Annotated in this window: 102 protein-coding genes and 4 tRNA genes (1 of these 106 only partly in view); 40 read left to right on the top strand and 66 right to left on the bottom strand. The window is 71.6% G+C overall.

Annotated elements, in window-relative coordinates:
• The first annotated feature begins 625 nt into the window (after nt 1–625).
• The 5 genes from AB3M83_RS02925 (at nt 626) to AB3M83_RS02905 (ending at nt 5,981) form a co-directional block, all read left to right on the top strand.
• Complete coding sequence (locus AB3M83_RS02925) at nt 626–2,083, top strand: sugar transferase (protein WP_412944951.1); 1,458 nt, start codon at nt 626–628, stop codon at nt 2,081–2,083.
• Nucleotides 2,083–2,934: a WecB/TagA/CpsF family glycosyltransferase gene (locus AB3M83_RS02920; protein ID WP_412944949.1), complete on the top strand. Its 852-nt coding sequence runs from the start codon at nt 2,083–2,085 to the stop codon at nt 2,932–2,934. Before AB3M83_RS02925 ends, AB3M83_RS02920 begins: the two co-directional genes overlap by 1 nt.
• A 128-nt stretch (nt 2,935–3,062) precedes the next feature.
• Complete coding sequence (locus tag AB3M83_RS02915; protein WP_412944947.1) at nt 3,063–3,698, top strand: hypothetical protein; 636 nt, start codon at nt 3,063–3,065, stop codon at nt 3,696–3,698.
• Nucleotide 3,699: 1 nt separating this feature from the next.
• Nucleotides 3,700–4,947, top strand: a complete 1,248-nt coding sequence (locus AB3M83_RS02910; protein WP_412944944.1) for an MFS transporter — start codon at nt 3,700–3,702, stop codon at nt 4,945–4,947.
• Entirely contained in the window at nt 4,944–5,981 is a 1,038-nt protein-coding gene (locus AB3M83_RS02905; protein WP_412944942.1) for a hypothetical protein, read from the top strand. Before AB3M83_RS02910 ends, AB3M83_RS02905 begins: the two co-directional genes overlap by 4 nt.
• Here the strand turns inward: AB3M83_RS02905 and AB3M83_RS02900 are convergent.
• Nucleotides 5,929–6,354 carry a VanZ family protein gene (locus tag AB3M83_RS02900; protein WP_412944939.1) on the bottom strand — a complete coding sequence of 142 codons (426 nt, stop codon included), beginning with the start codon at nt 6,352–6,354 and terminating at the stop codon, nt 5,929–5,931. The two genes, AB3M83_RS02905 and AB3M83_RS02900, sit on opposite strands and share 53 nt — an antisense overlap.
• A gap of 35 nt (nt 6,355–6,389) precedes the next feature.
• Here AB3M83_RS02900 and AB3M83_RS02895 point away from each other — a divergent pair, with 35 nt between their 5' ends.
• A complete protein-coding gene (locus AB3M83_RS02895) occupies nt 6,390–8,264 on the top strand; it encodes a glycosyltransferase (protein ID WP_412944936.1) in 1,875 nt (624 codons plus the stop codon).
• Nucleotides 8,265–8,272: 8 nt separating this feature from the next.
• Here AB3M83_RS02895 and AB3M83_RS02890 read toward each other — a convergent pair whose 3' ends face one another.
• The 4 genes from AB3M83_RS02890 to AB3M83_RS02875 form a co-directional block, all read right to left on the bottom strand.
• Nucleotides 8,273–9,604, bottom strand: a complete 1,332-nt coding sequence (locus AB3M83_RS02890) for an O-antigen ligase family protein (RefSeq protein ID WP_412944933.1) — start codon at nt 9,602–9,604, stop codon at nt 8,273–8,275.
• Nucleotides 9,605–9,690: 86 nt separating this feature from the next.
• Complete coding sequence (locus AB3M83_RS02885) at nt 9,691–10,674, bottom strand: YveK family protein (protein ID WP_412944930.1); 984 nt, start codon at nt 10,672–10,674, stop codon at nt 9,691–9,693.
• Nucleotides 10,661–11,389: a hypothetical protein gene (locus AB3M83_RS02880; RefSeq protein WP_412944928.1), complete on the bottom strand. Its 729-nt coding sequence runs from the start codon at nt 11,387–11,389 to the stop codon at nt 10,661–10,663. The genes AB3M83_RS02885 and AB3M83_RS02880 overlap by 14 nt, the downstream gene beginning before the upstream one ends.
• A complete protein-coding gene (locus tag AB3M83_RS02875) occupies nt 11,386–12,438 on the bottom strand; it encodes a glycosyltransferase family 4 protein (protein WP_412944925.1) in 1,053 nt (350 codons plus the stop codon). The genes AB3M83_RS02880 and AB3M83_RS02875 overlap by 4 nt, the downstream gene beginning before the upstream one ends.
• A 230-nt stretch (nt 12,439–12,668) precedes the next feature.
• Here AB3M83_RS02875 and AB3M83_RS02870 point away from each other — a divergent pair, with 230 nt between their 5' ends.
• Together AB3M83_RS02870 and AB3M83_RS02865 are read left to right on the top strand one after the other, a co-directional pair.
• Nucleotides 12,669–13,886 (top strand): rhamnosyltransferase WsaF family glycosyltransferase, encoded by a 1,218-nt coding sequence (locus AB3M83_RS02870; RefSeq protein ID WP_412944923.1) that lies wholly within the window; start codon nt 12,669–12,671, stop codon nt 13,884–13,886.
• Nucleotides 13,883–14,974, top strand: coding sequence for a glycosyltransferase family 2 protein (locus tag AB3M83_RS02865; RefSeq protein WP_412944920.1), 1,092 nt, complete (start codon nt 13,883–13,885; stop codon nt 14,972–14,974). The genes AB3M83_RS02870 and AB3M83_RS02865 overlap by 4 nt, the downstream gene beginning before the upstream one ends.
• Here the strand turns inward: AB3M83_RS02865 and AB3M83_RS02860 are convergent.
• The 10 genes from AB3M83_RS02860 to AB3M83_RS02815 are packed head-to-tail and all read right to left on the bottom strand — an operon-like array spanning nt 14,958 to nt 30,727.
• Nucleotides 14,958–16,415, bottom strand: a complete 1,458-nt coding sequence (locus tag AB3M83_RS02860; protein ID WP_412944918.1) for an oligosaccharide flippase family protein — start codon at nt 16,413–16,415, stop codon at nt 14,958–14,960. The genes AB3M83_RS02865 and AB3M83_RS02860 overlap by 17 nt on opposite strands.
• A gap of 9 nt (nt 16,416–16,424) precedes the next feature.
• The gene (locus tag AB3M83_RS02855; RefSeq protein ID WP_412944916.1) at nt 16,425–17,471 is read right to left on the bottom strand and encodes a glycosyltransferase family 2 protein; all 1,047 of its coding nucleotides are present in this window, start codon (nt 17,469–17,471) and stop codon (nt 16,425–16,427) included.
• Nucleotides 17,468–18,610: a DegT/DnrJ/EryC1/StrS family aminotransferase gene (locus tag AB3M83_RS02850; protein WP_412944914.1), complete on the bottom strand. Its 1,143-nt coding sequence runs from the start codon at nt 18,608–18,610 to the stop codon at nt 17,468–17,470. The genes AB3M83_RS02855 and AB3M83_RS02850 overlap by 4 nt, the downstream gene beginning before the upstream one ends.
• Nucleotides 18,607–19,233, bottom strand: a complete 627-nt coding sequence (locus AB3M83_RS02845; protein WP_412944912.1) for a NeuD/PglB/VioB family sugar acetyltransferase — start codon at nt 19,231–19,233, stop codon at nt 18,607–18,609. Before AB3M83_RS02845 ends, AB3M83_RS02850 begins: the two co-directional genes overlap by 4 nt.
• Nucleotides 19,230–20,354, bottom strand: a complete 1,125-nt coding sequence (locus AB3M83_RS02840) for a DegT/DnrJ/EryC1/StrS family aminotransferase (RefSeq protein WP_412944910.1) — start codon at nt 20,352–20,354, stop codon at nt 19,230–19,232. Before AB3M83_RS02840 ends, AB3M83_RS02845 begins: the two co-directional genes overlap by 4 nt.
• Nucleotides 20,355–20,374: 20 nt before the next feature.
• Nucleotides 20,375–21,367, bottom strand: a complete 993-nt coding sequence (locus AB3M83_RS02835) for an NAD-dependent epimerase/dehydratase family protein (RefSeq protein ID WP_412944909.1) — start codon at nt 21,365–21,367, stop codon at nt 20,375–20,377.
• Nucleotides 21,364–22,431, bottom strand: coding sequence for a Gfo/Idh/MocA family protein (locus tag AB3M83_RS02830; RefSeq protein WP_412944907.1), 1,068 nt, complete (start codon nt 22,429–22,431; stop codon nt 21,364–21,366). The genes AB3M83_RS02835 and AB3M83_RS02830 overlap by 4 nt, the downstream gene beginning before the upstream one ends.
• Before the next feature lie 54 nt (nt 22,432–22,485).
• On the bottom strand, nt 22,486–28,152 hold the full coding sequence (locus AB3M83_RS02825) for a DUF4082 domain-containing protein (RefSeq protein WP_412944905.1): 5,667 nt from the start codon (nt 28,150–28,152) through the stop codon (nt 22,486–22,488).
• Complete coding sequence (locus tag AB3M83_RS02820; RefSeq protein ID WP_412944903.1) at nt 28,149–29,837, bottom strand: FAD-dependent oxidoreductase; 1,689 nt, start codon at nt 29,835–29,837, stop codon at nt 28,149–28,151. The genes AB3M83_RS02825 and AB3M83_RS02820 overlap by 4 nt, the downstream gene beginning before the upstream one ends.
• Entirely contained in the window at nt 29,834–30,727 is an 894-nt protein-coding gene (locus AB3M83_RS02815; protein ID WP_412944901.1) for a glycosyltransferase family 2 protein, read from the bottom strand. The genes AB3M83_RS02820 and AB3M83_RS02815 overlap by 4 nt, the downstream gene beginning before the upstream one ends.
• A gap of 213 nt (nt 30,728–30,940) precedes the next feature.
• Here AB3M83_RS02815 and AB3M83_RS02810 point away from each other — a divergent pair, with 213 nt between their 5' ends.
• Nucleotides 30,941–31,540: an acyltransferase gene (locus AB3M83_RS02810; protein WP_412944899.1), complete on the top strand. Its 600-nt coding sequence runs from the start codon at nt 30,941–30,943 to the stop codon at nt 31,538–31,540.
• Here AB3M83_RS02810 and AB3M83_RS02805 read toward each other — a convergent pair.
• The gene (locus AB3M83_RS02805) at nt 31,501–31,983 is read right to left on the bottom strand and encodes a GNAT family N-acetyltransferase (protein WP_412944897.1); all 483 of its coding nucleotides are present in this window, start codon (nt 31,981–31,983) and stop codon (nt 31,501–31,503) included. The genes AB3M83_RS02810 and AB3M83_RS02805 overlap by 40 nt on opposite strands.
• A gap of 93 nt (nt 31,984–32,076) precedes the next feature.
• Here AB3M83_RS02805 and AB3M83_RS02800 point away from each other — a divergent pair, with 93 nt between their 5' ends.
• Nucleotides 32,077–32,280, top strand: a complete 204-nt coding sequence (locus AB3M83_RS02800) for a hypothetical protein (RefSeq protein ID WP_412944895.1) — start codon at nt 32,077–32,079, stop codon at nt 32,278–32,280.
• Between the two features lie 19 nt (nt 32,281–32,299).
• On the opposite strand, the gene AB3M83_RS02795 is transcribed toward AB3M83_RS02800, so the two are convergent.
• The 4 genes from AB3M83_RS02795 to AB3M83_RS02780 all read right to left on the bottom strand — a co-directional run bounded on the left by AB3M83_RS02795 (nt 32,300) and on the right by AB3M83_RS02780 (nt 36,731).
• Entirely contained in the window at nt 32,300–33,265 is a 966-nt protein-coding gene (locus AB3M83_RS02795) for an aldo/keto reductase (protein WP_412944893.1), read from the bottom strand.
• 9 nt (nt 33,266–33,274) lie between these two features.
• Nucleotides 33,275–34,228 carry an aldo/keto reductase gene (locus AB3M83_RS02790; RefSeq protein ID WP_412944891.1) on the bottom strand — a complete coding sequence of 318 codons (954 nt, stop codon included), beginning with the start codon at nt 34,226–34,228 and terminating at the stop codon, nt 33,275–33,277.
• Between the two features lie 13 nt (nt 34,229–34,241).
• Nucleotides 34,242–35,291 (bottom strand): YihY/virulence factor BrkB family protein, encoded by a 1,050-nt coding sequence (locus AB3M83_RS02785; RefSeq protein WP_412944889.1) that lies wholly within the window; start codon nt 35,289–35,291, stop codon nt 34,242–34,244.
• Nucleotides 35,292–35,429: 138 nt separating this feature from the next.
• Nucleotides 35,430–36,731, bottom strand: coding sequence for a cytochrome P450 (locus tag AB3M83_RS02780; protein ID WP_412944887.1), 1,302 nt, complete (start codon nt 36,729–36,731; stop codon nt 35,430–35,432).
• Nucleotides 36,732–36,903: 172 nt separating this feature from the next.
• Here AB3M83_RS02780 and AB3M83_RS02775 point away from each other — a divergent pair, with 172 nt between their 5' ends.
• Nucleotides 36,904–37,248: a hypothetical protein gene (locus AB3M83_RS02775; protein ID WP_412944885.1), complete on the top strand. Its 345-nt coding sequence runs from the start codon at nt 36,904–36,906 to the stop codon at nt 37,246–37,248.
• An 84-nt stretch (nt 37,249–37,332) separates the two neighbouring features.
• Here AB3M83_RS02775 and AB3M83_RS02770 read toward each other — a convergent pair whose 3' ends face one another.
• The 3 genes from AB3M83_RS02770 to AB3M83_RS02760 form a co-directional block, all read right to left on the bottom strand.
• A complete protein-coding gene (locus tag AB3M83_RS02770) occupies nt 37,333–38,073 on the bottom strand; it encodes a hypothetical protein (RefSeq protein WP_412944884.1) in 741 nt (246 codons plus the stop codon).
• A gap of 79 nt (nt 38,074–38,152) precedes the next feature.
• Nucleotides 38,153–38,374, bottom strand: a complete 222-nt coding sequence (locus tag AB3M83_RS02765) for a hypothetical protein (RefSeq protein WP_412944883.1) — start codon at nt 38,372–38,374, stop codon at nt 38,153–38,155.
• 88 nt (nt 38,375–38,462) lie between these two features.
• Complete coding sequence (locus tag AB3M83_RS02760) at nt 38,463–38,657, bottom strand: hypothetical protein (protein WP_412944881.1); 195 nt, start codon at nt 38,655–38,657, stop codon at nt 38,463–38,465.
• Between the two features lie 144 nt (nt 38,658–38,801).
• Here AB3M83_RS02760 and nhaA point away from each other — a divergent pair, with 144 nt between their 5' ends.
• The 3 genes from nhaA to AB3M83_RS02745 all read left to right on the top strand — a co-directional run bounded on the left by nhaA (nt 38,802) and on the right by AB3M83_RS02745 (nt 41,760).
• Nucleotides 38,802–40,163: a Na+/H+ antiporter NhaA gene (nhaA, locus tag AB3M83_RS02755; protein ID WP_412944880.1), complete on the top strand. Its 1,362-nt coding sequence runs from the start codon at nt 38,802–38,804 to the stop codon at nt 40,161–40,163.
• A gap of 84 nt (nt 40,164–40,247) precedes the next feature.
• A complete protein-coding gene (locus AB3M83_RS02750; protein ID WP_412944878.1) occupies nt 40,248–40,763 on the top strand; it encodes a hypothetical protein in 516 nt (171 codons plus the stop codon).
• Between the two features lie 130 nt (nt 40,764–40,893).
• A complete protein-coding gene (locus AB3M83_RS02745; RefSeq protein ID WP_412944877.1) occupies nt 40,894–41,760 on the top strand; it encodes an AraC family transcriptional regulator in 867 nt (288 codons plus the stop codon).
• Between the two features lie 72 nt (nt 41,761–41,832).
• On the opposite strand, the gene aqpZ is transcribed toward AB3M83_RS02745, so the two are convergent.
• From aqpZ to AB3M83_RS02730, 3 genes are all read right to left on the bottom strand, one after another.
• The gene (gene aqpZ, locus AB3M83_RS02740; RefSeq protein ID WP_412944876.1) at nt 41,833–42,639 is read right to left on the bottom strand and encodes an aquaporin Z; all 807 of its coding nucleotides are present in this window, start codon (nt 42,637–42,639) and stop codon (nt 41,833–41,835) included.
• Nucleotides 42,640–42,984: 345 nt separating this feature from the next.
• Nucleotides 42,985–43,075, bottom strand: a tRNA-Ser gene (locus AB3M83_RS02735).
• Between the two features lie 60 nt (nt 43,076–43,135).
• Nucleotides 43,136–43,819 carry a DUF899 domain-containing protein gene (locus tag AB3M83_RS02730; protein WP_412944875.1) on the bottom strand — a complete coding sequence of 228 codons (684 nt, stop codon included), beginning with the start codon at nt 43,817–43,819 and terminating at the stop codon, nt 43,136–43,138.
• A gap of 106 nt (nt 43,820–43,925) precedes the next feature.
• Between AB3M83_RS02730 and AB3M83_RS02725 the strand changes: the two genes are divergently transcribed.
• The 4 genes from AB3M83_RS02725 (at nt 43,926) to AB3M83_RS02710 (ending at nt 48,251) form a co-directional block, all read left to right on the top strand.
• Nucleotides 43,926–45,299 carry an MFS transporter gene (locus AB3M83_RS02725; protein ID WP_412944874.1) on the top strand — a complete coding sequence of 458 codons (1,374 nt, stop codon included), beginning with the start codon at nt 43,926–43,928 and terminating at the stop codon, nt 45,297–45,299.
• 55 nt (nt 45,300–45,354) lie between these two features.
• Complete coding sequence (locus AB3M83_RS02720) at nt 45,355–46,308, top strand: L-lactate dehydrogenase (protein WP_412944872.1); 954 nt, start codon at nt 45,355–45,357, stop codon at nt 46,306–46,308.
• Between the two features lie 102 nt (nt 46,309–46,410).
• Nucleotides 46,411–47,775 (top strand): DNA repair protein RadA, encoded by a 1,365-nt coding sequence (gene radA / locus AB3M83_RS02715; protein WP_412944871.1) that lies wholly within the window; start codon nt 46,411–46,413, stop codon nt 47,773–47,775.
• Nucleotides 47,776–47,849: 74 nt separating this feature from the next.
• A complete protein-coding gene (locus tag AB3M83_RS02710; protein WP_412944870.1) occupies nt 47,850–48,251 on the top strand; it encodes a dehydrogenase in 402 nt (133 codons plus the stop codon).
• Nucleotides 48,252–48,536: 285 nt separating this feature from the next.
• On the opposite strand, the gene AB3M83_RS02705 is transcribed toward AB3M83_RS02710, so the two are convergent.
• Nucleotides 48,537–49,238 (bottom strand): hypothetical protein, encoded by a 702-nt coding sequence (locus AB3M83_RS02705; protein ID WP_412944869.1) that lies wholly within the window; start codon nt 49,236–49,238, stop codon nt 48,537–48,539.
• 45 nt (nt 49,239–49,283) lie between these two features.
• Nucleotides 49,284–49,802: an amino-acid N-acetyltransferase gene (locus AB3M83_RS02700; protein WP_412944868.1), complete on the bottom strand. Its 519-nt coding sequence runs from the start codon at nt 49,800–49,802 to the stop codon at nt 49,284–49,286.
• Nucleotides 49,803–49,925: 123 nt separating this feature from the next.
• Between AB3M83_RS02700 and AB3M83_RS02695 the strand changes: the two genes are divergently transcribed.
• The gene (locus tag AB3M83_RS02695; protein ID WP_412944867.1) at nt 49,926–52,454 is read left to right on the top strand and encodes a circularly permuted type 2 ATP-grasp protein; all 2,529 of its coding nucleotides are present in this window, start codon (nt 49,926–49,928) and stop codon (nt 52,452–52,454) included.
• Nucleotides 52,451–53,329, top strand: a complete 879-nt coding sequence (locus tag AB3M83_RS02690) for a transglutaminase family protein (RefSeq protein ID WP_412944866.1) — start codon at nt 52,451–52,453, stop codon at nt 53,327–53,329. The genes AB3M83_RS02695 and AB3M83_RS02690 overlap by 4 nt, the downstream gene beginning before the upstream one ends.
• 134 nt (nt 53,330–53,463) lie before the next feature.
• On the opposite strand, the gene AB3M83_RS02685 is transcribed toward AB3M83_RS02690, so the two are convergent.
• From AB3M83_RS02685 to AB3M83_RS02665, 5 genes are read right to left on the bottom strand one after another with little or no spacing between them, the layout of a single operon-like run.
• Nucleotides 53,464–54,180: a FadR/GntR family transcriptional regulator gene (locus AB3M83_RS02685; protein WP_412944865.1), complete on the bottom strand. Its 717-nt coding sequence runs from the start codon at nt 54,178–54,180 to the stop codon at nt 53,464–53,466.
• Nucleotides 54,181–54,184: 4 nt separating this feature from the next.
• The gene (locus AB3M83_RS02680; RefSeq protein WP_412944864.1) at nt 54,185–54,964 is read right to left on the bottom strand and encodes a 3-oxoacyl-ACP reductase; all 780 of its coding nucleotides are present in this window, start codon (nt 54,962–54,964) and stop codon (nt 54,185–54,187) included.
• Nucleotides 54,965–55,013: 49 nt separating this feature from the next.
• Entirely contained in the window at nt 55,014–56,387 is a 1,374-nt protein-coding gene (locus tag AB3M83_RS02675; protein WP_412944863.1) for an aldehyde dehydrogenase family protein, read from the bottom strand.
• Complete coding sequence (locus AB3M83_RS02670; RefSeq protein ID WP_412944862.1) at nt 56,384–57,160, bottom strand: gamma-glutamyl-gamma-aminobutyrate hydrolase family protein; 777 nt, start codon at nt 57,158–57,160, stop codon at nt 56,384–56,386. The genes AB3M83_RS02675 and AB3M83_RS02670 overlap by 4 nt, the downstream gene beginning before the upstream one ends.
• Complete coding sequence (locus AB3M83_RS02665; RefSeq protein WP_412944861.1) at nt 57,141–58,496, bottom strand: glutamine synthetase family protein; 1,356 nt, start codon at nt 58,494–58,496, stop codon at nt 57,141–57,143. The genes AB3M83_RS02670 and AB3M83_RS02665 overlap by 20 nt, the downstream gene beginning before the upstream one ends.
• 168 nt (nt 58,497–58,664) lie before the next feature.
• Here AB3M83_RS02665 and AB3M83_RS02660 point away from each other — a divergent pair, with 168 nt between their 5' ends.
• Nucleotides 58,665–60,230: an amino acid permease gene (locus AB3M83_RS02660; protein ID WP_412944860.1), complete on the top strand. Its 1,566-nt coding sequence runs from the start codon at nt 58,665–58,667 to the stop codon at nt 60,228–60,230.
• A gap of 91 nt (nt 60,231–60,321) precedes the next feature.
• Here AB3M83_RS02660 and AB3M83_RS02655 read toward each other — a convergent pair whose 3' ends face one another.
• On the bottom strand, nt 60,322–62,847 hold the full coding sequence (locus AB3M83_RS02655) for an ATP-dependent Clp protease ATP-binding subunit (RefSeq protein ID WP_412944859.1): 2,526 nt from the start codon (nt 62,845–62,847) through the stop codon (nt 60,322–60,324).
• 203 nt (nt 62,848–63,050) lie between these two features.
• On the opposite strand from AB3M83_RS02655, the gene AB3M83_RS02650 reads away from it, so the two are divergent.
• Genes AB3M83_RS02650 through AB3M83_RS02640 form a run of 3 tightly spaced genes read left to right on the top strand, consistent with a single transcriptional unit; the run spans nt 63,051 to nt 64,670 of the window.
• Nucleotides 63,051–63,683, top strand: a complete 633-nt coding sequence (locus tag AB3M83_RS02650; protein WP_412944858.1) for a hypothetical protein — start codon at nt 63,051–63,053, stop codon at nt 63,681–63,683.
• 1 nt (nt 63,684) lies between these two features.
• Nucleotides 63,685–64,443 carry a hypothetical protein gene (locus AB3M83_RS02645; protein WP_412944856.1) on the top strand — a complete coding sequence of 253 codons (759 nt, stop codon included), beginning with the start codon at nt 63,685–63,687 and terminating at the stop codon, nt 64,441–64,443.
• Complete coding sequence (locus AB3M83_RS02640) at nt 64,440–64,670, top strand: helix-turn-helix domain-containing protein (RefSeq protein WP_412945961.1); 231 nt, start codon at nt 64,440–64,442, stop codon at nt 64,668–64,670. The genes AB3M83_RS02645 and AB3M83_RS02640 overlap by 4 nt, the downstream gene beginning before the upstream one ends.
• Nucleotides 64,671–65,052: 382 nt before the next feature.
• Here the strand turns inward: AB3M83_RS02640 and AB3M83_RS02635 are convergent, their stop codons facing one another.
• The 3 genes from AB3M83_RS02635 to AB3M83_RS02625 form a co-directional block, all read right to left on the bottom strand.
• Complete coding sequence (locus AB3M83_RS02635; RefSeq protein WP_412944855.1) at nt 65,053–65,862, bottom strand: endonuclease domain-containing protein; 810 nt, start codon at nt 65,860–65,862, stop codon at nt 65,053–65,055.
• 404 nt (nt 65,863–66,266) lie between these two features.
• Nucleotides 66,267–67,736: a cardiolipin synthase gene (gene cls / locus AB3M83_RS02630; RefSeq protein WP_412944854.1), complete on the bottom strand. Its 1,470-nt coding sequence runs from the start codon at nt 67,734–67,736 to the stop codon at nt 66,267–66,269.
• A gap of 41 nt (nt 67,737–67,777) precedes the next feature.
• Nucleotides 67,778–67,963, bottom strand: coding sequence for a hypothetical protein (locus tag AB3M83_RS02625; RefSeq protein ID WP_412944853.1), 186 nt, complete (start codon nt 67,961–67,963; stop codon nt 67,778–67,780).
• Between the two features lie 142 nt (nt 67,964–68,105).
• Between AB3M83_RS02625 and AB3M83_RS02620 the strand changes: the two genes are divergently transcribed.
• Nucleotides 68,106–69,200, top strand: coding sequence for a DUF4192 family protein (locus tag AB3M83_RS02620; protein WP_412944852.1), 1,095 nt, complete (start codon nt 68,106–68,108; stop codon nt 69,198–69,200).
• 38 nt (nt 69,201–69,238) lie between these two features.
• Here the strand turns inward: AB3M83_RS02620 and AB3M83_RS02615 are convergent, their stop codons facing one another.
• The 19 genes from AB3M83_RS02615 to tilS all read right to left on the bottom strand — a co-directional run bounded on the left by AB3M83_RS02615 (nt 69,239) and on the right by tilS (nt 88,617).
• Nucleotides 69,239–71,278 carry a hypothetical protein gene (locus tag AB3M83_RS02615; protein WP_412944851.1) on the bottom strand — a complete coding sequence of 680 codons (2,040 nt, stop codon included), beginning with the start codon at nt 71,276–71,278 and terminating at the stop codon, nt 69,239–69,241.
• Between the two features lie 54 nt (nt 71,279–71,332).
• Nucleotides 71,333–72,415: a glycoside hydrolase family 130 protein gene (locus AB3M83_RS02610; protein ID WP_412944850.1), complete on the bottom strand. Its 1,083-nt coding sequence runs from the start codon at nt 72,413–72,415 to the stop codon at nt 71,333–71,335.
• A 2-nt stretch (nt 72,416–72,417) separates the two neighbouring features.
• Nucleotides 72,418–73,257: a carbohydrate ABC transporter permease gene (locus AB3M83_RS02605; RefSeq protein WP_412944849.1), complete on the bottom strand. Its 840-nt coding sequence runs from the start codon at nt 73,255–73,257 to the stop codon at nt 72,418–72,420.
• The gene (locus AB3M83_RS02600; protein WP_412944848.1) at nt 73,254–74,249 is read right to left on the bottom strand and encodes a carbohydrate ABC transporter permease; all 996 of its coding nucleotides are present in this window, start codon (nt 74,247–74,249) and stop codon (nt 73,254–73,256) included. Before AB3M83_RS02600 ends, AB3M83_RS02605 begins: the two co-directional genes overlap by 4 nt.
• Before the next feature lie 5 nt (nt 74,250–74,254).
• Nucleotides 74,255–75,544 carry an extracellular solute-binding protein gene (locus AB3M83_RS02595; protein ID WP_412944846.1) on the bottom strand — a complete coding sequence of 430 codons (1,290 nt, stop codon included), beginning with the start codon at nt 75,542–75,544 and terminating at the stop codon, nt 74,255–74,257.
• 24 nt (nt 75,545–75,568) lie between these two features.
• Nucleotides 75,569–76,600 (bottom strand): LacI family DNA-binding transcriptional regulator, encoded by a 1,032-nt coding sequence (locus tag AB3M83_RS02590; protein ID WP_412944845.1) that lies wholly within the window; start codon nt 76,598–76,600, stop codon nt 75,569–75,571.
• A 142-nt stretch (nt 76,601–76,742) separates the two neighbouring features.
• Nucleotides 76,743–78,266, bottom strand: coding sequence for a lysine--tRNA ligase (lysS, locus tag AB3M83_RS02585; RefSeq protein ID WP_412944844.1), 1,524 nt, complete (start codon nt 78,264–78,266; stop codon nt 76,743–76,745).
• A 220-nt stretch (nt 78,267–78,486) separates the two neighbouring features.
• On the bottom strand, nt 78,487–79,230 hold the full coding sequence (locus AB3M83_RS02580; protein ID WP_412944843.1) for a formylglycine-generating enzyme family protein: 744 nt from the start codon (nt 79,228–79,230) through the stop codon (nt 78,487–78,489).
• The gene (locus AB3M83_RS02575; RefSeq protein WP_412944841.1) at nt 79,227–79,922 is read right to left on the bottom strand and encodes a DUF2520 domain-containing protein; all 696 of its coding nucleotides are present in this window, start codon (nt 79,920–79,922) and stop codon (nt 79,227–79,229) included. The genes AB3M83_RS02580 and AB3M83_RS02575 overlap by 4 nt, the downstream gene beginning before the upstream one ends.
• Complete coding sequence (locus AB3M83_RS02570) at nt 79,919–81,619, bottom strand: PH domain-containing protein (RefSeq protein WP_412944840.1); 1,701 nt, start codon at nt 81,617–81,619, stop codon at nt 79,919–79,921. The genes AB3M83_RS02575 and AB3M83_RS02570 overlap by 4 nt, the downstream gene beginning before the upstream one ends.
• Nucleotides 81,616–82,209, bottom strand: a complete 594-nt coding sequence (locus AB3M83_RS02565) for a PH domain-containing protein (RefSeq protein ID WP_412944838.1) — start codon at nt 82,207–82,209, stop codon at nt 81,616–81,618. Before AB3M83_RS02565 ends, AB3M83_RS02570 begins: the two co-directional genes overlap by 4 nt.
• Nucleotides 82,154–82,645, bottom strand: a complete 492-nt coding sequence (locus tag AB3M83_RS02560; RefSeq protein ID WP_412944837.1) for a DUF3180 domain-containing protein — start codon at nt 82,643–82,645, stop codon at nt 82,154–82,156. The genes AB3M83_RS02565 and AB3M83_RS02560 overlap by 56 nt, the downstream gene beginning before the upstream one ends.
• Nucleotides 82,642–83,109, bottom strand: a complete 468-nt coding sequence (gene folK / locus AB3M83_RS02555; RefSeq protein WP_412944836.1) for a 2-amino-4-hydroxy-6-hydroxymethyldihydropteridine diphosphokinase — start codon at nt 83,107–83,109, stop codon at nt 82,642–82,644. The genes AB3M83_RS02560 and folK overlap by 4 nt, the downstream gene beginning before the upstream one ends.
• Before the next feature lie 65 nt (nt 83,110–83,174).
• Nucleotides 83,175–83,543 (bottom strand): dihydroneopterin aldolase, encoded by a 369-nt coding sequence (gene folB, locus AB3M83_RS02550; protein ID WP_412944835.1) that lies wholly within the window; start codon nt 83,541–83,543, stop codon nt 83,175–83,177.
• Nucleotides 83,540–84,349 (bottom strand): dihydropteroate synthase, encoded by an 810-nt coding sequence (gene folP, locus AB3M83_RS02545; RefSeq protein WP_412944834.1) that lies wholly within the window; start codon nt 84,347–84,349, stop codon nt 83,540–83,542. Before folP ends, folB begins: the two co-directional genes overlap by 4 nt.
• Nucleotides 84,346–84,936, bottom strand: a complete 591-nt coding sequence (gene folE, locus AB3M83_RS02540) for a GTP cyclohydrolase I (RefSeq protein WP_412944833.1) — start codon at nt 84,934–84,936, stop codon at nt 84,346–84,348. Before folE ends, folP begins: the two co-directional genes overlap by 4 nt.
• 8 nt (nt 84,937–84,944) lie before the next feature.
• On the bottom strand, nt 84,945–86,948 hold the full coding sequence (gene ftsH, locus AB3M83_RS02535; RefSeq protein WP_412944832.1) for an ATP-dependent zinc metalloprotease FtsH: 2,004 nt from the start codon (nt 86,946–86,948) through the stop codon (nt 84,945–84,947).
• A 115-nt stretch (nt 86,949–87,063) separates the two neighbouring features.
• Nucleotides 87,064–87,615 (bottom strand): hypoxanthine phosphoribosyltransferase, encoded by a 552-nt coding sequence (gene hpt / locus AB3M83_RS02530; RefSeq protein ID WP_412944831.1) that lies wholly within the window; start codon nt 87,613–87,615, stop codon nt 87,064–87,066.
• Between the two features lie 9 nt (nt 87,616–87,624).
• Nucleotides 87,625–88,617 carry a tRNA lysidine(34) synthetase TilS gene (tilS, locus tag AB3M83_RS02525; protein ID WP_412944830.1) on the bottom strand — a complete coding sequence of 331 codons (993 nt, stop codon included), beginning with the start codon at nt 88,615–88,617 and terminating at the stop codon, nt 87,625–87,627.
• Between the two features lie 97 nt (nt 88,618–88,714).
• Here tilS and ppa point away from each other — a divergent pair, with 97 nt between their 5' ends.
• A complete protein-coding gene (gene ppa, locus AB3M83_RS02520; protein ID WP_412944829.1) occupies nt 88,715–89,248 on the top strand; it encodes an inorganic diphosphatase in 534 nt (177 codons plus the stop codon).
• 70 nt (nt 89,249–89,318) lie between these two features.
• Here ppa and AB3M83_RS02515 read toward each other — a convergent pair whose 3' ends face one another.
• Nucleotides 89,319–90,785 carry a peptidoglycan DD-metalloendopeptidase family protein gene (locus AB3M83_RS02515; RefSeq protein WP_412944828.1) on the bottom strand — a complete coding sequence of 489 codons (1,467 nt, stop codon included), beginning with the start codon at nt 90,783–90,785 and terminating at the stop codon, nt 89,319–89,321.
• 199 nt (nt 90,786–90,984) lie between these two features.
• On the opposite strand from AB3M83_RS02515, the gene AB3M83_RS02510 reads away from it, so the two are divergent.
• The 6 genes from AB3M83_RS02510 to AB3M83_RS02485 all read left to right on the top strand — a co-directional run bounded on the left by AB3M83_RS02510 (nt 90,985) and on the right by AB3M83_RS02485 (nt 92,991).
• Nucleotides 90,985–91,057 (top strand) — tRNA-Glu (locus tag AB3M83_RS02510).
• Between the two features lie 21 nt (nt 91,058–91,078).
• Nucleotides 91,079–91,152 (top strand) — tRNA-Asp (locus AB3M83_RS02505).
• 84 nt (nt 91,153–91,236) lie between these two features.
• A tRNA-Phe gene (locus tag AB3M83_RS02500) sits at nt 91,237–91,309 on the top strand.
• 211 nt (nt 91,310–91,520) lie between these two features.
• Nucleotides 91,521–91,970 carry a hypothetical protein gene (locus AB3M83_RS02495; RefSeq protein ID WP_412944827.1) on the top strand — a complete coding sequence of 150 codons (450 nt, stop codon included), beginning with the start codon at nt 91,521–91,523 and terminating at the stop codon, nt 91,968–91,970.
• 57 nt (nt 91,971–92,027) lie between these two features.
• Entirely contained in the window at nt 92,028–92,660 is a 633-nt protein-coding gene (locus AB3M83_RS02490) for a LysE family translocator (protein WP_412944826.1), read from the top strand.
• A gap of 4 nt (nt 92,661–92,664) precedes the next feature.
• A complete protein-coding gene (locus AB3M83_RS02485; protein ID WP_412944825.1) occupies nt 92,665–92,991 on the top strand; it encodes a hypothetical protein in 327 nt (108 codons plus the stop codon).
• 36 nt (nt 92,992–93,027) lie between these two features.
• On the opposite strand, the gene AB3M83_RS02480 is transcribed toward AB3M83_RS02485, so the two are convergent.
• The 4 genes from AB3M83_RS02480 to AB3M83_RS02465 form a co-directional block, all read right to left on the bottom strand.
• Nucleotides 93,028–93,579, bottom strand: coding sequence for an HdeD family acid-resistance protein (locus AB3M83_RS02480; protein ID WP_412944824.1), 552 nt, complete (start codon nt 93,577–93,579; stop codon nt 93,028–93,030).
• Between the two features lie 87 nt (nt 93,580–93,666).
• Entirely contained in the window at nt 93,667–95,238 is a 1,572-nt protein-coding gene (locus AB3M83_RS02475; protein WP_412944823.1) for an SLC13 family permease, read from the bottom strand.
• A gap of 38 nt (nt 95,239–95,276) precedes the next feature.
• Entirely contained in the window at nt 95,277–96,800 is a 1,524-nt protein-coding gene (locus AB3M83_RS02470; RefSeq protein WP_412944822.1) for a leucyl aminopeptidase family protein, read from the bottom strand.
• A complete protein-coding gene (locus AB3M83_RS02465; protein WP_412944821.1) occupies nt 96,797–98,488 on the bottom strand; it encodes an MFS transporter in 1,692 nt (563 codons plus the stop codon). The genes AB3M83_RS02470 and AB3M83_RS02465 overlap by 4 nt, the downstream gene beginning before the upstream one ends.
• Before the next feature lie 185 nt (nt 98,489–98,673).
• On the opposite strand from AB3M83_RS02465, the gene AB3M83_RS02460 reads away from it, so the two are divergent.
• Nucleotides 98,674–99,798, top strand: coding sequence for an AI-2E family transporter (locus tag AB3M83_RS02460; RefSeq protein ID WP_412944820.1), 1,125 nt, complete (start codon nt 98,674–98,676; stop codon nt 99,796–99,798).
• Complete coding sequence (cls, locus tag AB3M83_RS02455) at nt 99,795–101,249, top strand: cardiolipin synthase (protein ID WP_412944819.1); 1,455 nt, start codon at nt 99,795–99,797, stop codon at nt 101,247–101,249. The genes AB3M83_RS02460 and cls (AB3M83_RS02455) overlap by 4 nt, the downstream gene beginning before the upstream one ends.
• A gap of 1 nt (nt 101,250) precedes the next feature.
• Here the strand turns inward: cls (AB3M83_RS02455) and AB3M83_RS02450 are convergent, their stop codons facing one another.
• Together AB3M83_RS02450 and AB3M83_RS02445 are read right to left on the bottom strand one after the other, a co-directional pair.
• Complete coding sequence (locus AB3M83_RS02450) at nt 101,251–101,805, bottom strand: HdeD family acid-resistance protein (RefSeq protein ID WP_412944818.1); 555 nt, start codon at nt 101,803–101,805, stop codon at nt 101,251–101,253.
• A gap of 117 nt (nt 101,806–101,922) precedes the next feature.
• The gene (locus AB3M83_RS02445; RefSeq protein WP_412944817.1) at nt 101,923–104,604 is read right to left on the bottom strand and encodes a glycosyl hydrolase 53 family protein; all 2,682 of its coding nucleotides are present in this window, start codon (nt 104,602–104,604) and stop codon (nt 101,923–101,925) included.
• A 263-nt stretch (nt 104,605–104,867) separates the two neighbouring features.
• Between AB3M83_RS02445 and AB3M83_RS02440 the strand changes: the two genes are divergently transcribed.
• The 5 genes from AB3M83_RS02440 to AB3M83_RS02420 all read left to right on the top strand — a co-directional run bounded on the left by AB3M83_RS02440 (nt 104,868) and on the right by AB3M83_RS02420 (nt 109,483).
• Nucleotides 104,868–105,524, top strand: a complete 657-nt coding sequence (locus AB3M83_RS02440) for a hypothetical protein (RefSeq protein ID WP_412944816.1) — start codon at nt 104,868–104,870, stop codon at nt 105,522–105,524.
• Nucleotides 105,525–105,567: 43 nt separating this feature from the next.
• Nucleotides 105,568–106,239, top strand: a complete 672-nt coding sequence (locus tag AB3M83_RS02435) for a PRC-barrel domain-containing protein (RefSeq protein ID WP_412944815.1) — start codon at nt 105,568–105,570, stop codon at nt 106,237–106,239.
• 127 nt (nt 106,240–106,366) lie between these two features.
• A complete protein-coding gene (locus AB3M83_RS02430; RefSeq protein ID WP_412944814.1) occupies nt 106,367–107,503 on the top strand; it encodes a glycosyltransferase in 1,137 nt (378 codons plus the stop codon).
• Nucleotides 107,500–107,760 (top strand): glutaredoxin family protein, encoded by a 261-nt coding sequence (locus AB3M83_RS02425; protein ID WP_412944813.1) that lies wholly within the window; start codon nt 107,500–107,502, stop codon nt 107,758–107,760. The genes AB3M83_RS02430 and AB3M83_RS02425 overlap by 4 nt, the downstream gene beginning before the upstream one ends.
• A gap of 19 nt (nt 107,761–107,779) precedes the next feature.
• Nucleotides 107,780–109,483, top strand: coding sequence for an aldehyde dehydrogenase family protein (locus tag AB3M83_RS02420; RefSeq protein ID WP_412944812.1), 1,704 nt, complete (start codon nt 107,780–107,782; stop codon nt 109,481–109,483).
• A gap of 463 nt (nt 109,484–109,946) precedes the next feature.
• Here the strand turns inward: AB3M83_RS02420 and AB3M83_RS02415 are convergent, their stop codons facing one another.
• The 3 genes from AB3M83_RS02415 to ypfJ all read right to left on the bottom strand — a co-directional run bounded on the left by AB3M83_RS02415 (nt 109,947) and on the right by ypfJ (nt 113,572).
• Nucleotides 109,947–111,506: a DEAD/DEAH box helicase gene (locus tag AB3M83_RS02415; RefSeq protein WP_412944811.1), complete on the bottom strand. Its 1,560-nt coding sequence runs from the start codon at nt 111,504–111,506 to the stop codon at nt 109,947–109,949.
• Between the two features lie 228 nt (nt 111,507–111,734).
• A complete protein-coding gene (gene pip / locus AB3M83_RS02410) occupies nt 111,735–112,709 on the bottom strand; it encodes a prolyl aminopeptidase (protein ID WP_412944810.1) in 975 nt (324 codons plus the stop codon).
• A complete protein-coding gene (gene ypfJ, locus AB3M83_RS02405) occupies nt 112,706–113,572 on the bottom strand; it encodes a KPN_02809 family neutral zinc metallopeptidase (protein ID WP_412945960.1) in 867 nt (288 codons plus the stop codon). Before ypfJ ends, pip begins: the two co-directional genes overlap by 4 nt.
• A gap of 175 nt (nt 113,573–113,747) precedes the next feature.
• Here ypfJ and AB3M83_RS02400 point away from each other — a divergent pair, with 175 nt between their 5' ends.
• Nucleotides 113,748–113,909: the start of a recombinase family protein gene (locus tag AB3M83_RS02400; RefSeq protein WP_412944809.1), read on the top strand. The gene runs 273 nt beyond the window's last position; 162 of the gene's 435 nt are visible here — the first part of the coding sequence; the start codon lies at nt 113,748–113,750; the stop codon falls past the right edge of the window.

Genomic DNA, 113,909 nt, shown 5'->3' with positions numbered 1-113,909 from the left:
GACGGTCGCACAGTCCCGCTCGGTCTCGGCACCACGGTACGCGCTCGAGCGGTCGTCCCACCCCGAAACCCGCTTCCCCCTCCCCCTAATCGCCTCCCCCACTCTGTCCGCCGTTCGGGGGACATCGAATTAGGTCGATCCCCCTATTGGTCCGGGTGCGGCGCCGCGAGTAGCGTTCCCGATGTCGCCGCTCGTAACGCTTTGGGGAGCGAGGCGAGCACATCGGCGACAGCACGATGGAATGGGGGAGAACTGGGGGACAGTCCCATGTCTGTCGGGGCTCTTCGTGCGGCTGCGCTCTCCGAGCGCACCGCACGAAGAGTCCGACCACAGCGGGCCGGCACGGCGGGCCCGCGGAGAACGCTGAGACAGCGGACCGGGTGACCGAGGGGTCGGTCGCCGGGTCGGGTCCTTCCGGCACCGGAGCCGGGGGCAGCCGTGACAGGCGCCGGCGATCCGGCGTATCGGGGATCCGCGGCATCCGGGCCGCACTTGGGGAGGTACGCGCTTCGGCACGCACCTGAAAACACTGGGGAATGACGTTCATGGGGATGGAACGTGATGGGCAGGTGCGCTCGAACGGGCGCACCGCCGACACCGACGGCACTGCCGGGGCACGATCGTGATGCCCGCCGTGGCCGACGCCTCGCTGGCGCTCGCGCTGACACCGCGTCCGACGCCCGAGGCGCTGCGCCTCCAGCGTGCGCGCAGCCGCCATCGCACGACGCTGCTCGTCACCGACGCGGTCGCGCTGACCGTGGGCGTCACGGTCGCGGCATCCGCTCTGCTGATCGCGACGACCGCCGCGGCGGTGCGCATCGTGCCGGGCGCGGTGACCGTGATCGCCGTCTTCCTGCTGGCGCTCGCCGCCACGCACAGCCGCGAGGCCCGCATCCCGGCGCAGCGGGAGTACATCCGCACGCTGTCCGCAGCCGCCGTGACGTTCGCCGGCGGTGCGTGCTGGGTGGCCTTCGCGCCATCGGCGGACAGCCGCGCCCTGCTGCTCACCACGATCCCGGTCGGCTTCGTCGCCGTGCTGCTCGGTCGGATGTTCTGGCGGCGGTGGGCTCCGGCCTCCCGCCGCCAGCGGGCACCGCGGACGATCGTGGTCGGGTCGCGTCCCGTGCTCGAGGCCCTCGTGCCCACGCTGCACACCGACCGCCGATTCAGCCACGACGTCGTCGGCACGACCCTGATGCAGTCGGATGCCGCGGAGGCCGGCGACGGACCGGGCGGGGTGCCGGTCCTGGGAACGGCGGCGGCGACCGCGCAGATCGCCCGCGCCATCCACGCCGAGACGGTCATCGTCGCCGGTCCGACCCACGACCCGGACTTCGTCCGGCGGCTCAGCTGGCAGCTTGAGGGGACCGCGGCGAGCCTCGTGCTCGCCACCCCGCTGACCGACGTCGACGCGGGCAGGCTGACCCTGGACGCGAGCGACGGCCTCGCCCTCGTGGGCGTCCGCATCCCGACGTACGACGGCGCCCAGCACCGCGTGAAGCGACTGCTCGACGTCGTGACCTCGCTGGGCGCGCTCATCCCGATCATCCTGGTGACCCCGATCATCGCGCTCGCGATCCGACTCGACTCACCCGGACCGGTGCTCTTCCGGCAGCGCCGCGTCGGACGGGACGGTCGGGAGTTCGACATCGTGAAGTTCCGCACCATGCGGGTCGGCGCGGAGCGCGAGCTCATCGAGCTCGCCGCGCAGAACGAGGGCGCCGGCGCGCTGTTCAAGGTCCGGCAGGATCCGCGGGTCACACGCGTCGGACGCTTCCTGCGGAAGTACTCCATCGACGAGCTGCCGCAGTTCTGGAACGTCCTGAGCGGCGACATGAGCGTCGTCGGTCCTCGCCCGCCGCTCCCGCAGGAGGTGCGCGCGTACGACGTCGCGGTGTTCCGCCGGCTCTACCTGCGGCCCGGCATCACCGGTCCCTGGCAGATCGGCGGGCGGAGCGATCTGTCCTGGGACGAGAGCGTCCGGCTGGACCTGCACTACGTCGAGAACTGGTCGGTCGTCCGGGACCTGGCCATCATGCTCCGCACCGCGACCGTGGTGCTCCAAGCGAAGGGGGCGTACTGATGGCCATGCGCGTGGCGACATCGCCGATCCGTACCCGCATCGGGAGGACGCCGTGGACGGCGCCCGTCCCGATCGCACCGCGACCGACGAGCCTCGGTCCGCCGACGGTCCGCATCGCGGGCACCGACGTCCACCTCACCGACGCCGACGGCGCGCGCGCCGTCATCGCGTCGGCCGTGCACACGCGTGAGGAGGCGCCGCTCGCGGTGGTCTCGATCAATCTCGATCACATCCACCATGCCGGCGGCCTTCCGCCCGCAGCGGGTCGCGCGCGGTGGCTGAATCTGATCGACGGCGCGCCGATCGCGCAGGAGGCCCGACGCCTCACCGGGACGCCCTGGCCGCGTCTGGCGGGGAGCGATCTGATCGGGGACATCCTCACCCAAGCCTCCGCCGAGCACTGGAGTGTGGCCGTGCTCGGCGGAGCACCCGAAGTGCGCCATTCCCTTCACCACCGGGTGACGGCGGAATGGCCCGGGGTGCGACTCGTCGGACACTGGACGCCGACCCGCGAAGAGCTGGCCTCGCCGGAGGCGAGCAGCCGGATCGCCGAGCAGATCCGCTCGGCGGGCGCGGACATCGTCATCGTGTGTCTGGGAAAGCCTCGCCAGGAGAAGTGGATCGCTGATCACGGTCACGAGACGGCAGCGGGTGTCCTGCTCGCGTTCGGGGCCGTCGTGGATTTCCTGGCAGGTCGGGTCTCGCGGGCGCCTCGTTGGGTGTCCGACGCGGGATTCGAATGGATGTGGCGGCTCATGCTCGAGCCGAGGCGATTGGCGAGACGGTACCTCATCGAGGGACCTCCGGCCTATATGGCCGTTCGCCGGTCCTCGGCTCGACAGGGCGCATGAGCCGCCGCCCGCACGCGAGCACGGCCGGATGCCCCCCGTCCGGCCGTGCTCGCCCTGTGGGCACGCGGTCGCACCGCACCAGCGCTCCCTGAGCGCGAACCACCACCGCAGACGAGGGGGAAGCGGGAATGGAAGAGACCGGAACAGCCGAGCGCGTCGCGCCGGAGCGGACGACCTGGCGCCGGCGAGCCGTCGGCCCCGTCATCGCTGCCGGCGTCATCGTCGCGGCCGTCGTGATCGGAGCGGTCGTGTGGTCGGCCGGTCCGCCGGCGCCACCCGCGCCCGTCGCGGAACGGTCGACGCCGCCCGCTCCCGGGCCGGATCCGGATGCCACGCCCGTCGACGGCAGCGAGGTCCAGCCGCCCGACGCGACGAGCCGTTCGGCCGGCGTGCCGCTCATGACACCGGAGCCGCCGCTGTTCGATGGGTCGCTCCCCGCCTCGGGATCGGCCCGGGGCGAACTCGTCGACGGATACCCCGACGCGCTCGCGGGCCCGGTCGAGGGCGACGAGGTGCTCGAGAGCTCGGTGGCATCCGAGGGGACCACCCTGCAGGCCACGGTGACGGCGCGCTCCGAGAAGGCGCCGGATGCGGTGCGAGCGGCTCTCGAGAAGCGCTGGGCCGCGGTGGGCCTGGCGTCCGAGGCCGGCGCCGGGGAGACCGAGACGACCTACGGGGGATCCTCCGCGGCGATGACGCTGAGCGTGTCCGCCGGCGGCACCGGCACCGTGTACTCGATCGTCGCCGTGCTGCGGACGGAGTGACGTGTACATCTCCCTGCGCTCCGCGCCGGCGGCATCCGGCCGCGCCGCCGCCCCGCGCGGCGCCCGCACCGTGTCGTCCACCGTCGTGACGCTCGGCGTGGTCTCGATGCTCACCGACATCTCATCCGAGTCCGTCGCCGCCATCCTGCCGCTGTACGTCACCGGCGTCCTCGGCCTGTCGACCATCGCCTTCGGGGTTCTCGACGGGCTGTACCAGGGGGTCACCGCCTTCGCCCGCATCGCCGGCGGATACACCTCCGACCGCTCCGGTCAGCCCAAGTGGGTCGCGTTCGGCGGATACGCGGCCGCCGCCGTCGCCCGGATCGGCCTGCTCTGGGCGTCCGGATTCGCCGCCCTCTCGGTGGTGCTGACCGCGGACCGGATCGGCAAGGGCGTCCGCACCGCACCCCGCGACGCCCTGATCGCCGCGGCATCCGCGCCCGAGGACCGCGGACGGGCCTTCGGCATCCACCGCATGCTCGACAACATCGGCGCCGCGCTGGGCCCGCTCATCGCCTTCGTCATCCTGTGGGCGGTGCCGGACGGCTTCGAGATCGTCTTCGCGGCCTCCCTCGTCTTCGCGCTGATCGGCGTGCTGATCCTCGGAGTCCTGGTCCCGAACGTGCGGACGCGCGCCCCGCGCGGGCGTCCCGCGGAACGGCGATTCGACTGGGCCGTCGTGGGACGGGGACCGATGCGGCGGGTGCTGGCCGCGGCGGGCGTCCTCGGACTCCTCACCATCGGCGACGGGTTCGTCTACCTCGTCCTGCAGGCCCGCAGCGACTTCGCCGCGCAGTGGTTCCCCCTTCTCTACGTCGGGACCAACGTCGCCTTCCTCGCCTTCGCGATCCCGCTCGGCCGGCTGTCGGACCGCGTCGGACGCGCGCGGGTGTTCGTGGTGGGACACCTCGGCCTGCTCGCGGCGTACGTGGTCGCGGCCCTCGCCATCGACGACCTGCTGGCGACGCTCCTGTGTCTGGCGTTCCTCGGCGCCTTCTACGCCGCGACCGACGGCGTCCTCGCCGCCTTGGCCGCCGAGCTGACGACGCCCGAGACGCGGGCGACGGGGATCGCCGCCGCTCAGACGGTGGTCGCGGTATCGCGGTTCGGCGCGGCATCCGCGTTCGGCGTCCTCTGGTTCGTGCTCGGCCCCGAGACCGCCCTCCTGCTGGTGGCGGTCCTGTTCGCGGTCGCCGTGCCCGCGGCAGCCCTCCTGCTTCGGCCCCTCCTGATGGCGCGACGGACATGACCGGGCGCACCAGGCTGGTCGGGGTGGTGCTGGCGAGCACCCTCATGCTGGGGGCGCTCGTCGCGTTCGGCGCGTCCGTGTGGCTGCAGCGGCACGACGTCGCCGCCCCGGCCGCTCGCACCGCCGACACCGGTCCGGCCGGCATGTGGGCGGGGGGCGGGCGCATCGCCTTCCGCGACACGACCGCGGGGAGCGGGTACGGGCACGTCGCGAGCGTCGATGTCGCCGCGCCGCGCGGTGCACGCACCGTCGGCGCGGAGGTCTGCGACCGCCTCGATGCGACCGTCGACGCACTGTCGTGTCTGCGGGTCGTGCGGGGGATCGTGCCGAGCTACACCGCCACGACGTCGCGGCCCGACGGATCCGAGATCGCCTCGTGGCCGCTGCCCGGCATCCCGAGCCGCACGAGGATCTCCCCGGATGGCACGCTCGTGGCGACGACCGCGTTCGTCACCGGGCACTCGTACGCCGCCGTGGGGTTCTCCACCGCCACGGTCGTCTCGCGCCTGGACGGGACCCACCTCGGCGACCTCGAGGACTGGACGCTGATCCGCGACGGTCGCCCGGTGGCCCCTGTCGACCGCAACTACTGGGGCGTGACCTTCGCCGACGACCGCACGTTCTACGCGACGGTGGGCATGACGCTCGCGGGGACGACCGCCCTCGTACGCGGCGACATCGCGGCGCGGACCCTCACGATGCTGGCCGAGGACATGGAGTGCCCGTCGCTGTCGCCCGACGGCAGTCGCATCGCGTTCAAGCGGGTGACGGCGGGGCGCGCGCCCACGGTGCACTGGACGCCGGGCGTGTACGACATCGCGACGGGCGGGGTGACCCTCCTCCCCGAGGCGCGGCACATCGACGACCAGATCGAATGGCTCGACGACGAGACGATCCTGTACGGGATGCCGCGCGAGGACACCCCCGGAGACAGCGACGTGTGGTCGCTGGCCGTGGACGGCGCCGGTGAGCCGGAGATCCTCATCGAGCACGCCTGGTCGCCGGCGGTCGTGCGGGGCGGGAGCGGCGGATGAGCAGCCAGGCGATGCCGGCTCCGAGCAGTGCGCCGAGGGCGTTCGCGATCACGTCGCGGATGCTGGGCATGCGCGCGGGCAGCAGCAGCTGGACGAGCTCGGCGGCGACGGACAGCACGACCGCCAGAGCGACACCGCGCCACGGCACACGGAAGGCCAGCGTCAGCAGCAGACCGAGCGGCACGAACATGACGATGTTCCCGCCGAACTCGACCCAGCCCTGCCGCACCCGGGTCAGCCCCGCGTCGTCGCGGATCCACCCGGTGACGGCGTCGATCGCGACGGACGGCGACAGCGGGGACAGCAGCACGACGCCCACGAGGACGGCGTATCCCGCCAGAGCCCCCCACACCCACCTGCGCCGCCGATCCACGCGCTCACTCTGACACAGTCACCGACGGAGAACCCATGACCGACACCGCCCCGCCTCTCGCGCGACCGACCGAGGACGCCGTGCAGCCGTCGTTCCATCCGGCGGGTCGGGTCGAGGTCGCCGTCCTCGTCGTGACGTACAACAGCGCCGGAGATCTCGACGCGCTCGTGGGCGACCTCCGGCGGGATGCCTCCCGGACACGCCTCCGCGTCGTCGTGGCCGACAACTCGTCGTCCGATGACACGTGGGAGGTCGCTGCGCGGCATCCGGACGTCATCCGCCTTCGCACCGGGGGCAACCTGGGCTACGCGGCGGGGCTGAACGCGGCGATGACGCGCGCGGGGGATGCGGAGTCCGTGCTGGTCCTGAACCCCGACCTCCGGCTGCCCCCCGGCGCGATCCGCTCGCTTCTCGCGCGGCTCCGGTTCGACGACGGAGCCGGCGCTGTCGTGCCGCGCGTCGAGACGCCGGAAGGCGGGCTCTCCCACTCGCTGCGGCGGGAGCCGGGAGTGCTGCGGGCCACCGCGGACGCCCTGCTGGGGCGTGCGTGGCCGACCCGCCCGGCAGCCCTGTCGGAGCACATCCGGGATGACCGCCATTACACGCGGCCCCGCCCGATCGAGTGGGCGACGGGGGCCGCCATCCTGATCCGATCGAGCGCCGCCGTCGCGGTCGGCGCCTGGGACGAGCGCTTCTTCCTCTATTCGGAGGAGACGGACTTCCAGCGCCGGCTGCGCGACGCCGGCTGGCGCATCTGGTTCGAGCCGGCCGCGTGCGTCGTGCACGAGGGCGGCGGATCAGGCGTGTCGGACGACCTCGTGGCGCTCACGATCGTCAACCGCGTGCGCTACGCGGACAAGCACCTCCCCCGCCAGGCGGGCCTGTTCCGGGCCGCGGTGATCGTCGGCGAGCAGCTGCGGCGGGACCCGACCCACGCGCGGGCTCGCTGGGCGCTGCGGCGGCGGTCCCGGTGGGCGGCGCTCCCCCACGCGACGCGCGACGGGGCGGACGAGCGTCCGGCGAGGACGGCGCCGACCGTCGACCACGTCCTGGTGACGAGGTTCAATCTGCCCACCGCCGGCCCGGAGAGCCTCGTCCGGGCCCGGGACGGGTGGCTCCGGGAGCGGATCGACCTGTTCGAGCGGCACACCGTGCCGTCGGTCCAGCGGCAGACCGCAGGCGGCCTCTCCTGGATCGTCTACCTCGACCCGCTGAGCCCGGCCTGGCTCCTGGACCGGCTGCAGCCGTACATCGCGCGCCGGGTCTTCACGCCGTTCTTCCGCGACGAGGTGCTCTGGCCGGACGTGGCGCGGGACGCCCGCGCGGTCACCGGCGCGACGACCGACATCCTCGTCACCACCAACCTCGACAACGACGACGCCCTCGCGGACGACTTCGCCGCCCGCGTCCAGGCCCTCGCGCGCCGACACGGTCGCGCGGCCATCTACCTGTCCCGGGGCCTCATCGCGTGCGGCGACGAGGTCTACCTTCGCCACGACGACCGGAACGCGTTCTGCAGCGTGGCGGAGTCGTGGGATGCCCCGGGCACCGCCTGGCGCGACTGGCACACCCTGCTCGGTCGCCACTACCCCGTCGTGATCGATGCGGGCGAGCCCGGCTGGCTGCAGGTCATTCACGGCGGGAACGTCAGCAATCGGGTGCGCGGTCGCCTCGTGTCCCCCGTGCCGTACCGGCGTCTGTTCGGCGACGAACTGACCGACGTCCCCCCGCCCGGCCTCGCCCCGGTGCTCGCGGACCGGCTCGTGCGCGTACCGGTCCGGGCAGGGCGCGAGTTCGCCCGGGCGACGGCCAAGAATCTCGTGCTCACACTGTTGGGCAAGGACGCCGTCGACCGGCTCAAGGACCGGCTCAGCGCACGCCGGTCATCCTCGGACGGGGTCGCCCAGTGACGCGCGGCTCAGCCCCGCCGGTTGACGCTGACTCGGGCTGAGACGGGCACGGTCTCGGTCGGCGGGAGCTCCCGGTCGACGTCGGCGGCCATCCCCGCGGTGGACACCCAGTCGTCGGACATCCCCACGGTGCGGGCGGCCGCGCACAGGCCGACGATCAGGAACGCGGTGCCCGCCGAGATCGGGAAGGCGAGTCCGTCGAAGAGGGCGAACAGCACCCCCACCGTGACGACGCAGGCACAGAGGCAGCGCCCCGCGACCTGGAGGTCCTCGAGCTCCGAGCGTCGACTGGCGCGCCACGCGCTCCACACCGCCGCGGCGAGCAGGCCCGCGAAGCTGAGCACCCCGATGATCCCGATCTCCGCCGCCATCTGGGCCCACTGGTTGTCGAAGATGTAGTAGCGCGGGAGGAACGTGCCGATCCCGGCGCCGAACAGCGGCGACGACGCCACGAAGATCGGAAGCAGGTCGAGCGCCGCCGTCCGGGAGAGCGCGCTCGAATCCTCGCCCACGCCGAGGAACATGCCGACGATGGTTCCGTAGAGGCCCGGCACGGCGACCATCGCCGCTCCGAACGCGATCGTGACGATGCCGAGGACGCCGGGGCGGAATCGCGCGGGCAGCCCGGGGATGACGGCGACGACGGCGATCATCAGGCCGATGACCGCCGAGCGGGACACCGCGAGGAAGGAGGCCAGGGTGACGGTGATCACGGGGATCCACCAGCGGGCCCGCTTGCGGCCGCCCTCGCCGATGATCGCGCAGGCGATCGACAGCGGCAGTGCGACCGCTATCGCGGTCGCGTACTCGAGCGGGTGCGTCGCCGTGCCGGCCGGACGCACGAATCCGCCTCGGCTGTCGATCCCGCCCGTGTTCGCGGTGAAGCCGGGGATGGCCGACAGGACATCGACGATCGGCTGCTTCGTGATGAATTGGAGCAGTCCGATCACCGCGACGAGCGTCCCCGCGAGGGCGAGCCGTCGCACCAGCGACATCAGATCGCCCATGCTGCGGATCCCGTCCATCGCGACGAGGACGACGCCGGACCAGGACAGCATCCGCGCCACGGCGGACACGGCCGGACTGATCTGGTCCACGGGCTGACCACGGAGCATCGCCTGGGCGAAGCTGAGCAGGCACGCGATGAGGAGGATGCCGAGTGCCACCCGCACCGGCTGCGACACCGACCGCGTGCTCTGCACCGGCTGCAGACGGGCGAGCAGCCACCACGCCAGGAGGACGAGCCCCCAGAGGAACTGCGGCCGACCGAACGACCCCAGGACGGCGATCGACAGGCTGGAAGGGAACCCGTACAACAGGACGATGTACACCGTCAGCATGCTGACGGCGTCGAGTCCCGCGGGTTTCCAGACGCTGTGCCCCGTCGCCGCCAGGGGCGCAGGCAGCCTCCTCAGCGGCTGGAGCGTCACCGGCTGTCCGGATCCCACGCGGTGATGGCGCCGACACTGCCGGCCGAGACGGGCTGGAACCGGTACGGCGACGCGTTCATGTGGTGCGACCGGCGATGGCGGCCGGTGCGAGGCTCGCGCGGCTGACGCTCCTCGTGCGATCCCACGTCATCGTCATCGATGTCGTCATCGGCATCCGTCCCGCGGTCCGCCGGCGACGACGGACCTCCGGCGGCCCCGCCGGTGCCGTCGTCGGTGACGTCGTCGGTGCCGCCGCGAGCGTCGACGCTCCCCGTGCGGTCGACCGGCGTCCCCGGTGAGCCGGTGCCGTCGACGCCACCGTCGGCCTCCGCGTCGGCGTCGACGTCCGCCTCGGCGTCGGCGTCGTCACCGGCGGCGGCGTGGACGCGGCGACGACTGCGGAGCAGGGTGTCGGTCAGGACAGCGAGGATGGCGCCGATCGCCACGACGGCGAGCCCCGCGCCGACCGTGTAGAGAAGGCGATTCTTCTGGTTGACGACGCTCGCCGTGGCGTCGGTGAGGGGGACGACCTCGATGCGCTCCGCGGGCGAGATCCGCTGCTCGTCCTGCAGCTCCGTCAGCCGCTGCTCGGTGAGTGCGAGCACCTGCTCCAGCACCTCGTCGGCGGCTCCGTCCGTCGAGGCGCTGACCGAGACGATCATGACCGCGCCCGCAGCGACATCACGGGACACGCTGACCGTCGCACCGGGGTGGCCGTCGGTCAGCGCGGTGATGTCGTCGGCGCTGATGGCCCTCACCAAGATGTCGGCGACTTGGAAGAGGCCGCCGACGTACAGGTACGGATTCGCGTCCTTCGGAAGCGTGGCGGCCCCCGGCAGGAGCAGCCGGGTCGCGGTGCGTTCGTACTCGGGTGGCACGACATTCCACACCGCATAGGACGCTCCCGCGGCGATCAGCAGTCCCGCCAGCAGGATGTACCATCGACGGCGCAGCGCGCCGAGCGCATCAGCCAGTTTCATGTGATCTCGTTTCCCCCCGTGACGCGACCGCGAGCGCGGCCCCTTCGTGTGCGGCGACGGCATCCCGTGCCGCCGCCTGTTCCCCCTGCTGTGCCCGCCGCCGGTCCCACGTCACCGCGAGCCACCCGCCGCACAGGAGCGCGCAGGCCCCGAGAGCGGTGATGGCGAGCAGCTGTGCGGTTCGGCTCGGTGAGACGTGCTCGATCGTGACGCTCAGCGGCTCGACCTCCACCGCGATCCGGTTCTGCGCGGGGATGCCGGTCTGACGCGTGTCCGCCGCCGACCTCACCGCCGCGACCATCTCCTGCTGACGGTCCGCCACCCAGTCCGGGTCCGGCGACACGACGTCGATGGCGATGGTGGCGTTCTTGTACGCGACCTCCCACTGCCCGCCGGTGTCGGGCAGGCTGACGCGCACCCCCTCGCGGATGCCGGCGCCGTAGTACGGGGCGTCCGCCGACGAGTACGCGATCGGCGCCATACCGCCGTTGACCTCGGCGGCGATGGCGGACGCGAAGAGGATCACGCCTCGATCGGAGCTGCCCGCCTCCTCCCACGGCCCGGAGTCCGCCGCGGTGAACGCGATGACCGTCCGTGTGAAGTGGAGCCCGCCGTCGCGTGCGAACGACCAGCCCGCCGCCACCGTGAGGCCGACGACGAGCGCGAGCACGTACCAGCGACGCCCCAGCACCCGCAGCAGGTCGTACGCCGTCATCCGGTCACCTCGGCGAGCACGTGTGCGACGGCATCCCACTGCCGCCGCAAATCGAACCGCTCGCGGACGTCCCGCTCGGCCCGGTCGCCCAGCGAGCCCCGGAGCCGGTCGTCGCTCAGCACCCGCGTGATCGCGGCGCCGACCGCGTCGGGGTCTCCTCGCGGCACGAGGATGCCGGTGCCGCCGTCCGCCACGTAGTCGCGCATGGCCGGCGAGTCGGTCGTGATCGTCGCCTTCCCCATCGACATCGCCTCGAGCACGACGGACTGGCCGCTCGGGTACGCCGGCGCCGTGGTGGGCGTGACCACGACATCCGCCCGGTGCAGGAGCTCGCGGTACGCGGTGTCGAAGACGCTCACGAGATCCACGAGCGGGGGCACCGTCAGCCCGACGAGGTTTCGCGGCCGGCACGCGACCGTCATCGGGATGCCGCTGCGCTCGGCGACGGCGAAGAGGGTCGCGTAGTCGCGGCGAGAATCGCTTCCCACCGCCACGACGCCGGCGCCGCCGCCGGGGCCTGCGACCAGCCGGCGGTCGTAGTAGGCGGTGTCCACGCCGAACGGGACGACGTGGATACGGTCGACCGGGATGTGCAGCTCCGAGCTGAGGATGCCGGGCTGGTTCGACGAGTAGACGCACACGGCGGCGACGGACGACATCGATGCGCGCAGCGAGCGCACCGCGGCCGGATGGTCCTGCACGTCCTGTGCCAGCCAGCACGAGACCATGACATGCGGTCCCCCGCTCCGCCCTCGCTGCCGTCGCGCGAAGGCGAGCCCGGCATCTTCGAACACCGAGAGGACGGGACCGGGTGTCAACCGCCGTGCCGCGCGCGCGAGCTCCCAGCCGCGCCGCCCGGGCGACAGCCTCCGGATGACGCCCGCGATCCGCTGCTGCACCCGAGCTTCCCGTGCCCCCCGATGCAGATCCACCCAGGCCAGATCGATGTGGTCCGCCAGCACGTCCATCCCGTAGGGCAGGGAGCCGCCCGGCCGCAGCGGGTCCGGCTCGCGGCGCGGCGCGGCGCAGAGGACGGTGAGCCGACTCATCGCCGCGCTCCGCCGAGCTCACGCGTGACCGCGCGCCCCACAGCCGCGCCTCGACTGCTCCCCATCTGCAGGCGCGCGCGTGCACTTCCCCCAAGTTTCCCCACCGCAGGTCCCCAAACCATTCGGATCGTGGCGCAACTATACCTCTGGGCACGGCGGTGCGATAGCCTCGCAGCCACTGGGGCAGCCGCGTAGGGCGCGGCACTTGGCAGCACGCATTGGGGGAATGCATGTCAGCACGACGCCGCCGTCTGTGGGCGCGGATCCGCGGCCGCTCACCGAGGTATCTCGCGCAGTACGCCGCGCTGAGGTTGGCCACGCGGCTCGAGGTCCGGGAGCTCGAGTTCCCGCTGCTCTCCGCCGACATCGCCGACTCGCTGACGGTGCGGACGCCTCCGCTGCCACCCTGGGACGGCGCGCGACCGCCGCGGGTCGCGTGGCTGTCCTTTCCGCCCCGCGCCGGCTCCGGCGGCCATACGACGCAGTTCCGCATGATGCAGGCGGCCATCGAGGCGGGTCAGGAGACCACGCTCCTGCTCTACGACCGCCACCGCGGCGACATCGGACAGTACGTCGACACCGTCCGCCGGGCGTGGCCCTGGATGACGGCCGACATCCGCGCGGCGTCCGACCGCATCACCGGGTACGACGCCGTCGTGGCGACATCGTGGCCGACGGCGCATGTGGCGGCATCCCGAGCCGACGAAGGACGACTCCTGTACTTCATCCAGGACTACGAGCCGTACTTCGTCCCGCGCGGCGCCGAGTATGCGCTGGCACAGGACAGCTATCGCTTCGGGTTCCGTCACATCGCCCTGGGTCGCATGGTCCACGACCTGCTCGTCTCCGACGTCGGGGTGGGAGGCGACCTGGTCCCGTTCGGATGCGACACCGAGATCTACGGCGAGCAGACCCGCCGCCCGCGGTCGGGAGTGGTGTTCTACGCGAAGCGGGGAAACGACCGCCGCGGCTTCGCGCTCGCGATGCGCGCGCTCGCGATCTTCCACGAGGCCTGCCCGGACGAGCCGATCCACGCGTACGGCGACGTCGTCGACGACGCGCCCTTCCCGGTCGTGCAGCACGGGAACGTCACGCCGGCTCAGCTCAACGAGCTGTACAACGGTGTCATCGCCGGTCTGGCGCTGTCCTTCACGAACATCTCCCTCGTGGCGGAGGAGATGCTGGCGGCGGGAGTCGTCGCGGTTGTGAACGACTCCCCGCTGGCGCGCGCCGATCTGCCCAACCCGTTCGCGTCGTGGGTTCGGCCGACGCCGACGGGCCTCGCGCGAGGCCTCATCGACGCCGTCCGGCGGGAGGATCGGGACGCGCATGCCTCCCGTGTCGCCGCGTCCGTGGTCGGCCGCTCCTGGCAGGAGACCCAGCAGGCGACGGTCGCCGTCATCGCGGACGAACTCTCCCGCGCCCCGCAGCCGGAGCCGGGCCGGTGACGACCCCCGGGCGCCCCCGCCGCCTGCCGGCGGTGCCGCTCCCGCGGCGACCGTTCGTCAGCGTCGTGATCCCCTGCTACAACTACGAGGACTACGTCGCGGGGGCCGTCGAGAGCGCGTTGAGCCAGGGCGGCGTCGACGTCGAGGTGATCGTCGTCGACGACCGCTCGACCGATGGGAGCGCCACCGTCGTCGGCGCCATCGCCGACCAGGACGACCGCGTGCGCCTCATCCGGCACACCGAGAACCGCGGCGCGGTCGACACCTTCAACCACGGGCTCGCGAGGGTGCGCGGGGAGTACCTCGTGCGGCTGGATGCCGACGACCTCCTGACCCCCGGATCGCTCCGGCGGTCCACGGCACTCGCCGAGGCCCATCCCTCGGTGGGCCTCGTCTACGGGCATCCGCTTCATTTCACCGGCACGGAGCTGCCTCGCCCGCGCCTGCGCGCGCGGACGTGGACGGTGTGGCCGGGCTCGACGTGGCTCGAGGATCGGTGCCGGACGGGCGTCAACGTCATCACCTCACCGGAAGTGCTGATGCGGCGGAGCGTCGTCGACGAGGTCGGCGGTCAGCGCGACCTCGCCCACACCCACGACATGGAGATGTGGCTGCGCATCGCCTGCGTGTCGGACGTCGGCTACGTGGCCGGCGCGGATCAGGCCTGGCACCGGGAGCACGCCCGGAGCCTCTCGCAATCGCTCGACCCGCGTTTCGGGGATCTCGAGGACCGGCGCGACGCCTTCGCGACCCTGTTCGCCTGGTCTGCCGACCGCGTGCCGGCCACCCCCGCCCTCCGGATCCTCGCCGCTCGGGCTCTCGCGGACGAGGCCCTCCGCGCCATCGTGCACATGTCGGATCGCGGTCGGAGCGATGCGGACCTGGTCCGTCGCTACCGGGCGTTCGCCGAGGAGACCGATCCGGGTGGGCGGACGCTGCCTCACGCGGCGGCAGCGTCACTCGCACTCCGGCGCGGTTCGCGGCGGCCTGCTCCCTGGCAGACGGCGCGCGCGGGCCTTCGTCGGATCGACCGGGACCTGCAGTACGCGCGATGGCACCGCACCGGCGTCTTCACCCCCGGCCGCTGACCGCGTTCTCCGCCGGCCGCGCGGTCGGCCCTCCCCTGGCGCCGCGGAACCGCCGGTAGACCCACGGACCCGCGAGCACCGCGTAGGTGAGGAGGGCCCCACCGCCGGCCACGAGGAGGGCGGCGACCGGTTCGGCGAAGAGCATCCGGAGCCCGAAGGCGACGAGGATCGCCGCGGCCGCCGCGATCGTCGGCCGCGCCGTCTCTCGAAGCAGCGGGACGATCTGCAGACCCGCCCGGCGGAGGACGAGGAGGTACGCCGGCAGCACCACGACGACGGCCACGATGGCATGCGCCCAGCCGGCGCCGGCGATCCCGAGGGTCTGCGCACCCGCGAGCACGGCACCGACGATGGCGACCAGCCACACGACCTGGATCCACAGCACGGGCCGGGACAGTCCCCTCGCATACAGGAAGCCGGCGAACACGTCGAAGACCACCCGCAGCGCGCCGTACACCCCGAGGGCAGCCAGCACCGGAGCCGCCGGCAGCCACTTGTCGCCGTACACCACGCTGATCACCGGGTCGCTCAGCACCGCGAGCACGCCGCCGGCGGGCAGGGCGAGTGCCCAGGCGAGGGCGGTGACGACGGCGAGCGCATCGGTGGTGCTCTCGGCTCGGGAGAAGTACGGGAGCGAGATGGACCGTACGACCGAGGCGAGGGCGCTCATGGGCCAGTTGGAGATGTTGAACGCGAGGACGTAGAACCCGAGCGCCGTCGCTCCGAGCACCCGCGCCAGGATGACGTTGTCCGCATTGAGGAGCGCCCACGACAGCAGGTTCGCCGCGGCGATCGGCACGCCGAACGCCAGGACGGGGCGGACCACGGTGCGGTCGACGCCGAAGCGGGGCACCACCCGGGCGAACACGAACTGGAGGACCGTCGAGACGACCTGGGCGCTGACGCGTCCGATCGCGAGTGCGAGGACGCCGAAGCCCAGACCGACGAGCGAGAGTGTGACGGCCGTGGACACGACGAAGTCCACGGCGAAGACGACGAACAGCTCTCTCTGCTGGAATCGCCGCTGCAGCATCGCGAACGGCACGACCGTGACACCGCCGAGCACGAGGCTCACCGACAGCACGGCGATCGCGGATGCCGCCGCGGAGCTGCCCAGAAGCTCCGCGATCTGGCCGCTCCAGACCAGCGTCGCGAGCGTCAGGAGCCCTCCGCTGACGAGCCCGAGGGTCGCCACGGTCGGCGCGATGCGCATCGGGTCGTCGGATCGGATGAGATCGGCCGAGAGGCCGAGATCCGCGACGGTCATGAGGATCGCCTGCACCGTCAGCGCGATGGCGAACACGCCGAACTGCTCCGGTGCCAGGATCCGCGCGAGGACGATGCCGACCACGAAGCTGCCGAGCCGGAGCGTGATGCCGCCGAGCCCGCTCCAGAGCGCGGCCCGGGCGGCTGTGGCGCCGAGTGTTCCCCCCTGAGTCATGCCGAGCCCCTACAGGCCGATGAGGTCGGTGCGCCGCGAGCGCATCGTCCATCGCGCGCGTTCCGCCAGCGCGACCGTCCGCGCCGCGCGTGCGTCCGGCCGATTCGCGAAGGTCGCCCACCGCCAGACCAGGGAGCGCGCGGCCGTGGGGGACGTCTCCTGAGCGAATGCGAGGAAGGCCGCCATGACGTCGGGCGGTGCTCCTTCGTTCCGGAGCGAGACCGCGCGCAGGAGCGCCTCCCGCGCGAGACTGCGCATCGCCACTCGGTTCAGGGTCGCCGCGTCCGGCATCCGGGCGCCGTCCGTCGCGAAGTAGCGGCGATAGACGTCTCGCACGTGGGTCATGTCGTCGAGCACGCCGCCGTAGTCGAGGGTGTGCATGTTGCCGCCGTGATCGCGGTAGAACGCCTGGCGGGGACCGCCGACGAATCCGACGTCGGCGCGGGCGGCGGCCTGCAGCCACATGAACATGTCTCCGGCATGCGGCGCCGCCGGATCGTACCCGCCGATGTCGGCGTACACCGACCGCCGCATGACCGCCTCGGGACTGACGATCGCATTCCGCCCGCGCCGCGCGACACGACGGACCCAGTCCGATCCGCTCCAGATCTGCCACCATGCCCGGGTGGGCGAGACCTCCGGCAGAGCGCCGTCGAACCACTGCACCGAGCCGTAGACGAGTCCCACCGTGGGGTGCGCCTCCATCAGTGCGACCGCACGGGTGAGGGAGTCGGGGGCGAGAGCGTCGTCCGCCGAGAGCAGCACGACGTAGTCGCCCGTCGCCTGCGACAGTCCGTCGTTGTAGGTGCGGATGTGGCGGAGATTGCGCTCGTGCTCGATGAGGCGGATGCGACCATCCTCTGCCGCCAGCCGGCGAGCGACCTCTCGACTGCCGTCCGTCGAGTGGTCGTCCACGATGATCACCTCCAGATCCACGCCCGCCTGATCCAGCGCGCTTCGCACGGCATCGGGAAGGTACCGCCCGTAGTTGTAGTGCGGGACGACCACGGAGACGCGCGGGACGCGGCCGAGCGGCCGTGGCGCGAGGATCTTCACGAGCCGCTTCCCCTCACCGCTGACACGACGGCCGCCGCCACGCGCTGCTGCTGGTCTGCGGTCAGGTGCGGGAACATCGGCAGGGACAGGATGCGGTGGGCGGCGGCCTCCGCCACCGGGAACTGACCCGGCCGGCCCTCGAGACCCGCGTAGGCGGGCGTGAGGTGCACCGGAGTCGGATAGTGGACGCCGACCCCGATCCCGGCGGCCCCCAGCTCCGCCATCACCCGGTCACGGTCGGCGACCCGGATCACGTACAGGTGCCACACGTCCGTGTTCCCGGGGCGCGCGGTCGGCAGCCGCACGCCGTCGATGTCCCCCAGCAGCTCGGCGTAGCGGCTCGCAGCCTCCCGGCGCGCGGCGTTCCACCCTTCCAGCCGCCGCAGCTTCGCCCGGAGCACCGTCGCCTGCACGGCATCGAGTCGCGCATTCATCCCGACGTGATCGTGCACGTACTTCACCGAGCTGCCGTGCGCCCCGAGGTTCCGCACGAGCGCGGCCATCCCGTCGTCGTCGGTCAGCACGGCGCCGGCGTCGCCGGCCGCGCCGAGGTTCTTCCCCGGGTAGAAGCTCGTCGCCGCGATGTGGCCCATCGCCCCGGCGCGGCCATCGGAGCCCCACGCGCCCTGCGCCTGCGCGGCATCCTCTACGACGGCCAGTCCGTGACGGCGGGCGACGGCCGCGATCGGCGCCATCGGCGCCGTCTGCCCGAACAGGTGCACGGGGACGATCGCCCGGGTCCGGCTCGAGACCGCCGCTTCCAGCGCCGCCGGGTCCATGAGCAGGTGCTCCTCGTCCACGTCGACGAACACCGGCACCGCGCCCAGACGCGAGGCGGCCTCGGCGGTCGCGATGAACGTGTTCGCCGGCATGATGACCTCGTCGCCTCGGCCGACGCCCACCGCCCGGTAAGCCAGCTCCAGCGCATCGGTGCCGTTGGAGACGCCGACGACGTGGCGCACGCCGATGTAGTCGGCGTACTCCCGCTCGAACCCGGCGACGTCGGGCCCGCCGACGAACGCCGCATCCGCCAGCTGCCGTGCCCAGATCGGCAGCACCTCGTGCGCGATCTCCTTCTGCTGTGCCGCGAGGTCCAGGAACGGGACGGCGGTGATGGTCGTGCTCGGAGCGATGGTCACGCGAATACCCCCAGGGGTCGTGCGGGCACGCCGGCCCACGTCTCTTCGGCGGGAACGTCGACCAGGACGACTGCTCCCATTCCGACGGTGGCCTCCCGGCCGATGGAACAGTCCGGCCTCACCGACGCGTTCATGCCGACGTAGGCGGCTTCGCCGATGAGCACCCGCCCGCCGAGCGCGACGCCCGCGGCGAGAGTGACGAAGTCCGCCAGCACATCGTCGTGCGTGACGACGCAGTTCGGCATCGCCACGACGTGCCGGCCGATCATGGCATCGGCGGTCACCACGACGCCGTCGAGGAGGATCGACCCCGGGGCGACGACGCAGCCGGCGCCGACCCGTGCGGAGGGCGCGATGTACGTCGCGTGGCGCTCCGCGGGCACTCCGGCTGCGTCCAGGGCGCGCACGACGCCGCGCCGGATGCGGCTCGGGCCGATGCACACCAGCAGCTGCTCGTCCCGTCCGATCGCGGTGGCGATCGGTCCGAGGACCGGGATGCCGGCCACCTCCGTGCCCCGGCGCGCCTCGTCGTCGTCCAGCACGCCGACGACGCCGCTGATCCCCGACGCGAGCACCTCGCGGGTGAGCCCGCCCGCCCCGAGCAGGAGCAGCCCGCCGGTCATGCCGCCACCCGCACCGGGTCACGGAGGACGGAGAGGATCCGCTCCAGGTCCGCGGCGCTGAGGGTGTGGAACAGCGGGAGGATGACCGTGCGATCCGTGAGCCGTTCGGTCACCGGCAGCGAACCGGCGGCGGCGAGATGGCGGTACGGCGCCTGGCGGTGGGTCGCCATGATGCCGCGTCGGGCCGACACGTCGGCTTCGGCGAGCGCGACGAGCAGCCCGTCCCGGTCGGTCGGGTACCCGTCCAGGACCTCGACCCAGAACGACTGAACGTTGCCGGTGCCGTACTCCGGATCGGTGACCGGCCGGAGCCCCGGGATGCCCGCCAACGCGGCGCGGTAGGCACCGGCGAGCTCGCGCCGCCGCCGCACGATGTGCGGCAGCCGGCGCAACTGGACGAGACCGATCGCCGCCTGCAGATCCGTCATGCGGAAGTTGAACCCGACCTCGGTGTACTCCTCGGCGGGCGGCAGCACCGACGTGTGCCGGTCCGCGGCGGACACGCTCATCGCGTGCTCGCGCAGGTGGCGTGCCCGCTTCGCCCAGTCCCCCCGCGTCGTCGTGATCATGCCGCCCTCGCCGGTCGTCAGCAGCTTGCGGGGATGGAAGGACCACGCCGCGATCTCGGCGCCGGCCCCGACGGGCCGCCCCTTGTAGGTGGACCCGGCGCCGCACGCGGCGTCCTCGATCACGATGATCCCGAACGGGTCGGTGACCTCGCGGACGTCGTCGAGGTCGACCGGGACGCCGCCCTGGTCGACGACGACGACCGCCTTCGTCGCGGACGTGATCGCGAGCCGGACGCCGGCGCCGGTGAGGTTCCCCGTCACCGGGTCCACGTCGGCGAACACCGGCCGTGCCCCGACGTAGCGGACGGCGTTCGTCGTCGCGATGAACGAGAAGGAGGGCACGACGACGTCGTCGCCGGGCCCGACGCCTGCGACGACGAGGGCCAGGTGCAGCGCCGTCGTGCAACTCGATGTGGCCACCGCATACGGGGCGGACATCGTGCTCGCGAACTCCTTCTCGAACTGGGCGACCTTCGGTCCCTGCGCGACCCAGCCGCTCGCGATCACCTCCGCGACCGCGTCCGCCTCCTCCTGACCCAACCAGGGCTGCATGACATTGATCCGCTCGGACATCAGACCGTCACCGCCCGTCCTGCGGAGATCTCCTCGCGCAGCGGCGCCCACCAGCGGACGAGCTGTCGGAGTCCCTCCTCGATGCCGATCGTCGACTCGAAGCCGAGGTCCCGCCGGGCGGCGGACGTGTCGGCGAGCCGGCGGACGACGCCGTTGACCGCCCGGTCGGGTCCGTGCTCGACGCCGAGGTCGGAGCCCATGACGCGCAGCAGCGCCTCGGCGAGCTCGAGGAGACTCGTCTCGGTGCCGCTGGCGATGTTGTACGTGCCCTCGACCACATCGCTCTGCGCCGCCCGGACGTTCGCCCGGGCGATGTCGGGCACGCAGACGAAGTCCATGGTCTGGCTGCCGTCGCCGAAGATCAGCGGCGGCTTCCCGTCGGCGATTCGTTCCATCCATCTGACCAGGACCTCGGTGTACAGGCCGTGGACGTCCATGCGCGGACCGTAGACGTTGAAGTAGCGCAGCAGGACGTAGTCCAGCCCCGCCATCGCCCGGAAGCTGCGGATGAGTCCCTCATTGAACGTCTTCGCGGCGCCGTAGAGGGTGTCGTTGTTCTCATGGTGGTGTCGCTCGGTGGTGGGGAACTCCTCGGCCATGCCGTACACGGACGCACTGGATGCCGCGACGAGCTTGCCCACCCGATGCCGAGCCGCCGCTTCGACCACGTTGAACGTCCCGTCGACGAGCACCTCGAGCGCGAGCCTCGGCTCCTCCGCGCACTGCGTGATCCGGATCGCGGCCTGGTGGAAGACGACGTCCTGGCCCGCGACGAGGTCGTCCACCAGCCGGGCGTCGCGGATGTCCCCCTCGACGAGGCGGACCCGGCCGCTCGCCACCGCCGTGTCGAGGTTGGCCCTTCGCCCGCGGACGAGATTGTCCAGGACGTCGACGTGCGCCACCCCCTCCGCGAGCAGGGCGTCGACGAGTGTCGAGCCGATCGTGCCGGCACCGCCTGTCACGAGGACCCGCGCGCCCTCGAGCCGGGTCATGCCGCCACCTCCTCGGCGGCGCGACGACCGGCGACCGGCTGCGGCGCACCGTAGACGCCGAGACTCGCCGCCGCGGCATCGAGGACCGAGAGGACGCGCAGCCCCGCGGCGCCGCTCGTCCGTGACGCCCGCTGCTCCCGGATCGAGGCCGCGAACTCGCTCACGACACCGCCGAGCGCCTCGCGCTCCTCGAGCGCGGGTGCCCACGTGTCGCCGAGACGGTAGGAGACGTTCGCGGCTCGGGTGTCGGGGCTCGTCGCCTTCGACACCGTCCCGATGTCGACGCCGCGGTCGTAGACGCTGAGCCGCTGCTGCGGGTTCAGGTCGTCCCAGACGAGGGTTCGACGGGTCCCGCCGATCACCATGCGCCGGATCTTCGTCGGGCTGAGCCAGTTGACGTGCACGTGGGCCATGGCGCCGCCTTCCAGGGGCATGGCCAGGTAGCCGATGCAGGACTTGCCGGTGCCCAGCGGGTCCGAGCCATGGGCCGAGACCGACGTCGCCGCGAGCCCGCCCGGCAGGACGAAGTCCATGATCGACAGATCGTGCGGGGCGAGATCCCAGAACACGTCGACGTCCGGCTGGATCAGCCCCAGGTTGATGCGCACGCTGTCCACGAAGAGCACATCCCCGAGTGCCCCCTCCGCGACCAGCTCACGCATCTTGAGGACTGCGGGCGTGTAGCAGTAGGTGTGGTCGGCCATCAGCACGAGACCGTTCTCGGTCGCCCGGCGGACCATCTCGCCGCCGCGCTCGTGCGTGTCGGCGAGCGGCTTCTCGACCATGACGTGCTTGCCGGCGTCGAGCGCGGCCATCACGATCGGATGGTGCGTGCGCGCCGGCGTCGCGATCGCGACGGCGTCGATCAGCGGATCGGCGAGGACGGCCGCCAGATCGGCGGTGACCGGTGCGCCGCCGATTCCGTCGGCGACCCGCCGCGCGCGGTCGATGTCGAGGTCGCAGATCGCGGCCAGATTCCAATCCGACCCGGCCCGCAGGTTGCGAGCGAGGTTCGGTCCCCAATATCCGGCGCCGATGACGGCGACGTTCAACCGTTCGTTCACGGTCTCCCCCAAGTTCCCCAGTGTGTGTGGTTTTCCTGCTGCGCGGCGAAGCCGCTAACCGGACGGCTCGAACGTGACGTCCACCCAGTAGTTGTGCGGCGAGAGGTCCTCGGGGAACTCTCGCGAGTAGGTGTAGGCGCTGCCGTCGGCCGGCACCGCGAACGGGCCGATCACCGTCGGCTCGGCGAGCGCGCCCAGATCGACGGCGTAGCGCCCGGTCGTGCTGTGGAGTCCGACGCGGTACTCGACACCGGGAAGGAGACGCACCGGTTCGTCGAACGTCGCGGTCTGCCATCCTTCGGGCGTCTCGTCCTCGAACACGACCTCGCCGAGCCGCGTGCGATCCGCGCCCCAGAGGTAGCCGGTGTGCTCGCCGCTGTTCGCCGAGCCTCGGTAGAAGCGGACGCCGGTGGCCTCGCCCGGCGCGTCGACGCGGAACCGGGTCGCGACCTGGACAGCGTGGGGATCGTCCCAGAACGGATGCTGAGGGGTGAGGTCGCCGAAGATCGTGGTCGCCCTCAGCGTCGGCGGCTCGGCCGCGGTGGTGAACCACCATGCGGCATCCGCGACGTCCGCCCCGGGAACCCGGGCGACCACGTCGTACCGTGCCGACCAGGCGAGCGGCGATTCCGGTGCGAAGGTGACGGTCCCGGTCTCATGGTCGACGACCGTCGACCCGCGAACCGCGCCCTCCGGTCCCGTCACCTGGAGCGCGGCATCCGGCACGTCACCCGACAGCCGGGCGGTGATGGTCGCCGTGGGAGCCACCTCGACGGCGGCGGACTCGGGCGTCGCGGCGACGACGCGGAGCGACTCTGCGGCATCCGGCGGCGGCGTCGCCTCCGGCGCGGGAGTCGGCGTCACGTCCGGACTCGGCGTCGCCTCCGGCGCGGGGGTCGGCGTCAGGTCCGGACTCGGCGTCGGCGCCGGCGCCGGCGGCGTCGGCGTCGGGGTCGGCGGTGCGGGCGTCGGCGGTGCGGGCGTCGCCGTCGGCGCCGCGAATGTCACCTCGGCGTCGACGAAGTAAGCCGAGGACCGCCAGGAGTCGCCGGGACGGCTGCCGTCCGCTCCGTAGGCGAACCGTCCGTTCGCGCCTCCCGGGCCTCTCAGGTCGCCACGGGTACGCGGCTCGGCGAAGTACTGGGTCTCGACGGCGTAGCCGCCCACCGGGGCGAAGTAGGACACCACATAGGTCTGACCGGGCACGACCTCGACCGGTGTGGCGAGCGGGGCACGCTGCCATCCCGACGACGTCTCGTTCGCGAACGTCACCCGGGTGAGCTCCGTCCCGTCCGGACCCCACAGCCTGCCGGTGTGGGTGCCGGTGTTGGCGGCGCCCTTGTAGAACCGGATGGCGGTGACGACTCCCGGCTCGTCCACCTGGAACGCTGTGCCCAGCGTCACGGCCGCGCTGTCGGACGCCGAGTCGATCTCGGGGACGACGCCGCCGAAGAGGGTCTGCGCGTCGCCCTGGACGTCGGGTCCCCGGGTCGTGAAGTCCCAGGCGTCCAGCACCTCGTCGTCGATCCGGACGGTGGCCCGATAGGTCGTCGCGCGCGCGAGCGGGGAGGCGGATGCGAAGCGCAGGGATCGCGTCGCCGCGTGATAGGTCGAGAGCCCCGGCACGGCGTCGCCGCTGCGGGTCACCTCGAGCGACGGCGACGGCGCGTCTACGCTGAGGACGGCGGTGACGACGCCGTCGTCGGGGGCGTCCGCTCCCGACGGCGCACGGTCCCCGAGCACGACGGGCGGCTCGCTCGCCGTCCCCGGAAGGAAGTCGACGTCGACGAAGTAGTTCGACGCCCCCCAGGAATCCGTCGGCCGGGCGCCACCCGGCCCGTAGCGGAAGACCCCGTTCGACTGCGCCGGCGCGGTGAGCGGTCCGCTCGTCCTCACCGTCTCGAACGCGCCCTGCTGGTACACGTACCGGCCCGCCGGCGAGAGGTACGACACCGTGTAGGTCTCCCCTGCTGCGATGTCGATCGGGACGGGGAACCGCGCGCGCTGCCACCCGGCTGCCGACTCGTTGCGGAAGACGACGGTCCCCAGCGGATCCCCCTGCGGCCCCCAGAGGGTGCCGGTGTGCGCTGCCGTGTCACCGGCCGCCTTGAAGAAGCGGATGCCGCTGATGCGACCGGCCGCAGACGAGCTGAACCGCATGCCCACCTCGACGGATGCGCCATCGGACGCAGCCGCGACGCCGGCCGGCTGGGCGTCTCCGAAGAAGGTCACGGCGAGCGGCAGATCCGGGTCGGCCGCGGTCACGAACGTCCAGACCCGCGCGGGCGCCGTTCCGGCGGCCGACGTCGCTCCCGTGACGGCCACGCTGACATCGCTCGCGTACGGCAGCTCGTCGGCCGGCGCGAACGAGACCGTCCGCTTGTCGCTCGAGAGCGAGACGGCTCCCGGGACGGCGCGCCCGTCGACCACCATGGTCATCTCCGGCGTCGCCGTCAGCGCTTCACTGAACGTCGCCGAAGCCCCGGCGGTCACCGGCACCGCGGTCGCGCCGGCCGCCGGCGTCGTCGCCACGAGCGTCGGCCCCGGGAGGGTGCGCTCGAAGATCGGGTCGACGAAGTAGCTCGACGTCGACCGCTCGCCGGGGTAGCCCCCGGTGTAGGTGAAGGCACCTCCGCTGGCGGGGACCCGCAGCGGTCCGCGCGCCACCGGCGCGGCGTAGGCGCTCGGGGCGAGGGAGTAGCGTCCCGTCGGGGCCCGATAGGCGACGACGTACTCCGAACCGGGCCGCACGGCGACCGGGTCGTCGAAGTGCGCCGTCTGCCATCCCGCTGCGCTGCTCTCTTCGAAGCTCACGCGCCCGAGCTCGGTCTCGTCCGGCCCCCACAGCGTCCCCGTGTGCGGGCCCGCGTTCGCCGCCGCCCGGTAGAACCGCATGCCGGTGATGAAGCCGGCCTCCATGACCGTGAAGGCCGTCCCGACGGTGACATCGTGGGAGTCCGGCGCCGCGACCACCGGCGGCAGAGCGGCGTCGTCATGGAGGGTGCACGGGCACACGTTCTCGGGGTCGATGAGCGGGGCCGTCGTGAACGTCCACCCGCCCGGTTCGAACGCGGGCGCATCGACGGGCACGGCCGTGACAGCCACGGTGTACGTGGTCTCCGGCTCGAGCGGGACGGCAGGCGCCCACCGCACTCGGCGGGACGATTCGTCGAACGAGAGGGTCCCGTCGACGACGTCGCCCTCGCTGGACGTCACCGTCATGCCGACGCTCGACGGGAACACCGGCAGCGTGAAGGTGGCGGACACCGCGGCATCCTTCGCCACGCGCATCGCGCCGGGGGCCGGGGACTGCGCGGTCAGGCGCACCGGCAGTTCACCGGCGGCGTCGAAGAGTACATCCACGAAGTAGGTGGCGTCCTGATACCGCTGGACCGGCCGTTGCCCGGGCGAGCCGTAGACGCCCGGAGATGCCGCGCCCGTGCCGGGGACCATGCGCACGGGCGCGGTCTCACGCGCCGCGTACGGCCAGGTGCGCTCCTGGTACGCGTAGCCGCCCTGCGGCGCGGTGTAGGAGACGGTGTACTCATCTCCTGCGACGACCTCGACCCCGGCCTCGAAGAGCGCCGTCTGCCATCCGGTGGCGCTCTCGTTCCGGAAGGTCACGTTCGCGAGCCGCTCACCGGATGCCGACCACAGCGAACCCGTGTGCGTACCGGTGTTCTCGGGTCCCTTGAAGAAGCGCACACCGGACACGACGCCGTCGGTCAGCGTGGTGAACCGCAGGCCGAGTTCGATGGCCTGGGTGTCGGTCGTGGAGGCGATCTGCGGCGTGACGTCCCCGAGGATCGACGCGGAGCCCGTCACCGCGACCGAGCGCACCGCGCCGGCCGCCGCGACGTTGGCGCTGTCGTCGATGGCCCGGGCGCGGATCGTCGCGGACGTGAGGCCCTGCTGCACGTAGCTGTAGCTCCACGAGGTGGTTCCGGTGGCCGCGTACCAGCTCTGACCGCCGTCGGTGGAGACTTCCACTCCGGCGACCACGCCGCCGGCATCCGCGGCGGTGCCGGTCACGGTGACGACCCGCCCGTGCGTCGTCGTCGCGCCTTCGGCGGGACTCGTGATCGTCGTCGTGGGCGCCGTGGCGTCGGCGCTCTCGGTCGCCGCGACGAGGTCCGGCATGAGGGTCCCCGGGAACACGCCCATGTCTGCGAAGAGGTTGACCTGCGCCTGCTGCATCCGCGGGTCTGCCGGCGCACCGTCGCCGTCGTGCACGTCGTCGAGCCCCCAGCCCCACTGGATGCTGCCCGCCGAGAAGACGAGTGCGCCGCTGGCCGCCCGGTACAGCGTGACGTGGTGCCGGGTGGTCCCTCCCACGACGGTGTTGCCGTAGTCGGTGAGGTACTGCGGGGTGGGACCTTCCGTCGTCGACAGCCGGATGAGCCCGGGCGGGCTGAACCCGTTGTCCATCACCTCATTGGATTCGTACCCGACCGTGTGCGGGGCGAGCTCTGCCGTCGCCCCGGCCGGCAGCGACGCCAACGGCGTATGGCGCCAGAGCCTCGTCCGGCCTTCGCGGCTCGACACCGTGACGGGCATGTCGTTGTGGTTCGCGACGTACATGGTGCCGGTCAGCGCGTTCTCGGGCGAGTGGCCGCCGTGCTCCGCTCCCGCGAAGCGCGGATCGCGCCACGTGCCGGTCCACTCGTCCGACGGGTCGATCTTGGCGTTCGACCAGGTCTCCTTGTAGGACACGAGCGTCCGATGGTCCGTCTGCGAACCGTCGGTCGACGGCGCCCAGCGCGTCCGCCAGTAGACCTCGTTGCCGGACAGGAACTGCAGGTGGACGCCGGCGTCACGCGCCGCCTCCACGTTCTCGCGCTGGCGGCCCGACCAGTACTCGTCGTGGCCGACCGAGAGGAAGACGTCGTGGTTGAGCAGTTCCTCGCCGCGCCGGTCGGTGTCGACCCCTGCCAGGTAGCTCACGTCGTACCCGTTGCGCTCGAGGAAGCGCACCGTCGCGTACTCCGAGCTGAAGTAGAAGTCGCGTGCGGTGATCCCGCCACGGGTCGCGAACGGGCGGTTGTAGCTGATCTCGTACGCTCTGCCGTTCGCGCCGCCCTGGTAGAAGTCGGCGCCCCCGTAGGAGTTGTAGGCGTGCCACGTGGTGTCCGAGGTCTGGAAGACGACGTCCGATGTGTTCCCGTCGTTGCGGACGATGAAGATGATGTGACTGCGCCCGCCGGTGTCCGCACGGCCGAGGGCCGCGATGTACACGCCCGACACCGCCGTCTCGGGAACATCCCATGTCGCCGACACGTGCCACGTGCCGCAGTCGTAGAGCCCCGTCCGGCCGTCCGGCCGGCACTCCGGCTGCACATGCGTGGGAAGCGGGAGGGGATCGACGTCGTCGATGTGTCGCGCACCCAGACCCTGATACCAGCCGGTCCGATAGATGTCGATCGTGAAGTCGGCGGCATCCGTGTCGACTTTGAAGTCGATGGCGTGTCCCGCGTCGACGCTGATATCGGTGGCGAACCCCTGCAGAGCCGGGTCGCCGGCGCCGGAGATGTCCCACCGGGCGGGGTCCGTGCCCGGCTCGCGGTTCTCGCACACGATCGGGTTGACGTCCGCCCCGCACGGGCTGGCCGCCTGACTCGATTCCGCCGGTCCGGTCGCGACGAGTGCGCTCGCGAGCACCGCGATGACGGCGAGAGCGGCGGCGACCTGACCTCCCTTGCGGCGGCGGACGGGGCTTGTCATGACGCTCCCGCAGAAGAGGCAGCCGCGTCCATGGCGGACTCGGGCAGCGCGCCCGTCAGGTGGTGCGCGAGCCGGACGGCGAGCGCCGTCGCGAAGAAGGTGGGGTTCGCCTCCGCCGACGTCGCCAGCACGCTGCTCGAGGCGATGTAGAGGTTGGCGATCCCGTGCACGCGGCAGTCGGCGTCCACGACCCCGAGTGCGGGGTCGTCGCTCATCCGTGTGGTCCCGATGCTGTGGAACCCGTCGGTGGTCTGCGCCCACGCATCCGCCTGGACGAGGGAGGGGTCGGATGCGGTGTACTCCAGCCGCCCGAGGCCCGCCCGGCGAAGCTCGCCGTCCAGCAGCTCGTGGCAGCGCAGGAGCGAGGCGACGTCCGCATCGAGATAGCGGTAGTCGACACGGAGGACCTCGGTGCCGGAGCCGTCCACGTGCAGGGTGATCCTGCTGTCCGGGTTCGGCAGCTGCTCGCCGTGGTAGTGCAGCGCGTAGCGACCGCCCTCGTTGCGCAGCAGGAATCCCGGTTTGCGCACGCGGGACAGGTAGCGGCGGCGGATGATGTCGGCCACGTCCGTCGCGGCGCGCAACGGCGAGCGGAGGATGTTCGCCATGTGGGCGCGCAGGGCGTAGGGGCGCGGCCCGACGTGCCGAAGCCGGATGCCCTCCGCCAGGATGGCGCGCCCGACGGGCGGGATCGCGATGCCGAGGAAGACGGCGGAGAGTGTCGCGTTGCGGTGATCGGCCTCGTAGAAGGGCGGGTTGTCGAGGTAGAAGCTCGTGTTGAGCACCCGGTGGCGCCGCTGCGCGTCCTCGTGCAGGGTGAAGCGCCGCCGGGTGTAGGTGTCGTGCTCGTCGCGCACGAAGTCGAGATCGGCGGCGCGAGCCGGGTCGTCGAGGACGATGTCGGCGATGCTGCCGGTGGCGTGCCCCATGTAGTACCGGCCGAGCGGACCGTCGACGCCGCCGAACGCGTCGGGGCGGCGGCGCTGCACGTGCAGCAGCAGCCGGGGGATCTCGAGCCCGCCCATGGCCAGGATGTAGGACCGGGCGCGAACGCGGGAGGTCGTGCCGCGCCGAGTGATGACGAGTCCGCTCACGGCCGTGGCATCACCGTCGTCGAACTCGACGTCGGTCACCCGCGCGCCGAGCATCGCGGTCACGCCGGGATGCGCGAGCGCACGCGCCCCGAGTCCCGGGCCGAGCTTGGGTCGCCGCGCCCAGCGCTCGAGGTTGGACATCCGGAAATCGGCGAGCCCGTCCCAGTCCGGGCTGTCCGCCCGGAAGACCGGGGCGCCGCAGTCGAGGTGCCGGGCCGCCGCGGCGTACCAGGGAGTGACGTCGGACAGCGCCAGCGGCCACTCCCCGAGCGGCACGTACTCGCGCGGTTCGAGGTCGATGGGCTCGAATGCGACGCAGCGTCCGCCCCACAGCCAGGACGTTCCGCCCACCCCGCGACGCGTCGTCAGCTGCAGCGGCGCGTGCCGGGCGGGATCGACGATCTCGGTCCGCTGCCCGATGATCGGCTCGATGTCGCGCGTGCCGCTCGCCTCGTCACCGGCGTCGATCAGCAGGACGCGCGCACCCGACTCGGCGGCCTCCACGGCGAAGGCCAGGCCGATCGGACCCGCCCCGACCACGCAGCAGTCGAAGTCCCCGTCCGGATGCCGGTCGCCCGCGACCGCACTCATGCGATGGCCTCCGCACCCTCGCGCGTCGACGCGTCCCGCTCCCAGGCCGGGCGGACGTCGCCGCCCGAAGCGGACCGGGCTCGCCGACGGGCGAGCGCGGTGAGCAGGGCGTACCAGAGCGCGTCGGACGCATCGCGGGGAGTCCGGACCGCCCGGAGCAGACTCGCCGCGCGCGAGGCGGTCGTCGGCGCGATGCCGATCTCCACATATCCGCGGCGCTGTCGTGCGAGCACCGAGACGAGCGCCGCGGCATCCCGGGGCGTGCGCACCTGCATGGGCGTGGTGTCCACGATCCGCTTCTCGTCCTCGGTGAACTGCGCGTCGAACCAGGAGTCGTCCGCGGTGACGGCCGGGAACGACGCGAACCGCCCGTGACCGGCCTGGTTCGCGGCGTACCCGCCGGCTCCCCACAGCCGGGCGGGCTGCCCGGGGATCCGCGTGCGGGCCCGGTAGTAGGCGCGGACCGGTCCGCTCGCGCCGGCCGTGTCGTAGACGAAGGCGGGACGGGCGGCGAGCACACCGGGCTCCTGGAGGGCATCGAAGACGGCCAGCACGGCGGCCGGCGCGATCTCGATGTCGGCATCCAGATACAGCCGCGGCCAGGCGGTGGCGGCCGCGTCGCCGAGGTTCAGGCCGGCCGGCTTGGAGCCTTCGTCCGTCTCGACGACGACGACGCCGGGGAACGCCCGCGAGATCGCCGCGGTGTCGTCGCTGCATCCGTTGCAGGCGACGACGACCTCGATGCGGCCGCGCTCGGCGAGCGGCGCCAGCGGCGCCAGCGTGCGCGCGATGACGGCGGCCTCGTCGTGCGCCGGAATGATCACCGCGCCGCGCGCGCGTCGCTGCGACGGCGTCGTGCCGTCGGCGTTCCCCAAGGTCCCCATGCTCATCCCCAGACGCACGCATCCCGAGCAGGAATGCGGGCCATGAACCGGTGCCGCCGACGATCCCACTCGTCGGAGGTGCGCTTCGCCTCCCCAGGCTCAGCGCGACCGGTGTCCCCGCGGGCAATGTAACCAGATCGCACCCGCACGCACAATACAATCCGACACACGGATGCCACGGGGCGTCCCGGACGCCCTTCGGCCAGCAAGGAGACCGTCATGACCGGCACCGCCGCCACCGTCCACCCGTCCGCCGACCTGGACGACGACGTCGACCTGGGCGAGGGCACCCGCGTCTGGCATCTCGCCCAGATCCGGGCCGGCGCACGTCTCGGCGCGGACTGCAACATCGGGCGCGGCGCCTACATCGGTCCGGGCGTCGTCCTCGGCGACGCGTGCAAGGTGCAGAACTACGCCCTCGTCTACGAGCCCGCCGTCGTCGGCGACGGCGTCTTCATCGGCCCGGCGGTCGTCTTCACGAACGACGAGTTCCCGCGGGCGGCGAATCCGGACGGCACCGCGAAGGGCGCGGACGACTGGCACGCGGTGGGGGTCACGGTCGAGGACGGCGCGTCCATCGGCGCGCGGGCGGTGTGCATCGCGCCCGTCCGGATCGGGGCATGGTCCCTGGTCGCCGCCGGCGCGGTCGTCACGCGTGATGTGCCCGCTCACGCCCTCGTCGCCGGCGTCCCCGCGAAGCGGGTCGGCTGGGTCGGCCGGGTCGGCCGGCCCCTCACGGCCGAGGACGATGTCTGGGTCTGCCCCGAGACCGGCGAGCGCTACACCGAGGACGGCGACGCGCTGCGGCTGCTCGAGTGAGCCGGGCGTCGCATCGGCAGGTGCGGGATGGCGTCCTCGGTGAACGGGTCTCCGTCCACCGCGAAGCCGAATCGGCCGTACCAGTCGGCGAGGTGCGCCTGCGCGTCGAGGACGATCGAGCGGCGCGGATCCGTCGCCTCGCACAGGTCGATGGCGCGGCGCATGAGCTCCGCCCCGACGCCCCGGCCCCGTGCGGTCGGCGCCGTGACGACCCGCCCTATCCGCCACCGCCCGGCCTCGGAGAGCACCCGCAGCGCACCGAGGACCTCGTCGCCCTCCTCCGCCCAGACGTGACGGGCGCCCGGCTCGATGTCACGGCCGTCGAGCTCCTCGTAGGCGGCCCGCTGCTCGACGACGAACACCCGCACCCGTAGCCAGAGGATCCGGTAGAGGGTCGTCTGCGGGATGTCCTCGAGGGACGCCGCACGGATGCCGAAGGTCATCCGTCCACGTTACGACGGCGCCGCCGCGAACCACATCCGGCGGCCGTCCGCAATCCCCTGTGTCGGCCCGGGCACGTGTCGGACCGTGGAGCCATGACCGATTCCGACGACATCAAGCAGCCTCTCGACCACCTGGCCCCGAAGGAGGAGCGCGATCCCGCGATCGAGATCGAGGAACCCCACTACCCCGGCAGCGACGCTCCCGACGGGCCGTCGCAGGTCTCGCCCGACACCGCCGCCGAGCCCGACGAGCCGGCCCGGCACGGCGTCGCGAAGCTGCCGCCCACCTCCCGGTGACCGGCCGCGGCGCAGCACGTCACCAGGCGTAGGCCTCGGGCGCCTGACCTCCCGGCCCCGGCCAGATGCGGTCGAGCGCCGAGAGGTCGTCCTCGCTCAGTTCGACGTCCACCGCCGAGATCGCACTCATCAGGTGCTCCAGGCGACGCGGACCGACGATCGGGGCGGTCACGACCGGCTGGTGGAGCAGCCACGCGATCCCGAGGACGGCCGGGTCGATGCCGCGCTCGTCGGCGAACGCCTCGTACCGCTCGATCTGTGCGCGCCGCTCGCCTAGCCGGGACGGGTCGCTGCGCGACGTGTCCGTCTTGCGGAGGACGCCCCCCAGCTCGCCGCCGGCCAGCGGGGACCAGGGCAGCAGCCCCATGCCGTAGGCCGCTGCGGCGGGGACCACCTCGAGCTCCACCGTCCGGTTGGCGAGGCTGTACACCGACTGCTCGGTCACGATCGGCGAGCGCCCGGTCGCGGCGGCGATCTCGCGGTACTGGGCGATGTTCCAGCCGGCGAAGTTCGACGAGCCGAGGTAGACGACCTTGCCCTGGTCGCGCAGCCGCGTGAACGCATCGAGCACCTCGTCCACCGGCACCGTCCGGTCGATGTGGTGCATCTGGAACAGATCGATGCGGTCGGTCTGCAGGCGCCGCAGCGACGCCTCCACGGCGGCGCGGATGTGCAGGGACGAGAGCCCGCGGTCGTTGACGCCGGGTCCCATGGTCCCGTGCGCCTTCGTCGCGAGCACGACGTCGTCCCGGACGCCCCGGTCGGTGATCCAGCGCCCGACGAGCGACTCGGTCTGTCCGGGCTCGTCCCCCCAGGGCCGTCCGCCGTACACATCGGCGGTGTCGAGGAAGTTCACGCCGTGCTCGCGCGCGGCATCCAGGATCGCGAAGGACTCCTCCTCGCCGATCACCGGTCCCATGTTCATGGTGCCGAGCGCGATGCGGCTCACGCGCGCGCCGGCGCTTCCCAGTCGTGTGTAGTCCATTGCGTCTCCTCAGTCGTTGATCCAGGAGTCCCGACCGGGGACGAGTTCGTCGATCTCGTCCCAGAGCTCCGGGGGGATGTCGATGTCCAGCAGGTCGAGCGTCTGCGCGAGCTGGTCCGGCGAGACCATTCCGCAGATGGTCGAGTGGATGCGGGGGTCGCGCGTCGAGAACTGGAGGGCGGCAGCGAGGAGCGGGACGCCCCGGCGCTCGCACGCGGCGCCGATGTCGTCGATCGCGCTGAGGACGTCGTGCGAAGCCGCCCGGTAGGCGTAGCGGTCGGTGACCCGCGGCGCCCGACTCAGGACGCCGCCGCCGTACACGGCCGCATTCAGGACGCCGAGTCCGGCATCGGCCGCGACGGTGAGGAGCTCGTCGGCGGTGCGGTCGATGAGCGTGTAGCGGTTGTGGGTGATCAGCGCGTCGAACAGTCCCGTCTCGACGAAGCGCCGGAGCATCCTCGTCGGCCCACCGGAGATGCCGATGTGCGCGACGGCGCCCTCGTCACGGAGGGCGAGCAGGGCGTCGACCGGCCCTCCCGGAGCCATCGCAGCCTCGAAGCCGATGTGCTCGGGGTCGTGCAGGTAGGCCACATGAACGGTCGCATCGCCGAGCCGCTCACGGCTCTCGTCGAACGAGCGCCGCATCCGATCCGCACCGAACGATCCCGTGTCGGGGTCACGATCGAGCTTGGTCTGCAGCACGAGATCGTCGGGGATGCCGGACTGCTGCAGCGCCACCCCGATCCGGCGTTCGCTCTCGCCGCCGCCGTAGTTGTTCGAGGTGTCGAGGAAGTTCACCGGCGAGCGCAGCATCGCGTGCACGGTCGCGATCGCCGCGTCTTCGGGCACCGAGAGCTCGTGCTCCGGGGAGATCACGCCCCAGGCGGCGGTGCCGACGCAGACGGGCGAGACCGAGAGCCCGGTGCGACCGAGGACGACACGGGTCGAAGCGGAGGAGGTCATCGAATCGATCCTGTCAGCTGTGATCCTCGCCGCGCGACATCCGGATGCGGCGGCCCTCCTCGATGTCCTTCTGCTCCTTCTCGGCCTGCTTGTCGGACTTGCGGGTGTCCCGCGCGGGCAGCTGGATGTCCTCCTCCGCCGCGATGCCGCCCTGCAGCTGACGACCGCGTTCCAGCTCGGCGTCGAACTCCGCGCCGAACAGCAGCACGTTGTTGGCGATCCAGAGCCAGAGCAGGAACACGATGACGCCCGCGAGGGAGCCGTAGGTGCGGTCGTAGTTCGAGAAGTTGACGACGTAGAAGAAGAACCCCGCCGTCGCGAGGATCAGGACGACGATGGCGATGAGGGCGCCGAGGCTGATCCAGCGGAACTTCGGCTGCTTGGCGTTCGGGGTCGCGTAGTAGAGGATCGCGACGAGCAGGACGACGATGAAGAGCATCACCGGCCACTTCGCGATGGCCCATGCGATCTGGACGCCGTCGCCGAGGCCGAGGGCGTCGCCGACCGCCCGGGTGACGTCGCCCGAGACGACCAGTCCGAGGGCGACCAGCGCGAGCGACACGACGGCGATGACGGTGACCACCAGCTGCATCGGGCGGAGCTTCCAGAACGGGCGCCCCTCCTCGATCTCGTAGATGCGGTTCATCGCCCGGCTGAACGCGCCGACGTACCCCGATGCCGACCACAGGGCGACGAGGATGCCGGACACGAGCGCGAAGCCGGCGCCGGGGGCGGACGCCACCTGCTCGATCGGGCCACGGAGCGCGGCGGCGGTGTCGCCCGGGGCGACGTCCTCGACAATCCCCAGCACCGCGTCGGCAGCCGCACCCCCCTGCCCGATCACGCCGAGCAGGGAGAAGATCGCGATCAGCGCGGGGAACAGGGCCAGCACCGCGTAGTACGTCAGCCCTGCGGCGGCATCCGTGCACTGGTCGGCGGAGAACTCGCGGATCGTCTTTCCGAGGACGTACTTCCACGAACGCTTGTGGAGGTCGGTGGGACCGTCCGGCTTCGTCGCCGCGTCGGGATGCGGGGCGTCGGTGCGCGTGCTCTGCTCGGCCATGGTGGGATGCCTCCGTGCGGATCTCGGGACGTGCGGACGTGTCGGATGCCACCCTCGGCGACCCGGCCGAACGTCCCGAGGGGATTGCGCCCTCGCCCGCTTCGTGGCAGACGTCCGGCCGGAGCGTCCGCGCCGGGATCAGCGGCGTGCGAACGGGCACCGCGGCGCGGCATCCGCAGCGCGCACGCGCGCCCCGGACGCGGGCTTCGTCGGCATGCGACGCAGGTTCACCCGCAGCCCGTCCTCCCGGACGGTCAGGCGCGGGTCGCTCAGCACGGCGATCGCGGTGGCGAGGGCGGCGATCGTGAGCTTCTCCCCCGGACAGCGATGACCCGTCGCGACGCCGCCGCCGCCCTGCGGCACGAACGCCGCCAGGGACTCGTAGTCGTCGACACCGACGAAGCGCTCGGGATCGAACTCGTCGGCACGCTCCCACGACGATGCATCGGTGTTCGTGCCGAGGATGTCGAGGACGACACGGTCACCCGCTGCGACCCGCCGGCCATCCAGTTCGACGTCGGTCTTCGCCCAGGCGGGCAGCATCGGCACGAACGGCGCCGCGCGGCGGATCTCCTGGGCGAACGCGGTCGCCAGAGGGCCACCGGTGAGGGCGCCGCGCTCGGCGGTCTCCGCCGCGATGCGCTGCCGCCACTCCGGCCGATCGTGGAGCTCCTTGGCGGCGAACGCGACGAAGCGCGACACGGCGATCATCGGGCGGAAGCTGTTCTGGAGCTCGATCCCCGCGAGGCGCGGCTCGAGCAGCTCTCCCGCGCGATCCCGGTGCCATGCCCACGCGTGCAGAGCCGTGCCCTCGGCGGTCGTGAGCGCGCCGGATCGCACCGCCTCGATCAGCCGCTGCGCGTGGCGGTCCGACCACCACCGGTTCGTCATCGCCAGCAGGTACTCCGGCGAGTACGGCACGCCGAATCCGTCGACGATCTGCGCCTGCCGGGCCGCCCACCGGGTCTTCGCGCCCGGCGTCCCGGGGACGCCCGCCCACCGCATCATCGCGCGACCGAGCGCTCCGACGGCGGCGTCGTAGGCGCTGCGGGTGCCGCCGCCGAGCCAGTCCGACTGCTCGCGACGCCACTCCTGCTCCAGCAGCGGAGCGAGCCGGTCGACCTGGGCATCGGGGTACAGCGCCTCGACGAACGTCGCCTTCCGATGCCGGTGCTCGTCGCCGTCGAGGCTGTGCACCGAGCCGTGGCCGAAGAGCGACTCCTGGATGAGCGGCGGCATCGCCCCCGAGCGCGCGATCCGGTCCTCGTCGTAGAACAGCTCGACGCCTTCCGCGCCCCGGACGAACAGCGCATCGTCGAGCAGCAGACGCATGGGAGCCGACCGGGATCCGCGCGGCACGCGCCGCCAGATGCGGTGCCCGACACGGTAGCCGCGGGTGAGCAGGAAGACGGAGTCATCGACCACGATTCGATCAGCCATGCCACCACCGTGCGCCCGAGGATCTTCCCCGTCCACGGGGAGGCGGGCTGGCATCCGTTGTGATAACCGCGCTCGCCATGAGGATGCGCGAGGCTACGCCATCCGCGGTGTTACTGTCGGCTTGCAGCGGAGCTTCCCCGGTCCCCGCCTGCACAGACGAAAAGGACGACCCATGCCGTACCGCAGCCTCGCCACTCTCGAGACCTGGCTGACCGAGTTCACCGCCACGCGTGAGGGAGCGGACCTCGTCAAAGTCGTCCCGCAGGACGGCTCCGACGGGTCCGACACCGGACTCATCGTCGTCCCGCTCCGCAACGCGTCGACCACGGTGTACGTCGAGCCCATCGCGATCGGCGAATCGCTGTGGCGGATCACGTTCGAACCCCGGCTCGATCAGGCGTCGCTCAGCAGCACGCAGGTGCACACGATGGCCGACGAGCTGCAGATCGCCGCGGACCTGTGCGACTTCATCGAGATGAAGTCCGCCGCGCACCTGGCCGCCCGCGACCACTCCTGATCGGAACGGCGCCGGCCAGCAGTCCGACGTCGTCATCACGATGGGATGCGGCGACCCCTGCCCGGTCCTCGGCGAGCGGGGCGCCTAGCCGCGGTCGCTGTAGACGGTCACCCGACCGTCGACGAGGAGGAACTGCAGCGCCGTGCCCACCGCGAAGCGCTGACGCAGCTCCGCGGGAGCATCGAGGTCGACGAGCACCTCCGCCCGCGCCGGGAACGCGCCCGTCCGGCATCCGCCCTCCACGGTGCCGTCGTCGGGCGCGACCTGACCGGTGAGCGGGACCCACACCATGAGGCATTCGGATGCCGCGGTGCCCCGCTCCTGCATGCGCACCATCGTCACCCCGAGGTACACCGCACCGGTGTCGACGGCCCATCCCGCCTCGAAGCCGGAGGGCCACTCCACACCCGGCTCGAGGACCACCTCGGCGACCTGGCGCGCCGACACCCCGGGGGCGACCTCGGCGGTCGGCCCGGGCGTCAGCACGAGGGTCGCCAGGACGGCGAGAAGTGCCGCGACCGCGACGGATGCCGCCCAGGCGACGACGAGCCGCCGGCCCGGCGTCCGCGGCTCGGCGACATCGGGCTGCGCGGCGTCGGGTGACGCCTCGACGGGGATCGGGTCGCGGGGGGAGGAAGTGTCGGACGGAGCCGGCTGCGGCTGCCGGTCGCTGTCGCCGCGCGGCGGTGCGGGGGTGGAGGGCCGGCCCGCGATCTCGAGCTCGCGCAGGCGCCGGAGCGCGTCGGGGTCCGCCGCGATGTCGGCATGCGGCCCGTAGGCGCGTTCACGGAGCGCGCCCAGTTCCTCCTCGAACGAGGGCACCATGCCAGCATCGTGGCACGGACCGGCGCCGCCTGTCAGGTCGTTCTCCGCCGGCCCCGGGTGCGGGAGCGCGGCCTCGCCGTCAGTCGTCCGATGGAGCCGATCGGTCGTCGTACTCCTCGTCATCGCCGGTCGCGACGACCCGCTCCTGATCCCAGCGGTCCGCCGGGTCGGCGTTCACGTCGCCACCGGCTCCGCCAACCTCGCCGTCGAGGTCCTCCTCGGACCCCGCGATGGGTGTCGCCTGCTCCAGCCGGTCCGCGACGGGGATGTCCTCATCGGGTTCCAGGTTCCGTGGTTCCACGTTCACCCTCCTCCTCGAAACTGCGTCCTGCTCCGACGCTAGGCATCTCGGCCGCCGAAGACCAGGGGCTGCGCCCGGGCGGCCCGCCTCAGCCGCCGGAGCCGCCGCCCGCCTGCCGGAACAGGCGGCCGCCCGCGAAGAAGGCCGCCGCCGCGGCGACGATGAGGACGACGCCGCCCACGAGCGCCGGCACGGAGCCGACGGCGAAGAGGAGACCCACCCCGATCACGAGCGCCACAACACCCACGATGAGCAGCCAGATGCCCCGCGATCGCCGATTCATGCGCCGACCATAGCGCGAGAAGTGCCGCCTCGGTCGATGCGAGGTCCGCGGTGTGAGGCGATCGCCCAGACCGCTTCGGTAGGCTGGTCGTCGGTGAGTCGGGAAGTCTGGTCGACACCATCGTCGTCGACCCCGAGGATCTCTGTGACTTCGTCCACTGACACCCGCACGACCTCCCGCGCACCCGCCTGGCCCGGACATGCCGAAGTCCGGCGCGTCTCCGCCATCCTGCGGAAGGAAGCCGTCGGCGGCGGCCTGCTCGTCGCTGCCGCCGTCATCGCCATCGTCTGGGCCAACTCGCCCGCCGCCGAGTCGTACTTCGCGTTCCGCGACTTCCGCATCGGCTACGAGCCGTGGCACCTCGAGCTGAGCCTGGGAGCCTGGGCAGCGGACGGCCTCCTGGCGGTGTTCTTCTTCCTGGTCGGCCTCGAGCTCAAACGGGAGCTGGTCAACGGCGATCTGCGGAGGTTCGGCACCGCGGTGGTGCCCGTCACGGCGGCCGTCGGCGGGGTGATCGTGCCGGCGCTCATCTACGTCGCGGTGGTGCGCGGTCAGGAGGGTCTCGTCCAGGGGTGGGCCGTCCCCACGGCCACTGACATCGCTTTCGCGGTGGCGGTGCTCGCGATCGTCGGCTCTCAGCTGCCCAGTCCGCTGCGGGTCTTCCTCCTCACGCTCGCCGTGGTCGACGACCTCATCGCGATCGGGATCATCGCGGTCTTCTACACCGAGGAGATCCACGTCACCCCGCTGCTGATCTCCCTCGCGATCGTGGCCGTCTACGGCGTCGTCGCGAACCGGTTCCGATCGCTCTTCGTCGGCCGCCCGTTCGCCGCGTGGCTCATCCTCCTTCCGATCGGCTTCGCGGCGTGGGCGTTCCTCCATGCCTCGGGCGTGCACGCCACGATCGCAGGGGTGGCGCTGGCTTTCACGATCCCGGTCAAGGCCGCGCGGCGGAGCGCCACCGAGGCACGCTCCCGCGACCTGGCGGAGGAGTTCGAGCACCGCTTCCGTCCGCTTTCCAGCGGCTTCGCCGTGCCCGTGTTCGCGTTCTTCGCCGCCGGCGTCTCGGTCGGCGGCCTGGACGGCATCGCGCGCGCCACCACGGACCCGGTCGCGATCGGCATCGTCGCGGGTCTCGTGCTGGGCAAGCCGATCGGGATCCTCGTCTCCGTCCGGCTCCTCACCCTGGTCACGCGGATCCGCCTCCATCCCGCGCTCCGGTGGATCGACATGCTCGGCGTCGCCCTGCTGGCCGGGATCGGGTTCACGGTCTCCCTCCTCATCGCCGAGCTGAGCTTCCCCGCCGGGTCCGCCGCGGCAGACGACGCGAAGATCGCCATCATGGCCGCATCGCTGCTGGCATCGCTGGTCGCGTCCGGCATCCTCCTCGGACGCAATCGCCACTATCGACGGATCGCCGCCGCTGAAGCCGTCGATAGCGACGGCGACGGCACGCCGGACCTCTATCAGGAGCCGCCTTCCGGCGGGGCGTCGCGATCGGAGTAGTGTCGCACCAGCACGACACATGGTGAGCCGGGAAGTCTGGTCGGCAGCGGTCGCCCGACCGTTCCCTGCAACAGGAAGCACCCGATGGAACACCCCGTTCTGATGCTCGGCGACACGGATGCCGAGCTCGTCCGCGACCTCACGGCGCTCGACGACGGCAACCGCCTCGCCGACGGCGACCCCGTTCCGGAACGACCGCGCGCCGTGCTGGCGTTCGCAGATCTCCGCGGCGAGAGTCGCCACCAGGGCAAGGATCGACTGCGTGCGCTCTCGGCGGCCGCCCTGTCCGAGACGAGACGGCACCGCAGCGTCCAGCACATCATCTTCGCCGTCGTGCTGCCGCCGCGCCTGATGGGAGGCTTCGACCGACTCGCCTCGGGTCTGGGTGCTCGACTGCACTCCGACCTCGTGCGCGACAACGCCCGCGACGTGGAGGTCACCTTCCTCGACGTCAGCGGGTGCGGCAGCATCCCGACGCTGACCGAGCGACTGCTCGCCCGATGCGGCGACCCCGCCGGCGCGCACGGCGTCGTGGTCCTCGACTGGGACGACATCCGAGAGCGCTCCATCGCCTCGGCCGCGAGGAACGAATACCTCTAGCGACCCGGAACGACCGGAGAGGCATCGGCTGCCCGTCGCTGCGCTCGTCGGTGGAGGGCGATCCGATCGGACCCCGATAGTAGGGTGCCGATCGTGACGACCGGCGAGTGTTGATGTCGAAGGAGGCACCATGATCGCGGAGCTGAACAGGCTGACCGAGCTGGTCGAGGAGCGTCTGGGCGACGACCTGGACGTCGCTGCACTGGCGGCGGACGTCGGCACGACGGAGTACCACCTCCGCCGGATGTTCTCGTCCCTCGCCGGGATGCCCCTGTCGGAGTATGTCCGGCGCCGCCGCATGTCGGTCGCAGCGGCAGACGTGCTCGGCGGCGGCGATCTGTTGAGCATCGCGGTGCGCTACGGCTACGGGTCCACGGAGGCGTTCGGTCGAGCGTTCCGGGCGGTTCACGGCGTCGGTGTCGGTCACGTCAGACGAGATGGCGGCCCCCTTCGGACGCAACCGCAGATCAGGTTCCGCCTGACCGTAGAAGGGAACATCACCATGGACACCCGCATCATCGAACGACCGGCCTTCCGCCTCGTCGGCTACGCCACCCGAGTGCCGCTCATCCACGAGGGCGTCAACCCTCGTATCCACGCCCACATCTCCTCTCTGCCGGCATCGGCGCACGCTTCCCTCAAGGAGCTGAGCGACACCGAACCAGCCGGCCTGCTCCAGGTGAGCGACGGGGTCGACCCGGATTACACCGAGGGCAGCGAGCTGACGTACCTGCACGGTGTCGCCGTCACCGAGACGACGACGGTGCCGAGCGATCTCGACACGATCGCGGTCCCCGCTGGTCTGTGGGCGGTGTTCCGCATCGAGGGCGAGTACCCCGCTGCGCTGCAGGAGGCCTGGGCGGCGACGGCGGCGGACTGGTTCCCGTCCAATCCGTGGCGGCTCGTGCCGGGGCCATCGATCGTCGCGGTGCTCGACCGCGCCGACGACTTCCGGACAGCGGTCTGCGAGTTGTGGCTCCCCGTGGAGCGCGCCTGATCGAGCAGGCTCGGGCGTCGCCACGCTGGGTTCCTTCCAGACGCTCGCGGTGGATGCCGTCCCGTGCGGCATTCACCGACGCGTGCGGTCCAGCAGGGTCTTGTGCAGGACGCCGGCGAGCGCGGCTCCCACGATCGGGAAGACGATGAACACCCAGAGCTGCGCGAGAGGGTCGGCGCCGCCGAAGGCCGCGGCCGCGATCGAGCGAGCGGGGTTCACGGAGGTGTTGTCCACGGGGATCGTGACGAGGTGGATGAGTGTCAGTGTGAGGCCGATCACCAGACCGGCGAACGCCGGGTTCCCGCGAGTGGGGTGGGTGACGCCGAGGATGACCAGGAGGAAGATCGCCGTGAACAGCACTTCCACGACGATCGCGCCGAGGATCCCGAAGCCTCCCGGCGACAGCTCTCCGAAGCCGTTGCTGGCGAACCCGCCCTCGTGCGCTGCGTCGAACCATCCGGGCGCGGACGATCCGATGAGGGCCAGAAGCGACGTGGCCAGCAGGCCGCCGACGACCTGCGCGACGATGTAGCCGCCGGTGTCTCGCCACGGGAACCGGCCCGCTGTCGCAAGCCCGATGGTGACGGCCGGGTTGAAGTGCCCGCCCGAGATGGGGCCGAATGCGTAGGCCCCGGCGACGACGGTGAGACCGAAGGCGAGCGACACCCCGACGAATCCGATACCGAGCGACGTGCCGTTGTCACTTGCGCCGAAGTCCGCCGCGAGGAGCGCCGAACCGACGCCGCCCAGGACGAGGAGGAACGTCCCGAGCGCCTCCGCCATCAGGATCGCGAGCCGCGAGGGCCCCGCAGCCGTGGCGACGGGAGTGTGCTGGAGCTCGGTGGGTTCGACCGATTGTTCCGGCTTGGGGTCAGTCATGATGGTTCCTTCCGAGTGGTGGTGGGAACTGAACCGAGGTGGTGATGCCCGCGAATGGCGTACTCGGCGTACTCTCCATCGCCCTGCCCGAAGCCGTGACGGCGCTTTCCGAACCGTGCACGGCGTTGTGCGCGATCTCGGTATAGCGCCCCAGCGGTGTCCAGCGCAATCGTCCGCGGGCGAGGCGAGGAGGCGAGCACGACGGCCAGCGGTCCTCGGACGACGGGCCCGGCGAGGCCCGGAGAGATGCCGCGCGCGCCTCAGGAGCCTTCGCGCGACCCGCTCCGTGGCAACGAGAAAGCCCCGCGATCCCTGTGTTCACAAGGGTTCGCGGGGCTTCTCAGCTGGCGGTGACGGTGGGATTTGAACCCACGGTAGGGGGTTACCCTACACAACTTTTCGAGAGTTGCACCTTCGGCCGCTCGGACACGTCACCGTCGTCCAGCTTACGACACAGAGAGGGATGCCGCGAATCACGCGGCCCGGCCGTCCGGCCTCACGCCTCGGGGTCGCCGTACAGCGCCCCGATCAGCTGCGATGGGGTGCCCTCGTCGTAGGTGCCGTGCTGCGGCCACCCGCTCGGAGAGTCCTGCCACTCTTCCTGCCGTCCCCACGGGAGCACGTCGATGAGGCCGTGCAGGTGGCCGAGCTGCTCGGTGCCGCGGCCGTCCGTGTGCCACGTCCGGTAGACGGTGTCGCCGTCGCGGAGGAACACGTTGACGGCGAACCCGGCGTCCGGCGGCGCTCCCATGTCGGCCCCGAACGGGCTGTTCGCCGTCGAATACCACTCCATCGCATTGCCCACACGCCGCTTGTACGCCAGCGCCTCCCCGATCGGCCCCTGCGTCACGATCACGAACCGCGCGTCGTACGGTTCGAGGAACCCGGTCCGGGTGAACTGGGCGGTCCATCCCGTGCATCCCGGGCACTGCCACCGCTTCCCCGGAAACCACATGTGGTTGTAGACGATCAGCTGCGACCTGCCCGCGAAGACGTCCGCCAGCCGGACGGGACCGTCCTCCCCCTCGAGGGTGTACTCCGGCAGCTCCACCATGGGGAGCCGCCGGCGCTGCGCGGCGATCGCGTCCAGCTCACGCGTCGCCGCCTTCTCCCGCACCCGCAAAGCGTCGAGCTCCCGGCGCCACGTGACGGCGTCGACGACAGGGGGCAGAGCGGTCATGGCATCTCCTCCGATGGCATCCGTTCTCGGCAGGGTACGCCGAGGACGGATGCCGGGGACAGGGGGCCGCGCACAGCGCCGCGGCCCAGGGCGTACGATGCGCAGGGTGAGCGCATCGGCACCGGCCCCGCAGGCGGGGCTCATCGTCGCCGTCACGGCGCTCGCGTCGGCGGTCGCCTTCCTCGACGGCACCATCGTGAACGTCGCCCTCCCCGCGATGAGCGACGAACTCGGCGGCGGCCTCGTCACCCAGCAGTGGACCGTCGACGCGTATCTGCTCACACTGAGCTCGCTCATCCTCTTCGCCGGTTCGGTGAGCGACGCCTTCGGTCGCCTCCTCGTCCTGCGCATCGGTCTCATCGGCTTCGGCATCGCCTCGCTCGGCGTCGGCCTCGCCCCCGAACCCGTCACCCTCATCATCGCGCGGGCGGTTCAGGGTGCGGCGGGCGCCTTCCTGGTGCCGAGCTCGCTCGCTCTCATCACCTCGCTCCTGCAGGGGACGGCGCAGTCCCGTGCCATCGGCCAGTGGACCGCGTGGACCACCGGCGCGAGCCTGTTCGGCCCTCTCCTCGGCGGCATCTTCGTCGACACGCTGTCGTGGCGCTTCGCGTTCCTCGTGAACATCCTCCCCATCGCGGCGACGTTCGTGCTGCTGACCCGGCTGCGCGCCGCGGACCACCGTGCCCCCGACGCGCGGATCGACGTCCTCAGCGCCGTCCTTTGCACGATCGGGCTCGGCGGCATCGTCTTCGCCCTCATCGAGCAGCCGAACCTCGGGTGGACGAACCCGATGATCTGGCTGCCGCTGGTCGGCGGCGTGGTGCTGTTCACGGCGTTCTTGCTGCGTCAGCGAACGACGCGCTTCCCCATCCTCCCGCTGGAGATCTTCAGGGTGCGGAATTTCTGGACCGGCAACCTGTCCACGTTCTTCGTCTACGCCGCCCTGTCGCTGAACGGCTTCGTCGTCGGGGTCTACCTCCAGCAGGGCGCCGGCCTCAGCGCGACCCTGGCCGGGCTCGCGAGCCTGCCCGCCACCGTGCTCCTGATCGCCCTCAGCTCGGTCGTCGGCTCGCTCGCCGGCAGATTCGGCGCGCGCCTGTTCATGACGGCCGGCCCTCTCCTCATGGCGGCCGGTGCGCTCCTCCTGCTGACCGTGCGGGAGGACTTCGACTACTGGACGCAGGTCCTGCCCTCGCTGGTCGTCTTCGGGCTGGGGCTCGCCCTCACCGTGTCACCCCTCACCGCGACGATCCTCGGCGCCATCGGCGGCACGCGCAGCGGCATCGCCTCCGCCACCAACAACGCCGTCGCCCGCATCGCCGGACTCGTCGTGATCGCCGTCCTCGCCGCCATCGTCGGCGGCTCGCTCGATCTGGAGGGCTTCCACCGGGCGGCGATCGTCACCGCGGCGCTGCTCGCTGTCGGCGGTGTCATCGCGTTCCTGGGCATCCGCACCGAGAGATCCGCCGAGACGAGCTGACGACCCCCTCACATCAGCAGGGGCGCGGATGCCGCCAGGCTGACACACTTGTGGTATGAGCGTCATCGAGAACTCGAAACTCACGGTCGTCGGAGCCGGCGCTGTCGGCTCGAGCGTGGCTTACGCTGCCCTCCTCCGCGGCTCCGCCCGCCATGTCGCCCTGTACGACATCGCCACCGAGAAGGTCGAGGCGGAAGTCCTCGACCTCGCGCATGGCTCCCAGTTCACCGGCTCGAGCGACATCATCGGCGGCTCGGACATCTCCGTCGCAGCGGGCTCGCACGTCGTGGTCGTCACCGCGGGCGCCAAGCAGAACCCCGGCCAGACGCGCACCGAGCTCGCCGGCGTGAACGCGGGCATCCTGCGCACGATGCTCCCGCAGCTGCTCGAGGTCGCCCCGGACGCCATCTACGTGATCGTCACCAACCCCTGCGACGTGCTCACCGTCATCGGGCAGGAGGTCACCGGGCTGCCGCCGGAGCGGATCCTCGCGTCCGGCACCGTCCTCGACACGTCGCGCCTGCGGTGGAAGCTCGCTCAGCGAGCGGGCGTGTCGCCCACCAGCGTGCACGCGTACATCGTCGGCGAGCACGGCGACACCGAGTTCCCGCTGTGGTCGCACACCGCCATCGGCACCGTCCCGATCCTCGACTGGGAACCGCTCGACGGGCAGCCGAAGTTCACCCCGGCCGAGCTCGACCAGATCGCCGATGACGTCCGGAACGCCGCGTATCAGGTCATCCGCGGCAAGGGTGCGACGAACTACGCGATCGGCGTCTCGAGCGCACGCATCGTTGAGGCGATCCTCGGCGATCAGAACGCGGTCATGCCGGTCTCGACGGTCCTGCACGACTTCCACGGCATCGACGGCGTCGCCCTCTCGGTCCCGTCGGTCGTCAACAGCGCCGGCGCGAAGCCGATCCGCGAGACGTCGATGGATGCGGCGGAACTGGACCTGCTGCGCCGCTCCGCGGACGCCCTGACGGGCGTCGCCGACCTGCTGCGCTGACAACGGCGCCTCGGGCTCCCCGGGGCGCCTGCGGTGCACTCCGCCGCCCACCGGCGGCGAGCGCACCACGTGATGTCGGACGCCGCCGATAGCCTGGCTTCCATGGCATCCCGACGATCCGCGCCCACCGCCGCGTTCCGCTGCACCGAGTGCGGCTGGACGACGGCGAAGTGGGCCGGCCGCTGCGGCGAATGCCAGCAGTGGGGCACCGTGGTCGAAGCCGCCACGCAGACGGGCATCACGGCATCCGTCACACCCTTGGTGCCGACGCGCAGCGCGCGGCCGATCACCGACATCGACACCCGCGAGACGCCGCGGCGGACGAGCGGCGTGGGCGAGTTCGACCGCGTCCTCGGCGGCGGCATCGTCCCGGGCGCGGCGATCCTGCTGTCGGGTGAGCCGGGCGTCGGCAAGTCGACGCTGCTGATCGAGGTTGCGGCGCAGAGCGCGCGGTCGGGGCGACGGGTGCTGTACGTCAGCGCCGAGGAATCCCTCAGCCAGGTGCGGCTGCGCGCGGAGCGCACCGGCGCGCTGCACGAGGAGCTCTACCTCGCCAGCGAGACGGACCTCGCGACCACTCTCGGGCACATCGACAACGTGCGACCCGACCTGCTGATCGTCGATTCCGTGCAGACGGTGTCGTCGTCGCTGATCGAGGGCTCCGCGGGGCAGCCGAGTCAGGTGCGCGAGGTCGCCTCGACCCTCATCCGGGTCGCCAAGGAACGGGACCTGCCGGTCATCATCGTCGGCCACGTCACGAAGGACGGCCAGGTCGCCGGGCCCCGGGTGCTCGAGCACCTCGTCGACGTCGTCTGCCACTTCGAAGGCGACCGGCAGACCTCGCTGCGGTTCGTGAGGGCGTTGAAGAACCGCTTCGGGGCGACGGACGAGGTGGGATGCTTCGACATGACCGGCACGGGGATCGCCGAGGTCCCCGATCCGAGCTCGCTGTTCCTGAGCACGCGACGCAGCGAGCCGGGCACGTGCGTCACGGTCGCCCTCGAAGGCCGACGCGCGCTCCCGGTCGAGGTGCAGGCGCTGACTCTCCCGACCGGCGCCCCGAACCCTCGACGGATCGTGAGCGGCGTCGACGCCGCACGCGTCGCCATGGTGCTGGCCGTGCTCGAGAAGCGCGCCGGCATCAGGCTGTCCGACCAGGACGTCTACGTCTCGACCGTCGGCGGTGTCCGCCTCACCGAGCCGGCAGCCGACCTCGCGATCGCGTTGGCGATCGCGAGCGCGGCATCCGAGCGTCCGAACCCGCCTCAGCTCGCCGCGATCGGCGAGCTGAGCCTGTCCGGTGAGATCCGCCGCGTGACGCAGCACGACCAGCGCCGAGCCGAGGCGGCGCGGCTGGGATACCGGGCCGTCATCGACATGTCGGCCGGCACGCTCCGGAGCGCGCTCGCCGAGCGCACGCGCCACCACGCTCCGGCCGCAGCCGCCGCCGACGCGCCCACCTTCTGACCGGCCCCCACCCTCGCCGAGGTGCCGCGCCCGCGGGCCCGGGACGCACTCGGCACGCCACGTAGGCTGGAGGCATGGCTGGGAAGAAGCGCGACAAGAAGCCCCTCGAGTTCCGCAACACCCAGCTGGCGGATGCGTTGCAGACACAGGACATGGCGGCACTCGCCTTCGCCCTGCGACACGGTCCGACCATCGTGCCGCTCCTCCGCCCCGGTCAGCGGGACGACCCCCGCGACAGCGGCGACGTCTGGACCTACCGCGATCCGGGCACGGGCGACATCGCCCTGCTCCTGTTCAGCGACGCGGCGAACAAGCCTGCGGCCCTTCCGGCCGCCGTGGGGCTGCAGTCGCCCGGCTGGCTGCGGGCCTTCCTCGGCACGCACGAAGCCCACATCACGACCGTCTTCTTCGACATCGCGGGGCCCCACCCGATGCAGGCCGCACCCGCCGATCTCATCGCCGCGCTCGACGCCTGAGCCCGGAGCATCCCGAGCGGCGAAAGACCCTGAGCGGGAAAGAGTGAGGGCCCTCTCGAACTCCCCATTGGGGACTGGGAAAGTCGAGAGGGCCCGTCGCTCACCGGAAGCAGGAACCGATCGTCTCGTCTCTGGGGTTCGACGAGACTCCGATGCTGGGGACAACGGGGGCTGCCACCGGGAGCTGATTCAAGGCTACGCGCCGACATCGCCGGCGACACCCCCCGGCACCCACTTATCCGATGAGAATCTTCTCAGAGTCCCGCGGGCCGAGAAGAGAGCGCTCTAACGAAGCGTGAACTGCGCCGGCTCCACCGATTCGATGCCGCCGATCGACACGGTGAGGTTGTACCACCCGGGCAGTGCGCTCTGACGTTTCCCCTTGCAGGTGTCCACCGCGGACCGCGTCCGATCCCAGACGATCGGGGCGGCACTGGCGACCGCCTGGCCGCCCTCGAGCTGCACCACCTGATCGCTGGAGTCCTCCTGGCAGTCCGTCGACCGCCACCACGTGTCGCTTCCGCTCGTGATCTCGAACGTCTGCGCCGCCGTGCCGACATTGATCAGACACGGGAACTCGGTGTCGTTCACGAGCCGGATCGACAGCTGCGGCATCTCGCCCGTCCCGTACGCCCCCTTGTCGGCGACCGCCGTGACGGTGACATCGCCGGTCGTGCACGGCTCGATCTCCTCGTCACCGTCACCGCCCGACGCGGATCTGGTCGGCGTCGGCGACGGCGACGGCGCGACGGATGCCGCGGGCGACGGCGGACCGCTCGGCGTCGGAGCGGGAGGGGTGGTCCCGGTCGCCGACGGTGAGGCGCCCGGCTGCGGGACGCCCGCCGCATCCGTCCACATCCGCCACGGCTGCCAGATCACGAGCGCGACGATGCCGCCCACGATGAGCAGCGCGATGAGCACGACGGCCAGCCGCCGGCGGCGGTAGACGGCCGGCGTCGGCCGGCGGCGAGGGGTCGGGCTGCTCACGGAACCAGGCTAAGCGGCCGTGATCGTCGCGCCCGCCCGGCGCGCCTACAACAGCTTCAGCATGCGGGTGTTGCCCAGGGTGTTCGGCTTCACGTGCGCGAGGTCGAGGAACTCGGCGACCCCCTCGTCGGGGCTGCGCAGCAGCTGCGAGTACACGTCCGGGTCGACCACCTGCTCCCCGATCGTCTCGAAGCCGCGGCGGGCGAAGAACGGCACCTCGAACGTGAGGCAGAACAGGCGCGTCAGCCCCAGCATCCGCGCCTTCCGCTCCAGCGCGTCGACGACGGCGCCGCCGACGCCCCGGTGCAGCCAGTCGTCGGCGACGATCAGGGTGCGGATCTCGCCGAGGTCCTCCCACATGACGTGCAGCGCGCCGCAGCCGACGAGCCGGTCGCCCGCCGCTGCGACGACGAACTCCTGCACCGTCTCGTACAGCGTCACGCGCTCCTTGCCCAGCAGGATGCGCTTCTGCACCCACGGCTCGAGGAGGGACAGGATGCCGGGGATGTCGGTCGTACGCGCGGGGCGCACCTCGTAGTCGGTGTCCTCCGGCGCGTCGGTCATGCCTCCACTGTATTGCGCCGTCCCGGGCCGCCGGCCGGCGGTCCGGGACGTCACGGCGCACCGAGCACGCGGCGGCCGCCCCTACGCTGGACACAGCAGGAACCCGAACCCCCGAGGATCCCCGTGAGTGTGCTCCGGAACTACGCCACGGCAGTGTCGCAGCCGACACTGCCGTTCGCGTCGCCCGCTCCGGCCCGGTACGACGAGGTCGTCGACACCGACGGGACGCTCCGTCCCGCCTGGCGATCCCTGGCCTCGTTCGCCCTCGGCCTCACCCGCGAGGAGCTCTCGCGGGTCGACGGCGAGATCAGCCGTTTCCTCGCGGACGACGGCGTCTCGTACGCGCGCGCCGGCGCCGAGCTGCAGCCGTGGCGGCTGGACCCGATGCCCTTCGTCCTGGATGCGCCGGGATGGGCGCGGCTGGACGTCGGTCTCGCCCAGCGCGCCGAGCTGCTCAACGCCCTGCTCGCCGACCTGTACGGGCCGCAGACGGTCCTGCGCGAAGGACTCGTCCCCGCGGCCGTCGTCGTCGGCCACGCCGGATTCGTCCGCGCCGTCGCCCGGCCGCGACCGGACGACCGGCCGGCGGACCTGTCGCCGCTCCTGCTCACGGGCGCCGACCTCGGCCGCGACGCGGACGGCGAATGGCACGTGCTCGCCGACCGTGTGCAGGCGCCCTCGGGTCTCGGGTACGCCGCCGAGAACCGCCGCGTCATCTCGCAGGTGCTGCCCGATCTCCTCGACGAGGGAACCCTGCACCGCGTGGACCCGTACTTCGCGGCCCTCCGTGCGGCGCTCATCGCCTCGGCTCCGGAGGGCAACCCCGACCCGCGCATCGTCGTGATGTCGCCGGGCCCGCTGTCGGAGACCGCCTTCGACCAGGCCTTCCTCGCCACCGCACTGGGGTTCCCGCTCGTGCAGGGCAGCGACCTCGTCGTCCGGGGCGGCGACGTGTGGGTGAAGCCGGCCGGGTGGCCGGTCGCGGAGCCCCGCCAGCGCGTCGACGTGATCCTCCGCCGCGTGGATGCGGAGTGGTGCGATCCCCTCGAACTGCGCAGCGGGTCGCGCCTGGGCGTCGCGGGGCTCACCGAGGCGGTCCGCCGTGGTCGCGTGCGCCTGGTCAACGGGCTGGGTGCCGGCGTCCTCGAGAACCCGGCGCTCCTCCCCTACCTGCCCGCCGTCTGCGAGCGCCTCCTCGGCGAGCAGCTCCGGCTGCCGTCCGTCCCGACGTGGTGGCTCGGCGACCCCGCCGACCGGACGGCGGTGCTCGCCCGGCTCGATGACCCCGCTCTCGAGGTGCGGCTCATCGACGGGCCCCGGAACCGCCTCGACCTGCCGGCCGATGACCTCCGCGCGCGCATCGCGGCGGCGCCGCACCGGTACGCCGCGCAGGAGCGGCTCGCCCTGTCGCAGGTGCCGGTGTGGGACCGGGCCGACGCGGCATCCGCTCTTCCCGTCACGCTCCGCGCGTTCGCGATCCGCCTCGGCTCCACCTATCGCCCGCTCGTCGGCGGGCTCGCCACGGTCCGCGACGATGCCGGCGCGGCCACCGCCGCCGCGCCGCGGACGAAGGACGTCTGGGTGCTGAAGGCGATCGAGACGGACCCCGACCAGGGCCTCGGCGAGGCGGTCGCCGTCCCGACGCCGCGGACCAACCCCGCACTCGCGCCGCGCGCGCTGGCGGATCTCTTCTGGACCGGTCGCTACGCGGAGCGCACCGAGGACCTGCTGCGCCTGGTGCTGGCGACCCAGACGGCGCTCGATCAGCCGGGCGCGCACACGGCTGCCCGCGCCGGCGAGAATGTCCGGGTCCTGCTGGCGACCCTCGCCCGCCTCGCCGGGTCGCGCTCCGACGACCCCGAGGCGGAGTTCCGGTCCCTGCTGCTGGATGCCGGCCGCGTCGGCTCCGCCGCCCAGTCGATCTCGCGGCTGCGTGACGCGATGGAAGGCGTCCGCGACCAGCTCTCGGGCGACACCTGGCGCGTGTTCTCGAACATCGACCGGGCGGTGCGCGCCCTCCGCAGTGCTCCGCACCCGCACCGCAGCGCCGAGTCCGCGGGCCGCATGCTCGCGGCGATGCTGTCGCTCTACGGCGTCACGGCGAACATGATCCGCGATCCCGGCTGGCACATGATGGAGGCGGGCCGCTACCTCGAGCGGGCCCTGCAGCTGTCGACGCTGATCTCGTCCACCCTCGGCACCGGCCGCACCCCGCGCACCGACCGCGAGGTGCTCGAGTCGGTGCTGCTGACGACGGAGAGTGTCGTCACGCACCGCCGTCGGTACCGCGGATCCGCCCGCGCCGCCGACGTCGTCGAGCTGCTGCTGCTCGACTCCGGGAACCCCCGGTCGCTCGCGTTCTCGCTCGCGACCGTGCGCGAGCACCTCGCCGCGCTGCCCGCCTCCACCGGATCCTCGCGGGCGGAGCGCCTCGTCGATCACCTCGAGACCCAGCTCGGCGCCCTCGACCCGGTCGAGCTGACGGTCCTGGCCGCCGGCTCGCGCTCCGGCCTCGTCGACACGCTCGGCGACGTCACGACGCAGCTCGAGCAGCTGTCCGACGCCATCGGGCACCTGCACTTCGAAGCGGGCCCGCCGGCCGTGTCGATGTCGGATCTCGCCGGCTCCGAGCAGATGGACGCCCCCGCGTGACCCGGTACCGGGTGTGGCATCGCACCGCCTACAGCTACAGCGAGCCCGTGCAGGACAGCGTGGGGCAGTTCCACCTGATCCCGCGCGACTTGCCGTGGCAGCGGGTCACGACGTCGGCGGTCACGGTCGCCCCCGTCCCGGGCGACCTCTCGCCCGACATCGACTACTTCGGCAACGCGTCGACCTACTTCCACGTGACCGAGCCGCACGACGCCCTGTCGCTCGAGGCGACGAGCGAGGTGACCGTGACGACGCCGGAGTACGACGCCGACGCCCTCGGACAGCCGTGGGAGCGGGCGCGGCCGCTGCACCACCCCGACCTCGCGGGCGCCTGGCAGGCGACCGAGTACGCGCTCGAATCCGACCGTGCCCGCCACGCGCCCGAGGCGGCGGCGTACGGCGCCGTCTCCCTCGTGCCGGGTCGCCCGATCGGCGAGGCCGCCACCGATCTGATGCGCCGCATCTACGCCGACTTCGACTACGACAAGACCGCGACGACCGTGACCAGCACGGTGGTCGACGCGATGACCAAGCGCGCCGGCGTGTGCCAGGACTTCGCGCACGTCGCCCTCGCCTGTCTGCGGGCGCACGGCGTGGCGGCGCGCTACGTCTCCGGGTATCTGGCGACGCAGCCGCCTCCCGGCAGGGAGCGCGTCTTCGGCGCGGACGCGTCGCACGCGTGGATCGCGGTGTGGCTGCCGGGCACCGATCAGTGGCTCGCGATCGACCCGACGAACGACCAGTGGGCGAACGACCGCTACGTGACCGTCGCGTGGGGCCGGGACTACGGCGACGTCTCGCCGGTGAAGGGCATCATCTTCACCGACGCGAAGACCTCGACCCTCCGCGTGCAGGTCGACGTCGCCCCGCTCTGACCGGGCGCGATAGCGCGGGCCGGGTGACGGATGCACGATCGCCGGGGCCCGTGTCGACGACCGGCGGCGGCGACGCGACACCCGCACCACGCATGGTGCATCCGTCGCGCCGGCACCACGCCGCCCGGCGCGCCTCAGGCGAGGAAGCCGCGCAGCAGCGCCTCGGAGCCGGCGAGGTGCTCGAGGACGGCGGCCTCGGCGGCGTCGGGGCGTCCCGCGAGGATCGCCGCGACGATCCGGTCGTGCTGCGCATCGGAGTGCTCGATGTTGCGGGGCAGCAGCGGGAACGTGTCCAGCCAGGCGTTCACGCGGGCGCGGTTCTCGACCATCAGGGGAAGGAGCGGTCGGATGCCGCTCAGCTCGACGACGGTGAGGTGCAGCAGGGAGTCGAGCCGCCGATAGTCCGTCTCGCCGGCGGCCGCCGTGGCCCGATGCCGGGCCTCGAGGGTCGCCCGGTCGGCATCGCCGAGGTCGCGCGCCGCCGCCGCCCGCGCGGCCCCCGCCTCGAGCACCCGCCGCATCCCGAGCACGTCCTCGAGCTCGGCGGCGTCGACCGGCGTCGGCTCGGCAGGGCGCGGCAGCGGATCCGCGACGAACGTGCCGCCGTAGCGCCCGCGTCGCCGCACCACGAAGCCGGCGTCCGCCAGTTCGCCGATGGCCTGCCGCACGGTGTCGCGGCTGACCGCGTACCGCTCGGCGAGGTCGCGCTCCGACGGAAGGGACTCCCCCGGCGCGACGACGCCGAGCCGGACGGTCTGCACGAGCCGTGCCACGGTGTCCTCGAGCGCGTTGCCGCTGCGCACCGGCCGGTAGACGGTTCGTCGCAGGTCGTGCGCGGCGGCTTCGGTCATGCCGTCAGAGCGGGGTGACGTAGGCGTTGGTGATGCCGCCATCGACCACGAACGCGTTGGCGGTGATGAACGACGCGTCATCGGATGCCAGGAAGGCGACCGCCGCGGCGAGCTCCTCCGGCTCCGCGAAGCGGCCCATCGGCACATGCACGAGCCGCCGCTGAGCCCGCTCGGGGTCCTTCGCGAACAGCTCCTGCAGCAGCGGGGTGTTCACGGGTCCCGGGCAGAGCGCGTTCACGCGCACGCCCTGGCGCGCGAACTGCACGCCGAGCTCGCGGGTCATCGCCAGGACGCCGCCCTTCGAGGCGGTGTAGGAGATCTGGGAGGTCGCCGACCCCAGCAGGGCGACGAAGGACGCCGTGTTGATGATCGACCCCTTCCCCGCGGGCACCATGTGGCGCAGCGCCGCGCGCGAGCAGAGGTAGACGCTCTTCAGGTTCACGTCCTGCACGCGGTCCCACGCCGGCAGCTCGGTCGTCTCGATCGAGTCGTCGTCGGCGGGCGAGATGCCCGCGTTGTTGAACGCGATGTCGACCGAGCCCAGATCGGCCGCGACACCGTCGAAGAGCGCATCGACCGACGCCTGGTCGGCCACGTTCACCTCGCGGTACACCCCGCCGACCTCGGCGGCCGCCCGCTCGCCCGCTGCCGGGTCGAGGTCGGCGATGACGACGCGTGCGCCCTCGGCGGCGAAGCGGCGGGCGGTGGCGAGCCCGATGCCGCTCGCGCCGCCGGTGATGATGGCGACGCGGTCGCGAAGGCGCTGCGTGAGGTCGACGGTCATAGGGGTCCTCCGGGTGGGGTGGGGCGGAACGGGCGGATGCGACGGCGGGTCAGGACGTCGCGTAGAAGACGTTCTTGGTCTGGGTGAAGTGCTCGGCGGCATCCGGTCCGAGCTCGCGACCGAGCCCCGACCCCTTCATGCCGCCGAACGGGGTCGTGTACCGCACCGACGAGTGCGAGTTCACTGACAGCACGCCGCTGCGCACGCCGCGCGACACCCGGATGCCGCGACGCAGGCTCTCGGTCCAGATCGAGCCGGCGAGTCCGTAGATCGTGTCGTTGGCGAGGGCGACGGCATCCGCCTCGTCCTCGAACGGCAGCACTGTGACGACCGGGCCGAACACCTCCTCGCGCGCGATGCGGGCGGACCGATCCGCGAGCACGACGGTCGGCGGGAACCAGAATCCGTCACCGCCGGGTGTCGAACCGCGGAACGCGACCTCGGCCTCATCGACGTACGACGCGACCCGGTCGCGCTGGGCCGCGGAGATGAGCGGCCCCATCTCCGTCGCCTCGTCGGCGGGATCGCCGACCCGCCAGGCCGTCACCGCGGGCTCGAGCAGCTCGAGGAACCGGTCGTAGGCCGATCGCTGGACGAGCAGGCGGCTGCGGGCGCAGCAGTCCTGCCCGGCGTTGTCGAAGACCGACCCGGGCACGGCCGCGGCGGCCTTCTCGAGGTCCGCGTCCTCGAACACGATGTTCGCGCTCTTCCCGCCGAGCTCGAGCGTCACGGGCTTGAGCTCCCGGGCGCAGCCGGCGGCGACCTCCGTGCCCACGGCGGTCGACCCGGTGAAGACCACCTTGCGGACGTCGGGGTGCGACACGAAGCGCTGGCCGACGACGGAGCCGGCGCCGGTCACGACCGCGAACAGCCCCTCGGGCAGGCCCGCCTCGAGGGCGAGGTCGCCGAGGCGCATCGCGGTCAGCGGGGTGAGCTCGGCAGGCTTGATGACGACGGCGTTGCCGGCGGCGAGGGCCGGCGCGAACCCCCACGATGCGATGGTCATCGGGAAGTTCCACGGCACGATGATCCCGACGACGCCGTAGGGCTCGTGGTAGGTCACATCGAGACCGCCGGCGACCGGGATCTGCTGCCCGATCAGCCGTTCCGGCGCGCCGGCGTAGTAGTTCAGCACCTGCGCGACGTGGTTCGCCTCCCAGCGCGCCGATCCGATCGGATGCCCGGCCTCGAGGACCTCCAGCTGGGCGAGCTCCTCGACGTGGTCCGCCACGACGCGGGCGAACAGCCGCAGGGCGTCGGCGCGCTCCGCCGGAGCGAGCCCTGCCCACCCGCGCTGCGCCCGGACGGCGCGGGCGACCGCGGCATCCGTCTCGTCGATCGACGCGCCGGCCACCTCGCGGACGGCGGCCCCGGTCGCGGGGTTCAGGACGGTGTGCCGTTCCCCGGACGCCGCCGCGCTCATGCCGGGACTCCCCGGCGGCTGGCGGCGTAGGCGGCTGCGGCGGCGACGAGACCGAGGAAGAGACGTCGATCGCCGGCGTTCTCCTCCGGATGCCACTGCACGGCGACGAGGTAGTCGTCGCCGGCGAGCTCGAACGCCTGCACGAGGTCGTCGTCGGTCCGGGCGGTGACGACGAGACCGTCGCCGAGCCGGTCGACGCCCTGGTGGTGATAGCTGTGGACGCCGTAGGTGCCCGCGCCCACCAGGCCGGCGAGCTTCGTGTCGGGCTGGATCGCGACGGCGTTCTCGGCGAAGACCCCGCCGCCGATCTTGTACCGCTCGGTGCCGAGGTCGTCGGGAAGGTGCTGGAACAGGGTCCCGCCGTAGGCCACGTTGATGAGCTGCAGGCCGCGGCAGATCCCGAAGATGGGGATGCCGCGCTCGCGCGCCCCGGCGAGCAGCGCCATCTCCCAGGCGTCGCGATCGGCCCTCGGCGGATCGGTGAGAGGGTGCCGCTCCGCGCCGTACAGCTCGGGCTGGACGTCCAGCCCCCCGGTCAGGATGAGCCCGTCGAGCCCGTCGAGGACCGCGGCGGCCGCCGCCTCGGCCGACGGCTGCGGCGGCAGGAGGACCGCGACGCCGCCCGACGCGGTGACCGCGTCGAAGTACTGCTGCGGCAGGAAGCTGGCGCGCACGTCCCAGACGCCCTGCTTCGCCTGCTCGAGATAGGTGGTCAGCCCGATGACCGGCCGCCGCGCGGAGACGGCGGAGGTGTCAGAGTCGTTCGAAGCCACGGATGCGCTCCCAGTCGGTGACGGCGGCGTCGTAGGCCTCGACCTCGATGCGCGCCTGGTGCAGGTAGTGGGCCACGACATCGTCGCCGAACGCCGCGCGCGCGACCTCGGACTGCTCGAACAGGTCCGCAGCCTCGCGAAGGGTCGTCGGCAGATGCGCGACATCGGAATCGTACGCGTTGCCGGTGAGAGGTTCCGGCAGCTCCAGCTCGTTCTCGATGCCGTGCAGGCCGCCCGCGATGATCGCCGAGATCGCCAGGTACGGGTTCACGTCGCCGCCCGGGACGCGGTTCTCGACGCGCAGCGATGCACCGTGCCCCACGACACGGAGCGCGCAGGTGCGGTTGTCGACGCCCCACGCGACGCCGGTGGGCGCGAACGAGCCCTTCGCGAACCGCTTGTAGGAGTTGATCGTGGGCGCGTAGAGGAGGGCGAACTCGCGCAGCGTCGCGAGGATGCCGGCGATCCAGTGCCCCATGAGCGGGCTGAAGCCGTACGTCCCGTCCCCCGCCATGACCGGTTCGCCGTCGTCGCCGCGGATCGACAGGTGGATGTGGCAGCTGTTCCCCTCCCGCTCGTCGAACTTCGCCATGAAGGTCAGCGACTGCCCGTGCGCGTCGGCGATCTCCTTCGCGCCGTTCTTGTAGAGCGTGTGCTGATCGGCGGTCTCGAGCGCCTCCGCGAACCGGAACGCGATCTCCTGCTGCCCGTAGTTGCACTCGCCCTTGACGCCCTCGCAGTACAGCCCTGCGCCCTCCATGCCGCGGCGGATGTCGCGGAGCAGCGGCTCGAGCCGGGTCGTGGCGAGCAGGTTGTAGTCGACGTTGTAGTCGGTGGATGCCTGCAGCCCGGTGTAGCGCTTCGTCCAGGCATCCCGGAACGAGTCGTCGAAGACGAGGAACTCGAGCTCCGTTCCGGAGAAGGCCACCAGTCCGCGCTCGGCGAGGCGCGCGCGCTGCGCGCCGAGGATGGCGCGGGGCGACTGCGCGACGGCGCCGCCGCCGACATAGCCGAGCTCCGCCATCACCAGCGCCGTCGCGGGCTGCCAGGGGATGCGCCGCAGGGTCGCCATGTCGGGAGTCAGCACCATGTCGCCGTAGCCCTTGTCCCATCCCGACATCTCGTACCCGGGAACGGTGTTGAGGTCGACGTCGACGGACAGCAGGTAGTCGCAGACCTCGGCTCCGTGGGAGGCGACCTCGTCGAGCCAGAACCGGCCCGCGACGCGCTTGCCGACGAGGCGGCCCTGCGCGTCGGGGAAGGCGACGATGACCGTGTCGATCTCGTCGGCGATGATCGCGGCCTCGAGCTCGTCCGCCGTCAGATTTCCGGGCATCCGTCATCCTCTCCGCAGCCGCGAGGCGCCGCAGCCGAAACGTGTAACGAGAAACTTACACGCCAAAGGTAGACAGGGAATACCAATAACCTCCACACTTCTCACCAGGCGCGAGCCAGCGCGCCGACCCGACGGCGCCCCGGCGCCGACCCGCAGCCAGGAGGTCGCATGTCCGAGCCCCGCACCGCCGCCACCGCCACCAGCCCGCAGAAGGTCGCCGGCGTCAGCTACGCCCGCGCCGGGGACGGCTACTTCGAGAAACGCACCCTCAAACGATCAGCCGGCGTGTGGGGGCTCTGGGGTCTCGCGGTCGCCGCGGTGATCTCCGGGGACTTCTCCGGCTGGAACTTCGGCATCGGCTTCGCCGGGTTCGGCGGCATGCTCGTCGCGTTCGCGCTGCTCGTGCTCATGTACTACGGCCTGACCTTCTCCATCGGGGAGATGGCGGCGGCGATGCCGCACACCGGGGGCGCGTACTCCTTCGCGCGATCGGCGATGGGGCCGTGGGGAGGACTGGCGACCGGCCTCGCCGAGACCATCGAGTACGTCGCGACGACCGCCGTCGTCGTGTACTTCTCCGGCGCGTACGCCGACCAGGCGCTGTTCCTGCTGACCGGCATCAGTCTGCCCGGCTGGGTGTGGTGGATCATCCTCTACGCCCTGTTCATCGGGCTCAACGCCGCGGGAGCGGCGATCTCGTTCGGCTTCGCCATCGTGGTCTCGGTCATCTCGATCGGCATCATCATCGTGTTCGGCGTCATGGCGCTCGCCTCGGGCGCGTTCGACTGGAGCTCGCTGTGGGACAAGGCCCCGAACCCGGATGCGCTGGGGTCGTCGGTGTTCCTGCCCGAGGGATTCGGCGCGATCCTGTTCGCCCTGCCGTTCGCGATGTGGTTCTTCCTCGGCATCGAGGAGCTGCCGCTGGCTGCGGAGGAGTCGCGGGAGCCGGCGCGCGACATCCCGCGCGCGGGGCTGTGGGCCCGTGGAACCCTCATCGTCACGGGTCTGATCGTGCTGTTCCTGAACACCGGCGTGCTGGGAGCGGAGGCGACCGGCGCCTCGCTCGAGCCGCTGCTCGACGGGTTCAAGGCGTTCCTGCCGCCGCAGGCCGCCGCGATCCTCGCGCTGCTCGCGCTGATCGGCCTGCTCGCCTCCCTGATGGGCATCATGTTCGCCTACGGACGCAACATGTACTCGCTGTCGCGCGCCGGCTACTACCCCCGGTGGCTCTCCCTGACCGGCAAGGCGAAGACCCCCTGGGTCGCGCTCGCGGTCGGCGCGGTCATCGGCTTCCTCGCCCTCGTCGTCGTGCAGGCGGCGGGCGGCGACGCGAGCCCCGCCGGCGCCATCGTGCTGAACATCGCGGTGTGGGGCGCGGTGCTCGCGTACTTCCTGCAGATGGTGTCGTTCATCATCCTGCGCCGGAAGTTCCCGAACGCGGCGCGGCCGTACACCAGCCCGTGGGGGCTGTTCGGCGCGTACTCGGCCGCGATCATCGCCGCCATCGTGTTCCTCGGGCTCCTCTTCAACCCGACGTACCTGCTCGCGATCGTCGCGATCATCGTCGTCTACGCGGTCATCTTCGTCGGGTTCGCGGTCTACGGCCGACACCGGCTGGTGCTCTCCCCCGAGGAGGAGTACGCGCTGTCGGGCGGCACCCACGGCAACCCCCAGGCGGAGGGCTACGACGCGATGGAGCAGCAGGTCTTCGGCGAGGCCCCGCCGCGCAGCTGACCGGGACCGTGCCCGGTCGCGGTCAGCCCGCCGACGCAGACGAAAGGGGTCGGATGCCTCGTGGCATCCGACCCCTTCTCGTTGTGCTCGCTTACGACCCGGCGACGATGTCCGGCGTGGCGGAGATCTCGCCGGCGGCGCCGACGCCGATCGCGACGCGGTCCTCGCGCTGGCTCATCTCGAAGGTGAACGTCGCACCCTCGGTGCCGACCTTCACGTGGTCCCCGGCGTTGAGCTCACCGCGCAGGATCCGCTCGCTGAGCTGGTCCTCGACCTCGCGCTGCATGGCGCGGCGCAGCGGCCGGGCACCCAGCGTCGGGTCGAAGCCGATCTCGATGAGGCGGTCCTTGGCGGCATCCGTCAGCTCGACCGTCATGTCGCGGTCCAGCAGACGCTCGCTGAGGCGCTTCGTGAACAGGCCGACGATCTGACGCAGCTCGTCCTTGTTGAGCTGCGGGAAGACGATGATGTCATCCACGCGGTTCAGGAACTCGGGCTTGAAGTGACGCTTCAGCTCCTCGTCGACCTTGCCCTTCATGCGGTCGTAGGTCGTCTGGGTGTTGCCCTCGACCTGGAAGCCCACGGGGCCACCGGCGATCGCCGACGAACCGAGGTTCGTCGTCATGATGATCACGGTGTTCTTGAAGTCGACCACGCGGCCCTGACCGTCGGTCAGACGACCCTCTTCGAGGATCTGCAGCAGCGAGTTGAAGATGTCCGGGTGCGCCTTCTCGATCTCGTCGAACAGGACGACGGAGAACGGCTTGCGGCGGACCTTCTCGGTGAGCTGGCCGCCCTCTTCGAAGCCGACGAACCCGGGAGGGGCACCGAACAGCCGCGAGACGGTGTGCTTCTCGCCGAACTCGCTCATGTCGAGCGAGATCAGCGCACCCTCGTCGTCGAAGAGGAACTCTGCGAGCGCCTTGGCGAGCTCCGTCTTGCCGACGCCCGTGGGGCCGGCGAAGATGAACGAGCCCGAGGGGCGGTTCGGGTCCTTGAGGCCGGCGCGCTGACGTCGGATCGTCCGGGACAGGGCCGCGATGGCCTCCTCCTGGCCGATGACGCGCTGGTGCAGCGCCTTCTCCATGAAGACGAGACGGCTGGTCTCCTCCTCGGTGAGCTTGAACACCGGGATGCCGGTCGCCTGGGCGAGGACCTCGGCGATCAGGCCTTCGTCGACGACCGCGTGGGATGCCACGTCGCCCGAACGCCACTGCTTCTCGAGACGCAGGCGCTCGGCGAGCAGCGACTTCTCCTCGTCGCGCAGCGACGCGGCCTTCTCGAAGTCCTGCTCCTCGCTGGCGGCTTCCTTGTCCTCGCGGACCTTGGCGATCTTGTCGTCGAACTCGCGCAGCTCGGGCGGGCTCGACAGGATCGACAGGCGGAGGCGTGCGCCGGCCTCGTCGATCAGGTCGATGGCCTTGTCGGGCAGGAAGCGGTCCGAGACGTAGCGGTCCGAGAGGTTCGCCGCGGCGACGATCGCGCCGTCCGTGATCTGCACCTTGTGGTGCGCCTCGTAGCGGTCGCGCAGCCCCTTCAGGATGTTGATCGCGTGGGGCAGGCTCGGCTCGGCGACCTGGATCGGCTGGAACCGGCGCTCGAGGGCGGCATCCTTCTCGAAATGCTTGCGGTACTCGTCGAGCGTCGTCGCGCCGATCGTCTGCAGCTCACCGCGGGCGAGGAGCGGCTTGAGGATCGAGGCGGCGTCGATCGCGCCTTCGGCGGCACCGGCACCCACGAGCGTGTGGATCTCGTCGATGAAGACGATGATGTCGCCGCGGGTGCGGATCTCCTTCGTGACCTTCTTCAGCCGCTCTTCGAAGTCACCGCGGTAGCGGGACCCGGCGATGAGCGAGCCGAGGTCGAGCGAGTAGACCTGCTTGTCCTTCAGCGTCTCGGGGACCTCGTTCTTGACGATGGCCTGGGCGAGACCCTCGACGACCGCCGTCTTGCCGACACCGGGCTCGCCGATGAGGACGGGGTTGTTCTTCGAGCGGCGCGACAGGATCTGCATCACGCGCTCGATCTCCTTCTCGCGCCCGATGACGGGGTCGAGCTTGTTGTCGCGCGCGGCCTGAGTGAGGTTGCGGCCGAACTGGTCGAGGACGGCCGAGCCGCCCTGCGCCGAGGCCTGAGCCTGCTCGCCGGCACCGGCGGCGACACCGGCGGGCTCCTTGCCCTGGTAGCCGCTGAGCAGCTGGATGACCTGCTGGCGGACCTTGTTCAGGTCGGCGCCGAGCTTGACGAGCACCTGAGCCGCCACGCCCTCGCCCTCGCGGATGAGGCCGAGGAGGATGTGCTCCGTGCCGATGTAGTTGTGGCCGAGCTGCAGCGCTTCGCGCAGCGACAGCTCGAGGACCTTCTTCGCGCGCGGCGTGAACGGGATGTGTCCCGTCGGCTGCTGCTGTCCCTGGCCGATGATGTCCTGGACCTGTTCGCGGACGGCATCGAGCGAGATGCCGAGGCTCTCGAGGGCCTTGGCGGCGACGCCCTCGCCCTCGTGGATCAGGCCGAGGAGGATGTGCTCCGTGCCGATGTAGTTGTGGTTCAGCATCTTCGCCTCTTCTTGGGCGAGCACCACCACACGACGTGCACGGTCTGTGAATCTCTCGAACATCGTCCCCTCCTCCTGCCGACGCACTGGCGGCGTCTTACGTAAGAGGCTAACGACCGACGGATGCCGGTATGCCCGTGTTCGCCGTGGGCATACCGGCCGGCGGCGGGCGGCGCAGCATCCGTCCGAATCGGTCCTTGACGACGACCGACGATGCGTCATATCGTTTTTCGATAACAACGATTCTCGATATGGAGGAAGCCATGATGACGCAGCCGAAGACGGATGCCGCCCGCTCGCGGACGCTGAGCCGAGGCGACCGCACCGCGCTCCTGGTCCTGATGGCGGCAGGCACGATCCTGGCAGGGGCCACGGTGGTCGCGGCCGTGATCCGCTGCGTCGACGTGCTGTCGGGCGGCGCGGCCGAGGTGCTCGCGGAGTTCTCCGGCACGCCGGCGACCGCCCCCATCGGCGTCGACGGCGCGGCGGTGCAGGTGTCGGTCGATTCCGCGGTCCTCCACGTCGACGAGCTCCCCGTCTTCTCCGTCGTGGCGCTGGTGCTCCAGCAGGCCGTGCTCGTGATCGCGGTGGTGACGGTCGTGGCGTGCCTGCTCCTGCTCGCGCGCAGCGTGCTGCGGGACCGGGTGTTCAGCCGGCGGAACACGGTGCTCGTGACGGTCGCCGGCGTCACGACGCTGCTCGCCACCGCCGCTCACCCCTTCTTCGGCAACATGGCGGCCAACGGCGCGTTCGCCGCCATCTCGGATGGGACGTTCGACAACGTCGTGATGACGATCGAGCCCGCGACGCTGCTGTTCACGGCATTCGTCGCCGCCCTCGGCTCGACCGTCTTCACCGTCGGCGAGCGCCTGCAGCGCGACACCGACGGGCTGGTGTGACGTGTTCGCCTCGTGGATCCTCGTCGCCGGTGTCGCCGTCGTCCTGCTGACCGCGGCCGTGGTCGCGGCGTTCGCCCTCGGGACGGGCCGCGCCCGCCGGTCCGGCGATCCGTCGCCCGTGGTGCGGGTGACGTCGATCGTCGCGGCGGTCTGGGCGGGGCTGTCGGTGATCGGCGCCGTGATCGCGCTGCTGCTCGGCCTGCTGTCACCCTCGGTCGCGATCACCATGCCGGTGCAGGAGTTCTGGCCCGAGATGCCGGCGGGCGTCGAGTGGGACGGCGGCGACGCGGCGCGGGTCGGCGGTGGCTTCACCTCCGTCTCGCTCCTCGTGGACGGGCTGAGCGCCGGCGTGCGCGTGATGTGGTCGATCAGTCAGGCGATCGGCTGGCTCGTGCCGGGGGCGATCGCCGGCCTCCTCGCCCTCGCGTGCTTCCAGCTGCTGGCCGGGCGGGCGTTCGCGCCGGTCGTCGCCCGCATGGCGATGGTCACCGGTGTCGTGGTCGCCCTCGGCGGCGTCACCGCCGAGGTGCTGGGCGGCATCGCGGGGAGCATGGCCTCGCACGAGGTCTTCGCCTCCGCCGGCGGTTCGTGGCAGGACATCCCGGGCATCGACGACCCCTTCCGGGCGTGGCTGCCGCAGCCGACGCTGCTGATCGAGTTCCCGTTCTGGCCGATCGCTGCGGGGCTCGGGTTCGCCGCGGTCGCCGCGATCTTCCGCTACGGCTCGCGACTGCAGAAGGATGCGGAGTGGCTCGTATGAGTCCCGCCGACGATGACGAGATCACCGGCATCCATTGCCGACTCGACGAACTCCTCGCGGAGCGCGGGATGACCCTCACGCGCCTGTCCGAGCTCGTCGGCGTCTCGGTCGTGAACCTCTCGGTGCTGAAGAACGACCGCGCCCGGGCCATCCGCTATTCGACGCTCTCCGCGATCTGCCGCGCACTCGGATGCGAGGTCGGCGACCTGCTGGTGCGAGCCGACTGACCGGGCGCGCTGCTCGGGGGACGCACGACGTCGTCAGTCCGAGCCGCCGCGACCGATGGCGTCCCCGGAACCACCCCGGCCTCCGCTCCGGGGACGCAACGTGTCGTCGGCCCGAGCGTCTGCGACCGATCGCGTCCCCGGAACCACCCCGACCTCCGCTCCGGGGACGCAAGACGTCGTCAGTCCGAGCCGCCGCGACCGATCGCGTCCCCGGAATGACCCCGGCCCCCGCTCCGGGGACGCAACGTGTCGTCGGTTCAAGCCGCACCGACCGATCGCGTCCCCGGAACCACCCCGGCGGCGGCTCCGGGGACGCTACGTGTCGGATGCCACAGCAGCGACGACTGTGGGGTCCTGTGGACCGGCATCCGCCGCGCGTGGTTCACCGCTCGGCGAGGGCACGGCGGACACGGGCGACCACCGCGGCAGGATCGGTGAACAGGTGATCCTTCGTGACGCGGATGACGATCCAGCCGGCGGCCGCGAGTCTCTCGTAGCGCTCGATGTCCCGACTCCACTGCCGGGGGTCCGTCGCGTGATGACCGCCCTCGTACTCCACGGCGACGCGTTCCGCCGGATAGGCCAGATCCACGCACGCGATCCGCTCCCCGGCGACGACGACCGCCCAGTTGAGCTCGGGTTCCGGCAGCCCCGCGTCGATGAGGGTCAGACGACACCACGACTCGGGCCGGGACGCGGAGCGCGTCCTCACCAGAGGCAGCGCCTCACGCAGGCGTGCGACGCCGATCCGCCTGCCGGCGGCGACCACCGCCTCCAGGTGCTCTGTGGTCGCCCGTGCGGGCGGGTCACCCGTGAACATCGGGACGCGGACGAGGGCGTCATCCGCCGCGACGAGGTCTCGCGGATCATCGAGCACGACACCGAGAGTCGCCCACGTCGACGCCGGGCTCAGGACACGCACGCCGCTGTCCGGGTGGACGCGCAGCGTCACTGTCGACGCCGCAAGGCGCCGCCCCGTGACACCGCGGCCGCGCGGGGTCCGGGCGGGGGCGAGCACGCCGACCTCGGGCCGCACCGCGCGCCGGACGACTCCGTCGGGCAGGGGCACACCCCAGATGAGCGCCGCCGTGGTGTGAGTGAAGAACTGGTCGTGCGGCATGATCGCCGCGTACGCCAGCGCACGCGCGAGGTGGGCGTCGACCGGGTCCCGCTCCGCTGGACCCCCAGTCACCGGGCCGCGCATCCGGACCCCTCGGAAGGGGCGCTCGAGGTCGCGCGATCGAAGCCGCCCGGGACTCATCCCCATCTCCCGCGCTGCAGCGACGGTGAAGACGGGCCCCAGCGAATCGGGTATCGGCGTCGAACGCATGCCCCATGGTCGGCTCGACATGGTGCGATCCGGGAATGCGAGGCGGATGCTGTGGCCCGCGGCATCCGCCCGACATCTGTGGAGAGCGCTCCGGCCGCCCCTTGCGAGCCGCGCTCGAGGGACCGGAAACGCCGTGCCCGCTCGCGCCCAGCGGCACGTCGGGTCCCTGGAACGGCAGCGGATCGTCCTCGAGGGACGCGGGATGTCGCTCCACCCCGCCGCACTGGACACGTCGGGTCCCTCAAAGGCCCAAACGCCCCCGCGGCCTACTGCAGCGCGGAGGTCAACCGGGCGAGGTTGTCGAGGACCATGGACCGCAGCGGGCGGCGCTGCCACTCCTCGTCGGTGAGCACGCGCGACATCCGGCGGTACTGGTCCTCGACCCCGCGCAGCTGGTCGACGAACTCGCCGCCGCGGACGAGCATCGTCACCTCGAGGTTGAGGCCGAACGAGCGCATGTCCATGTTGCTCGAGCCGACGACCGCGACCTCGTCGTCGATGGACATCGACTTCGAGTGCAGGATGTACGGCCGCTTGTACATCCAGATCGTGACGCCCATCGCGAGGAGCTCTTCGTAGTAGCTGCGCTGCGCGTGGTACACCAGCGCCTGGTCCCCGACCTCGGAGACGAAGAGCTCGACCGCGACGCCGCGGTGGCACGCGGTCTGGAGCGCCAGCAGCAGCCCCTCGTCGGGCACGAAGTAGGGACTGACCATCACGATCCGTCGCTTCGCCGCGAAGATCAGGCTCATGAACAGCTGCAGGTTGTTCTCGTACTCGAACCCCGGGCCGCTCGGCACGATCTGGCAGTCGAGGTCGCCCGACCCGGCCACCTCGACGATCTCGTCACCGGAGCGCAGCACCTCTCCGGTCTCGCCGTACCAGTCGCTCAGGAAGACGGCGTCGACGGATGCCACGACCGGGCCGTCCACGCGCACCATGAGGTCAACCCACTGCAGCCCGCGCTTGATGTTTCGCTTCAGGTTGTAGCTGCGGTCGGTGACGTTCTGCGATCCGAGGAAGGCGACGTGGCCGTCGATCACGACCAGCTTGCGGTGGTTGCGCAGGTCGGGCCGCTGGTAGCGGCCCTTGAAGGGCTGCACCGGGAGCATCAGGTGCCACTTCACTCCCGCCTTCTCGAGCCGCGCGACGGTCGCGCGGTAGCGCGGCTTCCAGCGGTTCGCCCAGTGGTCGAGCAGCACGCGCACGGTCACGCCGCGGGCCACGGCCCGCTCGAGGGCGGCGAAGAAGCCGTCGGTCGCGGCATCCGACTGCAGGATGTAGAACTCGACGTGGACGTACTGCTCGGCCCGGTCGATCTCCGCGGCCATCGTGTCGAGGCTCTCCTGGTACTCGGAGATGATCCGCGCGCCGTTGTCACCCGCGATGGGCAGCGCGCCCAGGTTGCGGTTGAGGTCCACGAGCTGACGCAGCCACAGCGGCGCGTCGGGCCGGAGCGTCCCGAAGGTGAGGCTCTCGCTCGACTCGCGCAGATAGTCGTTGATGGCCTCCTGCTCCTTGCGGCGCTTCCGCGGCAGGCGGGGGTTGCCGATGAGCAGGAACAGCAGGATGCCGAGGGGCGGGATGAAGTAGATGGCGAGCAGCCACGCCATCGCCGCCGTGGGTCGACGGTCGCGCGGAACGATGATCACCGCCATGACCCGGACCGAGAGATCGAAGACGATCACCAGGACCAGCCACCACGTCCACGTCCAGTCGAGACTGATGCTGATCACACGACCCCCAGGCTGTTCGCGCTCAGCCTATCGGTCGGTGCTCAGACGGCGGATTCGTCGCGCGGGGCGAGGCCGCGCTTCTTGCGCTCCTCGGCTTCGACCTTCGCGTACACCCGGCGTTCGGTGCGGTCCATGCGGAGGATGCTCCGGAGGACGAAGACGAGCAGGCCCACGACGACGACGGTCGGCAGCAGCGCCGCGATCACCGCGATCCAGTAGTCGTCCATGACCTCCATCGTAATCCCCGCGACCCGACGCCGTCCCCACGGACGGCGCGCCGCGCTCTCCACAGGGCCGCGCACGTCGGCGCTCCTCCGCAGACCGCCGGCCGAGCCGCCGCGGCGGGTGCGCGCGCCGGAGCCTCGGAGCATGTCCACCATCGTCACCGCCGCCGATGCGGCACAGTTCCTGTCCCTCGTCCCGAAGCTGCTCGGCTACACCCCGACGCAGAGCCTCGTCCTCGTGCCGATGACGGGAGGGCGGAGCATCGGGGCGATGCGGGTCGACCTGCCGCCGCACGACGCCGACACCGACGGCGTCGCGTCGAGCGTGATCGGCATGGTCTGCCGGATCCCGGACGCCGATGCGTTCGTCGCGGTCGTGTACACGACGGCATCCGCTCGCCGCGAGCTGCCCGGGTACGACCTCGTGGTCGCGCTGGAGCGCTCCGCGGACGCCTGCGGGCTGGGCATCACGGACGCGCTGACCGTCGCGGGCGACGGCTGGGGGTCGCACTTCGACGCGGCGCTGCCGGCGCGAGCCCGGCCGTTGTCCGAGCTCCAGATCCGTACGCCGCCGCCGGACGGCGATCAGGCATCCGGCACCGCGCTCGACGACATCGACGAGGCGGTCGTCGTGAGCGTGTCCGTCGCGATGGCATCGCTGGAGTCCGCGCTGGCGCTGCTGTGCGGCATCCCGACGATGGCGGAGCCGGTCGGGCGACTGGATCCGGCGGCACTCGAGGCGGCGTGCGCGCTCGATGACCTGCCGGCGCTGTACGAGTTGGCGCTCGAGTGGGATGCCGCGGCGCTGGACCCGATGCACACCGCGGTCCTCGCGTGGTGTCTGCAGCGGTCGTCGCTTCGCGATGTGGCGATCGTGCAGTGGTCCAGCAACCGGCGGGGCGGCGATGCGGCGCTCGACGCGCAGCGCCGCTGGGAGGATGGCGAGGAGTATCCGGCCGACCTCGCCTCGGTCATGTGGGGCGAGGGGGACCGCCCCGATCCGCAGCGCCTCGAGCGGGCGCTGGAACTCGTCCGTGCGGTCGCCGCCCGCCTGCCCGAAGAGCATCGCGCCGGGCCGCTCGCGACGGCCGGCTGGCTGTCGTGGGCGCTCGGCCGCTCCACGCATGCCGACCGCTACGCCGTGGCGGCGCAGGACATCGACCGTCGGCACGGGCTCGCGGAGATCGTCCGATCGTTCGTCGGCGTCACCCATCTGCCCGACTGGGCGTTCCGGCCGTGACGTCCCCGCCCGCCGCACGCGAGCGGGGACGCCGGGCGTCAGCCGCCGGTCACGATCGCGAAGCCGCCGGCCGGGAGGACCACCGTGCCCGAACGCGACCGGACGCGCACCTCGCGGCCGTCGTCGTCGTACACCGCGGCCCTGCCCGCGCCGACCGACACACGCTGCGGCGTGCGTGCCGCCGAGTGCACCAGCTCGGTCCGGGCTCCGTCTCCCGCCAGCACGAGCCGCGACACGTGCGGACGGACGATCAGCCCGTCGAGATCGAGCGTCCCACGGACGGCGTCGACCCGCAGCGACTCCTCGCGGCCCGGCACCGGCTTCCCCAGGACGTACGGCAGCAGCGCGCCGGACCTCGGCGAGATGCCCTGCTCCGGACCGACGATCCGCAGGCGGTCCGTCAGCATCCGTCCCGACCGCCACACCGACGTCGTCCGCTCGTCCTCGTCGGACCAGACGACCGGCTCGACCCAGCGCGCCGTCGCGTCGCGCCCGATGTCGAACACCGCGTGCTCGCCCGGATCGAGGGCGAGCGCGTCGCCCGACCAGCTGGACTCGCCGGTCCATGACTCCGGCGTCGAGATGTCCCCGTCGGTGCGGACGGCGTCCTCCGCCTCGACCCATTCCAGCCCGTCACGCTCGGCGACCGCGGTCAGTCCCACCGCCCGGGCTCTCACGGCCGGATGCGCATCGAGCGCGAGCGCCGTCAGCAGTCCGTGGATGGTCGACTCGGCGCCGCTGTTGCGGTTCACGGTGCCGTCGGGCTGGAGCCCGTCGAAGGTCACCCCGGTCGCGGGGTCGTACATCGGCTCGCCGGCCCGGTTCGCGCCGAAGAACCAGGCGGCCTGCATGGCGGCGAGGTCCGCGAACCCCCGGGAACCGGTGGCATCCGACACGGCCAGGAGGGACTGGACGCGGGAGTCGGCGCCGTACGCGATCTGCACGCGGTCGAACGGGCTCGGGTTCCATCCGTTGTCCGGGCCGCCCGCCGTGAGGAGGGTGGTCGTGAAGCTCGCGGCATCCGTCACGGCGGGACGGGCGAGCGAGCGGTCGGAGAGGGCGACGGATGCCGCAGCCAGCCCCGCCGGCATCTGCGAGCCCCACGCGTGCCAGATCGCCCGCGACTGCGCCCACGGCAGCACCGCGCCGTACGGCCACTGCCGTGCCGAGCCGTCCGCCATCGCGGCGATCGCGCGCGCGAACTGCCGCAGCGCCGTCGCGGATGCCCCGTCGGGTCCCGCCTCCACGCGGGCGGCGAGCCCGAGAACCGCCTCGGCCGTGGCGTCGGCGCCGTCGACGATCAGCCACGCCGGGACGCGCTTGCCGTCCGAGATCTCGTCCTCGCCGTAGCGCGTCAGCACCTGCCGCTTCAGGGCGTCCAGCGAGAGGGCGAAGCGGTCGTCGAGGAACGCGGCGAACTCGGGATCCTCATCCCGGAACGCGGCATAGCCCTCGCCGAGCGCCCACAGCGTGCGCGCGAGCCAGTAGCTCGGCCCGCTGTCGGACGGATCCGGCAGCTCGACCGGGACGGGCGACGGATTGAGCGTCCCGTCCGGCTGCATCCACAGGACGACGTTCCCGGCGTCCTCGCCCTCGGTCGTCTGGAAGTAGGCCACCGAGCGCAGCAGCTCGTACGCCTTCTCGCGACTCGACGCCGATCCCGTCTGCTGCCAGTGGCGGATGTAGACGATCGCGGCCCGGGTGACGTCGTCGGCGTTGTAGGCGCCCTGACCCCAGTACCCGGTCGCGGGGTCGAGCGGACCGCCGCCGACTCGCGCGAACGTGCCGCCGGCCCGGGCGTCCGCATACGTCCACGGCATCACGAGGGCGGGCTCGTCGTCCTGCCGGTACGTCGTGTGTCCCGCCACGTCGGCCGGCGGCGTGGCCTCATCGAGCAGGAAGTCGAGGTGCGAGAGGTTCGTGATCGGCGCGGATGACGCGCCGGATGCGGCGGCCGGTGCCGACGCCGGCGCTCCGCGATCGGCCGCCGCGCTCGCCGGCGCCGCGAACAGCAGCGGGACGGCGAGTGTGACGGCGCCGGTGAGGGCGGTGACGCGCGCACTCCATCGTGCGACCATGAGGTTTTCCTTTCGGAGGGATGCCGGCGGTGAGCGGCGGAGCCGCCCGGCCGCTCAATCGGTGCGTTCGAGCAGGGCCACGCCGATCTTCGAATCGGCCATGCCGTAGAACACGAAGTGGCGACCGTCGATCTCCTCGATCGCGGTCGGGAACACGACGTTGGGCACGATCCCGCTGCGCTCGTCGTCGGTCTCGGGAGCCAGCAACGGCTCCGGCGTGCGGGCGATCACCCGCGACGGGTCATCGGCATCGAGCAGCAGCGCTCCCGCGGCGTAGTTCACCTTCTGCTGCTGCGAGAACGCGCTGTCGATCACCCCGGTGACCCCGTGATGCAGCACGAGCCACCCCTCCGGCACCCGGAGCGGCGGCGGACCTCCGCCGATCTTCAGCGCTTCGAAGTCGAACGCGGGACCCGCGACGAACCGGTGCTGCTCCCACAGGGTGAGCGCGCCGAGATCGGCGCGGACGGCGTCGACCGGGATGTAGCTGATCCAGATCGACTGGCGCTCGTCCTCGACGCCCGCGGGAAGGCGGACGCCCTGACCGGGTCGCGTCTCCCCGAGATCCCACATCGGGCGGTGCAGCACGGCGAACGCCTCGCGGCCGTCGGGGGCCGTCACCGGCTCGGGGAAGAACACCGTGTCCTTGTTGTGGAACAGGTTGAGGTCCATGTCGAGTTCGTCCTGGTACCGGAACAGCACGGGACCGAGCCGCCGCCAGTCGCGGAGGTCCGCCGACACCGCGACCGCGGTGCGGGGACCGAGCGGCCCGTACGCGACGTACGTCATGACGTGGAGGTCCAGCGCCGGGATCCACGTGACGCGGGGGTCCTCGACGCCCGCGTTCCCGACTCCGCGCTCCCAGCCGCGATCGGGCTCGAGCACGACGCCCTCGCGCTCGACGCCGATGGGCAGTCCGCCCTCGATCACGACGCGGGCGAGCCCCACCCGCGACACGTTCCCCGCGGCCACGAGTCGCGGCAGCAGGTAGAGCGCACCGTCGGGCCCCCGCCCCGAGGCGGGGTTGAGGACGCCCTCCGCCTCGTGCGGGTCGCCCTCGGCGGGCGTCATCACCACGCCGACGCGGCGAAGACGGTACGGGACGGTGCCTGTCACGGCGGGGTCGTTCGACGGCATGGTCAACCTTTCACTCCGGATCCGAGGTCGTTCGAGGTGAAGTAGCGCTGGAACACGATGAACAGCGCCACGGCGGGCGCGGCGAGGACGACGGCGCCCGCCATCATCGCCCCGAAGGGATTGGCCGTCGACGCCGCGATGTTGGCGATGAAGTTGGCCAACGACACCGCGAGCGGCTGCAGGGCGGCATCCTTCGTGATGAGGAACGGCCACAGGAACTCGTTCCACGGTCCGATGAACGTGAGCAGGACGACCGTGAGAACCGCCGGACGCACGAGCGGCAGGGCGACGTTCCACAGCAGCCGGAACTCGCCGGCGCCGTCGATGCGGGCGGCGTCGAAGAGCTCCTTCGGCAGCTGCAGGAAGTACTGCCGGAAGATGACGACCGCCGTCGAGTTGATGAAGAACGGCAGGATCATGCCGAGGTAGCTGTCGGCGAGCCCGTAGTCACGCGCGATCATCACGTACAGCGGGATCATCAGCAGCTGGAACGGCACGACCTGCACGAGCAGCGCCAGCGCGAACGTCGCCCCGCGCCCGCGCCACCGCAGGACCGCCAGCGCGTAGCCCGCCAGCACGCCGAAGACGATCGTGCCGATGAGGACGCCGGCGGTGAAGATCCCCGAGTTCGCGAGACCGCGCAGCAGGTTGATGCGTCCGTTGATCGCGGCGTAATTGTCGAGCGTGAGGTTCGCCGGATTCGGGAACGCGCCGGCCGGCGACGCGTCGACGTCGGTCTGCAGCGAGCCCACGACCATGTAGTAGAAGGGGAAGAGGAAGACGAGGGCGCCGAGGGACAGCGCCGTGTACATGGCGGCCTTCGACCCGAGCGCGCGCCTCATCGCTCCTCACCTCCGACGAAGCGCCGCTGCAGCGCCGCGAGGAGCAGGACCATGACGATCAGGATGACGCCGATCGCGGCGGCCACGTCGGGGTTCTGCTGCTCGATGCCCCGCTGGTACATCAGCAGGACAGGCGACGTCGACGCCCCGTTGGGACCGCCGCCTCCGGTGAGCAGGTACGGCTCGGTGAAGAGGTTGGCGCCGGTGATGGTGGCCAGCAGCACGACGAGGAGCGTCGCCGGCCGCACGCTCGGCACGGTGACCCCGAAGAACTGCCGGATGCGCCCGCCGCCGTCCATCGACACCGACTCGTACAGCTCCCGAGGCACGTTCTGCAGCGCCGCGAGGTACAGCAGGATGTAGAACCCCAGGCCCTTCCAGGTCACGAAGAACGCGATCGAGGGCATCGCCCACGCGGAGTTGACGAGCCACGACGGGTCGGGTGCCAGCGGACCCAGCACGGTGTTCACGAGGCCGTTGCCCGAGAACAGGAACAGCCAGACCGCCACCACGGCGACCGACGCCGAGACGTACGGCACGTAGTACGCCACGCGGAAGAACGTCCGCATCTTCGTGACGCGGTCGAGAGCCGTGGCGAGCAGGATCGACAGCAGCACCGTGAGGGGCACGTTGATGACGAGGAAGATCCCCACGTTGCCGAACGAGCGCCAGACGTCGGGGTCGCTCAGCGCCGTCACGTAGTTGTCGAGTCCCACGAAGGGACGGTCGACCTCGGCCCCCGGTGCGGCGAAGAAGTAGTCCTGGAACGACATCCACACCGCGAAGACGACCGGGTACGCGAACACGACGAGCACGAACGCGAGATACGGCGCGGAGAACAGCAGGCCGTGCGGCTGGGCGCCGAGGATCCGTCTCGCGCCGCTCCGCCGGCGCCGCGGCGGCTCGGAGGGAGGGCCGGATGCCGCGCGGGCATCGCGGCGCGCGGCATCCGTTCCAGCAGCACCGGCCGAGCCGGGAACCACGGTGGCCATCCCCGTCACCCGGCGGCGAGCTCGTCGATCTCGGCGGCGGTGTCGGTCAGGAACGCGTCGACCGGCGTCTCACCGAAGATCACCGATTCGGAGTAGCCGTCACGGAAGGCCTGCCAGATCTCGACCGAGCTGGTCACGTTCGGCACCTCCACCGTGCGCGCTGCCTGATCTCCGAACTGCTCGTAGGCGGGGTTCGCCTCGAAGTAGTCGGCGTACGTTCCCGGAAGGTCCTGCCGGAGCGGCATCTGACCGGTCTCCTCGAGCCAGATCCCGTCCTGCTCCTCGCTCGTCGCGAACTTCAGGACATCCCACGCGGTCGCCTTGTTCTCGCAGGCGGTGAACAGTCCGACGTTCTTCGCGTCGCTGAAGGTCCACGTCTCCTCCGGCGCGACGCCGGCCTCCGTCGGCACGGGCACCGCACCCCAGTCGACCGAATCGCCGTAGACGGCGACGGCCCACGGTCCGACGATCGCCATCGCGGCGTACCCGTCGGCGAACGCGTCGCCCTGGTGCTGCTCGTTGCCGGCGAGCTGCTCGTCGTAGAGGGTCCGCCAGAAGTTCGCCACCGCGGCGCCGTTCTCGTCGTTGAACGTGGCCTCGGCGTCCTCCACGAGCTGGGTGCCGCCGGTCTGCGCGGCATAGAGCGGGTAGAAGTCGAACCAGGACTGGAAGAACTCGCTCGTCGGGGCGGGGTTGATCGCGTACGGCGCGACATCCGCCTCCTTGAGCGCGCGGGCCGTGTCGAGGAACTCGTCGTAGGTGGAGAGCTCCGGGTTCTCGGGGTCCAGCCCCGCCTCCTCGAACATCGCCTTGTTGTAGAAGATCATGACCGGGTTCGACTTCCAGGGCATCTGGTAGAAGTCGCCGTCCGCGGAGCGGTACTGATCGGCGAGCTCGCCGCTGCGCGCGGTGATGTAATCGTCGCCGTCCTCGAACTCCGACAGGTTGACCAGCCCGCCCTGACGCTCGAAGCCGGGCACCGCCGCGGGCGAGGTGTTGAAGACCAGGCACGGGGCGTTTCCTGCCGTGATCGCCGCTCCGATGACCTCTTCGCTCGAGGCGCCCGCCGGGATCTCCTGCGCCGTGATCTGCTCGTCCGGGTGATCGGCGTTCCACGCGTCGACCATCTGCGTGCCCCACGCGATCTCGGCCTCGTTGTTGGAGTACCAGATGGTGATCTCGCCGCGTCCTTCCGGCTCGCCACCACCGCCTCCCCCGCCTCCGCCGCCGCCACAGGCGGTGAGCGCGAGGACGCCGGCCCCGGCGACTGCGGTGAGAAGTATGCGTCGTTGCATGTCGATCTCCTTCGTGGATGCGGCTCAGGCCGCGCTCGGTGGCGCCGGAGCCGTCGACGCCCGCACCGTGAGCGTCGGGTCCGGCAGGTCGATGTGCTCGCTCCGGCCGCCCGCAATGGCGGCGAGGAGGGCGCGAGCGGTCGTCGCGCCCCACCCGCGGGCGTCGGTGGCGACCGTCGTGAGGGCGGGGTGGACGTAGCGGCCCATCTCGGTGTCGTCGAAACCCGTGACGGAGAGGTCGTCGGGCACCCGCAGGCCGCGCTGATGAGCGACGCCCATGCCGGCCATCGCCATGCTGTCGTTCGAGTAGACGATCGCGGTGGGCGGCTCGGCGGCATCGAGCAGCTGCGCGGTGGCCCGAGCGCCGCCGGATGCACTGAAGTCGGTCTCGACGGCGCGCACGTCGAGGGCGGCGACCGCGGCCGCGGCGAGGAACGCGTCGTGGCGGCGCGCCGCGTGCAGCATCCCGGACGGGCCGGCCACATGCGCCACCCGGCGATGCCCCAGCTCGGCGAGGTGCTCGACGGCCAGCCGGATGCCGGTGCCGTCGTTCGCGCAGACAGAGGAGAACGGCGAATCGACGTCGGGAACGCCCAGGGTGACGGCGCTGATGCCCAGCTCGCGGACGAGGGCGATGCGCGAGTCGCCGACGCGCAGGTCCGTGAGGATCATGCCGTCCACGCGGCGGTCCGCCGCGAGCGCCCGATACGTCTCCTCCTCCTGACGGCCGGGGGTGGCCACGGCCAGCACGAGCGCCTGGCCGGTGACCGAGAACTCGTCCTCCAGGCCGGCGATGAACGACGGGAAGAACGGGTCGGCGGCGATGACGTCGGGACTCCGCCCGATGACGAGGCCGCAGGCGAACGCCCGGCCGACACTGAGGGATCGGGCGCTGAGGCTCGGCGTCCAGCCCAGTTCGGCCGCGGCGGTGAGGATGCGGTCGCGGGTGCCCGGTGCGACCCCGGGCCGGTCGTTCAGGGCGAACGAGACGAGACCCTTGCTGACGCCGGCTGCGCGCGCGACGTCGGCGATCGTGGGTCGGGTCTGCGACGGCATCGGTCACTCCTTCGTGGCGGATGCTCCCCACTAAACCGGTTCAGAAGCGCGCGGTCCAGGTCTTGACACCGACCCGGGACAGGCGTAACGGCCCCACCCCGACGCCGCAGGGGCGACGGACCGGGCGGATCCCGCCGCGTCCTTACTTGACGAGGGGGAAGAGGATCGTCTCGCGGATGCCGAGGCCCGTGATCGCCATGAGCAGGCGGTCGATGCCCATGCCCATGCCACCGGTCGGAGGCATGCCGTGCTCGAGCGCCCGCAGGAACTCCTCGTCGACGCGCATCGCCTCGTCATCGCCACGGGCGGCGAGCTTCGCCTGCTCGACGAAGCGCTCCCGCTGGATGACGGGGTCGACGAGCTCGGAGTAGCCGGTCGCCAGCTCGAAGCCGCGGATGTAGAGGTCCCACTTCTCCACGACGCCCGCGATCGTGCGGTGCTCGCGCACGAGCGGCGACGTGTCGAGCGGGAAGTCCATGACGAACGTCGGGCGCTCCAGGCCGCCCTTGACGAAGTGCTCCCACAGCTCCTCGACGAGCTTGCCGTGGGTCGCGATCTTCTCGGGGACCTCGACGCCGGCATCCGCGGCGAGCGCCTGCAGGTCCTCGACGGAGGTGTCGGGCGTGATGGTGCGACCGGCGGCATCCGACAGCGAGTCGTACATCGAGATGCGGTCCCACTGTCCGCCGAGGTCGTACTCGGTGCCATCGGCCCACGTGACGACCGTCGTGCCGGAGACGGCGACGGCGGCCTTCTGGATCAGCTCCTGGGTCAGGTCGGCGATGCCGTTGTAGTCGCTGTACGCCTGGTACGCCTCGAGCATCGCGAACTCGGGGCTGTGCGTGGAGTCGGCGCCTTCGTTGCGGAAGTTGCGGTTGATCTCGAAGACGCGGTCGATGCCGCCGACCACGGCGCGCTTGAGGAACAGCTCCGGCGCGATGCGCAGGTACAGCTCGGTGTCGAAGGCGTTGGAGTGCGTCGTGAAGGGGCGGGCCGCGGCGCCGCCGTGCTGCACCTGCAGCATGGGGGTCTCGACCTCGAGGAAGCCGTGCTCCTCGAACGTGCGGCGGAGCGACGCGACGGCCTTCGCGCGGGCGAGGACGGTGGTGCGGGCCTGCTCGCGGACGATGAGATCGAGGTAGCGGGAGCGGACCCGGCTCTCTTCGCTCAGCTCGGTGTGCAGGTTCGGCAGCGGCAGCAGCGCCTTCGCCGCGATCTGCCAGTCGGTCACCATGATCGACAGCTCGCCGCGGCGGCTGGAGATGACCTGGCCGGTGATGGAGACGTGGTCGCCGAGGTCGACGAGCTCCTTCCAGGCCTGCAGCGACTCGTCGCCCACCTCGGCGAGGGAGACCATCGCCTGGATGCGGCTGCCGTCCCCGGACTGCAGCGCCGCGAAGCACAGCTTGCCGGTGTTGCGGCTGAAGACGATACGACCCGCGACGGATGCCACGACCCCGGTCTCGTCGCCCGCGGCGAGGTCCGCGTACCGTTCGCGCAGGGCGGGGATCGTGTCGGTCACGGCCACCGCGACCGGGTACGCGCCGCCGGCGGCATCCGTCCGCTCCGCGAGGAGTCGCTCGCGCTTGGCGAGGCGGACCGCCTTCTGCTCGAAGACGTCCTCTTCGGTCGTCTCGGCGGGCACGGGCGCGGACGCGTCGGTCATGACAGGGGGCTCCTCGGGGATTCGACCTCCCATTCTACCGAGGGCGGCTGGGGTGCTCGGCGAGACGTAGGCCGGGTGAGGGCCAGGGCCGGGTGGATCGCGGTACCGCGATGCAAGGGATGCCGGCCGACGCGCCGCAGCCCGGCTGCGGCTCCCGGCGGGTCCCGCGCGCGACCGTGGATCCCGGTCCGCCGAGCGCCGGTCCACCCGCGGGCGGGACTCAGCGCCGCGGCGTCCATCCGGGCGGCAGGGCGCCGCCTCCCACGGCGCGGCCCCGGTCCGCCGCGGCGGACCAGCCCTGCGCGGCATCCGTACCGTCGAAGCCGCCGCGAGCGACCCGGAACCCGATGTCGTCGGACGAGCTCCGGGGCGGGCCCCCGCGACGCACGCCGGCGCGGACGCTCCAGGCGTCGTCGGCGTAGCCGCCGCCGCGGAACACCCGGTAGTCGTCGTACCGCTCGGTGTCGAGGAAGTCCCAGCACCACTCCCAGACGTTGCCGAGGGTGTCGAACAGCCCGTTCAGGTTCGGCAGCTTCCCGCCGACCGGCTGCGGCGAGCGCACGCCGTCAGCCGCCGTCCACGCGACCTCGGCGAGCGGCCCGTAGTGCGGCGCCGTCGACCCCGCCCGGCACGCGAACTCCCATTCCGCCTCGGTGGGCAGCCGGTATCCGTCGCTGTCGACGTACCAGCGGACGTCCTCCGCGTCGACGGCGTAGGCCGGGTCGAGCCCTTCCCACTCGGACAGCGCGTTGCAGAAGCGCACCGCGCGCTGCCAGCTCACGTCGACGGCGGGCCGACGCGGGTCGGATGCCGTGATGCCGAGCACCTCCGCGAGCTGCTCCTGCGTCACCGGGTAGACGCCGATCTCGAACGGCTCCAGCCTCACGGTGCGGCGGGTCTTCCGGCGCGCGTCGTGCAGGACGACCGAGCCGGCCGCGATGCGGGCGAGCTCGACGTCGCTCACAGCTGCGTCGGGGCGCCGCCGGTCGCGGCCGTCAGCGCCCGGTCGACGGTGGTGTGGACGAGGGCGGACAGGTACCGCCCGGGCTCTTCGACGCCGGCGTCCGTCAGCAGGGCGACCGCCTGCCGGACGATGGATGCCGAGAACTCCGTCGCCGTCGCGATCGCCTCGCCGTAGGCGGTGCGGTCGGCTTCGGCGATGACGACCGGCTCGCATCCCATCTCGACGGCGAGCGCCTGGGCGATCGGCAGCACGGCGGGCGGCGCGGTCACGCCGGCGTACGCGTCCTGCAGGGTGCGGAGGTCCGTCGTGGTCCCCGTGAACGTGATGGCCGGGTGGATGGCGAGCGGGATCGCGCCCTTCGCCGCGGCCGGAGCGAGCACGCCGATGCCGTGCGCGGCGTCGGTGTGGACCAGCAGCTGGCCGATCTGCCAGGCGCCGAGGTCGGCGAGACCGGCCACGAGGCTCGGGAGCTCGTCGTGGGGAACCGCGAGCAGCACCAGCTCGCTCCGCCGTGCGACCTCGTCGGCCGTCAGGGTCGGGACGCCGGGCAGGATCGCCTCGACGCGATCCGGGTCGGACCCGGCGGTGATCCCGGTGAGCGCATGGCCCGCGCCCGCCAGCGCGGCGGCCACGACCGGGCCGACGCGGCCCGCGCCGATGACGCCGACACCGAGGCGGCCGTCGCGGGTCACGGGTGCTCCGGATCAGGCACGGCGGACGATGCGGGCACGGCGGACGACGCGGGCACGTCGCCGACCGGGGCCGGTGCGAGCGCACCCCGGTCGGGCTCGTCGGCGTCGGCGTCGGCGTCGGCGTCGTCGGCCGCGTGCGCGACCGCGGCATCCGTCGTCGCGCGCCAGAGGCGGAGCGCGTCGTCGCGGTCGATCGCGCTGAGCGAGCCCGAGACCGGCCCGATGACGGTGTGGCCGGTGACGCGGGCGAGGCTCAGCTTGCGGTCGAGCGGCCCCTGGTCCACCCGCACCGACTGCAGCCGCGCCAGCGGCAGGATGACGAGCGCGGGCCACAGCCGGCCGCGGCGCAGCAGCAGCGCCTCACGCAGCAGGCGGAACCCGTTCCGGCGGTACGAGAGCGGCCGGAACACCCGTGCTCGGCGGGGCGACACCGTGTAGCCGTCCCCCTCGCGGGGTCCGCGCAGCCCGGCATCCAAGAGGGCGGCGTCGATCGGCACCGACGGCAGCAGCAGCCGGAGCACGCGCTCGACGTCGTCGATCGTGCCGATCGGCAGCACGTCTGCGAACTGCGTCGTCGAGGCGTCGGTCATCGCGGCACCCGACAGCCGGTTGACCCGGATGCTCCACCATCCGCCCCAGCGCCACAGCAGCGGCTGGCGGATGTCGACGGCGTGCACGCGTCCCGGGGGCAGCGTCTCGGTGACGGTCGTCAGGAGGCCGAAGGTGATGCGGACGCCCGCCGAGGTCGGGGCGATCGAGTACCGCGCCATGCGGATCAGCCGACGGATGGCGTACGCGCCGAAGCCGATCGCCACGGGGAGCATGACCCCGAGCGCGCCGATCAGCCAGATCGGCTGCAGGACCACGCCGACGATCGCCGCGACGATGACCACCAGCAGCCAGATCGTCGAGCCCGACAGGAGGTTCGCGAGCAGCAGCCGCGAGACGGGGACGCGGACGATGGATGCCGGTTCGCTGTCGTCCTCGTCCACTCCCTCGACGATCTGCGTCAGGCCTGCGGTGAGGCGGCCGACGTCGGCTGCGGGGGCGGTGGCGGCGGAGCGGGCTGCGGCGCCCGCGCGGCGCCTGCCCGACGCCAGCCGGAGGATGTCACCGCGGATCGTCTCGGAGTTGGCGGTCGACAGGTACTCGAGCTTCACGTTGGCATCGAGGCCGGCACCGACGACCTCGAGCTTGGCGAGCCCGACGAGGCGCGCGAGCGCGGGCCGGGTGAGATTGACGCCCTGGACCCGGTCGAGCGGGGCACGGCGATGGGTGCGGAACAGCACTCCGCTGCGGACCTCGACATCGGTGTCGCTGATCCGGAACGTGTGGAACCGCCACGACAGCCAGAACAGCGCGATCAGGAGGACGAGCCCCCCGCCGACGACGAGCAGCGCCGGCACGATGGCGTTGCTGTCGAGCAGGAAGTCGACGGGGTCGCCCTCCTCCCAGCGCACGCCGTCGGGCAGGAACAGGCCGATGAGCCGGTCGCGGAGGTTGGCGACGATGACACCGAGCACGACGAGCAGCGTCAGGCCGCCGCGAAGGAGCGGCGAGAGCGGATGCAGGCGGTGCCATTCGCCGTCGCTGAGGTTCGAGGTCACCTGCTCCTGCGGCGGTGCGGCCGCCGCGTCGTCGGCGGCGGGCGGGACGGGGTGGGGCGGGGTGGCGCCGCGGGGATCGGGGGTCGTCACAGGCCGGTCCGGCGGGTCTCGGCGACCTCGATGAGCGCGTCGCGCAGCTGTTCGGCCGCCGCCTGCGGCAGGCCGGGGATGGTCACGCCGGTGGAGGCGGCCGCCGTGACGAGCTTGAGCTGCGCGATGCCGAGCCCCCGGTCCAGCGGACCGTGGGTGATGTCCACGAGCTGCAGCCGCCCGTACGGCACGGCGACCATGCGCTGCCATAGGATGCCGCGGCGGAAGACGAGGTCGTCCTCCCGCAGCTGGTACCCGATCGACCGCGCCTGGCGGGGGGTCACGATCGCCACGACGAGGGTGATGGCGACGGCGATGCCGGCGGGGATCCACTGCCACGACATCTCGAACAGCAGCCACAGCACGAGCGCCGCCGCGACGATCAGCACCAGCGCGATGGCATTGCCGATCTGCTGCCCGAGGACGTACCTGCGCGAGATCTGGTGCCACGTCCCGTCCCCGAGCGGAAGGCGGCGAGGGTCGCGCGGCTCGATGATGGCCGGGAAGGTGCCGTCGTCGGGGGCCGCCCCGGTGTCAGTCGAGGTGGGAGAGCCCGAGGCCGGGCTCGTCGGGTTCGGGCTGCTCGTCATCGTCGTCCTTCCGGATGGTGCACAGATACTCGGCGAAGAGAGCGGCCGCCACCAGGACGACCCCGCTCAGCAGCGCGGCGATGACCGCGCCTGTCGAGCCTAACGATGGTGACACCGGTCGGGTCAGCACGTACAGCAGCAGTCCGCCCGCGAACCCGGCCACGAACGCGCCGACGATGCTCGACGACTTCGCGAGCATCGCGATGCGCAGCGCGCGGAAGGGGTCGATGGGCGCCGCCGACCCGACGGTGGCCCGCCGGACCGGGAGCGCGGCGGCCACGACGGCCACGGCGAGCGCGACGAGGATGACCGGCAGCACAGCCGAGGGGGTGAACGTCGGATGCCCCGCACCGGTCAGCAGCTGATCGACGATGAATCCCGCGCCGCCGGCGAGGACGGCGACGACCGCGAGGACGAGGATGCTGGTCCGCTTCATGACGCCTTTCCCGGCAGTTTGCCCCGCAGATCGGTCACGGCGCCGACGCCGGGGAGCACGGCATCGGGATCGATGCTCAGCCACGGGTCCAGCACGAAGTCGCGTTCGGCCGCCCGCGGGTGCGGCAGCGTCAGCGCGGGGTCGTCGCTGCGCACGTCGCCGTAGGTGATGAGGTCGAGATCGAGCGTGCGGCTCCCCCACCGCTCGCGGCGCACGCGGCCGTGGCGGCCCTCGATCGCGTGCAGGTAGCCGAGCAGCATCGTGGGTGCCAGCCGGGTCTCGAGGATCGCGACGGTGTTGAGGTAGCGGGGCGCATCGGCATCCGGTCCGCCCAGGGTGAGGGCGATGGACTCGATCGGCTCCGCGGCCGCGATGAGCTCCGTCAGCGGGATGCGACCGAGGTCCGCGATCGCCTCGGTGATCGTCCGCGCGCGGGCGCCGAGGTTCGCCCCCAGCGCGACCACGGCGCGCCGGGAACCCGCCGCCGCGTGCGGTGGCAGCCCAGGACGGTCCCCAGAGAGCCGGCGATTCACGGGCGCTCCCGGCGGCGGCGCACCGTCACGGTGACGTCGTCGAACGGCACCTCGATCGGCGCGCTCGGCTTGTGCACGGTGACCGCGACGGCGTCGACGATCGGCCAGGCGAGCGCGGCGCCCGCGATCCGCTCGGCGACGGTCTCCACCAGGTTCGCGGGCTCGCCGGACAGGATCGCGGCGACCTGCTCGGCGAGCTCGCCGTAGTGGACCGTATCCCGCACGTCGTCGCTCGCCGCGGCGGCCCGGGTGGACAGCGAGAGCACGACGTCGGCGACGAACTCCTGTCCCTCGCGACGCTCGTGGGCGTACACGCCGTGGTACCCGTAGGCACGGATGCCGGTGACGGCGATCTCATCGGTCATTCCTCCCCCTCCCAGGCGTCCCGGACGGCGAGCGCGAGCCGCGTCGCCGCGACGTCGTGCACGCGCACGGCCCAGGCGCCGGCCTGCGCCGAGAGCACGCTCGTCACCGCCGTCGCGAGGTCGAGGCGCGCCTCGGTTGAGGCGTCGATGCCCGCCCGCGCGGCGGCGAGCGTCAGCATCCGTTTGCGGCTCGTCCCGAGCAGCACCCGATGACCCGCGCCGATGAGGGCGTCGAGGCCTCGCACGAAGCGCCAGTTGTCCTCCGGCGTCTTGCCGAACCCGAAGCCCGGGTCGACGATGATGCGCTCACCGCGGATGCCGGCATCCCGTGCCGCCGCGACGCGGCGCTCGATCTCGCCGAGGACCTCCGCGACCAGATCGTCGTACCGCGCGGCGCCGTACATGTCGGCGGAGTGGCCGCGCCAGTGCTGCAGCACGATGTCCGCGTCGGTCGCCGCGACGGCGGGGAGCATGTCGGGGTCGGCGAGACCACCCGAGACGTCGTTGACGATGCGGGCGCCGGCCGCGACCGCCGCGACCGCGGTCGCCGCATTCATCGTGTCGACGCTGATCGCGTGACCGGGGGTGGCGAGCTGCTCGATGACGGGGAGGACGCGCTGCTGCTCGTCGGCCTGGGCCACCCGCTCCGCACCGGGCCGAGTGGACTCGCCGCCGACGTCGAGGAGGTCCGCACCGTCGGCGAGGAGCCGCCGGCCGTGCGCGATCGCCGCGTCGTGCCGCGCGTAGCGGCCGCCGTCGCTGAACGAGTCGGGTGTGACGTTGACGATCCCCATGACGAGGGTCACGCGCCACCGCCGGTGAGGAGCGCGATGACCTCGGCCCGCGCGGACGGCTCGGCGAACCCCCCGCGCGCGGCGATCGTGACGGTGGATGCCGCCGGCTGCCGGCCGCCGCGCATCGTGACGCACTCGTGGACGGCGTCCAGGATGACGAGCACGCCGCGGGTGTCGAGGGACCCCGCGATCGTGTCGGCGATCTGCTCGCCGAGCCGCTCCTGCACCTGCGGCCGCGCGGCGAGGATGTCGATCACCCGGGGCAGCGCGCCGAGGCCCACGACCTGCTCGCCGGGCAGGTACGCGACGTGGGCGCGTCCGGCGAATGGCAGGAGGTGGTGCTCGCAGATCGACCGGAAGCGGATGTCGCGCAGCATGACCGCGCCCGAGGGCAGCGTGTCGGGCGCGGGACCCCGCGACACCGAGATGGTGTGGGCGAGCGGCGCCGCGGCATCCTCGCCGACGCCCGCGAAGAACTCCGAGTACGCCTCCGCCACCCGTTGCGGGGTGGCGCGCAGTCCCGGCCGATCCGGGTCCTCCCCGATGGCCAGCAGCAGCTCACGGACCAGTGCGGACACGCGCTCGCGATCGACCGCCATGGTCGTCCCTACGCCGTCGCGGGACGAGCCTGCCCGGTCGCGTGGCGAGCCGGCGCGCTCTCGGGAGCCGGCTGCTCGGCTTCGGTGTTCGCTGCGACGGGGACCTCTTCGCGGCGGGGCACGTCGACGGGGGGCAGGGTCGAGACCGGGCGCTCGCTGCTCGAGAGCCACTGCGGGCGCGGGGGCAGCTTCTTGACGTCCTTGAAGATGTCGGCGAGCTCGAGGTGGTCGAGCGTCTCCTTCTCGAGGAGCGCGAGGGCCAGCCGGTCGAGCACCTCGCGGTTCGCGTTGATGACCTCGTACGCCTCGTTGTGAGCCTGCTCGATCAGATCCCGCACCTGAGCGTCGATCCTCTCGGCGACGCGCTCGCTGAAGTCGCGGCCGTGACCCATGTCACGGCCCATGAACACCTCGCCCGACGAGGAGCCGAGCTTGACGGGACCGACGTCGGTGGTCATGCCGTACTCGGTGACCATCTTGCGGGCGATGCCGGTGGCCTTCTCGATGTCGTTGCTCGCGCCGGTGGTGGGATCGTGGAAGACGATCTCCTCGGCGACACGGCCGCCCATCGCATACGCCAGCTGATCCTGCAGCTCGTTGCGGGTGACGGAGTACTTGTCCTCGAGGGGCAGCACCATCGTGTAGCCCAGCGCCTTGCCGCGCGGGAGGATCGTGACCTTCGTCACCGGGTCGGTGTTGTTCATCGCGGCGGCGGCGAGGGCGTGGCCGCCCTCGTGGTACGCCGTGATGAGCTTCTCCTTGTCCTTCATGACGCGGGTGCGGCGCTGCGGACCGGCGATGACGCGGTCGATCGCCTCGTCGAGGGCGCGCATGTCGATCAGCTGCGCATTCGAGCGGGCGGTGAGCAGCGCGGCCTCGTTGAGGACGTTGGCGAGGTCGGCACCGGTGAACCCGGGGGTCTTGCGGGCGATGACGGCGAGGTCGACCGACGGGGACAGCGGCTTGCCGCGGCCGTGCACCTCGAGGATCTTCTGGCGGCCCTTCAGGTCCGGCGCGTCCACGCCGATCTGGCGGTCGAAGCGGCCCGGGCGCAGCAGCGCCGGGTCGAGGATGTCGGGGCGGTTGGTCGCCGCGATCACGAGGACGGAGACCTTCGGGTCGAAGCCGTCCATCTCGACGAGCATCTGGTTGAGGGTCTGCTCGCGCTCGTCGTGCCCGCCGCCCATGCCGGCGCCGCGGTGGCGGCCGACCGCGTCGATCTCGTCGATGAAGATGATCGCGGGGGCGTTCTCCTTGGCCTGCGTGAACAGGTCGCGGACGCGGCTCGCGCCGACGCCGACGAACATCTCCACGAAGTCCGAACCGGAGATCGAGTAGAACGGGACGCCCGCCTCGCCGGCGACCGCGCGGGCGAGGAGGGTCTTGCCGGTTCCGGGAGGGCCGTACAGCAGCACGCCCTTCGGGATGCGGGCGCCGACGGCCTGGAAGCGCGCCGGGTCCTTCAGGAAGTCCTTGATCTCCTGCATCTCCTCGATGGCCTCGTCGGAGCCGGCCACGTCGGTGAAGGTGACGGTCGGGGTCTCCTTGGTGACGAGCTTGGCCTTCGACTTGCCGAACTGCATGACCTTGCTGCCGCCGCCCTGCGCGCTCGACATGAGCCACCAGAACAGGAGGCCGAGGAGCAGGACCGGCAGGAGGATGGAGATGAGGCTGCCGAACCAGCTGGTCCGGGGCACGACGTCGTTGAAGCCGTCCTCCGGCGCCGCGGCGTCGACGGCGGCGACGACGTCCTCGGCGCGGGGCTCGAGGTAGTAGAACTGCACGTTCGTCGAGCCCTCGAACTCCTCGCTCAGCACCAGGTCGACGCGCTGGTCGCCGTCGGTCATGGTGACCTCGGAGACCGTGTCGCCGTCGAGGAGCGTGAGGCCCTCCTGCGTGGTGATCTGCTTGGCACCGGTGAGGCTCGAGATGAGCGACATCCCGACGATCAGCAGGACGCCGACCAGCAACACGTAGACGAACGGGTTGCGCGAGAGCTTCTTGACGTTCATGGTCCGATCAGGCTACCCCGGCGTTGCTATGGGACGTCTGCGTATTCGCCGTCGGCGTACGCTTGCCGCCGCCCGTCCGCACGCCGCCCGGGGCAGGGCGGAGCGGCATCCGTCGTCAGGAGTAGACGTGCGGCGCGAGGATCGCGACGTCGCGCAGGTTACGGTAGCGCTCGGCGTAGTCGAGGCCGTAGCCGACCACGAACTCGACGGGGATGTCGAAGCCGACGTAGCGGCAGTCGATCTCGACCTTGGCCGCCTCGGGCTTGCGGAGCAGGGCGAGCACCTCGATCGAGGCGGCGCCGCGGGACGCGAAGTTCTCGAGCAGCCAGCTGAGGGTGAGCCCGGAGTCGATGATGTCCTCGACGATCAGGACGTGCTTGCCCGAGATGTCGGTGTCGAGGTCCTTCCGGATCTGGACGACGCCGCTCGACTTGGTTCCGGCGCCGTAGGAGGAGACGGCCATCCAGTCCATCTCGATGTCGCGCTTGAGCGAGCGGGCGAAGTCGGCCATGACCATGACCGCGCCCTTCAGGACGCCGACGAGCAGCAGCTCCTTGCCCTCGTAGTCGGCCTCGACGCGCTGCGCCAGCTCCTCGAGCTTCGCGCGGATCTCCTCCTCGGTGACGAGGACGTCGGTGAGCTGATCGGCGATCTCTGCGGCACGCATTCCAGAAGTCTAGATTCCGGAACCGGATGCCGTGAACTCGATCAGCCTGCCGACCCGACGCGCTCGGCATCCGGGCAGGTCGATCGGCCCCTGCCCCGACCAGTCGGTGACGAGGCGCGCGATCTCGAGGGTCTGCGTCCGCGTGAGAGAGGCGGAGAACTCGCTCGCGACGACGTGGCGGATGATGCGGTGGCGCAGCGCCGGCGGGTTGGCGGCGAGCGCCGCGACCGAGACGGCGATGCCGGCCTCGGCGGGCTCCACGATGTCCTCGATGGTCTCGTCGATCATGGCGGCGAAGGCGTCGGCGTCCTCGCGCAGCTGCTCCGCCGTCCGAGCAAGCGCTTCCGCGATCCCGGGTCCGAGTTCGGCCTCGAGGACGGGGAGCACCGTCCTCCGCACGCGCACCCGCGAGAACGCGGGGTCGGCGTTGTGCGGATCGTCCCAGGGCGCGAGTCCCGCCGCGGCGCACGCCGCCCGCGTCGTGGCGCGGCGGACGGCGAGCAGCGGCCGCACCCAGGTGATGCCGTCGTCGGCGAGCAGCGGCGCCATGCCGGCGAGGCTGGTGGCGCCCGACCCGCGGGCCAGACCGAGCAGGACGGTCTCGGCCTGGTCGTCGAGCGTGTGCGCGAGCAGCACGGCGGATGCGCCCCGTCGGCGTGCGGCGTCGCGCAGCGCGGCGCGGCGGGCACTCCGGGCGGCGGCTTCGGGACCTGCGGCGCCCGGTGCCACGTCGACGCGGACCACCTCGGCCGCCAGCCCCAGGCCGCGCGCCTGCTCGGCGGCCCGCGTGGCGACTTCCGCCGATGCGGCCTGCAGGCCGTGGTCGACGACCACCGCGGCGGCGGCGACGCCCGCTCTCGGCGCCTCGAAGGCGACCGCGGCGGCGAGGGCGAGCGAGTCGGCGCCCCCCGACAGCCCGACGACCACGGCATCCGTCCCCTCGACGAGCACCGCGCGGACGGCGCGGCGGAGTTCGGCGACGGCGGGGTCGAGGGAGGGCACGGCACCACCGTAGCCGCGTCGGCATCCCACCCTCAGGCCGGAACCCGGCCCACAGTAGGCTGGGGGACGCAATCATCACCTTCTGAAGGAGCACAGCATGGGCGCGTACGACGCCGTCATCGAGATCCCGCGCAACAGCAAGATCAAGTACGAGGTCGACCACGGCACCGGACGCGTCTTCCTCGACCGCATCCTGTACACGCCGATGGGCTACCCGGCCAACTACGGCTTCTTCGAGAACACGCTCGGCGAGGACGGCGACCCGCTCGACGTGCTCGTGCTGCTCGACCACGACCTCGCCCCCGGCATCCTCGCGAAGGTGCGCCCGGTCGGCGTGCTGAAGATGACCGACGAGGCCGGTGGCGACGACAAGATCGTCGCGGTGCTCGCGAAGGACCCGCGCTGGGGCCACATCCAGGACGTCGCCGACGTCGACGAGTGGACCAAGAACGAGATCAACCACTTCTTCGAGCACTACAAGGACCTCGAGCCGGGCAAGTGGGTCAAGGTCGACGAGTGGGCGGACGCCGCCGAGGCCGAGCGGCTCGTCTCGGAGGCGTTCGAGCGCTTCGAGGAGCACGAAGGCCAGACGAAGACGCAGGGCGAGGGCGAGTCGCCCAACAGCCTCTGATCAGGACGCTTTCCGAGGGGTCGGTTGCCACGAGGCATCCGGCCCCTCGTCCGTTCCCGAGACGGTCGGGTCAGACGCTGATGCCGCGGGCGCGCAGGAACGGGGCCGGGTCGATGCGGCCGCCGCCGACGTACACCTCGAAGTGCAGGTGGCACCCGGTCGAGGCGCCCGTGCTGCCGATGTAGGCGATGACCTGGCCGGCGCGGACCCGCTGGCCGTAACTCACGTTGTAGCCGCCGGGCATGATGTGCGCGTACCCGGTGACGACGCCGTTGCTGTGCCGGATCTGGACGTAGTTGCCCCATGACCCGCTGTACCCGGCGAAGATGACGGTGCCCGACGCCGCTGCGTAGATGGGCGAGCCGCACGAGCTGGCGAAGTCGATGCCGCGGTGCCCGCTCGCGGTGCAGTGCCCGTTGGAGCAGATGCTGCCGCGGACGCCGTACCAGGAGCTGATCCAGCCGTGGGCGGGACGCACCCACCCTGAGGACTGGACCGCGCCGCCACCGCCGCCGGAGCTGCCGCCGCCGGAGCTCGATCCGCCGCCACTGCTGGAGCCGCCGCCGGAGCTCGATCCGCCGCCACTGTTGTTCTTGGCCGCCTCTTCGCGCCGACGCTTCTCCTCGGCCCGGCGTCGCGCCTCTTCCTCGGCCTTCGCCTTGGCGGCAGCCGCTGCCCGCTCGCGCGCCAGCCGCTCCGCCCGCAGGCGACGTCGCTCCTCGACGCCCGCGCGGTAGCCGGCGACCGTCTTCGCGGTGCTGTCCCGGAGGGCATCCAGCTGCGCCTCGAGCACGACGCGGTGCTCGTTCTGAGCGGCGAGCGCCGCTTGGGCGGCCTGAGCCGCCGCCTGGGCAGCCTGCAGCTTCCGTTCCGCCTCCGCCTTGCGGCGGTCGCGCTCGTCGCGGGCGACCTTCGCCTGTTCGGTCAGGTTTCGGGCGTTGTCGCGCGCACCGACGGCCTCGGCATACACCTCGCGGTTCGCGTCGACGAGCTTGTCCATCGTGCCGAGCCGGCCGAGCAGGTCGTCGGCGCCGGCCGCGGAGTCGGAGAAGAACAGGTCGAGGGTGGCATCGCTCTTGCCGGTGCGGTACTGCTGGGCGGCGAGGACCCCGAGCTTCGCGGCGGTCTCGTCGGCGCGGGCGGACTCGGCATCGGCCTGCGCCTGCAGCGACTCGGCACGGGCGACGGCGTCTTCGTACTCCGCGAGGGCCAGCTCGTACTCGGTGCCGAGCCGCTCCGCTTCGGCCTGCTTGGCCTGGACGTCGTTCTCGAGTCCTCGGATGAGGCCTTCGATGCGGGTGATCTCCGCGCCCTTCGAGGACTGGTTGGCGCGGGCCTTCTCCACGTCTTCCCACGTGGGGTACTTGGCGGCGAACGCGGGGACGGCGAAGCCGATGCCCGCGCCGGCCGCGGCGACGCCGAGGACTCCGATTCCGATCGCGTTGCGGCGGCTGATCGGGCTGCGGAATGAGCGGGCTTCTTCCGCCGTGGGCGCGCAGCCGCAATCGACGGCGGTCGATTCGGGTCCGTAGGTCACGGCAGGCACCCCCTTACAGGTCCGCAGATCACAGTAGCAACACTGGTCACATTCGTCACAGGGCGGTTTTCACATGCCGATGCCGGGCCATTCTGCCCGGAAACGGCCCGGTTCTCCGGGGGACGCGCCCTCGATTGGCACATTCGGAATTGTTCGCATATGCTTGACCCTCGGTAAGCGTGAGCCCCCGGGTTCGCTCGGCCCCATCGTTTAGCGGCCTAGGACGCCGCCCTTTCACGGCGGTAGCACGGGTTCGAATCCCGTTGGGGTCACTCCCACAATTTAATACGCATGGCCCTGTAGCGCAGTTGGTTAGCGTGCCGCCCTGTCACGGCGGAGGTCGCGGGTTCAAGTCCCGTCAGGGTCGCTCCGAGCGACAGGCCCGTTGTCTTCAGCTTCTGTTGAACACACTGGGCCTTTCGTCTAGGACATGGCTCTTCGGATGCCATGCGGCTCTGTAGCTCAGTTGGTAGAGCGCACGACTGAAAATCGTGAGGTCACGGGATCGACGCCCGTCGGAGCCACTGAAACCCTCGTATGGCTTCTACATGCGGGGGTTTCTTCATTCCCTGAGCGAAGCTCACTCGACCCGTTTCGCAGGCCTCTTCTCACCCCCCTCGCTTGCAGCCGCCGGGCACTGACCCGCGCGGGACCGGCGAAGGTCATCCTCCAGAGCGATCGGGATGCTCCTCGCGGCCGACGCGGAGCGAGCCGCGCCCCTCGGACGATGGGTGCATGACCTCTTCGCTCCGCACGCGCACGGCCCTCGCGGCCGCTCCCCTTGCCGCCGCCCTCCTCCTCCCGCTCGCCGGGTGCTCCGCCGTCGGCGACCTGCTGCAGCAGGAGGCCTCGCACACGTTCGCCACGCGCGCCGACCTCGACCGGCAGTGGGGCAAGGACGCACGGTGGCTTCCGACGGATGCCACCGCCATCACGACCCACGAATCCACCGCCGGGGACCCGGCATCCCTCACCGCTGCCAGCGAGGCCACCCTCGACCCGGCTCGGTGCGCCGAGGTGGACCGCCAGTCGGCTCCCGTCTTCACCCTCGAGGGCACGCCCGACGTCTACAAGGTCGACCAGGTCTTCGCGTGCGGCGACTGGGCCGTGATCGCCACCGACGACGGGTGGTACGGCTGGACGCCCAACCATCCCGACGAGCAGGCGCAGTCCCCCGCCCCCTGACGCCCCGGCGGGACGACGCCGGCAAACGGCGCGACGCCGCCCGAGTAGCGTGTGATCATGATCCCGATCGAGAACCTCACGGCGTTCGTCGTCGCCTCGGTCATCATCATCGTGATCCCGGGACCGAGCGTCCTGTTCGTCATCGGACGGTCGATCGCCCTCGGCCGCCGCGCCGGAGTCCTCAGCGTCGTCGGGAACGCGCTGGGCACCGTCCCGGCGGTCCTCGCGGTCGCCTTCGGTGTCGGGGCGATCGTCGCGTCCTCCGTCGTCGCCTTCACGGCGATCAAGATCGCCGGCGCGATCTACCTCGTCTGGCTCGGGGTGCAGGCCATCCGTCACCGCCACGCCCGCGTCGCCGGAACGGCGGCGGCGAGCGCCTCATCGCGGCTCCTTCTCCGGCAGGGATTCGTCGTCGGTCTCACGAACCCGAAGACGATCGCGTTCTTCGTGGCGGTCCTTCCGCAGTTCGTCGAGCCGAGCGCGGGCGCCGTGTGGGCGCAGCTGCTGCTGCTCGGCATCCTGTTCCAAGCGCTCGCTCTGGCCTGCGACAGCGTCTGGGCACTCGCCGCCGGAACCGCGCGAGCCTGGTTCGCGACGTCACCGCGGCGGATCTCGGCGCTCTCCGGCACCGGTGGCGTCATGATGATCGGGCTCGGCGGTGCGCTGGCACTGACCGGCACGAAGGGCTGACCTCGTGGTCGTCCGCTTCTGCCGCAGCCGCAGCGACGGCCGGCGCTGCACCCGTCCGCTCGACCATCCCGGTCTGCACCGCCATCGCACGATCATGTGGACGGATGCCGGGGCGGACGCCCCCCACTGCCCCGGATCAGGGGAGCCCGGCGTGCCCGCCTCGCTTCTTCCGGACGGCTTCCCGGGCGGTCGCGCGCTGTGCCCGGTCTGCCAGCGCTTCATCTCGCTCGCGGACGACGGCACGCTGGAGCCGCACGAGACGTCGGATCCGACGGAGACGGATGCCGAGGCGGAACGCCGGCGGGAGTGGTTCAACACCCACGGCTGGTGAGGGCGGCATCCACCCGGACGGCGCCGCCGCCACCGATTACGGTGTCCGGTCGAAGATCGCACGCCCCGCATTCAGGACGCCGAGGATCACCAGCGAGATCCCGAGGAACCACCACAGGAACACGACGCCCCAGATCGGACTGCTCACGAGGGTGACGCCAGCGAGCACCGAGATGATCGCGAAGACGGCGGTGAGCGCCTTGGACCCGGAATCGCCGAGGGAGAAGAGGGAGACGAAGCCCTCGACGATCCAGAGGATCCCCACCATCAGCGTGATGAACACCGCCAGAAAGGCGGCGGATGCCTGCAGCTCCGTGAACGCGAGGATGCCGGCGACCACGTACAGGACGCCGAGGAGCGCGTGTCCGATCCGTCCGCCGACGCCCATCGTCTTCGACACGAAGGCGAGTCCGAGGTAGACGATGCCGGCGAGCACCGCGTAGACCGCGATGAGCGCCGTCACGGCGACCGCGGCTTTCGTCGGCCACACCAGGATCGCGATGCCGAACAGCGCGGCGAGGACACCGCCGACGATCAGGGCGAGACGGGCGCCCTTCGCGGAGGTGCGCGGGATGGTGGTATCCGCCATGAGAGGTACCTTCCGATCAGCGAACCAGAGCAACTGGTCCGCACTGTATACCCGCGCGGGCCTCGCGACGAGAGGTCCCGAGACTGGCTACGCCGCCGCGAAAGGCCAGATGAGCGGGACGTACAGCACCGCCAGGGCGATGTACAGCAGCGCCAGGGGGAGCCCGAGCTTCCAATAGTCCCCGAACCGGTACCCGCCCGGCTCGAAGATCATCAGGTTGGCGGGGGTCGCGATGGGGGTGAAGAAGGATGCCGCTCCTGCCACGGTGAGCGCCATCATGAACGGCTGCACCGACAGCTCCATCGCCGCCGCGACGGACACCGCCACCGGCGCGACGATCAGCACGGTCGCCGTGTTGCTGATCATCTGACCCAGCACAACGGTGAGCAGGACGAGCGCGAGCAGTGCGACGTGAGGCGCGGAGTCGCCGATGACCGCGAGCAGCCACCCGGCGACCAGGTCGGCCGTGCCGGTCTCGATGAAGGCGGTCGACAGCGGGATCATCCCGGCGATGAGGACGACGGTCGTCCAGGAGATCGCGTGATAGGCCTGCGGCACGCTCACCGTGCGGGTCAGCACGAGAGCGGATGCCGCGAGCAGCGCCGCCACCACGGGCGGCACGAGTCCCGTCCCCAGGAGCACGACCATGGCCGCCAGGATGGCGATCGCCCGCTTGGCGCCGATGCCGAGCGGGACGGAGCGGCGGAGCTGCGTGGGAGAGTCGACCACGAGGACCGATGACCCCGCCGTCTGCCTCGTCAGGTCGTCCCATGCGCCCTGCAGCAGGAGCACGTCGCCCATCTGGACGTCGAACTCGCCCGTCTTGAGCTGATCCATCCCCCGGCGCGCGGCCAGCAGGACGAGGTCGCCGCTCGGCGTCGCCATTCCCGGGCACAGCCGGACCCCGATCAGGGGTGAGCGCGGCGGGACGAGCACCTCGGTGATGCCGCTCGCGGGACCGAGGATCGAGGCGGTGTCGATGCCCAGCGAATACTCCTGCCGCAGGATCCGCGCGTGGCGCACCAGGTCCATCGGCATGAGGGCCCCGCTCCGCTCCGGGAGCAGCCGCTTCCCGAGGAGCGCGAGGATTCCGATGGTCCCGAGGACCAGCGGAACCCCCACCACCGCGAACTCGACGTACCCGAACGGCCGACCGCCGTTCTCCGCGGCGAAGTCGGACACGATGATGTTCACGGGTGTCCCGGTCAGGAGGAGCATCGATCCCGCGTGGGCGGCGAACGCGAGCGGCATCAGCAGCTGCGAAGTGGCGATACCGGCTCTCGACGCCACCACCACGACGAGCGGCAGCAGTGCGGCGACGGCCCCGTTGACGCTGATCAGCGCGGTGACGGCGGCGACGAGCACGCTGATGACGACGAGCAGGACGTTCCGGCGCGTGCCGGCCCGGGCGATGACCTTCTGCCCCGCCCAGGCGGTGACTCCGGTGGCATCCAGCGACTCGCTCACGACGAACAGCGCCGCGATGAACAGGACCGTCGGGTCGCCGAATCCGGCGAGCGCCTGCGGCAGGGTAAGCACCCCGGTGAAGTACAGCGCGAGCGCGACGCCGATCGCGACGATCCCGAGCGGGGCTCGATTGCTCACGAAGGCGACGATCGCCAGCAGGAGGATCGTGAGGGTGGCGACGACCGGGTCCATGACGATCCGTTGTCAGACCGGCTGAGTGGTCCGGGCGATCAGTCGGCCCCCGGCTTCCCAGCTGCGAAGGACCGAGCGGACTCGAGGAGGACGCGCGCGCCGAAGCCGGTCGCGCCCGCCGAGCGCCACGAATCATCGCTGTCGGTCTGCATGGTGCCGGCGATGTCGATGTGCGCCCACGGGGTGTCACCCACGAAGTGCGCGAGGAACAGCGCCGCCGTGGTCGCCCCGGCGAACTTCCCGCCAAGGTTCGCGATGTCGGCGACGTCCGAATCGAGCTGGCTCCGATACGTCCGCTCCAGCGGCAGCCGCCACAGCGGCTCGCCGGTGGCTGCGGAGGCGGCGAGCGCGAGGTCGGCCATCCACTGCTCGTTCGCAAAGAGCGGCGCGGTCGCCGGGCCGAGCGCCATGAGTGCCGCGCCGGTCAATGTCGCGACGTCGACAATCCCATCCACTCCGGCTTCGTTGGCGAGCACCAGGGCGTCCATCATGACCAGGCGCCCCTCGGCGTCGGTGTTCTTGACCTCCACGGTCGTGCCGCCTCGGGCGACGAGGACGTCGCCGAGCTTGTAAGCCGTCGCCGAGGGCATGTTGTCGGTGCACATCAGCCATCCCGTCACCCGGGTGTCCACGCCGGCATCGCGCAGGGCGGCGAACGCTCCGAGCACCGCGGCCGCGCCGCCCATGTCCATCTTCATCAGCAGGTGCATCGGGTCGGACGGCTTGAGGCTGATGCCGCCGGAGTCGTACATGATGCCCTTGCCCACCATCCCGAGGTGCCCGGAGGCACCCTCGGGCTCGTACGTGAGCGTGATCATTCGCGGCTCCTCGACGGAGCCCTGGTTCACCCCCAGCAGGCCGCCGCAGCCGAGCGCGATGAGATCGTCCCGGTCGGAGAGCTCGACGCCGAAGCCGTAGCGAGACCCGAGGCCGACCGCGATGTCGCCCAGATCGGTTGCGGTGAGATGGCCCGGCGGCGTGTTCGCGAGGTCGCGCGCGATGATCGTGGCGCGTGCCGTGACGAGGCCGGCCGCCGCGCCCGCATCCACCGCATCGGCGGCGGCTTCCTCGATCTGCAGCGCGAGCGTGCGCAGCGGAGTGTGCGTCGGTGCGGACTGCAGCGGGGTGTACCGGTAGCGCGCGAGCGCCGCACCCTCGACGAGAGCGCGGGCCGCCGCGGCCGGGTCGGCGTCCGACGTGCCGATCACCAGCGCGACGCGGGAGCGCCGTGCGGTCGCACGGGCGAATGCGGCGGCGACGTCGCGCAGGCCGACCAGGTCGGTGGAATCCCGCGGGCCGCCACCGACGGCGACGCGATCCGGACCCGACGGCGTCGGGATCACGAGGGTCCGGCCGATTCGCGGGTCGAAGCCCGCCCGGGTCAGCGCAGCCCGGTCCAGTCCGAGGTCGGCGGGCACCTCGCCCTCGGCGTAGACGGTGTATCCGACCGCCTCGACATCGTCGCCCGGAGGACCCACCGCCACCGATAGGCCATCCAGCTCGTCGAGACCGGGGAGGGTGGCGAAGTCCTCGGGGATCAGCTTGTTCGCACTGCGGCTCATCGGGATCTCTCCGGTTCCTCTGCCGCGGCCGGGTTCAGGGGCACGGCGTCGTCGATCTGGTCGGGGTCGTCGGGTTCCACCGCCGCGGGCAGCTCCCCGCGGACGCGCCCCGGCATCCGGGTCGCGGGAACGATCGCGAGGAGGGCGAGCCCGGCGAGGCCGAGCAGCGAGACCTTGAGCGCGAGAAGGCGGGCGTCCGCGTTGAGAGCGAGGGCCGCGGCAGCCTCCGCCTCGGTGGCGCTCGTTCCGGCGAGCACCTCCTCGAGCTGCCCGTTGGTGAGGAAGTCCGCCTCGTTGATGTTCACCTCGCTGATCAGTTGCGGTGAGATCTCCGGGTGCTCGTCGGCGGCGGTCTGCAACGTCGAGGCGAGGATGCCGACCGCGAACGCACTCGCGACGGCGATCCCCACCGACCCGCTCAGGTTGTGCACCAGGCCGCGCCAGGCGCCGACATCCCCGGCCAGCTGCTTCGGCGCCGACGACAGCAGGGTGTTGAACACGAGCGCGACGATCGCCCCCTGGCCGAGGCCGAGGAGGATGAGCCCTATGACGATGAAGAGCTGACCCCATTCGCCCCGGACGGTGAACGCGATCAACGTCAACGCCGCCGCGACCACGACGAACCCGATCGAGCCGAGCACGCGCGGCGCCGCGATCCGATACAGGTAGGCCACGAACGTGGATGCCAGGAAGATCGAGATCGTGTACGGGATGATCGAGAACGACGTCTGGATGCCGCTCAGCCCCTGCACGACCTGCATGTAGAGCGGGATGAGGAAGTTCGCCGCCGTGCCGACGAACAGCATCGTCGCCATGCAGGCGGTGACCGCGAGCTCGGTCCCGCTGGCCAGCACGCGCAGGTCGAAGATGCGCGCCTGCCGGTTCCGCTGTTGACGGGAGATCCAGACGAAGAAGGCCTGCCCGCCGATCACACCCAGGATGATGAGCAGGGGTGCCGGCGATACGCCGAGAACGTCGAACGGCGCCTGCGTCGAGGCGGACCACACTCCCCAGGAGTTCAGACCCGAGAATCCGAAGCTGAGCAGGATGATCGACAGCGCCGCGAGGATCGCGCCGGTCCAGTCGATCGCGAGGTCCGGCTGAGGGGCGACCTTCTTCAGCCGGAAGCTCAGCAGCAGGTTGAGGATTCCGAGCGCCACCATCAGGCCGAACGACCAGCGCCACCCGATCGTCTCGGCGAACCATCCCGCGAGGATGAGCGCCATGATGCCGGCGAGCGGGATCGCGGCCGCCAGGAAGCCGATCGCCTTGGCCTGCTTGTCGCCGTCGTAGTTCGTCGCGATGAAGACGGTCAGAGCGGGGGCGATGAGAGCGATGACGGCGCCGGACGAGGCCTGCGCGATGAAGAGCATGGCCGGGCTGAGGCTCAGCGCGACGGCGGCCATCGCGGCGGCGTGGATCGCCACCGCGATCTGGAAGACCCGGCGGGTCCCGAATCGCGCCCCGATCTTCGCGCCCAGGAGGATGAAGGCCGCCATGGCGAACGTGCCGGCCGTGATCGCCGTCCCGACGGACGTGGCGGGAGTGTTCAGGTCGGTCGTGATGCCGGCCATCGACACGGTGAGCGCGTTGACGGCGAACGACGCCTGCACCTGGGTCAGGACCACCACGATCAACGGCAGCCAGGACGCGTCTGCGGAGACGCGCGTCGGCTCGACTGCTTCCATGGGATCCCCCGTTTACGGGTAGGAATGGAACCGCTTCATTGCCGCGATGTGGCGGTCATCCTAGCGGCATCCGAGCGGCCCGCGACAGACGTCCCTCACGCCGGAGGCCCGCAAATGCCATGATCTGGTGCTATCGGATGCCTCGCGGCATCGGCTCGGCATGACCCCGGCTGTCTCGGCGCACGATGAACGGACCTCTCGCCATGGTGGACGACACGCACCGAACGGTCATCGGCTCGGTCGCCGCGCCCCGGACCGACCGCTTCCGGCTGCTCGCCGGCGGCCCGTTTCGGTTCGGCTTCGTTGCGGCGCTGGGGGTGCTGCTCGCGCTCGTGCTGGGAGCCGCCGTCGCCTCGCTCAGCACCGCGCTCACGCTGATCTTCGTGGCCTTCTTCATCTGCCTCGGCCTGTACCCGACGGTTCAGCGCCTGGAGCGCCGCGGCCTCTCGCGGGCGGGAGCCGTCCTCATCGTCATTGCCGGGTTCATCGGGGTGGTGGTGCTGCTGCTCTGGCTCGTCATCCCGATCCTCGTCGACCAGATCGGCACGCTCTTCCGATACCTTCCCGCCGGGTTCACCGACGTCGAGAGCCAATCCTGGTTCGTCGCCGCGAACGAATCGTTCGGCGGCGCCCTGACCGAGGGCCTCGAGTGGATCACCGTGACCGCCACTGATCCGACGACGTGGGTGGCCGTGGGCGGGGGCGCCCTGCAGGTCGGTGCGGGGCTTCTCAACCAGGTCTTCGGCGCCATCTTCGTGGTCGCCCTGACCATCTACTTCGTCGCCGGCCTCGAGTCCATCAAGGCGGGCCTCTACTCGCTCGTCCCCGCATCCAGGCGCGGCCGGGTCATGGACCTCGGCGAGGCGATCATGGAATCGGTCGGTACCTACCTCGGCGGCATGGTGGTCCTCGCGGCGATGAACGCCGCGTTCACTCTGCTCCTCCTGACGATCGCCCGTGTGCCCTTCGCCCCGGTGCTCGCGGCGCTCGCCTTCCCGATCACCCTGATCCCCCTCGTCGGCAGTGTGATCAGCCTCGCCATCGTGACGATCGTGTCGCTGTTCGCAGGACCGCAGACCGCGCTCGTCGTGGGCCTCATCATGGTCGTGTACGTCCAGATCGAGGCGTATGTCCTCACGCCCCGCATCGTGGGCAAGGCGATCAGCATCCCCGGATCGCTGGTGCTGATCGGCGCGATGGTGGGGGGCACCCTGCTCGGGCTGCTCGGCGCGCTGATCGCGTGCCCGACGACCGCGGCGATCCTTCTGATCATCAAGAAGGTCGTCGTCCCGCGACAGAGCGTCGCATGACGGGTCTCGATGCGGGCGAGACCGCCGGAGTGGCGCTGGCAGCCGCCCACGTCCTCATCGGATTCATGGCCACCGTCCTCGTCTCGGCGAACCGACGACCCTCTGCCGCCATCGCGTGGGTGCTGGCGATCATTTTCATCCCATTCCTCGGTGCGATCGCGTTCTTCTTCGTCGGACGCGATCGCCTGCCGGCACACCGCCGGAAGCAGCAGCGTGAGATGAACGCGCGACTGCTCGCCCATTCGTCTCCCGCCGCTCTTCCGGCAGACCCCTCCGCCGACCCGCCATGGCTGGTATCGGTCACGCGACTGAACGACACCCTCGGCGCCCTGCCGATGGTGGGCGGCAACCACGTCGCCATCCTCGAGGGATACGCGGAGTCGTTCGACGAGATGATCGCCGCCATCGATGCGGCCGAGGAGCGGGTGCACGTCGAGTTCTACATCGCTGTGCTCGATAGCTCGACCCGGCCGTTCTTCGATGCGCTCGCCCGAGCCGCCGCCCGTGGAGTGGAGGTGCGCGTCCTGTCAGACCATGTGTCCGGGTTTCTCTACCCGTTCCGCGCGGAGACGCAATCGTTCCTCCGCGGAGCCGGCATCCGGTGGTTCGCCATGCTGCCGCTTCGACCCTTACGGGGCCAGTGGCAGCGCCCGGACCTCCGCAACCATCGCAAGATCGTCGTGGTCGACGGTGCCGTCGCCTTCACGGGCTCGCAGAACCTCATCGACGAGACCTACCTCAAGAAGAAGAACATCGCGCGCGGGCTGCACTGGATGGAACTGATGGTGCGCGTCGAGGGTCCCGCCGCGCGCGAACTCGATGCCGTGTTCCTCACCGACTGGGCCGCGGAATCCGGCGACTCCCTCCCCTTCCTCGATCTCCCGTCGGCCGGCACCGGCACGATTGCGGTCCAGACGGTCCCGAGCGGTCCGAGTTTCGATAACGACAACAATCTCAAGCTCTTCGCTGCGCTCATCCACAAAGCGGACTCTCGGATCAGCATCACCAGCCCGTACTTCGTCCCCGCCGAGTCCCTCGAACTCGCACTGCTCACCGCCGCCGCACGCGGCGTCTCGATCGAGCTGTTCGTGTCAGAGATCGGCGATCAGAAGCTGGTGCACCACGCGCAGCGCTCCTACTACCAGGCCCTGCTGGCGGCAGGCGTGCGCATCTACCTCTACCGGGCTCCTGCTGTCCTGCACTCCAAGCACTTCACGATCGATGAGGACGTCGCGATCATCGGATCGAGCAACATGGACGTCCGGTCCTTCAGTCTCAACGCCGAGGTGTCGCTGCTCCTGCACTCGGCGGAGTTCGTCGAACGGATGCGGCGCGTGGAAGATCGCTACCGACGGGAGAGTCGCGAGCTCCTGCTCGACGAATGGTCGCGCCGACCGTGGGGCGAGAAGACACTCGACAACCTGGCGCGGCTGACATCGTCACTGCAGTGAATCAGCGCCGCGCTCTCAGCCGGAAGGACCGGGCGAGCTGCAGGATGCCCAGGACGATCAGCGAGACGCCCAGCATCCACCACAGCACCAGCGCACCCCACAGCGGGGAGAACAGGATGAAGACGCCCGCCACGATGCTGAGGATCGCGAAGGCGAGCGTCCACCCCCGACCGCGGCCGGCGCCCAGCGTGGTCAACGAGACGACTCCCTCGATGATCCACATGATGCCGATCAGCGCGCCGACGAAGACGGCGAGCGTCTCGGCGGCGAGGCTCAGGTTCGCGAAGGCGATGATCCCCGCCAGGACGAAGAGCAGACCGAGCACGATGTGGCCGATCCTCGCCCAGCCGCCGGCGGATGACGAGAGCACCCCCGTCGCGAGGTAGACCAGCCCGGCGACGAGCGCATAGACGGCGATGATGAACGCGACGACCATCGCGGTCTTCGCGGGCCACACCAGGATGAGGATCCCGACGATGACGGCGAGCGCGCCGCCGACCGCGAAGGCCGTCCGCACCCCTGTGACCACCGCTGCGGTCGTCGAATTGCGGGACATGGCGACCCCTTCCCCACCGGAACAGCGCCAGGGTATTCCTCTGCGGCGGCCCTCACAATGACCGGAGACGTGAGCCCGCGGCCGCCTGCCGAGCAGACGGCCACGCCTCCCGCCGGGTCAGCGCCGGATCCGCACCGCCGCCGATGTCGTCGAGACGCTCTCGTACCCGCGCTTGCTCACGGTGACGGTCACGGTCACCCTCTTGCCGGCGTCCGCATTCTTGACGGTGTACACCGCACCCGACGCACCGGCGACCGCCCGGCCGTCGACCTTCCACCGGTACGCGATGGCGTCGGCGCCCGGCTTCACCCTCACCGACGCCGAGAGCGTCGCCCCGGCGACCGCCTTCCCCTCGATCCGCGGGGTCGAGACGGCAGCGAAGGTCTTGAGGACGGTCACCGGTTCGGACGACACGGTGACCGTCTGGTACCCGCGTTTCGCGAGGGTCACCCGCACTGAGAGCTGGGCTCCCCCGATCGCCTTTCCGATCGTGTAGCGCGCGCTGTCCGCCCCGCGGATGGCGGCGCCGTCGGCGAACCACTGGTACGACCGCTTCGCCGACCTCGGGCTGGAGTCGACCCTCACCCTGACCTTCTCGCCGACGACGAACGAGCCGGTGACTTTCGGCGTCGAGGCCTCGATCGCCGGGTCGGGCGGATCGATCAGCGCGAGCGCGTCGATCGCGTCCGAGACGAGGACGGATGCTGCGGACACCTGCTCCTCGGTCGGTCGCGACGCGGCCAGCACGACGCGCGCCTTCTCGAGCGCTCGGTCGAGGTCAGCGAGGGAGGCATCGGTGTAACGGGACCGGTCGATCTCCGCCGCGCGGTCCACGAGGGCGGCGAGGGCCGTGGTGTCGACGTCCCCCGCACCGCCGGCCGCGACGAGGGCGAAGTCGTCGAACACGCCCCAGGTCCCGGCGCCCACCGACTCGAGCGAGCCGGACACGACGGCCTCACCGGAGGCGCCGACCGTGACCGTCACCTGCGACGGGTTGTGCTCACCCCACGCCGTGAGCCGGAGCGGCGTCTCGAAGGTGCCGGCCGAGGTGACGGCGCGCAGCGTCGCCGTCCCGGCGGTGAAGCCGCCGCCATGGGCGACGGCCGAGAGCGTGTACTCCCCCGGTTCCAGTCCCGTGACCGTCTGCGTGACCGTGGTGGAGTAGGTGGCGTCCGACCAGAATCTGAACGCGCGGTCGCCGCTCGTGGCATCCGCCGACCAATCGATCGCGCCGCCGCTCCCGGTCACCGTCCACGGCGTCGGCGACGCGCCCTCGAAGTCCGGGTCGGCCAGGAGGTTCGCTGTGACGACGATCGCCGCGGAGACCGGATACCCTCCCGCGGCGACGCCTGTGACGGTGTACTCGCCCGGACTCGTGATCCACGAGACGGCATCCGACCACTCCACCCCCACCTGCGCGGACGACAGATCGTTGTACCGGAGGGTGACGGTCTCGGGGAGGGCGATGTCCGCAGCGTCCGTCACGGTGAGGGTCACGGGATCGTGCGACTCGATCGCACGTTCCGTGGTCGCGCCGGTGTAGACGTACTCGAACGTCGACAGCGATTCGAGGGGCCGGCCGTCGGCGGCGAACAGCGCCTGGTTGTCCCAGGCCGAGCCGCCGTAGTACTCCCCGGCGTCCTCCGGGTCGTACTCACCGGCGGCCGAGCTCGCCCAGCCCGAGCCGTCCCGCTCCCAGAGGATCCGGTTCGCCGCAAGTTCGCGGGGCGGGCCGACCGGAAGCCACGCCGGCTCCCAGTAGTAGACGCCGATCCCGGCGCCTCCCGGGACGTCGTTGACGGCGGCGATGACGTCGCGCAGCGCGCGGGCCTGTCCCTGCACCGACACCGGGTACTGCGTCGCCTCCTCGGGGAGGTCGATGACGTTGGGATGCCCGTCGGCGTCGACGAGCGTGTGCGCCCAGGACGTCTCGGCCACCATGACCTTCTTGCCGAATCGAGTGGCGATGGTGCTGAGCTCCCGCGTCAGGTTCTCGAGCGTGCCGTGCCAGTACGGGTAGTACGAGGACGCGAAGACGTCGTAATCGACTGCGTTGTCCTGCAGGTAGCCGGCGAAGTCGGGATACCGCCCCTGCTCGGGGTTCGTATAGTGCACGGCGACGAGCGCGTCGGGGAAGACGTCGCGGACGGCCGTGGACCCGGCCTGGAAGATGCGCGACATGTTCACCCAGCTGGTCTCACCCGCCACGCCGCTCGTCGTCTCGTTGCCGACCTGGACCATCTCGACGTCGACACCCGCGTCCCGCATGAGGGTGAGGGATTCCGTCGTGTACTCGGTCGTCGCTGCCACCTTCTCGTCGATGTCGAGCCCGGCCCACGCCTTCGGCGCCTTCTGCTTGGCCGGATCGGCCCAGAAGTCGGAGTAGTGGAAGTCGACGAGCACGCCCAGACCCGCCTTCGTGGCGAGCCGTCCCATGTCCGCCGCACGCTCCGCGTCGACGGTCCCCCCGCCGTAGCCGTCGCCCGTCTCGGAGTTGTAGGGGTCGTTCCACACCCGGAGCCGGACGTCGGTCACACCGGCATCGGCGAGCACCTCGAAGAGGTTCGCCTTGCGGCCGCGCTCATCACGGAACACGACTCCCGAGTCGATCAGCGACAGGTACGACGAGACGTCGACGCCGCGCGCGAAGTCGGTCGGAAGTCCCTCGACCTTCTGGACGAAGATGCCGGCGTCGACCGGCCCCGCCTCTCGCGCCGAGGCGGCGTGGGCGCTTGTTCCCAGCGCCAATGCCGCTGCGGCCGAGACCGCGATCGCTCGGAAGAAGTGCCGTGTCGTCATGGTGGCTTCCCGTCGTCGTTGAGGGGTGAGTGCGTTCGAGCCGGTCTGCGGCAACCTGTTACCGGTCCCACTGAGACCGGTAACAGGCTAGGACTGCGCGAGACCGCGCAGAAGATGGGGACGGATGCCGTGACCCAACCGTGACCTTGCCCCGCGCCTCCGGGCGACCTCCTTCTCCGGGGGGTGGCCGGCGAGGATACGCGCCGGGACGGTCGCGGGCAAGCCCGCCGACAGCCGCCGCCGAGACGAGGAGGGTGAGCGCCATGACGGACACTCCGCAGGAGCGGGAGCCCGGCGCTCCCGCCTACGACTCGACATCGGGCGGCGCCGCCGTCCCGGTCGACCACCGCCGGACGCTGCAGGCCGATGTTCTCGACCGGGAGCGGGAGAAGTTCGGCGGGTTCAAGTTCGGCGCCGCATTCTTCGGCTGGCTCACCGCCATGGGCACCGTCGTGCTCCTGAGCGCCCTGGTCGGGGCGATCGGCGCCGCGGTCGGCGCCGGCACCGGCACGACGGTGGACGAGGCCGCCGATGCGGCGGCTGACGACCCCGGCGCCGCCGGCATCGTCGGCATCATCGTGATCGCGCTGGTCCTGCTCATCGGCTACTTCGCGGGCGGCTACGTCGCCGGGCGGATGGCGCGGTTCAGCGGCGCCAAGCAGGGCGTGGCGGTCTGGCTGTGGGCCATCCTCATCGCGGTCGTCGTCGCCATCGTCACCGCGATCGCCGGCAGCCAGTGGGACATCCTCGGCAACCTGGGCGGGTTCCCGCAGATCCCGGTGACCCCCGAGGCGGCGTCGACCACCGGCATTCTCACCGCGATCGGGGCCGCGATCCTCACCCTCGTCGGTGCGGTTCTCGGAGGACTCGCCGGCATGCGGTACCACCGCCGCATCGACCGGGTGGGCCTGGGCCGCTGAGCCCGCTCCCCCCACACCGAAGGTCATCATCGAAGGAGACGACATGATCGAAGAACGCGACATCGCCGGGCTTGCGGGGTCCGCTGTGCGGGACCCCGACGGCGAGAAGATCGGCACGGTGGGACAGGTGTACGTCGACCCGAAGACCGGGCGCCCCAACTGGACGACGGTGAAAACGGGCCTGTTCGGGTCGTCGGAGTCGTTCGTGCCCCTCGACGGCGCCGACGTCGTCGACGGCGATCTGCGGGTGCGGTATCACAAGGACGTGGTGAAGGACGCGCCGCGCATCGACGGCGAGGGCGACGTCTCGGAAGCCCAGCAGGACCACCTCTACTCGTACTACCACCGCACCGACTCCGGTGCGGACGGGGATTCCGGTGAGGGGGCGGGAGCTGCGGCCGGGACGGGCACCTCGGCGGGGACGGAAGACGACGCCCGGACAGGGTCCGACGTTCGGCACGATGACCGCGATCGTGCGGGCGAGGACGACAGCCCGGACCGCACACGCGACGAGGATCCCGCCCGTCCGCCGAACGGCAGGAGCCGCGACGAAGGCGACAGCGACGACGCCGGTGGCGGCGGCATCCGCCTGCGCAAGCACGTCGTCACGGAGTACCAGACCGTCACGATCCCCGTGGAGCGCGAGGAGATCGTGGTCGAGCAGGACGCCAATGCCGGTGCGGGCACCGAGGGGAGGTCGCCGGACCGCTCCTGAGACGGTCGCCGGCGGCATCCGTCCTCCGGAGGGGATTCCCGGATGCCGCTGTGGACCCGCTCAGCCACCACGGCATCGCCGCCGGTAGGCTGAGACGTCCCGTGCCCGCCGAGCATCGCGAGCTCCCATGGATCTGTCGATCATCGTTCCCACCTTCAACGAAGGTCCGAACGTCGATGAGCTTCTGCGCCGCATCGGCACGGCACTCGACGGACGCGTGTTCGAAGTCGTCTTCGTCGACGACTCCACCGACGACACAGCCGCGATCATCGCGGCTGCGGCCTCTCGCTTCCCGTTCCCGGTCCGCGTCCTCCATCGCGACGTCGCGACGGCCGGCCTCGGGGGCGCCGTCGTGGAGGGCTTCCGCGCGGCCACCTCGCGATGGTGCCTCGTCATGGACGGCGACCTGCAGCATCCGCCCGAGGACATCCCCCGGATGATCGAGCGTGCCGAGCGGGGCGACGTCGACATCGTCATCGCGTCGCGGTATGCCTCGGGCGGAACGTCGGGAGGTCTCGCGGATGCGACGCGCACGGCCGTGTCCCGCGTCTCGACGTCCCTCACCAAGGCGATGTTCCCCCGCAAGCTCGCGGGCTGCACCGACCCCATGACCGGGTTCTTCCTCCTCGACACCGACGCCGTCGACGTCGAGGCGCTGCGCCCCCGCGGCTTCAAGATCCTGCTGGAGGTGCTCGCGCGTCGCCAGCTGCGCGTCGACGAGGTGCCGTTCGACTTCGCGCAGCGCTACGCCGGCAGGTCGAAGGCGACCTTCACCCAGGGCGTGCGCTTCCTGACCCAGCTGGCGATGCTGCGGTTCGGCCGCATGTCGGCGTTCGCGCTCGTCGGCGGATTCGGCGCGATCGCCAACCTCGTGATCATGTGGGGCCTGATCCGGCTCGGCCTGGACTACGTGCCGGCCGCGGTCATCGCGAGCGCCGTCACGATCGTCACGAACTTCTTCCTGCTCGAGTACCTCGTCTTCGCGGACATGCGCTCCGAGTCGGGGCGCATGCGCAGCCGCTTCCTCAAGTCGACGACCTTCAACGGCCTCGAGGCCATCATCCGGATCCCGGTGCTCTCGGTCCTGGTGGAGGGCGCGCACGTCCCCGCGGTCCTCGCGGCCGCGCTGACCCTGATCGCCGCCTTCGTCGTGCGGTTCATGTTCCACGCCCTGATCGTCTATGCCCCCAAGCGCACGCGACGTGCCGCCGCCGTCGCCTCGACGGCCGCCGCCGTCGCTCCCGGGCGTACCCTGGAACCATGACGGAGAAGACCGACCAGATCACGATGTTCGGCGCCGATTGGTGCCGTGACTGCCGCCGCACGAAGTCGCAGCTCGACGAGCTCGGGGTCGCCTACCGGTACGTGGATCTCGAGGCCGAGCCCGACGCCGCCGACATCGCCCGGGAGATCTCGGGCCGGACGAACATCCCGGTCGTCGTCTACCCCGACGCCACGCACCACGTCGAGCCCAGCAACGACGACGTGGCGACCAAGCTGCGCGAGCTGTCGCTCATCTGACGCCCGCCGCGCCGCGCCGATGACAACGCCGTCACCGACCGACGCCGCGCCGAGCCCGGAAAAGGCGGGGACCCGGCTGGACGACGGAACCCGTGCGACCCTCGACGCCGAACTCGAGCGTCTCCGCGCCGGAGCCAGCGGCTGGGCCCGGCGGACCCTGCCCGCGCGCCGCGCGCTCCTGCTGAAGGTCCGCGCGGCCGTCGGCGTCGTCGCGGCGGACTGGGTGCGCATCGCCGCGGACAGCAAAGGGCTGCCGGCGGGGCATCCGCTGCGCGGCGAGGAGTGGCTCGCGGGCCCCTACGCCGCGATCGTCGCGCTCGACGCCTACGCCGCGACCCTCGACCGACTCGCACGCGGGGAGAGTCCGCTGGCCGGCATCCGATTCGGCACAGCTCCCGGCGGCCGCGCCGTCGTCCCCACCTCGCCACGGGACGCGACCGACAACCTGCTGCTGTCCGGATACACGACCGAGGTGTGGCTGCGACCGGGCGTGACCCCGGCGCACGCAACGGATGCCGCGGGGCTCGCCGCCCGGCATCCGTCGTCCTCCGGAGGTGTCGGACTCGTCCTCGGCGCCGGGAACGTGACCGCGATCCCGTTCCTCGACGTCCTCTATGAGCTGCTCGCGTTCAACCGCGTCGCCCTCCTGAAACTCAACCCGACGCAGGATGCGCTGCTGCCGGTGCTCGCCAAGGCGCTTGCCCCGCTGACCGGGCCCGGGTACGTCCGCATCGTGCGCGGTGGGGGCGGCATCGGCGCATACTTGACGCGGCATACAGCGATCGATCATGTGCACATCACGGGCTCCGAGGCGACCTTCCGCGCCATCGTGGGCGGTGGTCTCGACGTCCCGATCACTGCGGAGCTCGGCGGGGTCTCCCCCATCATCGTCGCGCCCGGACGCTGGTCGCGTGCGGACCTGCGCTTCCAGGCCGAGCACATCGCGACCATGCGGCTGCACAACAGTGGCCACAACTGCATCGCCGGTCAGGTGGTGCTGGTCAGCGGCGACTGGGATCAGCGTGTCGAGTTCGAGCGCGAGTTGCACGCGGCCTTCGCGAGGACCCCGCAGCGCGCGGTCTGGTATCCGGACAGCGAGAAGCGGCTGCACGGCGTGCGCGAGGCGTACCCGGATGCCGTGTGGTCGGCCGGCGACACCCGCGCGATCGTCCGCGGGACCGGCGAGATCGAGACGACGGAGTACTTCGCGCCCGTGCTCGGGATCATCGAGCTGGCCGGCACGGGTCAGACTTTCGTGGACGCGGCCGTGGCCCACGCCAACGAGCGGCTCACCGGGACCCTCGGCGCGCACGTCCTCGTCGATCCGCGCACGCAGCGCTCACTGGGGCGCGGCTTCGAGGAGGCGATCGCGCGACTCGAGTACGGCACCGTCGCGATCAACGCCTGGACCGCCTTCGGGTTCCTGACGCCGACGGCGACCTGGGGAGCCTTCCCGGGCGGCACCGTCGACGACGCGCCCAGCGGCATCGGCGTCGTCCACAACGCGCTGTTGCTGGACGACGTCGAGCGCACCGTCGTGCGGGGTCCGTTCCGCCCGTTCCCGCGGTCGCTCGGGCGCAGCCGGTTCTCGCTCCTCCCGAAGCCGCCGTGGTTCGTCACCTCGCGGACCGGCGCCGCCGTCTCGGAAGGCTTCGCCCGGTTCCGGATCGACGGCCACTGGGGCCGGCTCGCCGTCACCCTGGTCCGCGCCTTCGGCGCCTGACCGCCGCGGCGGCTCCGCCGCCGCGATCCCGGCCGCGAGCCGGCGGCACTCGTGCCGGAGATCCTGTCCGTCGCCGCGGGTGCAACCGGTTACCCGGCGCACGCAGGCCGGAATCTCCGTCGCGGGTGCCGAGGCAGGTGGGACAGGGGCGGACGCCGGCACGCGATCCTGGGCGCGAGGCGACGAGCGGGCGCCGCCAAGCGTGGGACACACGCGGGCAGAGGCGCGCGGCCTGGGCGAGACGGAGGCGGCACTCGTGTCGGAGATTCTGTCTGTCGCCGCGGGTGGGACCGGTTACCCGGGGCGCGCGGGCCGGAATCTCCGTCGCCGGTGCCGGGGCAGGTGGGACAGTCGCGGGTGCCAGAGCGGGTGCTGGGGCAGGTGGGGCCGGCGCGGACGCCGGACACGCGAAAGCGCGCGGCGCCGGGAGGAACCCGGGCGCCGCGCGCTTCGCAGGATGAGCTCAGCGACCGCTGCGGCGGGCGCCCCCGTTCGGGCGGACGACCGAGCCGACGGTCAGGCCGCCGGACGATGCGCGGCGACCGGTGCGGCGTGCGCCCCCGGCGGGAGCGGCTGCCTTGGCACCGGTGTGACCGGCCGCGGCGCCCTGGCCGTGCGAGGCTCCGTGCGAACGAGCCGCGGGCGCCTGGCCCTGGCCCGCCCGACCCGCACTCGCGGTGCGACCGGCACCGGCGCCACGGCCCTGGCCGCGGCCTTCGCCGCGCGCCTGGCCGCCCTGACCCGAGCGGCCGTCACGGGCGGCGCGCTTGCGCTGCGCGTTCGCGCCCTGGCTCTGACCGCCGCCGCGCTGCTGCTGCTGCTGCTGCACGGGCTGCGGCGTGACGTGCGGGGCGATCGGACCGACGAGCTCGAGCACGGCGGGCGACGTCGCCGTCACGCTCTCGGGCGTGACACTGATGGCGGCCTTGCGGAGCAGACCGTCGACGTCCCGGCGCTGCTCGGGCAGCACGATGGTGACGACGGCGCCCTCGGCGCCGGCGCGGGCGGTACGGCCCGAGCGGTGCAGGTACGCCTTGTGCTCCATGGGCGGGTCGACGTGGACGACGAGCTCGACGTTGTCCACGTGCACCCCGCGGGCAGCGACGTCGGTGGCGACGAGCACGCGCGCCTCGCCCGAGGCGAATGCGGCGAGGTTGCGGTCGCGCTGCGGCTGCGACAGGTTGCCGTGCAGGTCGACCGAGGGGATGCCTTCGGCGGTGAGCTGGCGGGCCAGCTTCTTCGCGGCGTGCTTGGTGCGGAGGAAGAGGATGCGACGTCCCATGCCCGAGGCGAGCGTGCGGACGAGCTCCTTCTTGGCGTCGGTCCCGCCGACGTGGAACACGTGGTGGGTCATCGCGGCCACGGGCGAGTGCGCCTCGTCGACCGAGTGCAGGACCTCGTTCTGCAGGAAGCGGCCGACCAGCTTGTCCACGCCGTTGTCGAGCGTGGCGCTGAAGAGCATCCGCTGCCCGTCCTGCGGGGTGGCGTTGAGGATGCGGGTGACGCCCGGCAGGAAGCCGAGGTCGGCCATGTGGTCGGCCTCGTCGATGACGGTGATCTCGACGGCATCCAGGCTCACGAGCTTCTGCTTCATGAGGTCCTCGAGGCGGCCGGGGCACGCCACGACGATGTCGGCGCCGGCGCGGAGCGCCTCGACCTGACGGTTCTGGTTCACGCCGCCGAAGATGGTGGTGGTCTTCATGCCGTAGGCGGCGGCGAGAGGTGCCAGCGTGCGATCGATCTGCGTGGCGAGCTCGCGGGTCGGAGCGAGCACCAGTCCGAGGATCCGACCGCGGCGGCGGGTGCCGCCGGCGAGGCCCTGGCCGAGTCGCGCGGCCATCGGGATGGAGAATGCGAGCGTCTTGCCCGAGCCGGTGCGGCCGCGGCCGAGCACGTCGCGACCGGCGAGCGTGTCGGGCAGCGTGTCGATCTGGATCGGGAACGCGGTGGTCTTGCCGTCGGCCGCCAGGGCGGTGACGAGGGGAGCGGGCACGCCGAGCGCGCCGAACGTGGGTTCAGTCATGGAAGAACTAACTCGGGCGTGGTCGCCCGGATCGGTGTCCCGAGTGCGGATGCGCAGACGGGTTCGCCGTGAGAAGGAGTCGCCGGCGACGATCGATCGATCGGCAGCGGTAGATGCGTTCTACGACGCGAGGGGCACCAGGGAAGGCGCCGCAACTCCTCCACCCTAGCAGTCGCGGCTGACCGTGAGCCGATGACGTCGTTCGGCGGTGGCGGATGCCGCTCCCGGTCAGCCCGCGAACCGGTCCGTCGCCGCGCGGAGCGCCGCCGCGATCCCGGGCTCGCTCGCGGAGTGCCCGGCGTCGTCGACGACGACGAACTCGGCCTCCGGCCAGGCCCGGTGCAGGTCCCAGGCGGTCATCATCGGGGTGCACATGTCGTAGCGGCCCTGCACGATCACCGCGGGGATGTGGCGGATGGCATCCGTTCCATCGATGAGCTGACCCGGGGTGAACCACCCCCTGTTGACGAAGTAGTGGTTCTCGATCCGCGCGAATGCGGTGGCCCTCGCATCCTCCGCCATCGACGCGACGAGGATCGGATCCGGGTGCAGCGTCAGGGTGGATGCCTCCCACGTCGTCCAGGCGACGGCGGCCGGGACGTGCACCGCCGGGTCGGGGTCGGCGAGCAGCCGGGAGTACGCGGCGATCATGTGCGACCGCTGCCCCTCGGGGATCGGGGCCACGAACCCCTCCCACTGGTCGGGGAAGACGGCCGCGGCGCCGCCCTCGTAGAACCACTCGAGCTCGGCGTCGCGCAGGGTGAAGATCCCGCGGAGGACGAGCTCGGACACCGCGGCGGGATGGGTCTGCGCATAGGCGAGCGCGAGGGCACTCCCCCACGAGCCGCCGAAGACCTGCCAGGTGTCGATGCCCAGCGTCGTCCGGAGCAGTTCGATGTCGGCGACGAGATGCCACGTCGTGTTCGACGCGAGGTCGGCATCCGGTTCGCTCACGTGCGGGGTGCTGCGGCCGCAGCCGCGCTGATCCATGAGGACGATGCGGTACCGCTCCGGGTCGAAGAAGCGGCGGTGCCACGGCGAGGTCCCGGCGCCGGGACCTCCGTGAAGGAAGATCACCGGCTTGCCGTCGGGATTGCCGGACTGCTCCCAAGAGACGCGCTGCCCGTCGACGAGGAGCTCACCGGTCTCGTAGGGTTCGATCCCGGGATACAGGATGCCGTCGAGCGACGCCTGCGGCCTCACAGCTCGCCGCCGGATGCCGCGAAGGTGTCGCAGTCGTTCACGCCGCCCCGGTAGCCGTTCATGAACCAGCGCTGCCGCTGCTCGCTCGACCCGTGCGTCCAGCTCTCGGGGTTGACCCTGCCGGACTGGGACTGGATGTGGTCGTCGCCGACCGCCGCAGCCGCGGCGAGCGCGTCGTCGATCTGCTGCTGGGTGGGCTCCTGGAGGTAGGGGACGCCGTTCCGGTCCTCCTGCTCGGCGGCATCGGCCACCCAGGCTCCCGCGAAGCAGTCGGCCTGCAGTTCGGTGCGGACGGCGTTGCTGTCCTCCCCGGTGCCCTCGCGCGGATGCTCCTCGAAGGTGCCGCGCAGCTGCTGCACGTGATGCCCGTACTCGTGCGCGAGGACGTACAGCTGGGCGAGGTCGCCGGCTTCCGCGCCGAGCTGCTCGCGGATGATCGTCCAGAACGTGGGATCGACGTAGACCGTCTCCTCGGGCGGACAGTAGAACGGTCCGGTCGCGTTGGACGCGGTGCCGCAGGCGGTGGACGTCTGCTGCTCGACGATCACGAGCTCGGGCGCGCGATACCCCTCGAGCGTCGCCTCCCAGAAGGAGTTGATGACCTCTTCGCCGGCGTCCAGGCGGCAGGCGTCGTCGGTGTTCGCGTCCTCGCCGGTCGCGCAGCCCTCGATGGCCGTCCCCGGCTCGGCCGCCCCCTGCTGACCGCCGCCGCCCAGCAGCGCACTGAAGTCCTGCCCGGTGAGGAGGCTGATCACGACGACGGCGATGCCGAGCACGCCGGCGCCGCCGGCGATCACGGGGCCGCGGCCGCCCCGCCGCTTCGCGCTTCTGCCGGTGACGTCGGCATCGGGATTGAAGGTCATGCCGCGACGGTACTCCCGCGCGCGGTCCGGCTGCAGGTGCTTGCGCCCGCTGCGCCTGTCGTGCTCGCGTGCCGGGTGCCGGGTGCCGGATGCCGGATGCCGCGCCTCCACCCATCCGGCGTAGGCGCGGAACGGTGTCGTCGGCAAGAATGGACGGACGGCCGAAGGAGACAGAGTGGACGCAGCAACCGGCGAGCACGCCCCCGGCGATTACGCCGAGTCGCACACGATCGCGCTCCCCGCCGAGCCCGGCGATGTCGGTCCCGGCTTCGCCCAGATCCAGCCGAACCCGGAATGGTGGCTGGCCCTGCCGACCGGCGCACGGCTCGTCGGCCTG

The organism is Microbacterium pasadenense (assembly GCF_047246565.1).
Lineage (GTDB): Bacteria > Actinomycetota > Actinomycetes > Actinomycetales > Microbacteriaceae > Microbacterium.
This window is presented reverse-complemented; position numbering and strand designations above follow the sequence as displayed.

Bases quoted from the DNA above. Each gene is read 5' to 3' on its own strand.
- AB3M83_RS02925 (WP_412944951.1), top strand. From the start codon at position 626: ATGCCCGCCGTGGCCGACGCCTCGCTGGCGCTCGCGCTGACACCGCGT.
- AB3M83_RS02920 (WP_412944949.1), top strand. From the start codon at position 2,083: ATGGCCATGCGCGTGGCGACATCGCCGATCCGTACCCGCATCGGGAGG.
- AB3M83_RS02915 (WP_412944947.1), top strand. From the start codon at position 3,063: ATGGAAGAGACCGGAACAGCCGAGCGCGTCGCGCCGGAGCGGACGACC.
- AB3M83_RS02905 (WP_412944942.1), top strand. From the start codon at position 4,944: ATGACCGGGCGCACCAGGCTGGTCGGGGTGGTGCTGGCGAGCACCCTC.
- AB3M83_RS02895 (WP_412944936.1), top strand. From the start codon at position 6,390: ATGACCGACACCGCCCCGCCTCTCGCGCGACCGACCGAGGACGCCGTG.
- AB3M83_RS02890 (WP_412944933.1), bottom strand. From the start codon at position 9,604: ATGCTGACGGTGTACATCGTCCTGTTGTACGGGTTCCCTTCCAGCCTG.
- AB3M83_RS02885 (WP_412944930.1), bottom strand. From the start codon at position 10,674: ATGAAACTGGCTGATGCGCTCGGCGCGCTGCGCCGTCGATGGTACATC.
- AB3M83_RS02880 (WP_412944928.1), bottom strand. From the start codon at position 11,389: ATGACGGCGTACGACCTGCTGCGGGTGCTGGGGCGTCGCTGGTACGTG.
- AB3M83_RS02875 (WP_412944925.1), bottom strand. From the start codon at position 12,438: ATGAGTCGGCTCACCGTCCTCTGCGCCGCGCCGCGCCGCGAGCCGGAC.
- AB3M83_RS02870 (WP_412944923.1), top strand. From the start codon at position 12,669: ATGTCAGCACGACGCCGCCGTCTGTGGGCGCGGATCCGCGGCCGCTCA.
- AB3M83_RS02860 (WP_412944918.1), bottom strand. From the start codon at position 16,415: ATGACTCAGGGGGGAACACTCGGCGCCACAGCCGCCCGGGCCGCGCTC.
- AB3M83_RS02845 (WP_412944912.1), bottom strand. From the start codon at position 19,233: ATGACCGGCGGGCTGCTCCTGCTCGGGGCGGGCGGGCTCACCCGCGAG.
- AB3M83_RS02840 (WP_412944910.1), bottom strand. From the start codon at position 20,354: ATGCAGCCCTGGTTGGGTCAGGAGGAGGCGGACGCGGTCGCGGAGGTG.
- AB3M83_RS02835 (WP_412944909.1), bottom strand. From the start codon at position 21,367: ATGACCCGGCTCGAGGGCGCGCGGGTCCTCGTGACAGGCGGTGCCGGC.
- AB3M83_RS02825 (WP_412944905.1), bottom strand. From the start codon at position 28,152: ATGACAAGCCCCGTCCGCCGCCGCAAGGGAGGTCAGGTCGCCGCCGCT.
- AB3M83_RS02820 (WP_412944903.1), bottom strand. From the start codon at position 29,837: ATGAGTGCGGTCGCGGGCGACCGGCATCCGGACGGGGACTTCGACTGC.
- AB3M83_RS02815 (WP_412944901.1), bottom strand. From the start codon at position 30,727: ATGAGCATGGGGACCTTGGGGAACGCCGACGGCACGACGCCGTCGCAG.
- AB3M83_RS02810 (WP_412944899.1), top strand. From the start codon at position 30,941: ATGACCGGCACCGCCGCCACCGTCCACCCGTCCGCCGACCTGGACGAC.
- AB3M83_RS02805 (WP_412944897.1), bottom strand. From the start codon at position 31,983: ATGACCTTCGGCATCCGTGCGGCGTCCCTCGAGGACATCCCGCAGACG.
- AB3M83_RS02800 (WP_412944895.1), top strand. From the start codon at position 32,077: ATGACCGATTCCGACGACATCAAGCAGCCTCTCGACCACCTGGCCCCG.
- AB3M83_RS02795 (WP_412944893.1), bottom strand. From the start codon at position 33,265: ATGGACTACACACGACTGGGAAGCGCCGGCGCGCGCGTGAGCCGCATC.
- AB3M83_RS02790 (WP_412944891.1), bottom strand. From the start codon at position 34,228: ATGACCTCCTCCGCTTCGACCCGTGTCGTCCTCGGTCGCACCGGGCTC.
- AB3M83_RS02785 (WP_412944889.1), bottom strand. From the start codon at position 35,291: ATGGCCGAGCAGAGCACGCGCACCGACGCCCCGCATCCCGACGCGGCG.
- AB3M83_RS02780 (WP_412944887.1), bottom strand. From the start codon at position 36,731: ATGGCTGATCGAATCGTGGTCGATGACTCCGTCTTCCTGCTCACCCGC.
- AB3M83_RS02775 (WP_412944885.1), top strand. From the start codon at position 36,904: ATGCCGTACCGCAGCCTCGCCACTCTCGAGACCTGGCTGACCGAGTTC.
- AB3M83_RS02770 (WP_412944884.1), bottom strand. From the start codon at position 38,073: ATGGTGCCCTCGTTCGAGGAGGAACTGGGCGCGCTCCGTGAACGCGCC.
- AB3M83_RS02760 (WP_412944881.1), bottom strand. From the start codon at position 38,657: ATGAATCGGCGATCGCGGGGCATCTGGCTGCTCATCGTGGGTGTTGTG.
- AB3M83_RS02750 (WP_412944878.1), top strand. From the start codon at position 40,248: ATGGAACACCCCGTTCTGATGCTCGGCGACACGGATGCCGAGCTCGTC.
- AB3M83_RS02745 (WP_412944877.1), top strand. From the start codon at position 40,894: ATGATCGCGGAGCTGAACAGGCTGACCGAGCTGGTCGAGGAGCGTCTG.
- aqpZ (WP_412944876.1), bottom strand. From the start codon at position 42,639: ATGACTGACCCCAAGCCGGAACAATCGGTCGAACCCACCGAGCTCCAG.
- AB3M83_RS02730 (WP_412944875.1), bottom strand. From the start codon at position 43,819: ATGACCGCTCTGCCCCCTGTCGTCGACGCCGTCACGTGGCGCCGGGAG.
- AB3M83_RS02720 (WP_412944872.1), top strand. From the start codon at position 45,355: ATGAGCGTCATCGAGAACTCGAAACTCACGGTCGTCGGAGCCGGCGCT.
- radA (WP_412944871.1), top strand. From the start codon at position 46,411: ATGGCATCCCGACGATCCGCGCCCACCGCCGCGTTCCGCTGCACCGAG.
- AB3M83_RS02710 (WP_412944870.1), top strand. From the start codon at position 47,850: ATGGCTGGGAAGAAGCGCGACAAGAAGCCCCTCGAGTTCCGCAACACC.
- AB3M83_RS02700 (WP_412944868.1), bottom strand. From the start codon at position 49,802: ATGACCGACGCGCCGGAGGACACCGACTACGAGGTGCGCCCCGCGCGT.
- AB3M83_RS02685 (WP_412944865.1), bottom strand. From the start codon at position 54,180: ATGACCGAAGCCGCCGCGCACGACCTGCGACGAACCGTCTACCGGCCG.
- AB3M83_RS02680 (WP_412944864.1), bottom strand. From the start codon at position 54,964: ATGACCGTCGACCTCACGCAGCGCCTTCGCGACCGCGTCGCCATCATC.
- AB3M83_RS02675 (WP_412944863.1), bottom strand. From the start codon at position 56,387: ATGAGCGCGGCGGCGTCCGGGGAACGGCACACCGTCCTGAACCCCGCG.
- AB3M83_RS02665 (WP_412944861.1), bottom strand. From the start codon at position 58,496: ATGCCCGGAAATCTGACGGCGGACGAGCTCGAGGCCGCGATCATCGCC.
- AB3M83_RS02660 (WP_412944860.1), top strand. From the start codon at position 58,665: ATGTCCGAGCCCCGCACCGCCGCCACCGCCACCAGCCCGCAGAAGGTC.
- AB3M83_RS02655 (WP_412944859.1), bottom strand. From the start codon at position 62,847: ATGTTCGAGAGATTCACAGACCGTGCACGTCGTGTGGTGGTGCTCGCC.
- AB3M83_RS02650 (WP_412944858.1), top strand. From the start codon at position 63,051: ATGACGCAGCCGAAGACGGATGCCGCCCGCTCGCGGACGCTGAGCCGA.
- AB3M83_RS02640 (WP_412945961.1), top strand. From the start codon at position 64,440: ATGAGTCCCGCCGACGATGACGAGATCACCGGCATCCATTGCCGACTC.
- AB3M83_RS02625 (WP_412944853.1), bottom strand. From the start codon at position 67,963: ATGGACGACTACTGGATCGCGGTGATCGCGGCGCTGCTGCCGACCGTC.
- AB3M83_RS02620 (WP_412944852.1), top strand. From the start codon at position 68,106: ATGTCCACCATCGTCACCGCCGCCGATGCGGCACAGTTCCTGTCCCTC.
- AB3M83_RS02615 (WP_412944851.1), bottom strand. From the start codon at position 71,278: ATGGTCGCACGATGGAGTGCGCGCGTCACCGCCCTCACCGGCGCCGTC.
- AB3M83_RS02610 (WP_412944850.1), bottom strand. From the start codon at position 72,415: ATGCCGTCGAACGACCCCGCCGTGACAGGCACCGTCCCGTACCGTCTT.
- AB3M83_RS02605 (WP_412944849.1), bottom strand. From the start codon at position 73,257: ATGAGGCGCGCGCTCGGGTCGAAGGCCGCCATGTACACGGCGCTGTCC.
- AB3M83_RS02600 (WP_412944848.1), bottom strand. From the start codon at position 74,249: ATGGCCACCGTGGTTCCCGGCTCGGCCGGTGCTGCTGGAACGGATGCC.
- AB3M83_RS02595 (WP_412944846.1), bottom strand. From the start codon at position 75,544: ATGCAACGACGCATACTTCTCACCGCAGTCGCCGGGGCCGGCGTCCTC.
- AB3M83_RS02590 (WP_412944845.1), bottom strand. From the start codon at position 76,600: ATGCCGTCGCAGACCCGACCCACGATCGCCGACGTCGCGCGCGCAGCC.
- lysS (WP_412944844.1), bottom strand. From the start codon at position 78,266: ATGACCGACGCGTCCGCGCCCGTGCCCGCCGAGACGACCGAAGAGGAC.
- AB3M83_RS02565 (WP_412944838.1), bottom strand. From the start codon at position 82,209: ATGACGAGCAGCCCGAACCCGACGAGCCCGGCCTCGGGCTCTCCCACC.
- AB3M83_RS02560 (WP_412944837.1), bottom strand. From the start codon at position 82,645: ATGAAGCGGACCAGCATCCTCGTCCTCGCGGTCGTCGCCGTCCTCGCC.
- folB (WP_412944835.1), bottom strand. From the start codon at position 83,543: ATGACCGATGAGATCGCCGTCACCGGCATCCGTGCCTACGGGTACCAC.
- folE (WP_412944833.1), bottom strand. From the start codon at position 84,936: ATGGCGGTCGATCGCGAGCGCGTGTCCGCACTGGTCCGTGAGCTGCTG.
- ftsH (WP_412944832.1), bottom strand. From the start codon at position 86,948: ATGAACGTCAAGAAGCTCTCGCGCAACCCGTTCGTCTACGTGTTGCTG.
- hpt (WP_412944831.1), bottom strand. From the start codon at position 87,615: ATGCGTGCCGCAGAGATCGCCGATCAGCTCACCGACGTCCTCGTCACC.
- ppa (WP_412944829.1), top strand. From the start codon at position 88,715: ATGGGCGCGTACGACGCCGTCATCGAGATCCCGCGCAACAGCAAGATC.
- AB3M83_RS02495 (WP_412944827.1), top strand. From the start codon at position 91,521: ATGACCTCTTCGCTCCGCACGCGCACGGCCCTCGCGGCCGCTCCCCTT.
- AB3M83_RS02490 (WP_412944826.1), top strand. From the start codon at position 92,028: ATGATCCCGATCGAGAACCTCACGGCGTTCGTCGTCGCCTCGGTCATC.
- AB3M83_RS02480 (WP_412944824.1), bottom strand. From the start codon at position 93,579: ATGGCGGATACCACCATCCCGCGCACCTCCGCGAAGGGCGCCCGTCTC.
- AB3M83_RS02475 (WP_412944823.1), bottom strand. From the start codon at position 95,238: ATGGACCCGGTCGTCGCCACCCTCACGATCCTCCTGCTGGCGATCGTC.
- AB3M83_RS02470 (WP_412944822.1), bottom strand. From the start codon at position 96,800: ATGAGCCGCAGTGCGAACAAGCTGATCCCCGAGGACTTCGCCACCCTC.
- AB3M83_RS02465 (WP_412944821.1), bottom strand. From the start codon at position 98,488: ATGGAAGCAGTCGAGCCGACGCGCGTCTCCGCAGACGCGTCCTGGCTG.
- AB3M83_RS02460 (WP_412944820.1), top strand. From the start codon at position 98,674: ATGAACGGACCTCTCGCCATGGTGGACGACACGCACCGAACGGTCATC.
- cls (WP_412944819.1), top strand. From the start codon at position 99,795: ATGACGGGTCTCGATGCGGGCGAGACCGCCGGAGTGGCGCTGGCAGCC.
- AB3M83_RS02450 (WP_412944818.1), bottom strand. From the start codon at position 101,805: ATGTCCCGCAATTCGACGACCGCAGCGGTGGTCACAGGGGTGCGGACG.
- AB3M83_RS02445 (WP_412944817.1), bottom strand. From the start codon at position 104,604: ATGACGACACGGCACTTCTTCCGAGCGATCGCGGTCTCGGCCGCAGCG.
- AB3M83_RS02440 (WP_412944816.1), top strand. From the start codon at position 104,868: ATGACGGACACTCCGCAGGAGCGGGAGCCCGGCGCTCCCGCCTACGAC.
- AB3M83_RS02435 (WP_412944815.1), top strand. From the start codon at position 105,568: ATGATCGAAGAACGCGACATCGCCGGGCTTGCGGGGTCCGCTGTGCGG.
- AB3M83_RS02430 (WP_412944814.1), top strand. From the start codon at position 106,367: ATGGATCTGTCGATCATCGTTCCCACCTTCAACGAAGGTCCGAACGTC.
- AB3M83_RS02425 (WP_412944813.1), top strand. From the start codon at position 107,500: ATGACGGAGAAGACCGACCAGATCACGATGTTCGGCGCCGATTGGTGC.
- AB3M83_RS02420 (WP_412944812.1), top strand. From the start codon at position 107,780: ATGACAACGCCGTCACCGACCGACGCCGCGCCGAGCCCGGAAAAGGCG.
- AB3M83_RS02415 (WP_412944811.1), bottom strand. From the start codon at position 111,506: ATGACTGAACCCACGTTCGGCGCGCTCGGCGTGCCCGCTCCCCTCGTC.
- ypfJ (WP_412945960.1), bottom strand. From the start codon at position 113,572: ATGACCTTCAATCCCGATGCCGACGTCACCGGCAGAAGCGCGAAGCGG.